Consider the following 115343-nt stretch of genomic DNA (forward strand, 5'->3'; position numbering starts at 1 on the left):
GGGAGTCGATGCTGGAATCTTCTGGAATCTGGGAGTTTTTCGATTAGTCTTTTATGACAAGGTGTAACGAAATGATAAGTAAATCAAACGAGCGATCGCCCTTCCCGAAAATGGCGGAAATTCTCCAAACTTTTAGCGGATGCGTGAACACCCTAACCCCAGTGAGTGCTAGAAGAATTCCCAAAGAGAATGGCTAGCAGCAATCGCCACTAGCCATTCTTCATCCATGCGGAACCCGGGACTTGAACCCGGAAGTCTTTGCAGACACTAGAACCTGAATCTAGCGCGTCTACCAATTCCGCCAGTTCCGCAATCAACGCATTTCAACGCTGCGACTTACCATCATGCTGCATAGATGAAACTTTCGTCAACTCCTGCCGACAATTTTTTGCTACTTTTTTGGCGGTTCTGTAGCGTTTCTGTTCGGGGGGCGATCGCCCGGCTTTGGCAAAGTAATGGTCAGAGCTATAGACACACGAAACCTTTCCGGTAAAATCAAGACCAAATTCTGCTGAGATAGATGCGAAGGCTGAGCATCTACTCAGGGAACGATAGGGCATGAGCCGGAATACAAACCTAGAAGCAGGCCCTAGAAGCAGCCCCTAGAAGCAGGCGCAGCCAAAAACAGGCATGCCAGAAATGGAACAAACAGAAGAAAAGCTTTAAGATTGACAGGCGCACTTGGAGGATAGACCCATTAACCCCTCTCTCAATTCACCCGTGACCCATTCTTCACCTGAAGATCGCAGCCCAGTCCTAGAAATCATCGGTGGACACCGCCTCAGCGGCGAGGTTCGCATCAGCGGTGCCAAAAACTCGGCGCTGGTGCTGATGGCTGGTTCGCTGCTGTGTAGCCAAGACTGCCGCATTCGCAATGTCCCCTCGCTGGCCGACGTGGCCCGCATGGGCGAGGTGCTGAGCGCCCTCGGCGTAAAAATTACCCGCAAGGATGACGCGCTAGAAATCGACGCTCGCCATCTCAGCCAGTCCAAAGCCCCCTACGAGCTGGTCAGCCAACTCCGGGCTAGCTTTTTCATCATTGGGCCCCTGCTGGCGCGGCTGGGCATTGCGCGGATTCCCCTACCCGGCGGCTGCGCGATTGGAGCGCGTCCAGTCGATTTGCATGTGCGCGGACTGCAAGCGATGGGAGCCGATGTGCAGATCGAGCATGGTACGGTTCACGCCTGCATTCCGGGGGTGAATCGACGGCTCAAAGGCGCGCGGATTTACCTCGACTATCCCAGCGTCGGCGCAACGGAAACGCTGATGATGGCAGCGACCCTGGCCGATGGCGAAACGATTCTGGAAAACGCCGCCCAGGAGCCAGAAGTGGTGGATTTGGCCAATTTCTGTCGGGCGATGGGCGCACGGATTCGCGGTGCGGGCACAAATACGATCGTGATTTCGGGCGTGCCCAGTCTGCACTCGGTTGATTACGCGGTGATTCCCGACCGGGTGGAAGTGGGCACGTTTCTGGTGGCAGGCGCGATTACCCAATCTGAACTGTCGCTGGCTCCGGTCGTGCCGGATCATTTGACAGCAGTGATTGCCAAACTGAGGGCGATCGGCTCGGAGGTGGTTCAAGAAACGCCTAGCCGTCTTCGCATTGTGCCCGGTACATCGCGGTTGGGGACGGATATTGAAACGCTGCCCTATCCTGGCTTTCCGACGGATATGCAGGCGCAGTTTATGGCGCTGCTGACCCTCAGCGAGGGCGATAGCATCATCACCGAAACCGTGTTTGAAAACCGCATGGGCCATGTGGCCGAGCTAAACCGCATGGGCGCAGATATTCGCACCAAGGGCAATCACGCTGTGATTCGCGGGGTGCCGTTCCTCACGGGTGCGCCCGTGGTGGCGACGGATCTGCGGGCATCGGCGGCGCTGGTGCTGGCGGGGCTGGCGGCACGCGGCACCACGATTATTCAAGGCTTGCACCATCTGGATCGAGGCTACGATGATCTGGAAGGTAAGCTGAAGCTGCTGGGGGCCCAGATCCGCCGGGTGAAAGGCGATGCGGGGGCCGAGTCGGTTTCATCCCTGCCCGTGATGCCGCGTAGCTAGCGACTACAGTTCCGCAAGAAGGCTAGCGCGAGGGGTTGAGGATTAGACTTGATCCTCAGCCTCTTCTTTTTACTTTCTGCGCTCTACTTGCTCAAAACGGCGACTCTGGGGAGAAATACTTCCAGAAGGGCGGGCTGGCTGACAACGAGGGTGGGGAAGGGGCGATCGCCATAGTTTTGCCCCGGCACCAGCGGAAAAATCGGCCCTGGCTCTAGGGGCTGCCACACGGCTCCAGCGGCTTGCACAATGGGCCACACGGCGGCAATGTCCCAGATTTTGGGGGTGGCTTCGACTGCGCCCAGCGTCGCTCCTGCTGCCACAGTGAGCAGGTTGTAGGTGGCAACGCCCAGCATTCGGATTTTGCAGGGGAAGGGCTGCTGCTGGAGGATGGCAATGCTGCGGGCGCACAGGTTAAAGAAGTGGTTGCCGCTAGGCGCGTCGGGGCTAGCGGCGATCGCCCGTCCATTGCAAAAGGCTCCGGTGGGCATCTCCAGTCCGCTGTCGCCGGGCCAGTAGCCATGAAACGACTGCTGAATCGGCGGCAGATGCACATAGCCGAAGACCGGCGTGCCCTGATAGAGCAGCCCCAGGGAAATGCCCCAGATGGGAATGCCCCGCGCAAAGTTGGTCGTGCCGTCGAGGGGGTCGATGATCCAGCACCAGTCCTGAGCCGGAAAAACGTGGGTCAACTCTTCGCTGAGGATGCCGTGGTCGGGAAACCGCTGGGCGATCGCCCCCCGCAGGGTTTCATCAGCCCAGCGGTCGGCCCGCGTCACCAGGCTGCCGTCGGACTTTTCATCGGCCTGCACCTGCCCAAAGTCCTGGAGCAGTTGCTGGCCAACTGAATGAGTAGCGGCTTCGGCAAAGTTGAGAATGTCGGGCCAGTGCATTCGGGGTTGGGGGGTTAGGGACGCTTGTGCTGCTGGTTGCGGACTTCGCGAGAAACATATCCATCCAGGGCGGGATCGTAGATGCCAAACAGGGAGCCGTCAGCGTTGTAGACCTCAATGGGAATTTGGGCGGTTTCGCCGACGGTGGCGATCGCCCGCAGCAGTGGATTGAAGTGGGCCATGATGGCCGAGTCCGGATCAGTCTCTTGTGTGACCTGAGTAATGGCGGCCGCCTCTTGCAGCACCCGATCATAGCTGGGCGTAATTCGCACCTGCATGACGCTGCCCCGCTGCGCGTAGGTGCAAATGCGGGGCGTACCGCTACAGTTGCGCTCCAGGTCTTGCTCGGCTGCCTGAGCGGCGATCGCCCCTTTCAGTTTTTCCTGTGCCGTCGCCAGGGATGCCCGATAGGATGACAGCAGCGGTTGCACTTGGGGATGGACGGTCGTGCCTGCGGCCACCTGCTGCGCCGCCGCCAGCGCCCCCTGCCAGTGCTGCACCGCCTGCGACCACTGCCTGCGCTGCTCCGCCTCGGCCGCCAGATCTGCCAGCCGCAGCGCCCGCTGATGGGCATCCACGGCCGTTTCTTCCTGCTGGAGACGGGCGCTGCTGTCGAGCAGGCGTGGCTGATAGAGCGCCAACAACTGCTGGGCTTCGGCGTAGGCCATCGCCGTTTCGGGAACCTGCTGCAACAGGGCGATCGCCGTTCGCCAGGTGCCGTGGGCCTCCAGCCGAGTGTCCATCGACGTGGCCGCGCCCTGTCGCGCTTCCGCCAATTCCACCGCCTGCCGCGCCCGATTCACCCAGTCCTGCGCCTTTTGCTCCAGGGTGATGCGCTGCTCAATCATGGCCAGATTTTCGGCATACTCCAGCCGTTTCTGCTGGGCCAGATCGTAGGCCGGGCTGGATTCTGACACCTGCTGCAACTGGGCGATCGCCTTTTCCCAGAGCGCCTGCGCCCGCTGCCACACCTCCAGCGGATGGGGAGGATTTTGGGCCATCTCGACGGCTTCGGTTGCGATCGCCTGGGCCGACAGCACTTGCCCCAGCGCGGCGACCGTCGATTCGGTCTGCTGCTGTACCTGGTTCGCCGCTGCGTAGTGGCGCGACCAGCGAGGAACCCGACTGAGGCGATAGCTGGCCTCCGTGAGCCGCGTGTAGGATTGGGACAGGTCTTGCAGCGTCGCGCCCTGGCTCAACTGCTGGCTCACTGCCTGATGCAGCCGCTCCACGGTTTGCAACTCGGCACAGCCGCCCATCACGCAAGGGCGAGTCAGGGCATAAAACGTGCCGCCAAAGGCCAGCGCCGCAACCCCTGCTGCCAGGGCGATCGCCATTCGAGAGAGCGAATATCCCCCAGCAACAGCCGTGTCTGGGTCTGGAGCCGGGGCTTGAGCCGGATCTGGCAGCCCGGTTTCCGCCGGGTCTGTATGATCCAAGTCTGCATGATCCAAGTCTGCATGAGCCAAGTCTGCATGATCCAGATTTGCATCATCCTGGGGGAGACGACGCAACCGCTCTGGCGCTGCGGTGGGGACGAATGCGCTGAATTCATTCTGCTCAGCCTGGGTCTGTTCTGGGGCGATCGCAGAAAGCGCTGATCCATTGATGCGAAACTGATGGATGGCGTAGGGGCGAGACTGGCCAGCCGCCCGCAGATACACCCGCACGGGCAGCGGCTGAACCTGGGCGGGAGAAAAGGGAGATTTCGCTGGGGGAATCTTGGGGGGCGATCGCCGCAGTTCATCTTCCAGACAAGCGAAAATCTCTGAAGCCTCAGAAGCCTCTAACCGACGGACGGCGGAAGCCGCTCCAGGGTCAGGTGAAACCTGCTGCACCAGCACCATCAGCACGCCTTCCCGCAGCGCACACCGCACCTGCACTGGCGGCAATCCTGGCAGCGCCGTCCGCAACAAGGTTTGCAACTGGAAGCCCAACCGATGCAATTCCGAAGGGGGGGTAGCTGTTACCATGCCGTCTATCATGCTCTAGAAGAACCGTAGATCAGCGGTCTGCCACACCGCTACGCTAGGATCGAGTCCCATGTCCCTGGATGCTCACTCAATCAATTGACCAGAGCAATTGACCAGAGAAATTAGCCAGGACTGATGCAGCGAGCGGCTTACAAACTGCTCTCATACCATCGCTCAGGTTTAATGGTAAACGCAAGCGACGAATCCTCCACAGGTCATGGATATTTTAATCGTTGAAGACGAAGCCGAAATTGCCCAACTGATCCAGCTTTATCTAGAGAAAGAAGGCTTTTCTTGTCGCGTTTGCAGTGACGGGCAGACGGCCATTCGCGTATTTCAAGAACTCCAGCCCGACTTGATTATTCTGGACTTGATGCTGCCAGAACTGGACGGGCTTGAGGTGTGTGCCCGCATTCGCCAAAAGCCCGGCCACAAAGACCCCTACATTCTAATGCTGACGGCAAAGGGCGAAGAGATGGATCGCGTAATCGGCCTGTCTACTGGAGCCGATGACTATATGGTGAAGCCGTTTAGTCCGCGAGAACTGGTGGCCCGCGTCCGGGCGCTGCTGCGGCGCACCCTGCGCCAAGGCGGACAGAGCAAGACCTACCACACGCAGCATTTTACGGTAGACGTAGACCAGCGGGCGGCCTATCGCCACGGCGACGGGCCAGGACAGAAAAGCGAACGGCTTGACCTGACTACGCTGGAATTTGACCTGTTGACTACCTTTATGAGCTATCCCGGCCGCGTGTGGAACCGGGCCCAGTTGATTGAGAAACTCTGGGGTAGCGATTTCTTTGGGGATGAGCGCGTGGTAGATACGCACATCGCCCGCTTGCGGAAAAAAATTGAGTTTGACCCAGCAACGCCGAGCTTTGTGAAAACGGTAATCGGCGTGGGCTATAAGTTTGAAGATGCACCCAGTACCTAGAAACTGCTATGAGGACTTGCTGCCAAAGACTCTTGCTATCAAGACTCTCGCTATAAGGACTCAAGATATTCCAGCAAATCCGCCATTTCCTGAGCGTTGGGCTGGAACTGGGGCATGGGGGGTGTTTTGCCGCTGATTACCTGCTCGATTAGCTTGATGCGAGACTTGCGGGCGGAAACATGATGCAGGCTGGGGCCGACTACGCCATCCCCCGTCAATCCGTGGCAGGTTGCACAGTTCATCTGGAAAATAACTTGCCCCTGGGACGGGTTGCCCTCTAGAGCCAGCACGCTCCGCACGTAGGGGTCGGGATGGCGGAGCAGCAGCAGGGCGGCGATCGCCACCAGCATTACCACCGCCGAACCCAGCAGCAACCAGAGTGCTTGCCGCGACCGATCCGGAGCATCGCTGGCTGCACTCGTCACTTGCGATTCTAGAATAGGCTCGTTCAAGAGATTCGGGGTCAAGGCGGGGTGTGAATAGCGTTTCGATTTATAACCTAGCTTAAAGTTTCTTGAGCGGAGACGGCAACTCTGCACAGATTTATTTAAGGAGTGCAAATAGCAAGGTTTTGCTGGGTCTGACGGTTGCGACCCCAAGTCCTGGCGGAGTGGATTAGATGAGAGGGCGATCGCCCTTTTCTGAGAAGGGGCGAGCGAAAACGTAAAAAACCTTAAAAGCCGTGCCAAAAAATCGCCCCAGGGCTGACTGCTCAACCATTCGTTGCTAAAATTTGACTTAACGTTAAGGAGATCGAACCGTGGTTGAACCGCTGCTTTCTGGAATTGTGTTGGGCTTGATTCCCGTGACGCTGGCTGGTCTGTTTGTCGCGGCTTATCTGCAATATCGCCGGGGCGACCAGTTGGGTCTGTAGACACCCTCTGCCCGCTCTCCGTGTTGAGTTACTGTGTACACACAAGTCTTGTATGCCTAAGCGGCGATGCTTTGATCCCCCCTAGCCCCCCTTAAACAAGGGGGGGACTGTATCCGGAGTGACCCGCAGCAGGGAGAAGTGGCTCGAAAGTCCCCCTTATCAAGGGGGATTCAGGGGGATCTTTCAGAGCTTGATATAGGCAGTCGAGATGTGTGTACGCAATAGCCAAGTGAGATCTCGCAGGGGACATTTGAGACGCACCCCAGCAACCCTTGAAAGAAACCTTGTGAACTATCTCTAGAAATTTCTGGAAAATTGTCGGAATGGAGGCCCTTTTGGGGGTCTCTTTTTATAACTTGCTCGACTCCTTCAACCCCCATTCACGCCAACCCCTCATCTTGCCACCCAAAAAACATCAGCGCCGTATTGCCATAGACCTTCTCGCGGCAGGGAACTAGGGGCGCGATGCGGGGCAGCAGGGTCGCTAGGGCCGTTTCAGAAAAGCGATCGCCCCCGTGTTCGACCGCCAGTTCGCCATCGGGGGCCAGAAGCTGATGACGGGCGATCGCCTCCAGTACGGGTTCATACAACTCACTGGCGTAGGGCGGGTCAAAGTAAATCCGGTCGAAGCGTTGCCCGCTCAGTTTTGGTAGCATTTGCCGCACATCGCCGCGCAGCAGCCGAAACTGCTGATCCGGTTTGGCGACAGTTTGCCAGTTTTCTGTGACCACGGCGGCGGCCCGCCCAGACTGCTCGATGCCCACGACCAGCACCGCGCCGCGACAGAGCGCTTCGGCCCCCATTGAGCCACTGCCGCTGCACAAATCCAGCCAGCGGCAGCCCTCGATTTCCCCTTGCCAAATATTGAACAGCGCTTGCCGTACCCGCGAGGGCGTGGGGCGGGTGTCGCCGCCAGGGAGGGTTTTAATCAGGCGGTTGCCATAGATGCGGAGAGACATGGTTAGTGGTCGGCAAAAAAATAGGGGGTCTGTTGCCCCCCGATCTCCAGTTTGGGTTCACCATAGGGCGATCGCCCCGACAGTCGGCAGCTAGCCGCGAATACCCGCAAGTTCTTTGGCCTGCACTGAGGCAACGAAGTTGGCCAGCAGCTTTAGCCCGGTGTCGGAGGATTTTTCGGGGTGGAACTGGACAGCCATCAGGTTGTCGCGGGCGATCGCTGCGGTTACGGTTTGCGACCCGTGGGTGGTCGTAGCCGCAATCACTCCTGCATCAGCAGGGTCGGCATAGAAGGAGTGGACAAAATAGACCCAGGGATCATCTGCAAGCTGGTTCCACAGGGGCAGATTGGGCTGCCGAAGCTGCAACTGGTTCCAGCCCATGTGGGGAATGGTGATGCCCGGTTCATAGCGGAAACGACGCACCCAACCAGGGACGATGCCCAGACCCGGTTCGCGTCCTTCTTCGCTGCCGTCCAGCAAGATTTGCAGCCCTAGGCAAATGCCCAGGAAGGGTTTGCCGCTGGCGATCGCATCTTTGAGGGGCGAGATCAGGTCGCGATCGCGCAAATGCTGAATTGCCGGGTCAAACGCGCCCACACCAGGCAGCACAATGGCATCTGCCCGTCCGATATCCTTGGCCGAATCGGTGACGTGGGGAGTGGCTCCAGCGTTGGCCAAGCCTTTGCAGGCCGAGTGTAGGTTGCCCATGTCATAGTCCACAACGGCGATCACGGTCATAACAGTTGCTCCTGGGTGGGTGGAGAATAATTTTCCTATTCTAAGCGCGGAGGCAAAACGAATGCCGGGTCTAAAGAGATTTGCAAGATTTGCTACATTTAATGGCTAAAACGTTGTCAAACTTGACCGAACGGGGGGAAGAGGGAAGAACGAAGAGGGAAGAGGGAAGAACGAAGAGGGAAGAGGCTGACTGCCTGACACATCTCTGGAAACCCCTGATTTCTCGTAGGGGACGCTGGCCCAAAAGCTCCTCTGACCAAGCCCTCCGGCTCCAACTCAGGAGCTATGGGCTTCGATCCCAAGACAATGAATTTTCTGGGCTTTCGGGACTTGTGTCAGGCAACCAGGGGAAGAGGGAAGAGGGAAGACCAGGTTTTCGTTTTTCGTTTTTCGTTTTTCCTTCTTTCATGTTTCCTTCTTTAGATAGATGGAGAATAGAAAAATACTGCTCCTTTTGCTCTGTGGCTCGAATTGCGCTGAACCAAATTACGCGAATCTTTAATGCAACGACGGCGATCGCCGATATTACCTTTGAAGTCCCCGATGGGCAGTTTTGGGTGATGGTGGGGCCGTCGGGCTGCGGCAAATCGACGATTTTGCGGACGATTGCGGGGCTGGAGATGGCTACGTCGGGCGATCTGTATATTGGCGATCGCCGCGTGAATGACCTGCCTGCCCGCCAGCGCGACGTGGCGATGGTGTTCCAAAACTACGCGCTGTATCCCCACATGACGGTGGCGGAGAATCTGGCCTTTGGGCTGCGGATGCGGGGAGCGGATGTCCGCACGATCCAGTCGCGCATCGAAGCGGTGGCCCAGTCGCTTGGATTGACACCCCTGCTCGATCGCAAGCCAGGTCAACTTTCCGGCGGGCAGCAGCAGCGGGTGGCGCTGGGTCGGGCGATCGCCCGCAAGCCCCAGGCGTTTTTGATGGACGAGCCGCTGAGCAACCTGGATGCCCAACTGCGCGACGACACTCGTGCTGAACTGAAGCAACTGCATCAGCAGCTTGGCATCACCACAATCTACGTCACCCACGACCAGACCGAAGCCATGACCCTGGCGGATCAGATCGTCGTGCTAAACCAGGGCCGGATTCAGCAAATCGGCCCACCCCAGGAAATCTACCAGCAGCCTGCAAATCAGATGGTGGCGACGTTTGTGGGCAATCCGCCAATGAATCTTCTAAACGCGGTCTATTTAGAGAATAGGCTGCACATCGGCGAACAAGTCCTGCCCTGTCCCGCAGAGTTGCAGTCGGTGCTGGGCGATTCCCGTAGGGAAAGTGCGCCGCACCGCTTGCGCGAACGCGTCGCGAATCGCCCTGAACGCTCCATCAACCTGGGCATCCGGCCAGAGCAGTTGCAAATTGCGCCCGATGGGATTGCGCCCGATGGGATTGCGCCTGATGGGGAAGATGGCAGACTGGTGGCACAGGTGACGCTGGTGGAGCCGCTGGGCCGCGAAACGCTGGTGCGGGCAAAGCTGCCGGGGGTGGCGCGTCCGATCAACCTGCTGGCTGCGCCGGAGCGGACGGTGCAGGTGGGCGATCGCCTCTCGCTGCGGTTCGACGAGCGGGCGCTGGTTGGGTTTGATCCAGAGACGGGCGATCGCCTCCGGTAGTCCTTCTATTCGTTTTCCCAGTTGGGAGATTGCTCCGGCGCTTTGCCGTGGCGCTCCAAAATCTTGTTGCTGCCCCGCTTGGGTTTTCCAGGCTGAATTTCCTCAAGCTGCACATTAAACTCCCAGCAGTCGCCAAAGTCGAATAGGTAAGTCATCGACATACCAGGCTGTAAAGGCAGGTCGCCAATCAGCACTTCGTTACTGGCTTTTCTGTCGCGCCAGTCGTTGTAGGGATGATGAATTTCAACCGTGCGACCCATCGCGTCTTTGAAGGAAAATAGATCGAGATGATCCGAGTCGAAATCTACCGACTCTCGAATCAAGCCACCCAATGCCTCTAGAGTAGACTCGCTCGAAATTGACAGTCGCCGCCAGATTTTTCCGAGCGAAACTTTGAAAATGTAGGTTCCAGTTTGATGCGCTAGGGGCTGGAGCGCGGGCAGGTTTTGCTGCCATTCGGGAAAATAGGGCTGAAAGTAGGGCTGAAAATCGCCCCAGGGCAGAGTGAAATCCTCTTCAGACTCCCACTGAAAGTCCTGATCGTGGTAGGCACTGAGCGCCAGAGTGGCGATCGCATCTCCAATCGGCGTAGGTTTCACCTGTTTAACGCGCCAGCCCTTGCCTGCCTCAGGGCGGGGGCAGACCAACTCCACCCAGCCAAACATTTGCATCAGCGTCAGATTGTGAAATCCAGGCCAGTAGCTCAGCCGATCTTGTTCGCTGTAGTTTCGGTAAGTTTTGGGCTGCTTCGACAACTCAGTCCAGGCTTTTAGAACTCGGCTCCCTTCATTCAGCGGATTCCGGTCTTCTCCCAGCAGTTCCAAATCACCCCGGATCAGCCAGGCCTCCAGCAGCGTGAAATATTTCTCGGTGGGGTTAAGCGTTTGCCACGCCGCGTAGAGTTCAGGATTGACCACCAGCTTGGGGGTCTTGCCTGTTTGGCGGATCTGGGTTAGCCCCGTCACCCGCAGCAGTAGATAGAGTCCGTACAGATTGGGGTAGGATTTTTGCTGCGGCCGTTTGAGGTCGATTTGAATCGGCTGGCTCAGCAAAGCGTTCAGATCTTTGAGGGTATTGAGATTAAGCTGTTGACGGGTGCTGCTAAGCGGAATGCCGTCCGCGCCGATTCTTTCCAGCAGCCGATCAAAATCTTGAACAATGGTGCCGGGTGTGGTGGGCGTGATGCGGAGGTCTTGCAGGAGGGCGATCGCCTTTGCCGATAGGGTTACGCCTTGCTCCTGAACTGCATTTTTCAGCGTTTCCTGCTGGAACTGGGTAGCAAAACTCAGCAGCGAATTCAGCGGGTCTGCGGCATCCTCAGCGCCCGCGTCGAGGCTTTCTGATTCCTCAAGAGTTACTACGCCCGTGTCTATGAGGTGTTGGGCGATCGCGCTGATTAACGCCTGCGGGTCGGTCGGCAAATGCTCTAGCCCTGGCACTGGGCCAAGCCCAAGCTGCTGGCTCACCAGCGCCACAAACTCTGGCGGCACGCCCTCTGGCACGGTCATAGGTGAGAGCGCTGCCAAGGGATTCTCGCGAATCTGCTGGTTATATTGCTCCTGATAAGCGGTTATTCCCTCTGGCGCGGTCATATCAAATCCGCTAGCCTGCCCTGACATGAAAAACGACTTGGCAATGCCAAAGTTGCGCGGGTTGTTCATGGGGCTGAGCCTTTAGATACGCCTGTCCTTCGGGAGAGTTTGCAAACGCTTTTACCAGCGCAGGCACATAGTCCGACTCCAGCACGGCGATCGCTTCGTCAAAGTCTTTAATCCGGTCGATCTGGTTAAACTGGAGAGCCATGATCTTCTCCAGGATTGCAATAGGATAGAGCAGACGAGTGGAGATCGCTGATGGAGGGAGGGGAGGGGAAGGGGCGATCGCCCCATTGCTACCGCCCCCTACAAGCGCCCTTTACAGTTGCCAAGCCTGGCTCTGAACCTAGCTCTGAGGCTGACTCTGCCGCTGACAATCCCTACGCCAGCCACTTGGCGCTCAGCACAATCGTCAGCCCAATAAACAAGACCGTCAGCGTCCAGGTAACTCGGTTCAGCGTGGTTTCTGCGCTCTTGGTGCTGGTAAACAGTTGCGCCTGTCCGCCCAGCCCGCCCAGCCCATCACCCTTGGGGCTATGCAGCAGCACCAGCACAATCAGTCCAACGGCAGAAATCGCCCAAATGATTTGAACAATAGAAACGAGGGTCATGAGGGGTTAAAGGTTAGGGATCAGAGGTCAGAGCGAAATTCCAGTCGCCAGAGTGCTGCGGAACTGGAGCTTGCCCGACTTTAAAGATTCGACCAAAAAATCGGTCAAGCTCTATTCTATCGAGAGTTTAGCGCTGTGAGAACGGCCTGCCTCTGAGTAATGCGCTAGGGGCAGGTTAATAGGGGCGATCGCCCAAGAGCCGCACCCTCTCGTCTCCACCCCTACGTCTTCTACAGGGAAACGCGCACTGGGGTTCGGTTCTGGCGCACGTCAAAGCCAGCGGGTTCAATCAGCGACTGACCCGTCATTTCCACAGGCTGGGGAATTCGCAAAATTTCCAGAATGGTCGGCGCAATGTCTGCCAGGATGCCACCGTCGCGCAGCACGACATCGGTGCCGTGACCAGGAATCTTCCGCTTTTCACCCTCGACCAAAATGAAGGGCACCGGATTGGTCGTGTGGGCCGTCCAAGGGTGTCCATCCTCGTCCAGCATGACTTCGGCGTTGCCATGATCGGCGGTGATCAGCGCAGTGCCGCCCGCTCTGCCAATGGCTTCCAGTAGCCGCCCCACGCAGCGATCGACCGTCTCGACCGCCTGAATCGCAGCTTCCATTTTGCCCGTGTGCCCCACCATATCGGGATTGGCGTAGTTAATGACGATCAGCCCATAGATGCCCTTTTCAATGGCAGCGATCGCCTCATCGGTCACGGCTTCGGCCGACATCGTAGGCGCACTGTCGTAGGTGGGCACTTGGGGGCTGGGCACCATCGCCCGGTCTTCGCCCTCAAAGGGTTCCTCAATGCCGCCGTTAAAGAAGTAGGTGACGTGGGCGTACTTCTCGGTTTCTGAGGTGCGAAACTGGCGCAACCCATTGCGAGAAATCACTTCGCCCAGAATGTTGTTGAAATCTTGCGGCAAGAAGGCGACCAGCACCGGGAAGGCGGGGTCGTATTGGGTGAAGGTGACAAACGTCACGTTGGGAATTTGCGTCCGCTCGAACCCGTTGAAGTTGGGATCAACAAAGACCTGAGTCAGTTGACGCGCCCGGTCAGGACGGAAGTTGTAGAAGATGACCCCATCGCCCTCGCTGACGGCTCCGGACGCAATCCGCGTCGGCTTAACAAACTCATCCGTCACGTTTTCGGCGTAGGAGGCTTGCAGCACTTCCAGCGCTGTACGACCATCGCCCTCGCCGTCCTGGGTCATCAGGTCATAGGCGGCCTGGGTGCGCTCCCAGCGGCGATCGCGATCCATGCTGTAGTAGCGCCCGCTGAGGGTGACGATCCGCCCTACCCCAATTTCGTCAATATAGCGCTGGATCGTTTTCAGGGCTGTGAGTCCATCCGTGGGCTTGGTGTCTCGCCCGTCGGTGATGACATGAATGCACACGTCCGAGATATTCTGCTCCTTAGCCAGTTCCAGCAGCCCCGACAGATGGCTGATGTGGGAATGCACGCCACCGTCGGAACATAGACCCACCAGATGCAGCTTGCCACCGCTCTGGCGAACGGCTTCACAGGCCTTGAGCAGGGCAGAGTTGCTGAGAATTGTGCCGTCTTCAACCGCGTCGCTGATGCGGACGAGTTCCTGGGGAACGACGCGCCCCGCGCCAATGTTTAGGTGCCCAACTTCGGAGTTGCCCATTTGCCCTTCGGGCAGCCCGACGCTCTTGCCAGAGGCTTGCAGCAGGGTATGGGGATAGGCCGCCCAGAGGCTATCCATTACGGGCGTTTGGGCAGTGGCGATCGCATTGCCGTCATCGCTGGGACGATAGCCCCACCCATCTAGAATGACCAGTACCACTGGAGAGATTGGCGCTTGTGCCATGAGAATCGCCTGAATGACAACAGATTAGGAACAGTAGATTAGGAACAGTTGGGAACAGAATTCAGCGCTTAAAACAATTGAGTATGTAAATACTTACATGAGTAATGCAAATTTTCCAGCAATAATATCACCCAATTCTTAAAAATCACCTAACTCCATCAGGAAAAAGATTTTTATGGAGCTTATGTAAGGAATTGATTAGTTTTCCTGAGTAATTTCACCCAAGCGGATTACAGATGACTCTATCCTGTCTTGCTGCCAATTAAGACGGGGTTCTCAATTCTCAGCACATCCAGAAAATACTGCAATGCTCAAGTTTTGAAAGGCTGACATGCTCTCTGTATCTAGGACATCAACCCCTAGATCGACTTAAGGACTGGTTAAGAAACCGGCTGTGAACCCTCACGCTTCTCCGCGTGTATGGGGCATTACAAAACTAGCTAAACCGATAAAGTGACACTATCGATCTCGGTTTTGTCCTGGAGATTCTCAGGATCAAGCTGACTTTGATTTTCTGCCACAAAACCGTTGAGCTTCAAGCACAAGAAACTGTTATTCAACCGATTAGCAATCATTAGCAATCATTAGCAATCATTAGCAATCACTGGCAATCAACTGTAGTAATCAACGGTCAATTCGCTACGGATTGCGATCCCCAGTTCGACCAGATTCTTGAATTGCGTCATGTTAATCTCTGATCCCTGTACTGATGCCCTCTATTTCATTTAGGCAGAACGCAACCTCACGACTCGCACCTTTACGGTGGCGATCGCCCGTCTAAGACGATTCTTTTTTGGCTTTCATTTTCTGTTTCTGCTTGTCGCGCTTGGCGGCAGCTTTGGCAGCTTTTTCGGCGGCGATCGCCTCCAACCTAGCGCGTTCTCGCTCCTCCGCGACTTTTTCAAGGTAATAGTGATAATCGCCACGATAGAGCCGCAATTCTCCGTCGCGCACCTCGACAATTTTGGTGGCCACCTGAGAAATAAAGTAGCGGTCATGGGACACCACAATTAGCGTGCCGTCGTAGTTTTGAATCGCCTCCTCCAGCATTTCCTTGGCGGGAATGTCGAGGTGGTTGGTCGGCTCGTCCAAAATCATCAAATTCACCGGGCGCAGCAGCATTTTGGCCAGGGCCAGCCGCGCCTTTTCGCCGCCGCTGAGGGCTTCTACTTTTTTGAACACCATGTCCTGGCTAAACAGAAAACGCCCTAGCAGCGTCCGCACTTCCTCGTTGCTCCAGTCAGGCACTTCGTCGTGGATCGTGTCCATCACGGTTTTGCTGAGATCCAGCGCCTCCGCCTGATTTTGCTCAAAATAGCCAGGGATCACGTTGTGGTCGCCGAGGGACACTTTGCCATCGGTGGGCTGCTCCATGCCCATGATCAGCCGCAGCAGCGTGGACTTGCCGCAGCCGTTGGGGCCGAGAAACGTGATGCGATCGCCCCGTTCGATCAGCAGGTTTGCGCCCAAAAACAGAATCTTGTCTTCGTAGGTGTGGGTCAGTTCTTGAATCATGACCACTTCGCGGCCGCTGCGGGGTGCAGGGGGGAAGCGAAACTGGAGCGTCCGCACGCTGCCCGTCGGCGCATCGATCCGCTCGATTTTTTCAAGCTGTTTTTCGCGGCTCTTGGCCTGGGTGCTGCGGGTGGCGCTGGCGCGAAACCGATCGACGAAGGCCTGCTGTTTCTCCAGTTCCTTCTGCTGCCGCTCGTAGGCAGAAAGCTGCGCCAGTTGGGCTTCTTCCTTTTGCTGGAGATAGGCGGTGTAGTTGCCCAGGTAGGTGGTGGACACGCCGCGCTCGGTTTCGACAATCTGCGTGCAAAGGCGATCGAGAAACTCCCGGTCGTGGGAGACAATTACCATCGGCGTGGTCAGCCCCTTGAGGTAGGTTTCCAGCCACTCGATGGTTTCCAGGTCGAGGTGGTTGGTCGGTTCGTCCAGCAGGAGCAAATCGGGCGATTGCAGCAAGATTTTGCCCAAGCTCATTCGCATCTGCCAGCCGCCGCTGAAGGCGCTGACGGGGCGATCGCCATCTTCGGCAGTGAACCCCATTTCCGGCAGGATTTTTTCAATCTTGGCCTCTAGCCCGTAGCCGTCCATCGCTTCAAACTTGCGCTGGAGCCGATCAAGCTGATGAATCAGGTTGTCCAGTTCCTCTGGCGAGGCGGTCTGCATCTGGTGCTGCACATCGGCCAGCCCCTCGTGAATCTGGTTCACTTCGGCAAAGGCCCGCCAAAACTCGTCGCGCACCGTGCGGCTGGGATCGACCTCAAATTCTTGCGTCAGGTAGGCTATGTGCAGACTGGCAGGGCGGATAATTTCCCCCGTCGTTGGCTCCATTTCGCCCGCGATGATCTTGAGCTGGGTCGATTTGCCCGCGCCGTTGACCCCTACCAAACCGACGCGATCGCCCGGTTTCACCTCCCAGTTGATATCCTTCAGAACTTCGCCCGTAGGATAGATTTTGCTGATGTGTTCTAAACGCAGCATGGGTGACCTTGTGATAGGAGCGCGATGAACCTGGCCAACACTCATCCGTTACAGTCGGTCATGAATTCGTGTGAAGCTCTCCATAATCTTAAGCATTTTTTAAGCATTATGGTTCGCTCTGCCTAAAAGGTTGGAGCAACGCTCAGAGAGCCGTCCTGAGAAAGATGCGAGAGAGATGCAGCCGTGGCGCTTGCCCGTCACCAAATCTTTTCGAGACGCAGCGCAAACCCCGGCAGCACAGGGTCACCCCTGAGCGTTTCTGGATTTTCCAAGACCTGTACCGGGCGATCGCGCTGATACACATACACCGTGCGGCCAGGGCGATCGATCAGCCAGCCTAGGCTTGCGCCGTTGTCGAGATACTCCTGCATCTTGTCTTGCAGCAGGTTGAGGCGATCGCTCGCAGACCGCAACTCCACCACAAAATCCGGGCAAATCGGAGCAAAGGAGGCCTGTTGTTCATCCCTCAGCGCGTTCCAGCGCTCCAGCCGAATCCACGCCGCATCGGGCGATCGAATAGCCCCATTGGGCAGCGTAAACCCCGTGCTGGAATCAAAGCCAATCCCCGTAGCATCTTCCTCTGCCCACAGGCCTAACTGCACGGTTAGGTTAAAGTTTCGGTTTCCACTATCAGAAAAGGTAGGGGGCATAATCATTACGACTCCGGTGGCGCTGCGCTCGATTCGCAAGTCGGGGTTAGCACGGCATAGCTCGTGAAACTGCTCCAGACCTAGCGACATCTGAGCAGGCAACTCCACGGTCAGCGGTGTCAGTTCAGCGTGAATGCGGAGCGTCGTCATAGGGTACTCATGGAGTGCTCATGGGGTTCGGCGGAAAGCGGACGGTTGAGGCCATTGTAGTGCGACTGTAGTGCGACCCTGACAGGGACAAAGATCTGACAGGGACAAACGCCTAGACGTGGTTTGCTTCTGAGCCAGCTTCCGCAACCAGGGTTTTCAGTTCCACCAGCAATTGCTCCTCTTCGCGGCGCAGGTCGTCCAACCGGGTGAGAATCTGGTCAAGCCGCTGGGTGGGGTTGTCTGAGTCAGTTTTGTGGGGGTGTCGGGTCGAGGATTGTGACAGGCGCTTTGCAAGCTGGAAGCCGCCGCCAAAAATGAACGCAAATAGCCATAGCGGCACCTGAAATAGCCGCAGCCAGAGGTTTTCCGTGAGCCGCCCAATTGCGCCGAAGAGACCTACCAGCAGCGCGATCGCCCCTACTATCAGCCCCAAAGCCCAGAGGGGATGCACCACTAGCCATTGCGCGATCGGGTGGGCGGCCAGCCAGGTTTGTAGCGGCGTGCTGAGGGACTCTAGGAGGCGATCGCCCAGTCCATCCAGCAGAGATTGTCCAAACGGGTTCATGAGAAATTAGGGGGAGAGATCCAGACAGCGCAGGCGGCAAACGGCATCGCAAAAGACACCTGCATAACGTGCATAATCAGAGTCTTCACGATAACCGCAAATTTCTAACCCCTGACCCCACAGCCCAAAATCCCCCAGCCTAACCCCGTCCCGGCGCAGCCAGGTTGCGGAAGCGGGTAAACTGTGGCTCAAACAGCAGCTTCACTGTGCCCACCGGGCCGTTACGATGCTTGGTGATGATAATTTCGGAAATGCCGCGATCGGGGGTGTCGGGATTATAGTATTCGTCGCGATACAGCATGATGATCAGGTCAGCATCCTGCTCAATTGCGCCAGAATTATGAGAGACCAACCCATCTGCCATCCAAGAAGCAGGGCCAGGAACGGTCAGATCGTAAACCATCTCCTCTCCATCTGGCTCAATAGACGTTATCGCATCCCAAAATAAATCGGCAGTTGCAATTTCCTTGAGCGCCGTGTTGTTCAAAATGTCGGCATAGCTTAAAACCACATCGCGAGTGGGGGAAAACTTGAAGTGCGCGGAGCCACCATAGGGTGTTCCTCTCAGGGATGCCATCTGGCGTTGAGAAATACCCTGATCTTTCATGTCTTGCTTAATCTGTTCAAAAACCTGTGCTGGCAGCGTATCTCTGTTAGGATTCGCTTTGCCTCGATGCGCCAGTTCTCGCATCACCACGGCCGCTGGTTCGACCCTAGGCCCAAACGCACCTACAGTTTCTAGAAACTTAAGTTGTTGAGTTTTACCGTAAATCTGAACGTTATAGCAGTTGGATTTTGTCCAACGGATTTGGCTAAAAATTCCTAGCCGCAGCAGGAGAGCCGCCACGTCTCGGGCCAACCCTTCGCTTACCGTTGCAAAGAAAATGGTGGCCTTGTACTTACGTCCATCAGGACTTAAAGAACTGCTGATGCAGCCATCAGTTGCCCAGAGATGGCGCAAAAACAGCGCAATTTGCTCATCAGGAAGTTGAAAAATCGCCTGAGGAATCCGCTTGCTTGCTGAGCGCTGCCCAAAAATTCCTAAGGCTTTTAGCCACTGCCCCATCCCCTCTGGATGCCAGCGATTGCCATTGCCTGAAATGACAAGCTGATGCCAATTTCCCCGCCCTGGATGGCGATTGACCTGACAGCCAAACGATTCGGCGGCAGCTTTTACAATTGCTGAGTTTTCTTCTGAGCCTGTTGTGTAGCGCAAGGGCTGATGGGAAACGTAGCTACCGTCTCCAATCAAATGGGCCAGTAAGACCACCTGGAGATCTGGCCAGGCGATCGCCGCTTGAGTCAGACGGGGCATATGGTTTGCAAGTGCGAGGCGATCGCCCACCCGCAAATCCTGAAGCTGTTGCCAGCCATCAAATGTGTAAAGCCTGTGCTTACCAGTTGCTCTAATCGTTCTACCCGTTGCAGTCGTCAGTTTGAAGACGGGCTTAACCCCAACTTCCCAGACTAAATCTGCCTTAGCAGCCACTAGGCGACCCCGGTCACCGAGACTAATCACCTTTGGGGTTTGACCGACCAACTCCCGGATCGGGATGCGGCGACCATCCGCCAGCCACACCAGCGTTTCGCCCGTTACGCATTCCCGCAAATCGCTCATCATCGGGCGCTTGTTGGTGCGCGATTCCACTCCCCGACTCAACTGCGATAGCGCGATCACGGGCACGCTCAATTCCCGCGCCAAACCCTTCAGCGCCCGCGTCACGCGAGAGAGTTCCTGCACGCGGTTTTCGCTGCCGCTGCCCTCCATCAGTTGCAGATAGTCAATCAGCACTAGCCCCAGCGCCCCGCCCTGTTCTGCCTGGAGCCGCCGCACCTTCGAGCGCATCTCGGTGACGGAAATATCGGGCGTGTCGTCGATGAAAATCGGCATCTGGGAGAGGGCACTAATCGCGTAGCCCAGTGGCTCCCATTCATCTTGGCTGACCCGCCCTGCCCGCAGCCGTCCGCTCTCGATCTGCGCTTCGCTCGATAGCAGGCGATAAACCAACTGCTCTTTCGACATTTCCAGGCTAAAAATGGCAACGGGCAGCTTGTGAAAGGCGGCAATATTGCGGGCAATGTTGAGACAAAAGCTGGTTTTGCCCATGGCCGGCCGTCCCGCAGCGATGATCAGGTCTGACCGCTGAAAGCCCTGGGTCATCGCATCCAGGTCATAGAAGCCGCAGGAAATCCCCGGCAGCACCAGCCCCAGGGAGCGACTTTCGATGTCGGAAAAGGTCGCCGTGAGGATATCGGAGGTGGCCGTGAGGCTCTGGTTGGGGCGGGATTGCGTAATGTTGAAAATCTTTTGTTCAGCCTGGTCTAGCACCTGCTCTAGGGGGGTGCTGGTTTCGTAGCCCAGATAGGCGACCTCGTTGCCGGCCTGAATCATCCGGCGGCGCAGGTATTTATCCATCACGAGGTGGGCGTATTGGTCGATGTTGACAGCGCTGACAGTGCGATCCACCAGTTGGGCAATGCGGCTCTGCCCGCCGATTTTGTCGAGCTTGTTGTGGTCGTTGAGGTAGCTAGTGACGCTCATCAGGTCGGTGGGTCGTCCTTCGCTCTGGAGCGCCAGCGCGGCGCGATAGATTTCCTGGTGGGCGGAAATGTAGAAGGCTTCGGGGCGCAGCAACTCCGCGACGCGACCCAGCGCCTCCGGGTCGAGCAAGATGCCGCCTAGAATGGCTTCCTCTGCGTCAATGTTTTGCGGGGGGAGGCGATCGCTGTAGGCTTGAAAGTTCAGTTCTTGAACCATAGGGCAGGGCAGCAGGAGCAGGGCAGCAAGCAGAGCGACGAGAACAGGGTTGCAGAAACGAGTTTGGAGTAATCCCTTGAGATCCTACCTGTAGGAGGTGGTGCAGGAGGTGATCGCTATTGTACCCCTATAGATAGAGTCGGCAAGGGGGCGATCGCCAAAAAACGGGCTAGATTTGGGGTTGGATTCGGGACCGGATCTGGGTTTGATTGGGGCGGTTTCCTGCGGCGATCTCCGCTAATCTAGCGAATGCTTCGTCGCAGCGCCCTAGGCAGAGAATTCACAGGAAACGGATCAAAAAATCAAAAAAATACTCTGCGACTATTCTCGCAGAGTACTCATGTACTGTCCGATGACTGATCCAAATCTTTACGCCTCTGCGTCCGCAGGCACCACCTCAATGTCTACCGTAGCGGTCACTTCAGGATGCAGCTTGATATCTACCTTGTAGGTGCCCAGCTTGCGGACTTCGGGCACCGTAATGCCGCGCCGATCCACTTCTTGACCGATCGCCGCTTGCAGCACCTCTGCCACTTCCCGATCCGTCACCGAGCCGAAAATTGCGTCCTTTTCTCCGACCTGCTTGGCGATCGCCAGGCCAGACAACTGCTCCAGCTTGGCTTTGATCACATCCGCCTCTTTCTTTAGCTCGATCAGGCGCTGACGCTCCAATTCGCGCCGCCGCTCCACCTGCTTCAAAATGCCAGGGGTCGTATGCACGGCCAATCCTTGCGGCAGCAGGTAATTGCGGGCGTAGCCAGGAGCCACCTCTACCAAATCGCCCGCCTTGCCCAGCTTGCTTACATCTTGATTAAGAACCAACTGAATCCGTTTCGCCATGAGCCTTCCCAAATAGTCCAGCCTGCTATTGTACCGAAATGTCGGGAGGAGTGTAAAGGAAGAAAGAAGAGAGAAAAAGGAAGAGAGAAGAATGGAGAGCGAAGAGGTTCTGTTTTCCTTTTTTCGTTCTTCCTTTTTCGTTCTTCCTTTTTCGTCCCTCCCCTTCTCTCCCTGTCCCTCCGTCCCTCCATCCACGCGCTCTCTAGGTAGTAGAATCTGAATCGACCCGTTACCCGACGCTGGACTTGTGAACTTTCAGTCTGTTATTGCCACGCTGCATCAGTTTTGGAGCGATCGCGGCTGTTTGATTGTGCAACCCTACGACACCGAAAAGGGCGCAGGCACCAAAAGCCCCCACACGTTCTTGAGGGCGATCGGGCCAGAGCCGTGGTCGGTTGCCTATGTGGAACCCTGCCGCCGGCCAGGAGACGGACGCTACGGCGAAAACCCCAACCGCGTGCAGCACTATTACCAGTATCAAGTGTTGATCAAGCCCTCGCCCAATAACATTCTGGACGTTTATCTCGAATCGCTGCGATCGCTCGGCATTCAGCCCGAAGACCACGACATCCGCTTTGTGGAAGACAACTGGGAAGATGCCGCCGTCGGCGCGTGGGGCGTGGGCTGGGAAGTGTGGCTAGACGGCATGGAAGTCACGCAGTTCACCTACTTTCAGCAGTGCGGCGGCATCGACTGCCATCCCGTGTCGGTCGAGATTACCTACGGGCTAGAGCGGTTGACCATGTACCTCCAGGGGGTCAACTCAATTTTCGATATCCGCTGGAACGACACGCTGACCTACGGCGATGTGCATCTCCAGGGCGAAATCGAAAACTCCACCTACAACTTTGAAGCGTCTAATCCCGATCTGCTGTTCAGCCTGTTTACTCAGTTTGAGCAAGAGGCCACTCGGCTGATGGAAAAGGAACTGGTGCTGCCTGCCTTTGACTATGTGCTGAAATGCTCCCACACGTTTAACCTGCTGGATGCGCGGGGCGTGATTTCTGTCACCGAACGGCAGCGATATATCCTCAAAATTCGCGGGCTGGCGCGGCAGGTCGCCCAGCTTTATCTAAAACAGCGGGAGGCACTGGGCTTTCCCCTCCTGAAGCAAGACCCCTGTCCCGTGTGATGCCCATTGCCAAAGATTCAGTTCATGATGGTGCTGATGCGCCAGCCCGACAGCGATCGCACGTTTGGCAGCGCAGCCCCTCTGCTTCCTTTGCAAAGCCAAAGCTCCGCAGCAGCCGCCGCCAGCGACACTCGCGGGTATAGAGATAGTCCTGCATTTGGCGGATGGCGGGGTCTGCCTGGAAGGGCTGCGGTGTCGCACCAGGCAAGATGCGGTAGTGAAACGGATCGTCCCAAACAAGCTGACCGTTGCGGTGGAGCAGGGCCAGGGCGATCGCCCCATCGGGAAACTGGCGGGCCACCTCGGCCACGGGCCCTGCTTTGGGCAGCTTGCGGATCAGCGATTGGGCAGTTTGGTGCTGCGATCGCGCTTTTTCGGTAAAAAACTGCTGCCGCTGGCGATCGTCTGGGTTTAGCCAACCGGGGCGATCGCTCACCAGCGTCAGCGCCTCGGCGGGTTGACCGTCGCGTCCTGCCCGCCCCACCTCCTGCACATACTCGCTCAGCAACAGGGGTGCGTGATAGTGCAGCACCCAGCGGACGTGGGGATGGTTAATGCCCATGCCGAACGCGCTTGTGCAAACCACAAACGGCATTTCTCCACCCAGCCACGCCTGCTCAATCCGTCGCCGCTGAGCCGGAGCCAGTCCCGCATGGTAGGCCGCCGTGGGAAAGCCTTCCTGGGTCAGCCAGTCCGCCAGTTCTTCGCCTTCCCGGCGCGATCGCACGTAGACCAGCCCAGCCTTGCCCCGCCGCGCCCGAATAAATCGCCAGAGCGATCGCCTGCGCCCGCGTGGACTCCACACGGTTTGCACCGACAGCGCCAGGTTTGCCCGGTAGGGATTTTGCAGAAAGACCTGCGGCTGTTGTAGCCCCAACACCTCTTGGATGGTGCGCTGGGCGGAGGGGTCGGCGGTGGCGGTAAACGCGGCGATCGCCAGGGAGGTTCCTGCGGGTTTGTGGGCCAGTAGCGCTGGACGCACCGCTCCCAGCCGCCGATAGGCCGGTCGAAACGAGTCGCCCCACTGCACCAGACAGTGCGCCTCATCCAAAATCAGCCCGCGAAGCTGCACCTGCGGCTGGCTCAGCAGCTTCCATACGGAGGCACTCAGCAGCGTCTCCGGCGACAGATACAAGAGTCGCAGCCGCCCGCGCTCCAACTGCCACAGTGTTTGCTGGCGCTGGCGGGGCGGCAGTTCGCTATGCAGCAGGGCTGCGGGCAGCCGCTTTTGGCGTAATTCCTGCACCTGGTTTTCCATCAGCGCCACCAGCGGCGACACCACCAGCGTCAACCCCGCTTGCAGCAGGGCCGGAAGCTGGAAGCAAATCGACTTGCCACCCCCCGTCGGCATCACCACCAGCGCATCCTGCCCCAACAAGAGCGATCGCACGATGTCGTCCTGCGGGGGGCGAAAGTCCTCATAGCCCCAAACTTGCTGAAACGTTGCCCGGACACGCGCCCACTCTGGCGCAGAAACAGGGTCGGTCAGATGCATCGCCAATGGGAAAGCAAAAGAACTGCCTTCAGGATTCCCAGATTGAGTCAGAATGTCGCGATGGGAGCCTCGCCTGAAGCCTCTAAGCCACATCCCCCCTGCCCCCTTGGAGAGTCAACCCATTTGCTTGCAACTGGCAGGGCGACGATAATAAGAGCGGCTCAACGGCTCACATCGACGGCTCACATCCACGACTCACATCGACGACTGACAGAAGGTTGGATACCCCAAGCCCTTTCCCAATATGCAAACAGCCCCCACCCCCACAGCCGCCCAGATTGATCAAGCCAGAGAGGCGATCGCCGCCTACGTCCGCAAAATCGAGTCCAGTCCCGATCGCCGCGAGGGAGCCTATCCCTATTGCCTGTTTCACGAGGCAGGACAACCGATTCGCGGCACGGTGATGATGTTTCATGGGTTCAGCGCCAAGCCGCACCAGATGTGGCGACTGGCAGACTACCTGTTTCGTAATGGGTTAAATGTCTACCAATGCACCCTTGCTGGCCATGCCTTCGTCAACCCCGACAAAAACTGGTGTCAGGTGGATCTCAAACCCGAAATTGCCATTCCCCTCAAAGAAAAAGTGGCTGCCGACCCCGTGCTGCAAGCATCGCTGGCCAACCTGACGAATCCCGAAGCGGCTGGCGACCTGCCCCGGCCCAGCTATTTGCAGCGGATGGCGCTGATTGCTCGATTGCTGCGGATAGAGCCGCGCCTGCTGGACATTCTAAAGGCAATCGATCGCCCGAATGATCCCGACTTTGACCGCTATTTTATCTCATCGCATCTGCACTATCTTACCGATGCCCGCGATCGCCTGCGGGAACTGGACTCTCTGCCAGGGCCCATCTTCACCGTGGGCCTGTCCGTAGGGGGCGCAGTGGCGCTGGCGCTGGCCGCCGACCAACCCGACCGAATTGCGCGAGTGGTTGCCTATGCGCCCCTGCTAGAAATCTACGGCGAAGAGCGGCGCAAGTATGTGGAACTGGCGGGTCCGCTGGATATTCGCGAACTGGGCTGGGACCCTGCGCTACGGTTTCCGGTGGGGGCGCTGACGGCAAATGCCCGCTTTGGCAAAGCCTACGTGCAGCAAAATGTTCGCAGCATTTCCCGCACGCCTGTCTTCATGGTGCTAACGGAAAACGAAGACGCAGCCGACATTGATACGAACCGCAAGTTTTATCAAAACCTGGGGGGCGATCGCCAGGGGCATCGCTTTTATCAATATCCGCAGGAAGACCTCGTGCCTCACCCCATGATAGACCCCATCGAAGTTAGCCAGGGCATGAGCAACCGCTTTTGGCAGAGCCTTTATCAAGAAACCTTCCGGTTCTTAACCACGGGCGAAATTGATCCCAGCAACCTCCGAAGCATTGATCAAGACGCTACCTTACCCGCCGTGCCCCCGGTCTAAATCGCAGCCAGGACAAGCATGGTTGGCACGCGGAATCTGCTCTGACGGTTTTGGTATAACCAGGGTATGACCGTCAACACACACCCCCTTGCGACACGGTTGCTATGAAAACTGCCATTTCGCTACCCGATTCCGTCTTTGAAAACGCAGAGAGAGTTGCTGAACAGCTAAGACTGTTTTTTGATAGGAGAGCTAGATGAAGCTAACGGTTCATTAAGGACATCAAAAAGGACATCAAAATCATTGCGAATTTGCCGCAGTTCCTCCTGTTCTCTAGGTGTAATAGGTTCCAGCACCAGAAATGGCTCGAAGGAAGGGGCATAGCCTCGCTGAAACCCAAGACGCTTGTGGACATCTGCAATGGAGAGTTGCTTGGTCTGAAAAATGGTCATGGTTTTAGAGCTAATTTGTAAAGGAGCCTGAAAGCCTTGTTAATCAAGGATTTCCGAGAAACCGCTTTTCCTGGGCAAACATGACCTCAAAGCCACACATGCCAAGAGTTTCAGGCTTCTTAAGATTTGCTTCATAAATTAGCTCTTATAGATAGATAAAAGAACTGCCGGAATATGGTGGCATATCCCGGCAATGAGGAGACTGCTACTGTTCTGCACCCTCGATCGGGGCAAAGCCTTGCCGCTGGATGTTCTCGCTGATGTGGCGTGGCTCTAGGAATTGCAGCAGGTAGTCTGGGCCGCCAGCTTTGGAGCCAACGCCAGAGAGCTTGAAGCCGCCGAAGGGCTGCCGCGCCACGATTGCCCCCGTGATGTGGCGATTGATGTACAGGTTGCCCACTTCAAACTCCGCCTTGGCGCGATCGAGGTGGGAGGGCGTGCGCGAGTAGATGCCGCCCGTCAGCGCGTAGAGCGTGCCATTGGCAATGTCCATCGCTTCATCAAACGTCGTCGCCTTGATCACCGCCAGCACCGGGCCAAAGATTTCCTCCTGGGCAATCTTGGCGTTGGGCGACACGTTGGTAAAGATCGTCGGCCCGACGAAATAGCCATTGTCGGGCGCGGGCATTTCCAGCGCCAGGGTTGCTTCTTCCTTCCCCTTTTCAATGTAGGCTTTGATGCGATTTTGGGCCTGCGCGTCGATCACGGGGCCAACCTTGGTGTCGGGTGATTCTGCGATGCCGACGTGCAATGATTTTGCTGCTTCGATGAGTCGGTTTACGAACGTGTCGTAGATGGGTTCCAGCACGATGACGCGAGAGCAGGCGGAACACTTCTGACCGCTATAGCCGAATGCAGAATAGACCACGCCCTGCACAGCCTGATCCAGGTCAGCGCTTTCGTCTACGATAATCGCATTCTTGCCGCCCATTTCGGCCACCACGCGCTTGAGATGGCGCTGGCCTGGTTTCAGGATAGCGGCTTCTGCGTAAATGCGACAGCCCACTTCTTGGGAACCCGTGAAGGTAATCATGTGAACATCGGGATGTTTGACTAAGTGTGCGCCCACGGTGGAACCTTTGCTGGGAATGTATTGGAACACGCCAGCGGGAACGCCTGCCTCAATCAAAATTTCCGCTAGCTTGGCCGCAATCACAGACGATGTTTCCGCAGGCTTGAGCAATGTGCAGTTGCCCGCGACGAGGGAGGCAACCGTCATACCCGTGGGAATGGCCAGCGGAAAGTTCCACGGCGAGATGATCAGCGAAATGCCGCGTGGCTGGTAATGGTAGCGGTTGGTTTCGCCCACCACGTCGAAGTTTACGCCTGCGTCTAGCCGCTCCATCTCGTCGGCATAGTAGCGGCAAAAGTCGATCGCCTCCGAAACTTCTGGGTCTGCCTGGCCCAGCACCTTGCCCGTTTCCAGCACCATCCAGGCGCAGAGTTCGGCGCGGCGCTGTTCCATCAGATCTGCGGCACGGCGGAGAATGGCGGCGCGTTCTGTCGCGGGCGTATTCTTCCAGGCAGGGAAGGCGGCCTTGGCTGCGGCGATCGCCCCCTCTGCCTGCTCAATGCTCAGCAGCCCTACCTTGCCCACCACTTCTGACGGATTTGACGGGTTCACCGACTCGATCACCTCCAGCGTATTCACCCGCTGCCCATTCACCAGCGGCAGATAGGTTTGCCCCAACTGCTGACGCACGGTTTGGATAGCAGCGAGAGCGCGATCGCGCTTTGCGGCAATCGAAAAGTCCGTATCTGGGGCGTTGGCGAAGGCGTGGGAGGTGGGTGGGCGGCTGGGCTGATGCGCCTCCTGTCCCCTTTGATCTCGCATTTGCGGAATGGCCAATAGCTCCTCCACCGGGCGCTCCTCCAGGTTTTGGCGCAGGAAGGAGGTGTTGGCAGTATTTTCCAGCAGGCGGCGAATCAGGTAGGCCATGCCGGGAATCAGGTCGCCGTAGGGACAATAGACCCGGACGCGATGCCCCTGGTTCACCATTGCCTTGGCCAGCTTGTCGCCCATGCCGTAAAGCACCTGAAACTCGATGCGGCGGCGGGGAATGTTGAGTTCCTGGGCGATCGCCATTGCGTGGGCCTGCGATCGCACGTTGTGGCTCCCGATGGCAGCGTAGAGGGACTCGTGATTTTCCAGCAGCAGGCGCGTCAGTTTCTCGAAGTTGGCATCGGTCGATTCCTTATGCTGAAACACGGGCACATCCCACCCATGCTGGGCGGCTTTGATAGTTTCCTGATCCCAATAGGCCCCTTTCACCAGGCGGATGGTGATTGGCGTGCCGCGTTCTTTCGCCCACTCAATCAGCCCCTTCAGGTCGGCTTCGGTGTCCTTCAGGTAGGCTTGGAGCGTCACGCCGATGTCGCTGCGGCTGCGAAACTCCTCCTCCATCAAAATTTGCTTGAGGATGGAAATCGTCAGGTCTTTGTAAGCGTATTGCTCCATGTCGAAATGGACGGCAGCACCGAGTTCCTTTGCGCGGCGCAGCAGGATACGAGCGCGATCGCTCACCTGTTCCTGGCTGCCCTTTGCGTCCAGCGGGTCAAACTGCGAATAAAACGCCGTCAGCTTTACCGACACCTGCACCTTCGGCAGGGGTTCGCCATCGGCTTCGTCGATTTGCGGAATCGTGGGCCAGGACTGGGATGCCGCCGCCAGTTCCGTCATCAGTTCCAGGTAGCGATCGAGGTATGATTGCGCTTCGACCTCCGTGATCACCGCTTCGCCCAGCAGATCTACGGTAAAGCACATTTTTTCTTTGCGAAGCTGCTCCAGGGTTTTGATCACCTGTTTAATGGTTTCGCCAGAAATGTACTTGTGGGCAAGGGTTTCAACGGCGGTGGAAACGGTCGTCGCGGCCACCTGGCCAGGCATCGAATCGGGGCTGGCAAAGTTCAGCATTCCCTTCAGCGCGGCGGGCAGTTCCACATTTTCCTTGCTGAGATATTCCTGGAGATGGCGGGCAATTTCGGGTTTGCTTTGCAGGGCGGGCAGCGCGTCGATGAAGTGAAACAACTGCACCCGCAGCCCTGGGTTGCCCATCGTCCAGCCCAGCAGTTTTTCGCTCATGTTCATCTGGTCGCGCATCTGGGCAAAAAAGGAGCGGTTTTCCCGCGTGGCGCTGAGCAGTTGGCGGGCGATCGCCTGGGTCTTGGATTCGTATTGGGTTTGGGCAATATTGCTTACCACAGGTAAACACTCCTAATAAGTTTGGTGTGAAGGCGGTGTGTCGCTCTAAGAAACCCCTCATCCCCCAGCCCCTTCTTCCAAGCGGGGAGGAGGGGAGCCGTCCGGTTCGGAAGTTCCTCTCCCGCCTTGGGAAAGGGATTTAGGGTGAGGGCAGTTAGGTAAAGCTACACATCAAGAATTTGAGGGTCAGACGGGGGCTTCGGACGTTGCTATCTTTCCATTGTCTGATCCGGGGATCAAACCGGGGGAGGGCCTTAAATTAAGGTAACGACTTTGGGGCAGGACAAACGCGAACAGAGCCAGAATGCCTGTTGATTTTGTTAGGTGATCTTCAAAAGCACTGGAAAAAACTGGGGGCGATCGCCCTTCCCTCTACCCCGCCTGCCCTTATGGTGAGACTAGGGTGCATCGTAGCCAAGCGCACAATTTTTCCTATTTGCAACCTCCTAACCTGACGATCAGCAGGTTTCTTTCAATCACAGGGTTCGGCAAACCGGAGGTACGTTTTGGAACAGCACTATCCCGTCATTGTGGTGGGGGGCGGCCAGGCTGGATTGTCCATGAGCTATTGCCTAAAGCAGCGGGGCATCGCCCATCTCGTCTTTGAAAAGCACAAAATCGGCCATTCCTGGCGGGAATATCGCTGGGATTCGTTTTGCCTGGTTACGCCCAACTGGCAGTGTCAGCTACCGGGGTTTCCCTACGCGGGCGACGACCCCAACGGCTTCATGGTCAAAGACGAGATTGTGCAATACATCGAAGCCTACGCCGCCGCGTTTGATCCGCCTGTACTGGAAGGCATCGAGGTGCGCCACCTGCGAAAAGAGGGCGATCGCTTCTCGATTAGCACCACCAGCGGCGACTACACCGCCGATCAGGTCGTCGTGGCCACGGGGGGATATCATCGGCCCAAAATTCCGGCGATCGCCCAGCAACTCCCTGCCTCGATTCAACAACTGCATTCGTCGCAATATCGCAACCCAGAACAACTGCCCAACGGCGCGGTGCTGGTGGTGGGCACGGGCCAGTCTGGCTGCCAGATTGCCGAAGACCTGCACCTAGCAGGGCGGCAGGTACACCTCTGCGTGGGCGGTGCGCCGCGATCGCCCCGTCGCTATCGCGGCAAAGATGTGGTGGAGTGGCTGCACGAAATGGGCTACTACGACCTGCCCGTCGATCAGCACCCGCAAAAAGAAGCCGTGCGCCATAAGGCAAACCACTATGTCACCGGGCGCGACGGCGGTCGTGAAATCGACCTGCGCCAGTTTGCCCTAGAAGGAATGCGGCTACACGGGCGGCTTAAGCAGGTGGGCGCTCGCGAAACGTTTCCGCAGGAAAATCGCCTGCTCTATTTCTGGGACGACCTCAAGCAAAATCTGGATTACGCCGACGAAGTTGCCGAAAGCATCAAGAAAACCATCGACGGCTACATTGAGAAAAACGGCATCGACGCTCCCGTTGATCCGCCCTTTCGCCCCGTCTGGGAACCCAGCGATGAACCGCTGACCCTCGATTTGGAAGCCGCAAACATCACGTCCGTCATCTGGTGTACGGGCTACCTCTCCGACTTTAGGTGGATCGAGATTCCCATCTTCGACGGTAAGGGCTATCCGGGGCACGAGCGGGGCATCGTCCCGGGAGCGCGGGGGCTATATTTTCTGGGGCTGCCGTGGCTCTATACCTGGGGGTCGGGGCGCTTTTCTGGCATAGCCCGCGATGCCCAATATCTGGCAGAACACATTCTCTCTCGCTACAAGATGACGCAAGCCAGTCCCCCCAGCTATATGAACGTGGCCGCCTTTGGCTCATAAGCTCCTAAATTTAGGAGCAGGGAGGAGGCTCTGCATTCCTGCTCACCTGTCTAACTCACCTATCTAAATCGATAGGTGCTGGTGAAAAAAGAAATAAAGTCTGGTAGTAAAATTTTCTGTGCTACCTGTATGGATAGTCCTGGATGCTTTGTATGAAGAGATACAAACTATCCTCGCCGAAACCTCGTAACGTTGCAAGTCAAGTGCCCGGTTGTGTTAGCAAGGCTCTGAGTCCATTGCTCAACTGTGGGGTGATCGCCATTGGGTTCCTGTGCATCCGGCGAGTATGGATTCTTCATGGTTTTTCCTGCATCGTTTTTCTGCGCTGCAACGGGTCATTCAACTGCGTCCCAGACTTTACCTGAGCGTCACCTGAGCATTCATGAGCATTTGAGGATTGTAGATTGCGTCACACCCCTCTCCCACACATCTCAAGTTGCGCCGCACACGAGCATCGTCAGTCATTGTCAAGCTTTCACCGTTAAGCTTTCACCGTTTTCAGTCTTTCACCGTTTTCTAAGGAGGAACGTATGCCCGAAGTGACAACACCTGCCCATCAGCCGGGGGACTATTTTGTTGATTTTGAGGAAAAAGTATTTCCCGATGTCAAGGCTGATCCGGGGGAGAAAGCGCTCATCACCTTCCACACGGTCGCCTTTGAAGGCTCGATTGGCTTGGTGAACCTGCTGCAAGCGCTGCGGCTATTGCGGAAAGGGTTTGAAACCTCCGTGCTGCTCTATGGGCCGGGCGTAACGCTGGGCATACAGCGCGGCTTTCCCAAGATTGGCGATGAAGCGTTTCCTGGTCATCAAAATTTCAACAACCAGCTCAGCAAGTTTATGGCCGAAGGCGGTAAAGTCTACGCCTGCCGCTTTGCCCTCCAGGCGCTCTACGGACACGGCGAGCCGTCGCTGATTCCCGGCATTCGCCCCATCAGCCCGCTCGACGTGCTGGACTTGATCTTGCTGCACCGCAAGGACGGCGCGTTTATTCTGGACACCTGGACGCTCTAGGTTTCGGGAGGATTCAGCATCAGAGGTTAAGGGGCCGGGTCGGATTGGGTAACTTAAGGTCGCCCGCTGTCTAACGCCTGACCTCTAAGCTTCCGCAGACTTCTTCAAGCTTTCTGGTTCCCTCTTCTCAAAGGGGGGCAAGCGGGAACCAGAATGGCTGCTTTGGGGCGATCGCCCTCAAGGCGGCGTTTCATCTTCCGGCAGCTTTCGGCTGTGGATGGGTGAGGGGGGCGATCGCCCGGATGCTCCTAGTTTTTTGCGGGCGATTCCTTGCCTGGAGTCCCTGCCTGGAGTTTGAGTTTGCACCCACGCCGTCCGCAGCAGGGTTTGCCGATCGGTTTCAGAAGCGGCGCAGAGCATTGCCTAGGTGCGCCGGGTTTCCATGTGGGACGTTCCGTAGCGCTGATTGAGTATTGTGCAGCGCTCCTGCCTTCTTGCAGCAATTAAACGAGGTGAACAGTGATGGAATATTCCCGCACGGTTCGAGCGGCAGCGGTTCAAATCAGTCCGGTTTTATTCAGTCGGGAAGGCACAACCGAGAAGGTGTTGCAGGCGATCGCCCAGGCCGCTCAGGCGGGGGCCCAACTGGTTGTTTTTCCTGAAACCTTCGTTCCGTATTACCCCTACTTTTCCTTTGTGCAGCCGCCCGTACTGATGGGCAAGGAACACATGCGGCTATACGAAGAGGCAGTCCTCGTGCCCGGCCCAGTCACGGATGCCGTTAGTCGGGCTGCCCGCTCCTACGGCATCGTGGTGGTGCTGGGGGTCAACGAGCGCGACGGCGGTTCGCTGTACAACACACAGTTGGTGTTTGATGCAGACGGAACCTTGCTGCTGAAGCGGCGCAAGATTACGCCGACCTATCACGAGCGGATGGTGTGGGGGCAGGGCGACGGCGCAGGGCTGACCGTGCTAGAGACGGCAGTGGGTCGCCTAGGGGCGCTGGCCTGCTGGGAGCATTACAATCCCCTGGCGCGGTATGCTCTGATGGCGCAGCACGAGCAGATCCACTGTGCCCAGTTTCCCGGCTCGATGGTGGGGCAGCTCTTTGCTGAGCAGATGGAGGTCACGATTCGCCACCATGCGCTGGAGGCGGGCTGCTTTGTGGTGAACGCAACGGGCTGGCTGTCGCCGGAGCAAATCGCCCAAATCACGCCCGACGAAAAGCTGCAAAAGGTGCTGATGGGCGGCTGCTACACGGCAATTATCAGTCCCGAAGGTGTACCGCTGTGCCCGCCAATTACCGAAGGCGAAGGAATGGCGATCGCCGATTTAGACTTCTCCCTCATCACCAAGCGCAAGCGAATGATGGACTCGGTGGGCCATTATGCTCGCCCCGACCTGTTGCGGCTCCATCTCAACGCCAGCGCCTGGTCAGTCATGCAGGATAATCACGGCGCGGCATCGGCGCTGCCCGATCTGCTGTCTGCTGAGGCTGGCTCTTTCACGACGAACCATAGGATTCATGAACAAACAGCAGTTGATTACGGCGCTTCAGTCTCAGGGTCTGAAGCTGGTTGAAGACCGCGTGGGGGCATCGGGGCGCAGGGGCGGCGCGGGCCCGTCGGATCACAAGGCGGTGACGGTGGACGGCACGACCGTAATGGTGCCTGTGTTTACGGACACGGCGGCGCGATCGCCCTTCTCTGTGTCTCTGGACGACCCCGCCGACTTGCCCCTGCTGCGCGTGGATGGCGAGGCGATCGCCCCGCTGCATTTTCCCCAACAGCCCAAGTTTTATGGGCTATCCACCGCCGACGGCATTCCCTACTGGAAAATTGCCTTGCTGCACAGTCACGACGTGTTGGCGACGACGGTGCTGCAAACCTGTCGCCGCTATCGAGACGACTCCACCGTTTGCCAGTTTTGCGCCATTGAAAAGTCGCTAGAGGCTGGCCGCACCATCGCCCGCAAAACGCCCGCCCAGCTTGCTGAAGTGGCCGAAGCGGCCGTGCAGTTGGATAGCGTAAAGCACATGGTGATGACAACGGGAACCCCCAACACGGGCGATCGCGGCGCGGCGTACCTGGCAGAGTGTGCGCGGGCGGTAAAGCAGCGGGTGGATTTGCCGATTCAAGCCCAGTGCGAACCGCCAGACGACTTTGCCTGGTTTGCCAAGCTGCACGCAGCGGGCGTAGACAGCCTGGGAATGCACCTGGAGGCGATTACGCCGGAGGTTCGCGCCCGCATTATGCCCGGAAAAGCAGACGTGCCCGTGGACTATTACTTCCGGGCGTTTGAAGCAGCGATTCAGGTGTTTGGTCGAGGGCAGGTCAGCACCTATCTGCTGGCAGGACTGGGCGACACCGTAGAAGCGTTGGTGCAGGGGTGCGATCGCCTTATTCAGCTTGGCGTATATCCGTTCGTTGTGCCGTTTGTGCCGATTACCGGAACGCCGCTGGCCCAACATCCTGCACCGAGCAGCGAATTCATGATGGCAGTCTATCAGCAGGTCGGCGCACTGCTGCGGCAAGCCGGATTGTCCTCCCGCGACATGAAGGCCGGATGTGGAAAGTGTGGCGCTTGCTCAGCACTGTCCACCTTCGAGTAACCACCTGTTCACCGTCGAGTAACCCCCTTCGAGTAAACAGCACTCACACATCAAACGACGCCCAACATCCAAAACCCAAAACCCAAAATCCAAAACCCAAAATCACATCTCCAGGAACGCAGTATGGACGGTAAGCGATATCACTTTGAACTGGCGCGATCGCCCCAGGAAGTGAACGAATATTTCAACCTGCGCCGCATGATCTTTTGCACAGAGCAGGGCTTGTTTCAAGATAGCGACGTAGATAGTATTGACAATATCGCCTATCCCATCATTGCGATTGAAAATGAAACGGATCAGGTCGTCGGCATTGTCCGCATCTACGAACCCGAACCGGGGCTGTGGTATGGCGGACGACTGGGCACACATCCCGACTATCGGCGCGGCTGGCAGATTGGCAAAGGGCTGATTTACAAAGCTGTCACCACCGCCAACACTTGGGGCTGCCAACGGTTTTTGGCGACGGTGCAACTGCAAAACGTGCGCTTCTTTCAGCGGTTGCACTGGAAAACCCTGGAGGAACTGACCCTGTGCGATCGCCCCCATCATCTCATGGAGGCTGATTTGCACCATTACCCGGCCGGAACCGAGGTGCGGCCTGCAATGCCCTACAATCTCTACAGCACGGTGCAGTACGAGCGGGCGAGCTAGGCGCGTGAGCGAGGCAGGACAGTTCCCAACAGGACAGTTTCAAACGCGAGTGAAAAAGCTGAGAGAATCCCTGGGCATTTTGCACAAGCAAGACATCCAGGCGATCGCCCATTCGTTTCGTCTGGATGCGCCCCATATTCTCCTGGGTGACGACTGCGCCGCCATTCCCGATGGCGACGGCTATCTGCTGCTCGCGGCAGAGGGCATGATGCCGTTTTTCGTGGAAAACGACCCCTGGTTTGCGGGCTGGTCTGCGGTTATGGTAAACGTCAGCGATGTGTACTCAATGGGCGGCCGCCCGATCGCCGTGGTGGACATGCTCTGGAGCCAGTCTGCCGAGCGCAGCCAGCCGCTGATCGACGGCATGAAGGCGGCCGCCGCCGCGTATCAGGTTCCCATCGTCGGCGGGCACACCAACTGCCACAGTGTTTACAACGCGCTAGGCGTGGCGATTTTGGGGCGATCGCACGCCCTGCTAACCAGCTTTTCGGCAACACCGGGCGATCGCCTCTTGATGGTCGTGGATCAGCGCGGCAAAGCCCATCCCCGCCATCCCTTCTGGAACGCCAGCACCGATGCCGACCCCGCCCGCCTCCGCGCCGATCTGGAACTGCTGCCCCAGCTTGCCGAAGCGGGCCTCTGCGACACGGCCAAAGACATCAGCAACGGCGGCGTGATCGGCACTGCGCTAATGCTGCTGGAAACCTCCGGCTGCGGCGCGGCAATCGACCTGGATGCCATTGTGCCGCCGCGTAACATTGCGCTGGACTGGTGGCTGACGTGCTTTCCTAGCTACGGATTCTTACTCAGCGTGCGGCCGGAGCAAGTCGAAACCGTGCAGCGGCAGTTTGGCGATCGCCATCTAGCGTGTCAAATCATTGGCGAAATTCAGCCCATGACGCAACTCGTTCTGCGTTCTCAGGGAGAATCCGTTACTTTCTGGGATTTTGCCCAGCAGCCCCTCACCGGATTCTCGCCTCCATGATTCACCCCGATCGCCCCCTGCGAATTGCCCTGTTCACCTATTCCACTCGCCCCAGAGGCAGCGTTATCCACACGCTGGAACTGGCAGAGGCGCTGCATCAGCAGGGGCATATCGTCTGTGTCTACGCGCTGGATAAAGAGGGTCAAGGGTTTGGTCGAGATCTATCCTGTTCATATCATCTGATTCCTGCTCTGCCTGTGCAAGGAGGCGTGGATGACTTAATTCGCCAGCGCATTCAAGAAGTTGTGATTTTTTTGGACAATGACCCTCTTCAGGATGGTTCGTATGACATCTATCACGCCCAGGACTGCATCACTGCAAATGCGCTCATTCTCCTGCGAGATCAGAGCAAGATTCCCTCCGTCGTGCGAACTGTTCACCATGTCGAGGCATACAACAGTCCATACCTGCGGGAATGTCAGGATCGCTCCATTGACCGTCCTGATCTGTGTCTCTGCGTCAGCCAGCATTGGCAGCAAGCGGTTCAGCAACAGTATCAGATCCGTCCCGATCGCGTGATCAATGGCGTGAAGGGCGATCGCTTTTCTCCCGTTTCCACGGTTCGCCAAGCTCAGATCCAGCAAACCTTTGGGCTATACGGCTCCCCCATCTACCTAACCGTCGGCGGCATCGAACCCCGCAAGAATTCTATTCTCTTACTCAAGGCCTTTGCTCAGGTTTTATCTGATCAGCCCCAAGCGCAACTCGTGATTGCGGGCGGTGCGACACTGTTTGACTATCAGTCCTATCGAGATGAGTTCTTTGCGCGGGTGCAGGCGTTGGAAATCGAAATTGGGCGATCGCTCGTCTTGCCCGGTGTGGTTTCAGATGCAGACCTACCCGCCCTCTACCGCAGCGCCAATGCGTTTGTGTTTCCTTCCACCAAAGAAGGTTGGGGTTTAGTCGTGCTGGAGGCGATCGCCGCTGGGCTGCCCGTCCTCACGGCAAACCGTCCGCCCTTTACCGAATTTCTCACCACCGGACAGGCGGTGCTGGTTGACCCAGAGGATGTGGGGGCGATCGCCCAGGGGATGCTAGAACTCAGCCAACCCGCCGTTGCTCAGCGCCTCGTCCAGGCCAGTCAGCCCATTCTCCAGCACTATACCTGGGAGCGCTCTGCTCACCTACATGTGGCGGCTTATCGCAAGCTGCTCCGGGCAAAGCCATAAGCTGGCAAAGCCATAAGCTGACAAAGCCATAAGCTGGACAAAGCCATAACCTCAGGATCGCCGTTTTCGGGAACGAGTCGTACGTTGTTTCGATTTCTTAGATTTCGGTGTCTTGGGCAAAAACGCCCGCCAGCCCTGCGTCTTGAACCGCTTGCTGCTGGACACGAAATAGTCGGCGGCGTAGTGGCTCAGCGCTCCCAACTCCAGCCCGCCGCAAAACGTCAGCCAGGCCCAGGCGTGTGTTTGGAGCGATCGCCCCATCACGCCACCAATGTCGCCCCACGTCCAGCCAAGCTGCCAGATTTGATTCAGCAGCGCTAGTCCGAAAAAGCTGGCCGCTCCTACCCATGCCAGTAGATACAGAATCCGCACTACGGTTCCAGTGATGGGCGCGTGCGAGAGGGGCGAGCGATGCTTTAGGCTGCCCCGGTAGGGAATCCAAATCCACCGAAACCAGCCCCACCGCTTGAACTGTACCGAGTGAATATCCAAATCGGGCCCAAACAGCAGCCCGCCTGCCAAAAAACCCGCACACAAAATCAGCGTCAGGCTGCTGCTGCGCGTCAGCCCCAGCGCCAGCCCGCCCACCACAGGCAGGGTCCAGAGGGTAATGCGATCGTGTGTACGGCCCGACGGCATGGCGCTTGCCAGAATTGCAGAACAGAAATACTGTTATGAATCCTAGCAGGTGTTGCGAATTCTGCTATAATCAACTCTTGGGGTCGGTGAAGCAATGCTAGGTTGCAATGCTTTCGTCGGGCGGTTAGCTCAGTTGGTAGAGCGCCTGCCTTACAAGCAGGATGTCACTGGTTCGAGTCCAGTACCGCCCATACTGGTTTTAGTGCTTGAATTGGTTTTAGTGCTTGCTGGTTTTGGTTCTTGCTATGGATTGGCTGCTGCACCTAGACCAAACACTTCATCAGCCGTCGTATAGCCGACAATAATACAGTAATCATCAGAATTGGCGCAGTTTCGCCTGCGGCCCGATAGCCCTGACAAAGCGCCAGACCGCTGATAAGAGGAAGCATCCAGTCTAAAACCAGCCTTCTCAAACACCAGCCATTGCGACGTTTCTCCACTTCTGACAGCATCCACAGCATGGCAAGACGGAGTGAAAACTAGCTTGGCTGGGGAAGGCTATTCAGATTTTGACGAAACGACAGCATCCACAGCATGGCAAGACGGAGTGAGAACCGTTTACAAGGAATTAGCTAATGACCACCTCTGTGCTGAGTCGCCCCTACAGCACCAAAGATAAGCTGCAAGCCAAAACCCTAAGTATCCAAAAAACCTTAAGTATCCAAAAAACCTAAATATCCAGGTCGGTCAGGTTGAGCTTCGGGCCGTAGGTTTCAATGAACTCGCGACGAGGGGCCACGCGATCGCCCATTAGCACGGTAAAGATGCGGTCGGCTTCGGCAGCATCTTCAATTTCTACGCGCTTGAGCGTCCGGCTGTCGGGGTTCATGGTGGTGTCCCAAAGCTGCTGCGGCATCATTTCGCCCAGACCTTTGAAGCGCTGAGTTTCCACTTTGGCGTTTTCGGGGAAGCTGGCGATGAGCTGATCCCGTTCGCGATCGCTGTAGCAGTAGTAGTGGTTGCGGCCGCGCTCGATCTTGTAGAGCGGCGGGCAGGCGATGTAGACATAGCCCTGATCCACCATCGACCGCTGATAGCGATAGAAAAACGTGAGCAGCAGGGTGCGGATGTGTGCGCCGTCCACATCTGCGTCCGTCATGATGATGATGCGGTGATAGCGCAGTTGCGATGCGTCAAACTCTTCGCCCTTGATGCCTAGACCCAGCGCCGTGATCAGCGCCTGAATCTCCGTGTTTTTGTAAATCTTGGCATCGTCTGTTTTTTCAATGTTGAGGATCTTGCCCCGCAGCGGCAGGATGGCCTGAAAGCGGCGATCGCGCCCTTGCTTGGCTGAGCCGCCCGCCGAGTCGCCTTCCACAATGAAAATTTCTGACTCGCCCGGGTCGCGAGAGCTACAGTCTGCTAACTTACCCGGCAAGGTAGAAGATTCCAGCACCGACTTGCGGCGCACTAGTTCCCGTGCCCGCCGCGCTGCCTCTGCCGCGTTGAAGGCCTGGATTGCTTTTTCGAGAATCGCGTCGGCTACGTTGGGGCGAAAGTCGAGGTATTCGCTCAGGGCCTCGCCCACCAGCGTATCCACAATGCCGCGCACTTCGGTATTGCCCAGCTTGGTTTTTGTCTGTCCTTCAAACTCAGGGTCAGGCACTTTGACGGAGATCACGGCCGTCAAGCCCTCGCGGACATTTTCACCCGCCAGATTAGAGTCGGATTCTTTCAGCTTGTTGCGCTTGCGGGCGATCGCATTCATCGTCCGTGTTAGCACTGCCTTTAGCCCCTCTAGGTGTGTCCCGCCGTCTACCGTGCGGATATTGTTAGCAAAGCCTAGCAGGTTATCGGAATACGCATCCACGCACCATTGCAGCGCCACCTCCACTTCTACGTTGTTGCGCTCACCCTGCACGTAGATAATCTCTTCGTGGAGCGGCTGCTTTTCGTGGTTCATATACTCCACGTATTCCCGAATACCGCCCGCATAGTGGTAGGTTTCGACTCGCGGCTCGTCGCTTTTCAGCAGTTCTAGGCGATTGTCGGTGAAGGTAATTTCTACGCCCGCATTCAGATACGCCAGCTCCCGCAGACGACCTGCCAGCGTGTTGTAGTCAAACTCGATGCCCGTGGTAAAGATTGCAATATCGGGCATAAAGGTGACAGACGTGCCCGTGCGGTTCTCTTTATAGGGCTGAATGTCCATCTCGCCTTTGGTGAGACCCCGCTCAAAGCGCATCTTATGCACTTTCTTGTCGCGCCAGACCGTGACCTCCACCCATTCCGACAGCGCATTGACCACCGAAATGCCCACGCCGTGCAGACCACCCGACACTTTATAGCCGCCCTGACCAAACTTGCCGCCCGCGTGCAGAATCGTCAGCACCGTCTCCAGGGCCGATTTGCCCGTGCGCGGGTGAATGCCTGTAGGAATGCCCCGACCGTCGTCAGTTACCGTGACTGATCCATCTGCGTTGAGGGTGACCTGGATATGTTTGCAATAGCCAGCTAGCGCTTCGTCTACCGAGTTGTCAACCACCTCGTAGACCAGGTGATGCAGCCCTCGCGGCCCTGTGCTGCCAATATACATCCCCGGACGCTTGCGAACGGCTTCCAAGCCCTCCAGGACTTGAATTTGTTCGGCATCGTAGTTGGTCGTCATGGATGAAGCGCTCCAAACGTTAACTTAATAGAGAAACCTAGAAAGAATTTCTAGAGAGAATTTATAGATTGAGTAGGTGCGGACTAAACCGAGCGGGCTTCCTGATGGTTTCCTGATGGCTGCCTAATGGTTTACTGATGATCTGTGGATTGGGTGGGTGTGCTGCTTTTGGTGAACGAGTCTAAGACGCGCTGGACTAAAATAGGGATTGCCTGTCTGTGGCGATCGCCCAATAAATTGACTTAAAAGCTCAACCAGATACGGAAACACCAAATCTATCCAAAATTATAGCACAAAAGGCTTAGATGCGCTTCTAGGGGCGACAGGAGCAAGATTTGACTTGGCAATCCAGATTTCCTTTTTGAGGCTTCTTCGAGGCTTCTTTGGGTGTTCTTAGTGTTGTCTGCGATTTGTCTGAATTGAACAGTGCTTCAGACCCCTGTGGCTGAGATGGCTGAGGGGCGATCGCCCTAGTCGCCATTACACCATCGAAATCACTCTCCAAATCTAGCCAGAAGGTTCACCATCATTCATTTCCAGCCTGCTGCATTGCCAACTTCCCACCTTGCATTATAATACCCCTGTACTAAACCCATCTTTCCCCATTTTAATCGTAATCTGTGGGCCCACAGCCACCGGAAAGTCGGGTCTGGCACTAAATCTAGCGCCTCGGCTCAACGGCGCGATTCTCAACGCCGACTCCCGCCAAGTGTATCGCGAATTTGATATCGGCACTGCAAAACCTTCTTCTCAAGAACAGCAGCAAGTTCCGCACTATTTATTAGATATTTGTGACCCCACGCAAACGCTCACGGTCGCCGAGTATCAGCAGCAAGCCACCGAGTTGATTGAAGCCTGCCATCGCGGGCAAGAAACCATCAGCGTGTCAGAGATTCAGAGCGCTGGAGAACCTGCCCCCACCGCCTCAACCCCCTTCCTGGTGGGCGGCACGGGCCTCTACATCCGCGCCATCACACGGGGACTCCGCATTCCCCAGGTGGCTCCCCAGCCAGATTTGCGATCGCAGTTGACCGATCTGGGGCAGCCCTTCTGCTACGACCTGCTGAAGCAGGTAGACCCAGCATCTGCCCATAAGATTCACCCCCATGATCAGGTACGGACGCTGCGATCGCTCGAAGTGTTTTATGTCACGGGTCGCCCCATGTCGGCGCAGCAGGGCGAACAGCCGCCCGCCTACCCCATTTTACAAATCGGGCTGGACTGTCTGGCTCCCGCAGCCAAGGGCGATCCCGACCCGCTGATGCAGCGCATCCAAAAACGTACCGTGCAGATGGTGAACCAGGGCTTTGTAGACGAAGTGGCGGGTCTAGTGGCGAAATACGGCGCGGAGTTGCCGCTGCTGGATACGCTGGGCTATCGGGAAATGCGGCAATATTTGGCGGGTGAGGTGTCGCTGGCGGAGGCGATCGCCCTCACCGCCCTGCACACGCGCCAGTTTGCCAAACGCCAGCGCACCTGGTTTCGCGCTGATCCGTCCATCCACTGGTTCGACACCGAAGATCCAGAACTGATCGAGCGCGTCTGGGCCCAGATTCAGCAGTTTATAGCAACGCTCCCCGCCCAAGCCTGAGATTCATGCTTCTGAGCGAAACTAGGCAACAATGTCTGGAAGCCCCGCAGACGCTAGATTCGCACCCCAAAATCGCAAATCCAAAATCTAAAATTCAAAGTCTAAAATCGACTAATCCCAACTTTCGACCTGCGCTGCAAGCTCTGTGAATCCTTTGCAATATTCAGCAACGCTGCAAAGCGGCTGTGCTAGGTTGGGAGCGTTCTTGGGCGGGAGGCTTGCCCCATGGCCACCGACTATCTGCTGTTTGTGCATGGCGTGAACGTTCGCCCCCAGCGGGCCGATGCAGACAGCGCCAACTACGCGGAACCCCTGATTCACCAGATCACCCGGCTCAACCAGGCGGCTGCCAGTCCCCTCACGCTCAAAATGCAGGAGTTGCAATGGTATAGCCTGATGAAGCAGGCGGAGGCCGAGCTAAAAGACCTGTTTGCGCGATCGCCCGACTGGTCGAAATTCTGGTTCCGAGACTTCCGCGAAACGCGGATTATTCCCTTCATGGGCGACGCGGCCCTCTACATCAGCCGCTACATCGGCTCAGAAGTGGCCAAGCTGCTGCTGGCCCAATCGCTGCAATTTCTGGCCAATCGACAGACGGGCGATCGCCTCCACCTCGTCACCCACAGTTGGGGCACGGTCATCCTGTTCGACATTCTCTTCGCCGGCCGCTGGGATGACCCCAAAATCCCTGGCTACCAAGACGTACAAACCATTCGCAGTGCGCTCTTTGGCGTAGAACCCAACCTGGCCGACGGCATTCCCATCGCCAGCATCCACACGATGGGTTCCCCCATTGCCCTGGCCAACCTGATCAACCTCAAGCGCGAGGAGATGGCCCCTGCAACGCTCACGATTCAGGAAACGCGAACCGTATTTACCCACGACATCACGCTAGGACTGGAGAAGTTTCTGGCTGCGCTCTATCAGCAGCGCCAGCGTCCCCTCCCCTGGAAAAACTACGCCCACCCTGGCGACCCGATTGCCTATCCGCTGGCTACCGTGATCCCGCAACTGCTCGCACCCCAGGGGGCAAAAGCAGACTACTTGAACATTCAAGATGTGCTAACCAGCGGCGGCGGCCCAATGGAGTGGGTCGCCAGTCCTTTCAAAAGCACCTTCCTCTCCCTGGCAAACGGCGGCAGCGCCCACGGCAGCTATTGGAACAGCAAGCAGGTCGCCCAGACGATTTTGGCAACCGTGAGAGTGGGGGGCTGATGACGTGTTGCGATGCGGGGCGGGTTGCGGTTCCTGCATGACTCTGTGACCTCACATCCCAATTCCCTGAGCCACCGTCTGCAAATTACGCAATACTGGAGAGAAATCTTAGAACACTCTAGAACAACTAGAAAAGTAGGACACGATGGAGCTGCGAGGGATTAATACGTCACTGCTGGAATGGTCAGGCGATCTGCTGGTGGTGGGTCTGTTTGAAGACGGCATAGACCTGGGCGGCGACCTGGCAGCGCTGGACGAAAAACTGGCGGGTACGCTGCAAGAACTCATTGCCGAGGTCGAGTTTAAGGGCAAGCCAGAGAGCAGCGCGGCAGCCCGCGTCGGGTCAAACAGTCCGGTGCGAAAAGTTGGCGTGGTGGGGCTGGGCAAGGCCGAGACTCTGACGCTGGACGGGCTGCGGCGGGCGGCGGCGGCGGTAGCGCGGCTAGCCAAGCGCGAAAAGGCAAAGACGCTGGGCCTGAGTCTGCCGCTGTGGAATCAGGATGCCCGCGCAACGGCACAGGCGATCGCCGAAGGAATTGAACTCACCCTGCATCAGGATAGCCGCTTCAAATCGGGCGAGGATGACAAAAAAGCGCCCCCGCTAGAGCGAGTAGACCTGCTGGGGCTAGAAGGGCAGGACGCTGCGCTGACCCGGGCCCGCCAGATTTCACTGGGCGTAATCCTGGCGCGGGAACTGGTGAGCGCTCCGGCCAATATCGTCACGCCGATTACGATGGCGGAAACGGCAGAGGCGATCGCCCGCGAATATGGGCTGGAGATCGAAATTCTGGAGCAGGCCGAATGCGAAAAACTGGGCATGGGCGCGTTTTTGGGCGTGGCCAAAGCGTCTGATCTGCCGCCCAAGTTTATCCACATGACCTACCGGCCCGCAGGCACGCCCCGCAAGAAGCTGGCCATCGTTGGCAAAGGACTCACCTTTGACAGCGGCGGGCTAAACATCAAGGGCGCAGGCAGCGGCATCGAAATGATGAAGACCGATATGGGTGGCGCGGCGGCTACCTTTGGCGCGGCCAAGGCAATCGCCCAGATTCAGCCGGATGTGGAAGTCCACTTTATCAGCGCGGTGACAGAAAACATGATCAGCGGCCACGCGATGCACCCCGGCGATATCCTCACCGCCTCCAATGGCAAGACGATTGAAATCAACAACACCGATGCCGAAGGACGGCTGACGCTGGCGGATGCGCTGGTGTTTGCCGAAAAGCTGGGCGTGGATGCGATCGTCGATCTGGCGACGCTGACAGGCGCGTGTATTGTGGCGCTGGGCGAAGACATGGCCGGCCTGTGGAGTCCTAGTGACGAACTGGCGGCATCCATCCTGGCGGCGGCAGAACCCGCAGGCGAAAAGTTCTGGCGGATGCCGCTGGAGGAAAAATACTTCGACGGCATGAAGTCGGTGGTGGCCGACATGAAAAACACGGGCCCACGCGCAGGCGGCGCGATCACGGCGGCGCTCTTCCTGAAGCAGTTTGTGAAAGATACGCCCTGGGCGCATCTGGACGTGGCCGGCCCCGTGTGGATCGACAAAGACAGTGGCTATAACAATGCGGGCGGCACAGGCTTCGCAGTGCGGACGCTGGTGAACTGGGTGCTGAGCTAAGCCACGGGAGTCCTTCTGCCCAATCGCCATGCTGGAACTGCACTGCCACACCACCTATTCCGACGGAACGCTGACCCCAGCGGAACTGGTGCAGGCAGCCGTGACAGCGGGCGTGCGGGCGCTGGCAATTACCGACCACGACACGCTGGCGGGCTGGCAGGAGGCGATCGCCGCTGCCCGCCAGTGGGCTTTAGACCATGCTTTAGACCATTCTCTCGAAATCGTCCCTGGCGTAGAACTGAGTACCGTTTGGGGCGATCGCTCTTTGCACCTGCTGGGCTTTTATCCCAACCCTGCCCAGCTTGCGCCCGTGCTGCAAGACCACATCGCCGGCCGCAAACGCCGCGCCCAGCAAATCCTCGACAAGCTAGCGGCCTTGGGCTGTTCGGTTGAAATGCCGAAGCTGGGTGTGGGCATGGCTCCCGGTCGGCCCCACATCGCCAAAGCGCTGGTGGATGCAGGCTATGTACAAACAGCACACGAAGCCTTTGAGCGGTTTCTGGGGGACGACGGCCCTGCCTATGTGCAATACGAAAAGTTTTTGGCGACGGACGGCGTGCGTCTGCTGCGCGAGTGCGGCGCAGTGCCCGTGTGGGCGCATCCTTATCTGTTTCGTGGGGGGCCGCTAGAAGAGACGCTGACGGCGCTGCTGGATGCAGGACTCATGGGTCTGGAGGTGTATCACCCGTCCCATACGCCTGGTCAAATTGAGCGACTGGCAGCCCTGTGCGATCGCCATTCGCTGCTGAAAACGGGCGGCAGCGACTATCACGGCCCCGGCGAGGCTGCCGACCAGCCCTATGCCCTCAACCGCTTCAACCTGCCGCTGTGCCTGCTGTTGCCGCTGCAACGCGCTGCCCAAGCCCTCGTTCCACAGACCTGCGAGTTTGGGGCAAGCTCCGGGTCAATAGGAAAATAGTCACGCCCAGACTGGGTTTCCGGGTCTTCCTATATCTCTAGAGGTAGATTGCCCAGGTGTGATGAGGCAGTTAATACTATGGTAAGGGCCAGGTTTACAAAGCGTAACGATTGCCGGAAGGCGATCGCCCGCACCCCATGCCCTCTTGATGCGCCGGGTTTGCACGGCTCAGGCTTTTTCTGCAAGCCGCCCGTGATTCGCCAACTTCACGCCCCATTCGCGCCCCATTCGCGCCCCGCGCTGGTCTTCCGCCAACCCTGACTCGTCGCTGACTTCCGTAGCAGTCTCCAGCCGGAATTCTGCGCCAAGGTTTCGCGCCTGGCCGCCCCTGTTTGGCAAAGCGCCTCCCTCAAGCCTTTCAAGTCTTTCAAGTCTCTAGAAGATTCAGATTCGCTGTCGGCCTCCAGCTACTTTGCCTCAAGTCCTGTCCTCAAGCTTGATTGTCCCCAAACTTGATATTTATGCTGCGCTCTCTCTCGTCTCTCTGGAATTGTCAGCCTGTGGAGGGCGGTCGTCCGCCTCGCGGTTCAAACCTTGCCCTGTTTCTCGCCTGTTCTCTGGTGGGGCTAGTGGCGATCGCCGGATGCCGCATTCCCTCGGAAACGGCGCAGGCGCAGCAGGCCCAGCCAGGGCAGGCAGGCGGCCCCGGCGGCGGGCGACCGGGCGGCGGGCCGGGTGGCCCAGGGCAAGGCGGCCCGGCTTCGGTGGAAACGGCGATCGCCCGCTCTGGGGCCTTGCAGGAAGCGCCTACCTACACCGGCACGACGCAACCCGTGCGGCAGGCATCGCTGCGATCGCAGGCAGAGGGGCGGCTCCTGGAGTTGGGCGTAGATGTGGGCGACTCGGTGCGAGAGGGCGAAGTAGTGGGACGGCTGGATAGTCGGCTGCTGTCTGCCGCCGTCAGCCAAAATCGGGCAGAACTGGCCGCCCTGGAATCGCAGGTGGCCCAGGCTCAGGCAGAAGTGAGCGATGCCCGCGCCCAGGCGGCCCAGTCCGAAGTCGAGCTTCAGCAGGCCCGGATGGACAGCGATCGCCTGCAAAAGCTCGCCGCTGAGGGAGCCGTTTCCCAGCAGCAGGCAGACCAGGCAAAAACCGCTGCTCTTTCGGCGGAACAGGTGTTTCGCTCTGCCCAAGAGCGCATCCGCACCCGCGAGCAGGCAGTCGTGGCAGCCCAGCGCCGCGTCCAGGCGCAGCAGGCCACCGTCGCCGAAACCCGCGAACGCCAGACCTTCAGCCTGCTGACCGCGCCCCTCACGGGCATTGTCTTGGAGCGGCTAACGGAGCCGGGCAACCTGGTGCAACCGGGCAACGAAGTGCTGAGGGTCGGCGACTTCAGCGCCCTAAAGGTGGCCGTGCAAGTATCGGAGCTTGACCTGGGGCAACTCCGGGTCGGCCAGGCTGTTGAAGTCCGACTGGATGCCTTTCCCGATGAACCCTTTGCAGGCCGCGTCAGCCGCATTTCTCCCGCCGCCGACCCTGCCTCTCGTCTGGTGCCCGTGGAGGTGGTGATTCCCAACTCCGGCAGCCGCCGACTGGGGAGCGGACTGCTGGCACGAGTGCAATTTCAGGCGGGGCAAGCCGGCCGCGTGGTGATTCCCGAAGAGGCGCTGGAAGCAGGCGGCGAGGGCAACGACTCGGTGCTGTTTGTGGTGGAAGGCGATGGTGCAGAAGCCAGAGCCGTCGCTCGCCCCGTGCAGGTGGGCGATCGCGCTAACGGTCGCATCGAAATCCTCTCCGGCCTCCAGCCCGGTGAATCCTTTGTCCTCCGCAGCAGCCGCCCCCTAGAAGACGGACAGCCCGTGCGGTTAAGCATCCTCTCAGAACGCTAGACGGGCCGAGGTCGCGTCAAGATAGAAGCCCCGAAGCCACTGAAAAGCCACTGAAAAGCCACCGAGAAGCCACTGAAAAGCCACTGGGAAGCTACTCAACTGGCAATCCAAAATCCAAAATCAACCAAGCCCCCCTCCCCCTGCGACCCCGTCCCTCTCTCCCCCTCCTCACCCATGACCTCCCTCAGCACCCTCTCCATCCGCCGCCACATCGGCACGCTCATGCTTACCCTGACGGCTATCGTCTTGGGAGTTTTCTTCCTGGTGCGGCTGCCGGTGGATTTGCTACCGTCGATTACCTATCCGCGCATTGGGGTGCGGGTGGATGCGCCGGGGGTTGCGCCAGAGGTGGCGGTAGACGAGATTACGCGGCCGCTGGAGCAGGCATTTTCGGCGACCGATGGTGTGCAGCAGATCTATTCTCAGACGCGGGAGGGACAGGTCAGCGTAGACCTCTACTTTCGTCCTGGGGGCAATATCGATCGCGCCTTAAACGACGCAACGGCTTCCTTCAACCGCGCCCGCAGCCGATTGCCCAACACGATTCAAGAGCCGCGAATTTTTAAGTTTGACCCGTCCCAGCTTCCGGTGTATGAGTTTGCGCTGACATCCGATTCGCTCCAGTCGGTTGATCTGCGCGTGTTTGCCGACGAAGAACTGGCGCGGGAACTGTCGGTGGTGCCGGGGGTGGCCAGTGTGGATGTGTCGGGCGGCGTGCGCGAAGAGGTGCAGGTCAATGTAGACATCAATCGTCTGCAAGCGCTAGGCGTGGGCTTGACCGATCTGCTCAACGCGCTGCGGGGGCGCAATCAGGACATATCGGGTGGCCGCTTGCGAGGCGGGGAAGCGGAAGTGCTGATCCGCACCGTCGGACGGTTCCAGTCGGCAGAGGAACTGCGGAACCTGTCGCTGCCTGTAAACGGGGTCAGCAGCGCGTCTGGCGGCGAGGCATCGACCAGCAGTTTTCCGGAAGCGCGGCGCGTCTACCTGCGAGATGTGGCGCAGGTGGTGGATGGCACTGAGGAACAGCGGATTTTTGTGACGCTGAACGGTGATCCAGCGGTCAAGGTCAGCATTCAAAAGCAGCCCGATGCCAATACGGTGTCGGTGGTAGAAGGCGTAAAGCAGCGGCTAGCAGAACTGGAGCAAGCGGGACTCTTCCCAACGGGCATGGCGGTTCGCACCACGCTGGACGAGTCGCGGTTTATTCGCAACTCGATTTCCAACGTGGCCATGTCGGGACTGATTGGGGCGCTGCTGGCGGCGATCGCCGTTCTTCTGTTTCTAGGCTCACTCCGCCAAACCCTGATCATCGTATTCGCCATTCCTCTGGCCACGCTAATTGCGATTTTGCTCATGGGCACTTTCGGGCTGACGCTAAACGTGTTTAGCCTAGGCGGTCTGGCGCTGGGCGTGGGCATTGTGGTGGACAACTCCATCGTGATGCTGGAGAGCATCGTGCAGGGCGTAGAGGCCGCCAAGCGTCGCCGCGCCGTAAACAGCATTGAGACTGCTGAATACTCCACGACCGAGGATGGGGAAATACCGGATGAATCGAACAGCGGCGGGCATGATTACGGTTACGGCAATGGACATGGCAACGGTCACGGTTCCAGCAATGGACATGGCAATGGCAACGGGAATGGAAGCGGAAATAGCGATGCCAACGGGAATGGGAATGGGAATGGGAATGGCAACGGGATTTATGACAGCCGTAGAAACGACTATGCCCCCAGCAGCGATGTTGAAAATGTGACCCGTGGACGCACAGGCAAACGGGTCAGCGCGACGGCGTTTCTCCTGCGGCAAGCGGAATTAGCCAGCCAGCAGCTAGAGTCGGCGCTGGTCGCGTCTACGACCACCAACTTAGTGTCTGTATTGCCCTTTTTGCTGATTGGCGGTTTCTTTTCGCTGCTGTTTAGCCAGTTGATTCTCACCATTAGCTTTGCGGTGGCGGCTTCGCTGATCGTGGCGCTGACGGTGGTGCCCATGCTGACCTCGCGGCTGCTGGCGGTTCGCTGGTCGAGTCGGGTGGGCGATTCGGCTCCGCTACGGGCGTTTCGAGCGCGACTGGCCGACGCGACCCATACCTATGTGCGGGGGCTATCGTGGGTGCTGCGGCATCGGCTGGTGGTGATTGGGCTGGCGATCGCCCTGTTTGGCGGCACGAGCTTCTGGATGGCGGGTCAGTTGCCACAGGAGATTCTGCCCCGCATTAACACGGGCCAGGCCCGGCTCAACGCCCAGTTTGCCCCCGGCACAACCCTGGAAGACAATCGCCGGGTGATGGCAGCAGCGGATCAAATTTTGTTGCAACAGCCCGAAGTGGAGTATCTCTTTTCCACCGCAGGCGGGTCGCTGTTTGGCACAAATACCAACGCCAATCCCCTGCGCGGCTCCAGCACCATTACCCTAAAGCCAGGAACCAATGTGGCTGAGTTTACTGAGCGGATGACCGCCGAACTGAATCGGCTGAACTTGGTGGGAACGCGCCTGCGGCTGAGTCCAGAATCGGTGCGCGGGCTGATTGTGAATAACTCGCCTGTGCGCGGGGCCGATGTGGATATCCTGCTCCAGGGGAGCGATACCCGTGCCCTACAGCAGGCGGGGCGCGAAGTGCTGGCGGCGCTCGATTCGCAGGCCAGGCAGGCCCGCTATCGCCCTGATGCGGATCAGGCGCAGCCCGAAATCCAGGTGCGCCCAGACTGGGAGCGGGCTTCGCAGTTGGGACTTTCCACCGAAGACATTGGTGACACGATTCAGACCGCCATTACCGGATCGGTTCCGACCCAACTTCAGCGGGGCGATCGCCTAGTGGATATCCGCGTGCAGCTTGCCGACAATGCCATCCAGCGCCCGACCCAGCTTGCCCAACTGCCCGTCTTTACGAGCGGTAGACAGCTTGTGCGGTTGGCCGACGTGGCACGGATCGAGGCTGGCGAAGCGCCCGGAGAAATTCAGCGCATTAACCAGCGGCAAATTGTTCAAATCGTAGGCAACCTGGTGGATGGCGCAAACCTCAGCGATGCGATCGCCGAATCGGACGCGATCTTGGCGGGATTGACGCTGCCCGAAGGCGTGAGCCGCCTGCCCAGCGCCAGTGCCCAAAGCGCCCAGGAAGTGCGTTCATCCCTGATTCTGCTGGGGGGGCTGGCTGCCTTTCTGGTGTTTGTGGTGATGGCGGTGCAATACAACTCGCTGGTCGATCCGCTGGTGATCATGCTGACAGTTCCCCTGGCGCTGGCAGGGGGCATTTTCGGCCTGTTCCTGACCCAAACGGCGATCGGCGCGACGGTGATTGTGGGCGCGGTGCTGCTGGTGGGCATTGTGGTCAACAACGCCATCATTTTGGTAGAACTGGCGAATCAAATCCGCGAAGAGCAAGGGTTGGATCACCGCAGTGCCATGCTGCAAGCCGCACCGCAGCGCCTCCAGCCCATCCTGATGACCACCATTACCACCGTGCTGGGGATGTTTCCGCTGGCGCTGGGTATTGGCGAAGGGTCAGAATTCCTGCGGCCGCTGGGCATTGTCGTGTTTTCTGGTCTGTCGCTGGCGACGCTGCTGACGCTGTTTATCATCCCTAGCTTCTACACGCTGCTGCATGAAGTGCCCTGGGCCAAAGGCGCAACGCTGGGCGCAAAGCGGCTGCGGCAACTCAGCGGATCGACTCGCAAGCAGCCGTTGACCAAGTAGGCAGGGACGCTAGCCCAGCCCCTGGTCTGCCAGGGTTGCAACGATCCGTAATTTTCCGTAATTTTCAGCTTGCGACGACCTGACCCGATCCGAGCTACAATTTCGGGACGAATTCGGGTTGTCTGGAGGATCAGTCCAGGCAGCAGATGTTTGCCATGCGAAGGGCGATCGCCCTGTAGCTTGGCCGTATCTGTGGGGAAAGTCCGGTGTAAATCCGGCGCTGTGCCGCAGCTGTGAATGAGCGGTTCGACGAGGGTCTGAGGGCCCATCACAGAACCCGCCTCAAAGTCAGAATGCCCGCCCGATGCTGCCCATTGCAATGCCCGCGATGCACGGGTCGAGGTAAAGATGCAACATTTAGAACGGCCGCAGCCTCCGAAGGCGGAGGTTCACGGGCCTGCGCTTCGTTTGGCGATCGCCCCGCCGCCGACTCCCCTTCCGGCCATGGATTGCGTCGGTACGGTGCTGTCGTCGATCGCCCTTACGCCAACGATTCAGGCCATTCGCCTCCATCTGGATCAGCCAGCCTTCCGGTTTTTGCCGGGGCAGTCGGTCTGGCCCCGATTTCAGCGAGACGGCAAGCAGTTCACCAAGATTTACTCCATCGCGTCGTCGCCCTCGCGCTGCCCAGAGGTGGAATTGTGCGTGTCGCGGGTGGGCTGGAGTTCCGCCTATTTACAAGATTTACCCATCGGTGGGGCGATCGCCCTGCGCGGCCCCTACGGCTTGATGACGCTGGCGCACCTTCCCGACCGACCGCGCCTCTACATTGCTGAAGGCTCTGGGATTGCCCCCCTAAAAAGTCAGATTGACTGGCTCTATGAGCAGGGCTTTGACCAACCTGTGTGGCTGGTGCAGGCAAATCCAGAAACGCCAGACTATTTGCCCTACCAGGCCGATTGGCGATCGCTCTCGCAGCGGTGGCCGACATTTGGCTATTTACCCACCCGTCCAGACCAGATTCGCCAAACCTTGAGCCAGATGCACCTTGACTGGCGAGGCGTGGATGTGGAAATTTGCGCGGTGGGCGATCGCCCGGCCCAGCTTCAGGACATGGCGGTGCTGCTGGGGGCTAAACTAGACCAGGTACGCTCAGAATCGTTTTACGCCTTTTAGAACGCCTTTTAACCGCCCTTCTTAGCCGCCTGCGTTTTCCCATGACGACTCCGCCCGGTGACCCCCCTGCATCAAACGCCTCGCTGCCCAACGCCATCGAACCCAGCCCAACGGTTGCATCTCCAAAGCCATCCGAAGCGCCTGCGGGCGATCGCTCAGACTTGGAAACTCAGCGCAGCGCCAGCTTTTGGAAGACCCAGCGAGAAAATGGGCTGGTTTTGGCGATCGCCCTTGCTCTGGCGCTAGTCATTCGGCTATTTGTGGCAGAACCGAGGTATATCCCGTCTGATTCGATGGTGCCGACGCTGCAAGTGGGCGATCGCCTAGTGGTCGAAAAAGTATCCTATCGGCTGCATCCTCCGGCGCAGGGCGACATCGTGGTCTTCGACCCGCCGACCCAGCTTCAGCAGTTGGGCTACACGACCGATCAGGCGTTCATCAAGCGGGTGATTGGTCAACCCGGACAAACGGTGCAGGTTCACTTGGGCAAAGTCTGGATCGACGGAAAACCCCTGACGGAACCCTATATTGCCGAACCACCAGGCTATGAAATGCGTGCCGTAACGGTGCCGCCGGGCCACGTCTTTGTCATGGGCGACAACCGCAACAACAGCAACGACTCCCACGTTTGGGGCTTTTTGCCCGTTGAAAACATCATCGGTCGAGCCATCTTTCGCTTCTATCCGATCGCTCGCTTTGGCAGGATAGAAGCGCCCGATCCCAGCGTGTCTGTCCTCCATCCAGCAGCACTCAGCAAATAGGGAAGCGCCCCGTCATAGGCAGCACTTCCCACCTTTGCTCAGCAAGCCTTTGGGCTGAATTTAGATCACGCCAACGCCCTTGCTGCGATTGTCACCATCTTCGGTTAACTTGCTGTCTTCATCGGTATCGTTGATTTCGGCGAGTTCGGCGGCGCGGGCGGCTTCCTCTGCCTCTTCCTTCGCCTTCAGGTCACCCGGCACCTCGTAATACATTTCGGGTTCAACGGCGAAATTATTCACCAGGCCCTCGTTGTCTACTGTATAGCCTGCAGCCGTGTCGATGTCGCCTTCAGCAGTCGGGGGTTGCTTGTAGTTCTCGCCTTCTCGCTCTTTGCGGGCGGCAGTTTCAGCGGGGATAATCCCGCGATCATAGGTGTCCCGTTCGACTCGTTCGTTCGTTGACATGGAATTGTCCTCCAATAGATTTGCAAGCAGTCTTGAGGGAAGGGTTTCGAGGGCGATCGCCCTATTTTCAAAACCCCAGCAAGAACCTCAAAGAAGACTCAAAGAAAACGCAAAGAAACCCAAAAACTTCAAATCAAAGCCCAGTCTTTAGCCCAGTTTTTGCTAATTGCCTCAATCAATTTCCTGAGTCCACACCTGACTTAAACGTGTGGATTCGGATCGACTTCGGGCACAATATCAGGACGTTCCTTATCTTCCCAGCCCGTCGGACGGCGAGAGTTGTACCAAGCAATCGACCCCAAACCTGCCGCAGCCAAAAAGCCAATCACAAATACCGCAGCTAGAGACGCGCCCGCACCTTCCTGGGCAGCAGAAACTGCAGGTTCCACTAAAAACAAAGCATTAAAACTCAGCACGTTTAGCACCTCAACTCAGAGATCATCAGCGCGAGATTGAGATACATTGGCGACCCAAACATTGCCCTTTTAACTATTAATTTGGGGCAGCGTGATAACCTTTAATCGCTGTTTCAATCTTGCTGTATCACAGCATAAATCGATGAGCTGTTATCGGTATCTCCCACAGGGAGTGTTGGGCGATCGCCCCTAGTGATAGGTTTGAGACGGGCTTTTCTATCTACAGGAATATAAAGCCCCCATTTCTGAGGGTGGGTGTATAGCCTCCCGTGCGATCGCCATAGGTAGCGACATCCAGGCATCTTGACTGCGGCAATTCCCAAGCTTCTCGCGCTATTCTGGCCTCATCTCGATTTAAGAGAAAACGGATGCAGTTGAAGAGTTTTTGGCGGGCTGCGTCTGCAAAGCGCGATTCAACCCCATTCTCATTGCAGGCGGGTAAGCTCCGTTGGAGATGGATAAGACACTAAGGTAAGTTATAGAGATAGGCTATAGAAATATGGATAAGATTCGGCGGGTGCTGCTGGTCGGCGGCACACATGGCAACGAGTTGACGGGAATTTACCTGATCCGGAGATTTCAACACGCTCCCCAACTGATCTCGCGCCCCAGTTTTGAGACGATTACGCTGCTGAGCAATCTGGAGGCGATCGCCGCTGGAGTGCGCTATGTCGATCAGGATATGAACCGATGCTGCGATCGCGCCCATCTGGAACTACCAGAACCCGTCGATTATGAAGTCCGTCGGGCGCAGGAGATCAACCGTCGCTTTGGGCCCTCCGGCTCCACACCCGCCGATGTCATTCTCGATATCCACAGCACCACGTCGAACATGGGGATGACACTGATCCTGGATGATCATCACCCGTTCAAGCTGCGACTGGCAGCAGCCCTCAGCGCCCAACAGCCCGACCTGCGGATTTACAGTTCGGTCAACTCAGGACGACAGCAAGACGCGCTGCGATCGCTCGGTCGGTTTGGTATTTGCCTGGAGGTTGGCCCGGTAGCTCAGGGCGTGCTACAGGCAGACCTGTTTCAGCGCACCGAGGCGCTGGTTCAACAAATCCTGGATGTGCTAAACCAACAAAATCGAGACGAGCCACTGCCCAAGGTGCAGCCCGTGACCACCCAACCCGTGACCACCCAACCCGTCACCACCCAACCCGTCACCACCCAACCCGTCACCATGCAGCCGCTAACGGTTTATCAATATTTGGGCACGATGCCCTATCCCAGAGATACCGAAGGACAGATCACTGCGATGATTCATCCCCACCTCCAAGGGCGGGATTATGAAAGCCTGAACCCAGGGGACCCCATATTTCTCTCACTAACTGGAGAAACGCTGCTCTACACGGGCGAAACGGTCGTATTTCCCGTGTTCATCAATGAGGCCGCCTACTATGAAAAAGACATTGCGATGGTGCTGACGCAGCGGCACGATCTTCAGGTGGATTTTGCAGAAACCCTGTAGATAGACCCTGTAGATAGAACCAAATAAACCCTGTAGATAGAACCGCTACGAGCAGAACCGCCTGGGCAGAACGCAATCAGCCAACGCTATTGCACCCGAATGCGCGACAGAATCGCCCCGCGATAGTAATGCGTCACGATGTCTCGATAGCTGGAGCCTTGGGAGGCCATGCCAAACGCACCATACTGGCTCATGCCAATGCCATGCCCAAAGCCCCGCCCCGTCACCTGGAAGCTAAGGGGAGCCGCTGCGCCCTGAGCGCTGGCCACCTGACCTGCTTGGGGTTGAATTGTAAACAGGGTGCTGCGGAGATTCAGCGCCTGTCGCATCTGATCGCCCGTTAGCTCTCTGCTGCCTGAGTCCCCCACCACGCGCACCCGCCGCAACCGCTGATTGGGCGAAGCCTGAACCAGTTCAAACCGGAGGATATTGCCCACGCCCGTAATGCGCTGCCGCATCTGCTCAGCCGTAAAGGTTTCCGTCCACTGGAACACGGGAGCCGCTTGGTCATAGTCGGGCACGCCGCGTAGGTAGGGCAGCGGACTGACCCACACGTCCTCGGAGTTTTCCGTATGGCCGCCAGAGGAGGAGTGATAAACCGCGTTTATAAGTTGTCCGTTATAGGTTAGCACTTGCCCACGGGTTGCCCGCACAGCAGCGATTGTGCTGCTGGCTTCTTTTTCTGCGCCGCCATAGGCCTGCCAGCGTGTGGTGTTGCCTAGGTCGAAGACGGTGTTGCCACTAGTCTGCCGCTGATAGAGGGCATAGGTGCGGGCAGCAACGGCCTGGGCCTTCAGGGCTTCTAGATGCCAGCTTGCGGGCATTTCGCTGCCTACCACACTGTAGAGGTATTCCTCCAGGTCAACATAATTTACAGCGGTTAGCCCAGAGGAGGTAGGCACTACCAGCACTCGCCCGCGATAGTAGCGACCGCGCGTGTTGTCGTTGGGGTTGTCAACATAGACAAATCCGCCGTTTTGCGGCTCTAGCCAGACGGCGCTGAGTTGCCAGTCGTTGATTTTTAGTCCTGCGGTGTCGGGCGTGGCAATAAGCGACGTTCCCTGGGGGAGTTGCCCCAGCACCCGCCCGGAGCCATCTTTGAGAACAGAGGCGGTGTTGCTGCCAATTTGCACGGCGGGCACGTCGCGCTCGATCGACACGCGCAGGTCAAGCTCGGCGCGTGCAGGGGCGATCGCCACTAGCCACAGCACTGCCGTCAGCCACCAGGAGCGTTTGCCCAGTTTGAAACCCAGCTTGACGAGGGCTTGCAAAAAGCCTGTGTATTTCAGCGTTTGAATCACAACAACCTCACACCGACAGAGACAGATTGTTCAGGACCAAGAACAAAATTGAAGACAGATGGGACTGGTTTTTCGGGGATTACAGGCGAAACAATCGAAAAATTCGCAGCAAAACCGTCGCTACGATTCTTTACAGAAGGGTATCACGGAATGTTGGGTTGAATGCAGGGTGAGGGCGATCGCCCCCGTTCTCTGTAATCACCCCCAGTTACATAGCTTTGCTCAGAGACCTGCAATCCCTGGAAATCAACGCTTTGCAGGGCAAGGCACACGTAAACCCCACTTTGTAAAGTTTCGATGAATCTCCCAAAATGTAGTCTTCCTTCTTTAGACCGCGTAATCTGCCTAATTAGTTCCAGCCAGAAAACCGCAGCTAGAGCGTTTATGATGCTTGGGTGCTGTTTTTGCAGATTTGCTGTTTAGAAAGGATTTTGAGGCATCTTTATGAACGCTAAATCTAGTCACACCTCTACTAACAAACCGGCGTTGACATCCAAATTGGCGTGCGGGTTAGCGGCCTTGGCGATGGGGCTGACGAGTGTGGGCATCGCGCATCCTGCTCTGGCGCAGGTCAGCGTGGCCCGCCCGCAGGTGGCGCAGGCACCCCCCCTCAGTGGGAGCTGGCGGCTCGTGTCGATGGCTGGGATTGAGCCGGGAGTGCCGTCGCAAGATGTGCGGCTGACGGCGGAGTTTGTGGGCGATCGCCTGTCTGGGTTTGGCGGCTGCAATCAGTTCACCGGCCGCTATCAAACTATAGGGAGCCAATTGAGCATTAGTCCTCTAGCCTCAACCCAACGCGCCTGCGAGAGCTTTTTGATGGATCAAGAGTTTCGCTATCTGACGGCGTTGCAGGGCGCTCAGCGCTATGAAATTGATCCCCAGGGAATCTTGATCGTTTCATATCAAAACGAGCGTGAATCGGGAGAATTGCGCTTTGCGCCGATCGCCGTTCGGGGTCTGTGGTAGAACCAGTTCGCGTGATGAAGGATTGGGGCTTGAGGGCTTTGACGCTCCATCACGCGGTTTTTTGACAAATGACTCCACTTCCTCCAACCCCACGATTTTGAAGCTATGGTTTTTCGCTGGGATGGGTCAGATTGACTGAGGATGGGCGCTTTGTGGGGGCATTGGACGGCGCGGCTGGTGGCGGCGCGGTCGGGGGGGTGGATGCGGTGGGCGGTTGGGCGATCGCCCCGTACATAAACAGTTCCACCAGTGCTTCAATAAAACTCTCTCGACTCGGCCATAAATTATTAAATTCACTGGTAAATTCTAGGACTGCGTAGCCCAGTAGCATACTGTTAAGAAGACTAGCCAATTTTTCAGTTGGCAGACAGGTTTGTAGCTGCTCATGCTCCATGATTGTTGCGAGGTATTGTGCCGTGTAGCGATTGGCCTGGAGCAACCCCCGTCCCAGCGCGCGTCGGTTTTCATCAGGATAGTGCCCTGCTTCACCAATGAGCGATCGCACAAATTCCTGAATTTGTTCTAGCGCCTGTAGGTGAACATTGGCATAATCTTTGATGGCTTGCGAAGCGCTGCCCATTTGGGTCGATTGTTGGCCTAAGGCCATGCCCAAACGGCTCAGGGCCTCTTTGTCTTGCATCACCGCCAGCAGCAGTCCATGTTTATTGCCAAAGTGACGAAACAGCGTCACTTCATTGACACCAGCCTGCTCAGCAATTTGCCGCGTCGTGGTTTCTGCTACGCCTTGCGTCATGAATAAATCCACAGCAACCTGAATCAGGCGTTGGCGGTTGGAGGTGCGTCGATCCGACATAGACAAATGCAAGTGAAACTTGCACAGAAAGGTTGACTACTGCTAAGCTCAGGATGTAAGTAGCACTTGCATTACCCCTACTGTAGCGACAACTTTACCAAAAAGGCAGGATGCACCCCAGCGAGCTAGTTAAAAAGCCATCGGTACTTTTTGTTCAGGACATCTTTTAACCTCCTGCTTGACCGACTTTTTTCTTCTGGAACCTGTTTATTAGCTAAATATTGCGATCGCCCAGTAGGCCTGCAAGCCTCATCACTAAGGATGATCTATGTCATTGATTTCATTTAGCCCCACGCTCAAGGGTATCAAACTACCCCCGTTGAGTTGGGGACACGTCTTTTTCTTTGGGGTGTACCACATTCTTGCGCTCACTGCCCCATTCCACTTCTCCTGGGCAGCCCTGGGGGTCATGCTGTTTTTGCACTGGCTCACCGCCAGCATTGGCATCTGTTTGGGCTATCATCGCCTGCTGACGCACCGCAGCTTTCAGGTTCCCAAATGGCTGGAATACATCCTGGGCACCATCGGTGCTCTCGCTGTAGAAGGCGGCCCTATCTTCTGGGTTGCGAGCCACCGCCTGCACCATGCCCACACCGAAGAGGAAGAAAAAGACCCCTACGCCGCCAGCCTGGGCTTTTGGTGGAGCCACCTGCTGTGGATGATCTTCCCCCGCGAAGAATTCTTTAACAAAGAAGCCTATCGCCGCTTTGCCCCAGACATGGCGCGTGATCCCTATTACCAGTTCCTCGATCGCTACTTCCTGTTCTTGCAAATCCCTCTGGCAGCCGTGCTGTATGCCCTCGGCGGCTGGCAGTTTGTGCTGTACGGCATCTTTGTCAGGACGGTTTTGGTGTGGCACAGCACTTGGTTCATCAACTCTGCCACCCATATGTTCGGCTATCGCAACTTTGACTCCGACGACAACTCTCGTAATCTCTGGTGGGCTGCCCTTTTTGCCTATGGCGAAGGCTGGCACAATAACCACCACACTTACCCCAACATGGCCAAGGCAGGTCTGCGCTGGTGGGAAATCGACATGACTTGGTGGGCAATCCAGGTGCTTCGCGCGACAGGACTGGCCAAGAAGGTGGTGATGCCGCCTTCCCAGGCGATCGCCAAGATCAGCCCTTCTACTTGAGCCACCTTTGGGCTCCGCAGCGCTCTCTAGCAATGCAAGGAGTCCCCTTAAGAGGACTTTAAATGCATAAGCCGCTGTCAGAGTTTTCCCCTCGGCGGCGGCTTACGCAATAAAAGGCAGCATCCTCAGCGCAAGAATAGATTTGTGCTAATACTTACAATTGATTGTCTTTAAGGTTAAATACTTCGTCATTTTTGCGTGAAGTTCAAATTAAGTCCGTTCCGCTTTTTGTAAAGCAAGTGATGGAGGAAGCTCCAAGTCATTCTCTACTAAAATGACCGTAAAATGCCCGCTGGAATGTTTAGCTCCCTGCAAGCAAATCGCAGCGATATGCAGCCAGACGATAGGTTCAGAAAGCTGGCATTTTGCCGCCATGATTGAAAGGCTGAGGGTGCCAGATCCTCTTCAGCCAGCACTTGCAGACCGCGAATATGTCAGGACTTACGCACTTGCGATAAGCTCTTTGGGTTTTGGACAATTTCTCGCGGGCGCAGCCCGCGAGAAATTGTCCAACTGCGTAAGTCCTATATGTATTCTTTGAAACGAAAATTGAAGGATTTTCGCCAAATTGGCACTACAAACTTAAGAACATCTTAAAAGGCAGCGCAATTTGGAAATCTGCGAGTAATCTTATGGACAAGATACCTCCTAACTGCGTCTCCAGCCTCGCCCGCCTCCCTCTAGGCATTGATGGGTGAGGCTGATCTTTTTGGAAACCTAACGATATTTTTTGTTTTGTTGACGATTCCTGACAATCATTGTTAGGGTATGTTTGAACAGCTCTAGATGCATCAGCCTAATTCGAGGTCTGACAATTGCGGTGGTTTGCTAAGCTAGCCCCTTGAGATCCTTGTCTCGAGCAGGGGCTGCCTTTGGGGACGTTACTCTGTCCCGGCAGCGTTCATGTTTAGCAGTGCGCGATGTGCGCGATCGCCCCTTTGTGCAGCACACCAGAAGCGGAGGAACCATCCTTTGGGGCGTATCTTTCGTGCGGTAGAAGGCAGCTTTTCGATCTGCCGCGTATAGTGAAACTGGTTCTGTCTAGGTTTCATGACATTGCTCTACCGTACTCAACGAGGGGCACCTCTCAGCCCTAGCCCGTCAGCTAACTCCGTCGGCTTTGGGAGGAGACTGAAGCAAAGTTATTCAGTGTCCTCAGAACTGATAGAGCCTCCAGCTTGCACACTCTGCCTGCTGGATCGTTGCATGTGGCGTTTTTCTGAGGAGGCTACAAGTGGTTATAGGCGGATATAGAAGTTGGTAATTGGCAACGTCTCTCCTGGAGATTTTCTTCTCAGGATTCTCTGGTTGAGATGGAGTCCTTTGAGTGATTTCAAACAAGTTGGCTGGGGCAAGTCGCTTCATAGAAATGGGGCGGGTTCGCGCTGAACCTTTTGCGAGTTCTGAGCAGAACCTATGTTTCTAGGCCACTTGGCCGAGAAGGCTGCCGCCTGTGCGGAGGGTTCACCTCTGGTCTGGTGATAGCGATTGATGCTCCGATGGGCGATCGCCACGAGGGTCAGCAGTCTTGTTCTGACAGATTTAGGGAGTTGTATCTTCAAAATTCTGTCTTGTAAGTCTGGACAATGAAGCCAGAGTGCCGCTTGTAGGAGGGTTGTCTCCAAAGGGGCGCTGTATCAAGAGCGCTGGTTAAGCAGAAGCCGACTGCATTTCCTGCGCTGGCTTCTTTAGCAATTGAGTTGCTCGATCTCTGCCGCGTTCCCAGTTTTAGCGGGTTTGGCTTTTTTAGCTTTGTTTTGAAGTTCTGTCGGTCTATTGTTTTCTGACGAGGTGAGTATTGTGAAGATTAAGTCGATGCTGATGCGTCTGCAAAATGCCCTGGGGCAGCCTGAGTTGGTGGAGCAAATGCTGCTGGCATCTGGCAAGACGACGCTGGATACCGCAGAAACCCAGTCAGATGAGACGGTGAATCTGGTCATTGGCTACAACGGATCGCCCAATAGCCAGGTGGCACTGGATTTAACGCTGTGGATTGCTCACCAAACCCGGTTGGCAACGCAGAAGCAGGTCATGGTGCATGTGGTGTACGTGGTCGATCGGCTGCTTAATGGGCAATCGCCCCAACCTTCTCAGAAATCGCAAAGAGCGCGATCGCGCCAAACAGCAACGCTAGAACGACAGACCGAGCGCGTGGGCAACACCCTGACCTTGCCTCGACTGACTCCGGCAGAATCGTTCGTCCCGCTCAGTACGCATATCCACTACCACGCCAACCCAGCTTGCTTGACCGATTGCTACATCAACCCTGCCGAACCACCAGCGCAAAATCTGCTGGAACAGGCGGACTGTATCCTCTGGCAGGCTCGCTGTCTGGCCGAAGAGTGGCGCGGCTCTCTGGAAGCACACCTCCGGTTTGGCGCAACGGATGCCGAACTCCATCAAGTTGCCCAAGAAGTGGGCGCGGACCTGATGGTGCTGGGCTGTAGCACCAAAGCTCATCCACTGGTCAACAAGCTCAGAGCCAACACACACTGCCCAATTTTAGGTATCCCAGAGCAGTTGGCGGGGGTTCGTCCGGTGGAGCGCGGATAGGCCAGGTGAATTGGGCTAGATCAGGCTGAACAGGGTGCAGTTGGGAAAGGCTTATTTGTCCCGTCTGTGCCCATTGCTTTATGTCCGCTTCTGTACAAACGGCTTTTGCTATGGGGACAACCTAGGGCTCTTGCGCCTGCGATCGCAGCACATTCCCCACACCCAACCGTCCTGGGGGCTTGATATAGTGAAGAGCGAGTGAGCCAAGTTGCAAAGGGCAGAGTGCAGGGCAAGCAAAATGTCCGGTGCCACCTAAAAACCTGCCACCTAAAAACCTGCCACCTAAAAGTTGAGGCTGATTTCGCGCTGCCCTGACCGAGCGAAATCAAAATCCAGTGAACACAGATCCAGTGAACGCAGATCCAGTAAATCCAGTAAATACAGATCCAGTAAATACAGATCCAGTAAATACAGATCCAGCGAACACCTGATAAAGCGAGCGCAATAGACGTTTTGGTTATGCATCCCCCTGTTGACCCCGTTATTTTTGAATTTGGCCCGTTTGCGCTGCGCTGGTATGGGCTACTGATGGCGATCGCTGTGATTGTGGGGGCAACCGTCGCCAGTCGCGAAATAGAGCGGCGGGGGCGTTCCTCTGACGACTTCTGGGACATGCTGATTTGGGTGCTGGTGCCAGGGTTTCTGGGGGCGAGGCTCTACTACGTCTTTATCCAGTCGCCGCGCGATCGACTAGGAGACTACCTTTCAGACCCGCTTTCCATCTTTCGCGTATGGGAAGGCGGCATCCATATTTTTGGCGGGTTTATCTTTGGGGCGATCGCCCTCTGGCTCTATACCCGCGTCCGCAAACTTCCTACACTGGTTTTCCTAGATGCGATCGCGCTGGGGTTGCCACTGGCCCAGGCGATCGGTCGCTGGGGCAATTTCATTAACCAGGAGCTATACGGGCCGCCCACCAATCTGCCGTGGGGCCTCGCTATTGACTACAGCACCGATCCCGCGAAAAACCGCCGCATCCCCCCGTATGACAATATAATCCTGTATCCTGAAAGCACACGATTTCACCCACTCTTTCTCTACGAGTCGCTGTGGAACCTGGCCGGCTTTGTCCTGTTGCTATGGATTTCCCGTCGGTTTGCACGCCAGCTTCGTCCAGGCGATTTGCTGTTGATCTATCTCATTTGGTATCCATTAGGGCGCTTTTTCATCGAGTTCTTGCGAACCGACTCATGGTTCTTTCCAGGCACACCCTTCAACACGGTACATTTGCTGAGTGCCGTTGCTTTGATTATCGCCAGCATTTTGCTCTATCGGCGACATCAATCAGCCCCCTCCCAGTCTTAAACTTTTGAGATTGACTTGATACTGACTATCGACACTGCTGGTTTATCAGTCTCCAGAGCAAATTCATGCGGTTCAAGATTGCTAACCAGTGCATAAATTCACCCGATCAGGTTCAGTCAAAATAAGGAGGTCAGATTCTGTGGACAAGGGTACGCTGACATATAGATAAGAGAGAACGCTCATGGACTCCTACTTGGATTTACTGGTTCAGGAGATTGTTCAGGCAGCACAGCCCGAAGAAACGCCTGCAAAACCGAAAAAGCAGCCGAATCCACCCACAGATGAGCTTCCTGCCGAGTCTCACCTCGACCTGTTGCTACAAGATATTCGCAACATTGCAGATTCTTCATCTGACCCATAGCTCTTGACCCATAGCTTTGGCACAGGGGGCAGAGACTGGGATTTGTCGTGCGTCTGTTGTATTGAGGCGATGTATTCAGGCTAGGTGACGCAACTTCTGCTGCTAGTTGGAGCGCTGTTTGGGTCAGGAATGATTTGGGCTGAAAATCGTTTGAACGGCACGAAACTTAAGCAGAGTTCTCGCTTGCTTTGCAAAAGTTGTCCAGTTTTTTGACTCTCAGGACTCACGTAATGGGTGGGTTCTCGCGAGTTGCGCCTCAACAAGGTTTCTGGAATGCAGGCATTCTTCGCCAGCGCGTCAGTCCTAACGTGATGCTAGTTCCTTCAGCAGTCGATCAGCAGTCAGTCCCCTCCAAAAAGAAATCCCCCAAAACTCAATCGCGTGAGCCTGGGGGAATGTTGAATCAGGGTGCATCTACCACTCCATTGTTCTTAGGCTGGGGGGGAGTATCCGGAGGGTTTTGCAAAATTCGGAAATTTTTTTGCTGATCATGCTTCAGAATTCTGCACCCCTGACCTAGCAAGGACTTCAGGCATGGCTCCAAGCGACGTAGGGCAGCTTTGCTGCTGTGGCTTTAATCTGCTCTGTCTGTGCCACCAGTTGTCCCGTTGCGTCCCAACTGCCAGAGAGAAACATCTGACGCGGCCCCTCACCCATCTGCACCGGAATTGATACGTCGCCGCAGGTCGCAGTCATGCTGTCCAGGTTGACCGTCACGGTCGCCTGGGGATGGGCGGCGATCGCCCCTTGCAGGGCCTTCACGTCGTCGCCAGTCGCCGTGACGCAGGGAATCCCCATTGCTACGCAGTTGCCAAAAAAGATTTCCGCAAAGCTCTCGCCCACCAGCGCCTTGATGCCCCACTTGGCGATCGCCTGGGGTGCGTGTTCTCTCGAAGAGCCGCAGCCAAAGTTGCGATTCACCACCAGCACCTCTGCGCCCTGATATTGTGGCTGGTCAAACGGATGCTGTCCCTGCAACTGAGCGCGATCATCCTCGAAGGCATGGGCCCCCAGCCCGTCGAACGTAACGCACTTGAGAAACCGCGCTGGAATGATGCGATCGGTGTCGATGTCGTCGCCGACCAGAGGAATGCCGCGACCCGAAACTGCTTGAACTTGACTCATGGTGTTCACCTCAACTAAAAACAACAAAACTCAAAAACCGACTCGCCTATGATGGATGTACTGATGAATGTCTAATGAATGTCCCGATAAATTGCCCCTTTCACCCGCGAGTTTAGCCCGCGAAGGCTCATGGTTCTGAATGCGCCGCGCCCGACCCAATCGCTCAAGGTCACCTGGGAAGCGCTCCCCGATGACTATCGCCTGCCCGATGATCCTGTGGAAAATATTCAACAACCGCTGCTGGCCGCTGCCCTCACCGATGCTCTGGGCGAGGCGGGACTGATTCAGCCGGAAATGCTGATTGCCTCGAACTTTGGGCTAGTGGCGACTGTGAACCAAAAGGTCGTGGTGAAAGCTCCCGACTGGCTATACGTGCCCCGTGTGTTGCCCTGGACGGGTGAAGGCGTGCGCCGCAGCTATACTCCCATCCTCCAGGGCGATCCGGTGGCGATCGTGATGGAGTTTTTGTCGGATGAGGAACTGGGCGAGTATTCCATTCGCCCCACATTTCCCTACGGCAAACTGTTCTTCTATGAGCAAATCCTCCAGGTTCCCACCTACGCTACGTTTGATCCCTATAGCCAAATGCTAGAGGTACGGCAACTCAGAGACGGAGCATACCAACTTCAGGAGCCAAGTGCCGAGGGGCGCTTCTGGATTCCTGAGCTATCACTGTTTTTGGGCGTTTGGTATGTCCCCCGGCTGGGTTCTACGATCCACTGGCTGCGCTGGTGGGATTCGGACGGCAATCTGTTGCTGTGGAGCTTTGAGAAAGCCGAGCTAGAACGCCAGCGGGCAGAGCAAGAAGCTCAACGGGCTGAGGCAGAAAAACAGCGAGCTGAGGCAGAAAAACAGCGGGCCGATGCAGCCGAGGCAGAACTAGCCAGACTGCGATCGCGCCTCAACCCACCCCACCCCTAACGCCCAATCCCTACTTCACCTCCTTGATCATGCCGGCTTTGATAAACCAAGTGAATAGCCCATCGGGAAGCAGCTTTCGCAGCGTTAGCAGGAAGGACGCATTGCCCCCCGCCGGGTAGCGCAGGCGAGAACTGCCATCGGTGGCGGCGGTGTAAATCACCTGGGCGGTGACTTCGGGCGGAGAGGCCGTATCGCCCACGTTTTCGAGCTGGGGCAGGACGCTGGCGACGAAGGGATCGTAAGCCGTTAGCCCTTCCTGCTTTGCCACAACGAGCGATCGCGAGAAAAAGTCCGTCTTGATTGGCCCCGGCTCGATGATTTTGACCCGGATATTGAACGGCTCTAGCTCATAGCGCAGCGAATCCGAAAACCCTTCCACCGCCCACTTGCTGGCGTGATAGAGGCTGTAGATAGGCAGCGCCATTTGCCCTGCAATCGAGGCGACGTTGACAATTACACCGGATCGCCGCTCCCGAAAATGTGGCAGCACGGCGCGAGTCATGTCCATTAGCCCAAACACATTCACCGCGAACTGTTGCTGGATTTGCTCTGGGGTGCAGGCTTCAAAGGGGCCAATTAGCCCGTAGCCTGCGTTGTTCACCAGCACGTCGATCTGCCCAAAGTGGGACAGCGTGGTGGCGATCGCCCCCGCAATCGATGCCTGACTCGTCACATCCAGCGGCGGACAAATCACGCGATCCAGCGCCGCCAGGTCAGAGCCAGCGGGCGATCGCATTGTAGCCGCCACATTCCAGCCCTGCCGCTGAAACAACTTCGCCGTTGCGTAGCCGATGCCCGTCGAGGCACCCGTGATCAACACCGTCTTTGGCACGTTTGTTACTCCTGTAGGGCTGCTTGCAGCATATCTGCTAACTCGTCTTTATTCAGCGCTCCTTGCGCCACGCGAATCACGAGGTGGTACGCCTCATCGTCGGTGAAGCCAAGCAGAACTCCATTCAGCCGCAAAAACGCATCCATCGCCGCGAAGGCAGTGCGCTTGTTGCCGTCGATGAACGGGTGATTCATTGCCAGATGATACAGGTAGGCAGCGGCTTGTTGGGCGATCGTGGCGTGCAAAAACTCGCCGCCGAAGGTCGCCTGGGGCTGTGCCAGAGCCGATTCCAGCAATCCCTGATCGCGCACGCCAGGGCTGCCACCAAAGCTATCGATCTGGTCAGCATGAATGACCAGCACGTCGGCAATTGAGAGAAATTCAGGAGTTTGCAAGGCGGCGATAAACCTCCTCCCGCTCTCGCTTGGACGCGAGATAGGCTTCCCAAACTTTGGGATTGACCCCTTCCGGTAGTTCGTTTTGCTTGAGCGATCGCACGAACTCAAGCACCGTTTCCACCATTGAGTCAGGCAGCGTCTCGACCTCTTGCACCAGCTTTTCGCGATTGGTCATCTCAGACTCCTACAGTTCAGACTCCTACAAGAGCGTGCGAACGTCTGTTACGTGACCCGTCACCGCCGCCGCCGCCACCATCGCCGGACTCATCAGCAGCGTCCGTCCAGAGGAAGATCCCTGCCGACCCTTGAAGTTACGGTTCGAGGAGGAAGCGCTGATTTGCCGGCCTACTAGCTTGTCGGGGTTCATGGCCAGGCACATCGAGCAGCCCGCATTGCGCCATTCAAAGCCCGCCGCTTCAAAGATTTTGTCCAGCCCTTCGGCTTCAGCTTCTTGTTTCACCCGTTCGGAACCGGGCACCACAAAGGCTTTGATGCCCTCCGCTACATGGCGACCCTTGGCGACTTTCGCCGCTTCCCGCAGGTCGCTGATGCGGCCGTTGGTGCAACTGCCGATGAAACACACGTCTACCTTAGTGCCCGCAATCGGTGTGCCAGGAGCCAGATCCATGTAGGTGTAGGCTTCCTGGGCGATCGCCCGGTCTTCTTCCGGCAGCGAATCAGCCGTGGGCACGACCTCACTCACGCCAATGCCCTGACCCGGCGTGATGCCCCAGGTAATCGTCGGCTCAATCTCTGCCGCATCGAACACCACCACATCGTCGTATTCTGCATCGGCATCGCTGCGGAGGCTCGTCCACCAGGCCACGGCCTTCTCCCACTCGTCGCCTTTGGGCGAAAAGTCGCGCCCCTTTAGATACTCAAACGTCGTTGCGTCGGGGTTCACATAGCCGCAGCGCGCGCCGCCCTCGATGGACATATTGCAGACGGTCATGCGCTCTTCCATGCTCATCTGCTCGAAGGTGGTGCCTGCAAACTCGTAGGCATAGCCCACGCCACCCTTCACACCCAGCTTGCAAATAATGTGCAGAATCACATCTTTCGCATAGACCCCTGGTTTTAGCGTGCCGTTCACCTCGACTTTGCGGACTTTTAGCTTTGCCAGCGCCAGGGTTTGCGAGGCCAGCACGTCGCGAACTTGGCTCGTGCCAATGCCAAAGGCGATCGCCCCAAACGCGCCATGCGTCGAGGTGTGGCTGTCTCCACAGGCGATCGTCATCCCCGGCTGGGTCAGGCCCTGCTCCGGCGCAATCACATGCACAATGCCCTGGCCGCCAGAGCCGATGTTGTAGAAGCGGATGCCGTTGTCTTTGGCGTTGCGCTCTAGCTCCAGCATCATTTCTTCTGCCAGGGGATCGACAAAAGGACGCGTCTGGTTTTCTGTCGGCACGATGTGATCCACCGTCGCCACTGTGCGCTCAGGAAACAGCACCTTTAGCCCCCGCTCTCGCAGCATGGCAAACGCTTGCGGGCTAGTCACTTCGTGGATCAGATGCAGCCCGATAAAGAGCTGCGTCTGTCCTGAGGGCAGCGTCCCCACCGTATGCAAGTCCCAAACTTTGTCGAATAACGTTCCTCGGCTCATGGCTGTGTTTTCTGTGGTTAATGTTCTCCCTGATTACACAATAGACAAGTCAAATACTCTCGTCCAATATATTTTTCTATACATATCGAGATCTAAAAAGTATCAGAGATTGATCTTAGGACTTACGCACCTGACTGCCTGACACATCTTTTTATGCGGACTGCCCGGGTGTCGGCTGGCAGCACAAGGATTGAATTCTAGAAAACCAAATGCGGTCATAATAGTGGGCTTCAGCTTTTTTAGAGGCAAAACAGGGTTCAGGGTCAACGGTAAATAGGGCAATCAGCTGAAGCAGTGTTCGCCCTTTATTGACGGCACCCTTGAGCCAGCGCAAACCTATGTTGAGATAGCTAATCCCTCGCCTCCAGTGCGGGTCAACCTGGCAGCGTAGCCCATCGAGTTGCACCGCCATGCCCTGGGTCGTGCCATCAAGGATAGCGATCGCCGCGACCAGATAGAGGCGTTCGAGAGCCGGAGCGGAGCGGATGCCGGAAGCTTCTAACTCAAAGACACCAGATTTAGAATCGAGGAAAAGCTCCTCGACTCGAAAGCGGAGAGCATATTGCCACAGGGTATTGAGGGAGGGAGACTCATCAGTGATGACCGCCCAGGGTTCCTCGACGCCTTTGACATGAGCCAGCACCAAATTGCAGCGCCAGCGCCCCTCGCTCCAGATTCCCACCCCTTCATAGAGTCGAGCTTCACCTTTGGGAGGCCACAGATAGCCTACCTTAACAGGATGACGGCGCGGACCCTGCACCACTACGTCACTGGGCAAGCGTAAACAATAGTGCCAGCGACTTTGGCTTAGCCACTCCAGCAGGTCATGGTTAGCAAACCCGCGGTCGGCTAACATAGGCCCTGAGGGAGACGGAGTCAACAGTCAACCGTGAAAAGGTACTGAGTAAATTGATGCACAGACTCTAAACGCAGCAAACCATAAGCCAGCCCGAGGTTGGCTACATTGCATTAAATGTTTCATTCCTAAATACGTTCCATTTGTTGAACTGTCATGTGTCTTTTAGCGTAACTTGAACCCTAGAATTACTGCACTCACCTCCTGCACTCGTCGTCACTTCAGCAGCGCTTTGAACTAGCATTACCGCCAGTGGTGACCTCTTGCGCTGGAGCGCCGCCAGATAGCGGTCTTCGTCATAGGGCACTCGGTCTTGCCAGCAGCGCCAGAGAATCCGTCCCCACTTATACGCCAGAGCGCGAATCGCTTTGGGATGACTTTTGCCCGATCGCCGCTGCTGCTGATAGAACGCATTGGCCCACGATGAGTGCCGCCGCGACTGGTCAGCCCACTCTACAAAGGACTGCCGCAAGAACTTTGGACAACTCCAGCGCCAATGCGTCCAGCGTTTCTTGCCACTCTCCTCTTTGACCGGTGCAATGCCGATATAGCTCATAAACGCCTGGGCGCTGCCGAAGCGACTGCGGTCATCGCCAAACGCAATCAGTAGCCGGGGCGCAAGATGGGGTCCTGCTCCGGGTAAAGCATCGAAAAACGCCGCATCTGGCAAAGACTGAAACAATTGCTCAATCGTTTGATTTAACTCATCGAGTCGATGCAACAGCGCCTTGAGCTGAATCACCAGCGTTTGCACCAGCCATTGCATCGGTTCAACAATCCCTGGGTCTTCTGTCAGGGGGATGCCAGCGGTTTGGATTTGGTGAATGCGCCGCTCAATGGCGCTCCGGCGGATGACTCGATGAGACTGGAAGAACAGAGTCAATTCCTCAGCCGAAACCGCTTGGGCAGAGTGGAGGTCAGGGTATTGAGTGATAAAGTCACAAAACTTTAGTTTGGACTAACTGGCATCACAATAATGCTCAACAGGATGCCATAAAGAATCTGCTCAACCGTTCATAACAGTTGAACTTAAGGAATTGGATACAATCCTGCTCGCAGTTAAGCTGCTGTTGCAACCGGACTGTTCAGGGATTGTTCGGATGTCTTGCGTTTCGAGGCTCGTTTTTTGACCATCGGATAGCAGGGACGAGGAGTTGGCTTGTGCCCCTTGCCTCGTCCTGGCGATTTACCACGAGGTTTAGGCGCAGGAGCAGGGGTGCCAATCGCTGCCAAAATGCCTGCAAACGCTTGTGCGACCCGACCCGGAGTCAACGTTTCTTGCGGTGCCTGCCAGGGCAAGGGGTGGTCAGTACAGTCCTTTCGCGCTAACCACAACTGCCAACTGAGCAACGGCATCAGGCTGCTCCACTGTTCGGTTGCCGATACAGAACTGAACTGGGGATGTGTCCAATATAGCCTCTGCTTGGCAAAGCGATACCAGTGTTCAATGGCAAAGCGACGGAGGTAGTGCAACCACAGGGTTTCTAACGGAGGCATCTGCTCACCCAGCCAAACTAACCACAAAGGAGCCAAGCGTCGCGTGCTGCTCTGTGTCTCCAGCACCTCCACGCGCAACACTTCCATTGCCCGTTTGGGGATTTGCGGAAATGGTATGCACTCCAACGACTGACCCGCACTCGTCCCCAGTTGGGATCATCGACTTCAACGGTTTCGACCGGGACACTCCAAGTGTCAGGGTCATTGAGTTTCATCTTATGTCCATGCTTGGCAGGTGCGCCTCGCCCTCGATACGCTGGGGGCGCGCCATAGACACATCGATTGGATGTAACCCGCAGCAGCAAGTCTGCCTCAATCCCTGCCGTTTGGTTGACAAAACTGGCATTGCCGTACCCTCGGTCGTAGATCGCCAACGGACGCACCGCTAACTGCCGAGTCACTTGTTTGAGTTGGAATGCCGCTTTACTGGCGGGTGTTTCAAAGCTGGTGATGCGCTCATGCCGCAATGGTAATGCCCAACTGCCCCTGTCTTCAGCAATCCAGGCTAAGGTACTGTAGTTTTGTCCGGCTATCGGGGCATGTCCTGTTCTGCCTGATAAGGTGCGGTCTTTCAAACGCCTGGCAGCAGGACGGTTCCACCGACTCGCATCACCTGCCAACAACGGTTGCTGCTGAGTCGGTATCTGCTGCACCAACAGCTTCAGCACCTTTGATCGGGGTAGGCGGCTATCGCGCAACGCTTCATAGGGGCTCGACCACTGGCGACGAAAGACAGGACTCTGCGATAGCCTCACAAACGACACGATGCACGCACTCACTAACACGGCATCCATCAGATCAAACAGGGCATCTCTGGCGTTTCCCAAGCTGGCATACAACGTTTGGCGAAATTGCTGAAGTTCGTTGAAAATCATGGGGTCAATGTTGGTTGTACTTCATTGACCTTACGGCAGTCGGTGCTTCTCATTGACTGCCTTCCTCTTCACCATTAGTCCAAACTAAAGCACAAAACACTTGGGTGTCTTTATCCTCAAACCACTCCAGCACTTGAGGATAAAAGTTCTTCAAAGCAGCGGTGATGCGATTGGTCAGTCGTACCTTCTCTCCCACCAGCATGCGGCGGGATTCACTCCACTGCCGCAACGCTCGCAGTTCACAAGATGCGGCTTGCCACGGGGGGATCTTGTCTGGGTGCTTGAGCAGCAGCTCAATCAAAATCTGGGCATCTACGGGGTCTGATTTTGCTCGTGAGGGCTGAAAGGCTCGTCGATAGTTAGAAACCGTGCGCGGATTGATGGGAAACAGCACTAGGTTGTCGTACTGGCACAGCGCGTAAATCAGGGGTCCTCGCTTTTGCTCCAGGCAGATGGCAATTGGGCTGTTGCCGTATCGCTGTTGCAAGGTCGCAACCCAGTTGGCAATCTCTTGCGGTTGAGCGCCAATCACGCTGTATTCTCGCTGTGCGCTCTCGGGGTCGTACAGACAGATGTCGTGTTTGCGATCTGACCAGTCAATGCCGATGTAGGCGACAAAGGTTCTTTCCATCAGCTAAGTTGGGGATAGTTTGTTGTCTGGAACTGGGCTGCCTGCTTCTGAGCGAAGAGATTATGGAAGGTGTCTGTCACCACTCCCTGAGAATTCGTTGAAGGAAGCTGGTCAAGGTTGAGGCGATGCAATATGTTAGTAGACATCGAGATGTCTGACGTTGGATGGTCGTCCTCAATCCCTAGCCCAGTTCCTTTTCCTATTACCATTTCTTTGGCTCTTAGTGAGCTGTATGAGAGGAGCGAAGCGATATGTTAGTAGACATCTGACTGTCGCTCACTGCATGGTCGTCTCCTCTCTGTTGCGGTTCTGTCTCCCCATAACCATCACATCGGGGTACGACTGCAACAGCCGATGGGCTAACCGCAGCATGGGGAGGTATCGCTTCGTGCTGACGGTGGCACTGGGATGCTCCAAAACCCGCCACAGCAGCGGCACCGCTCGTCCGCAACAGGTAACCGTCAGGTGAATCCTGCAGTAGCGATTCCACAACACCGTCGTATCGAGCGCCAGGTAAAGCCGCCGACCTTGCCAGCGATGGATGGCAGCTAGCACCAGCGGCACGTACAGACTTTTGACCCGCACCCGGCGATTGCCTAGGAAGCGCTGCCACCGGCGTTCGGTGCTTTGCGCCTGACGGGCCCGACTGGGCACATAGGCTTCCCACTGCGGCAGGCTCAACCGACCGCTGCACACCAGGGCCGTCACCATCCACGCCAGCGCTTTGAGGTGGCGCAGGTCGCGGGCATTACTGGATTGACGCAATAACGACAGCACTTGATCATAGAGGCAGGTGGTGGCTGGCATGATACAGACCCTGAGATGACGCAAATTTCAGCGTCTCATGTCAGCTCACCTTTTCCCTCTGTTGACGAGGTCTCAACTCTTTCAACCACTTGTGTCAGGCAGTCAGGTCCATAGCTCCTGAGTTGGAGCCGGAGGGCTTGGTCAGAGGAGCTTTTGGGCCAGCGTCCCCTACGAGAAATCAGGGGTTTCCAGAGATGTGTCAGGCAGTCAGGACCAGAAGACATGAGCTTTTGATGCAATCGACCCAGTTTCAGCTTCAGAACTTCGATTTTTTGCTCCCATTCTTGCGGCAAGAGTTGTTCACCCTCCGGTGTAAGATCGGGGTCTTTTAGCCACGCTTGATACAGCGCTCGAATCAGTCCAATCGTGGTATTTGCAAGCAGCGTTTCGGGTTCTTCCTGGAGGTGCGATCGCCCTTTTTTCTCAGGACGATTTCTCTCAGGGCGATCGCCCACCAGCCGCAGCCCAAACAGGCTTAAAATCATCTGAAAATCGCCTGAAAATCGCCTGCCAAATTTCTCAACTCGTCTTTCCGGAGTCCACCTTTTTCTAAGAGTCGGATATTGGCAATCAGCGCTTCTAGCTTCGATTCCACAAGCTGAAGCTGATCATTCAGCGTCTTATAGACCAGAAGACGCAGCGGGAGCATCCCACTTTCGCGAAAACAGTGCGAAGGGTGAGAATGGGAGGGTAGCCCCAGGGATGACTCACCATGACACCTGAAGACCAAAAGCGATTGGAAGCTTGTACAGCAGAGATCGCCGAGATTTTGTATCGCAATAGCAACCGAGAGGGGCTCGATAGTCTAGAAGGCATCGAGCAGACTGTACGACGGCAAATGCTAGAGGAGGTGAGCCCTCGAGTTGCCCTTTTTTTGTCAACCAGAAAGCCTACCCCGCCCGAGGCCGGGTTCGCCGATTGAAGAGTTTGGTAGGGGTCCTTGAGATTCGTCAAAGTCAGGCAGAACGGTTAGGCGTAAAGGCTTACAGCCGTCTCAGTGGTGGCCTAGAGAAAGCCAACCTACGCTTAAGTGCCAACGAATCGTTTCAAGATGCAGAGGATGACATCGTAGCCCTGACCGGGATGCGGGTCGGGCACTCGACCCAACAACGTCTGGTGGGGCGTCAGTCGTTCGAGTCTGCCGAGGCTAAACAAGGCGTCAGTGAGGTCAGCATTGATGGCGGCAAAGTCCGTCTGCGTGACCTGCTAGAGTCCGATAGCCCGTGGCGAGACTACAAAGCGGTGCGGGTGGAGGGGATTTATTACAACGCCTTCTTCCAAGACAATGACAGCTTGATTGATTATCTCAGCGCTCAACGCTTGCTCTCCCCACTGGTCTGTCTGGGCGATGGTCACGCTGGGGTGTGGAATCTGTTTGCTCAACTCACTACCGTTGAGACCCGTTGGGAAATCCTCGATTGGTACCATCTCAAAGAAAACCTCTACAAAGTCGGTGGGTCGCTCAAGCGCTTAGCAGCGGCGGAAATGCTGTTATGGCAAGGTCAAGTGGAAGCCGCCAGGGCCCTCTTTGCCGACTGTCGGCGCGAGCAAGCCCGCAATTTTGAAGCCTATCTGAGCACCCATCGCTCTCGCATCGTGAATTATGGGTTCTACCAGGCTGAGCAACTCTGTTCTATTGGATCAGGAGCCGTAGAATCGGCTGTCAAACAGATTGGGCGACGCCTCCAAATTTCGGGTGCTCGCTGGAATACGGCCTCCGTTAATGCCATGTTGAGTCTGCGCTGTGCCTACCTCAATGGACAGCTCGCCAGTTGACTGTTTCATCGAAAGTGGGATGCTCCTGACGCAGCCGACCTGCCTCTACCTTAGAAATCTCGCCATTTTCCGCCTGCTTCAGCCCCAAAAAGGAGTCCAGACACCGCAGTTTCTCATCTAAATCTCCTAGAATATCGGGATGCCCATTCACAATTTCCGACAGAATGTTGGTTGTCGCTACGGGGTCAGCATCGACCCGCACAGACACGTTCAGCGAGTAGGCATAGTGCGGCGTGGGGCGGCTCAAGTTAACAATATCTCGCTTTTCTAGCTCAGCATTAGGAATATACACTTCGCAGTAATTATCAATCACATAGAGATGCGTCACGCGCAGCCCTACTTTCTTGATCACAGCCGTGGGACCATCCGGCAAGCGCACCATGTCGCCAAACTGAAACGGCGTATCGATGAGCAGCACCAGTCCGCTAAAAAAGTTTGCCAAAATGTCTTTGAGCGCAAAGCCCAGGACAAATGTAATACCGCCAAAGGCAACCCAAAGCCCCGTTAAATCAATTCCCAAACTTTGCAGGAAAAAGAACGCCCCAAACACATAAATTAAGGGCGGAATGATGGTTTCTAAAATTGGAATGAGGACATCATCCCAGGCGGCTTCGGTTTTTTCGGCAAAGCCTTTCAGGTAGTAGACTGCTGCCTGAGTGAACAACTGCCCCACCAAAAAGGTGAAGGCGGCGACCAGCAGGGCCGCGCAGAATCTCCCCAGCCACAGCAGCGCCGTGCTGGGTGCCAAAAAATTCAGCGCCAGCCGCAGACTCCCAAAAATTAGAATGACTAGGGCCGGAATTCGTGCCAGGTTGAGAATGGCAATGCCCAGTTCAAAGTCGAGGCGGCGAAAAACCGACCGCAGCACGACAAACAACAGCCCGTAAAAAGCCGCAGCCAAGCCCGCCAGCAGGGCCAGCGTACCCAGGAAGGCGATCGCCTGTTCGGGCGTGGGCGGCACAAACGGTGGCAGGACTGGCGTAAGGCTGGGGACGGATAGCGCAGGCGCTTGGGCAAAAAGTGGGGCAGATAGCCAGGGCACGGCGCAAAACACAGGGGGCGATCGCAATAGAGTCTCTCAGACGGCTCGAAGGATTATTCCCCAGGGTACAGCGTTTTTGAAGCGCGTGAGCGATGCGGTTAGTCAAGAAACCCTGGTCGCTTCGGGGCAGCGCACCCCACCCCGCACACTCAGGTACCACCGTCGCAACTCAGGAGCGCACGAGTTTCCCCCTTGCCAGACCATCACGCAGCCGTCAGCATAGACTGCGACAAAATCGTTTGATAGAAACCCTGCAACTGTCGCGTTGCTGCGGCCCAGCCCCAGCGCTCGGCCTCCTGGCGGGCGTTTTGACGAAGCTGATCCCGCTCGGCGGCGTTGCTCAAGAGGCGCTGCGTGGCGGCGATCGCCCCCCGGTCATCCGCCGGATCAAACAGGTAGCCATTCACGCCATCGGTCACAATGTCGGGAATGCCGCCCGCATTCGCCGCAATCACCGGGCAGCCCGCCGCCATCGCCTCCAGCAGCACCAACCCCAGCGTCTCCGTCCGCGACGGGAAAATAAACGCATCCGCCGAAGCAAACGCCGATCCCAAGGTCTTGCCCGTCATGTAGCCCGCAAAAAACGTCGGCGTGCCTTCAAAGATTTTCTCCAGATCGGCGCGATAGGGCCCGTCGCCCACCAGCGCCAGCCGCGCATTGGGAATCGCCTCCAGCACAGGCTTAATGCGATCAATTTCCTTCTCTGCCGAGAGGCGACCCACGTAGAGCAGCAGCGGCGCGTCGGGATGTCCCTGAGTCAAGTGCGATCGCATGTCTGCACTGGCCAGCGACGGGTCAAATAGCTCCACATCCACGCCCTTCTGCCAGACATGAACCCGCTCCACGCCGTGGCTCTCCAGCGCCTCCTGCATTGCCGTCGAAGTCACCAGGTTAATCACCGCCTGATTGTGCATCAGCTTCAGGATTTCCCACAGCACCCCCTCCAGCATCCCCAGCCCATAATGCTCCAGATACTTTGGCAGGTGCGTATGATAGGAAGCCACCAGCGGAATCCCCAGCGACTTGGCATAATACAGCCCGCCCACGCCCAGCACCGCCGGATTCACAATATGGATCAGATCCGGCTTGAATAGCTCCAGTTCCCGCCGAATCGACGGGCGAGGCAGCGCCAGCTTTAGCTCCGGATACAGCGGCAGCGGAAACCCCGGAATCCCGTTGATCCGCGCCCCCTTATACTCCCTCAGCCCGCCCTCCGGCGAAAACACCAGCACCTGATCGCCCATCCGCTGGAGATGGTCCACTGTGTGGCTTAGGCGCGTCACAATGCCATCGACTTTGGGCAAAAACGTTTCGGTAAAGAGGGCAATACGCATAGGAAAGGGGATTAGGAAGGGGGATGTAGAGAGCAATAAAAAGTGCTGACTTGGAGAGGGTTCAGAAGCCAGAAACTAGGATTTACTGGGTTTACTGAGGATCTGACTCCTGACTCCTGACTCCTGATCCGGAAACCTACCCTTTCCACTTCACCTTCGGCAAAATCTCCTTCTCGTCAACACGGTGCTTATACTTCATGGCAAAGTTCAGCAACGAGTCGAGCAGCGAGTCAGACAGGTAGTGGGGCTGCAATCCCAAATCCAGCAGCTTGGTGTTCTTGGCGTTGAAGTAGTGTTCTTCCTTTTCAACGCGAGGATTTTCCAGGTGATCCACCTGCACCTTCAGCCCTAGCGCTTCGCCCGCCTTTTGCACCATGTTGGCTAAGTCGCCAACGCTAAATAGCTCGGTGAACTGGTTGAACACGCGGAACTCGCCGGGTTCTGCCGGGTTGTTGCAGGCGATCTCGATACAGCGCACAGTATCGCGAATGTCGAGCAGTCCGCGAGTTTGCCCGCCTTTGCCGTAGACCGTCAGCGGATGCCCAATGGCCGCCTGGATGCAGAAGCGGTTAAGCGCCGTGCCAAATACGCCGTCATAGTCGAGGCGGTTGATCAGCAGTTCGTCCATACCCGTTTCTTCGGTCAGCACGCCGTAGACGATGCCCTGGTTCAGGTCGGTGGCGCGTAGTCCCCAGATCTTGCAGGCAAAGTGGATGTTGTGCGAGTCATGCACTTTGCTGAGGTGATAGAAGGAACCGGGCTGCTTGGGATAGGGCAGCGTGTCTTTGCGGCCGTTGTGTTCGATAGTGATGTAGCCCTCTTCGATGTCGATATTGGGCGTGCCGTATTCGCCCATCGTGCCCAGCTTGACGAGGTGGGCATCGGGAAAATGCTCGCGCATCACGTAGAGCAGATTGAGCGTGCCCACGACGTTGTTCACCTGGGTCAACACGGCGTGTTCTCGGTCAATCATCGAAAAGGGAGCAGACCGCTGTTCGCCAAAGTGAACAATCGAGTCAGGCTGGAACTGGAGCATCGAATTTTTCAGAAATTCGTAATTGCACAGGTCGCCCACAAACAGGTCGATTGCTTTGCCTGTCAGGTCTTTCCAGCGCTTCAGCCGGGTTTGGATGGGCGCGATCGGGGTGAGGGTGTCGATGCAAAGCTCGTTGTCCCAATGCCGCCGAACGAGGCTGTCCAGAATAGCCACCTCATGTCCCCGATTCGAGAGGTGGAGCGCTGTTGCCCACCCACAATATCCATCGCCACCAATGACTAAAACTCTCATTGCTCAAATTCCGCTTGCCGATACTCCGGTAATTTACCAGTTTTGGGGGCACACTAAAACATTTAGCCGCATTTCAGTTTTCAGAAGCCGCTGTTTACATTCAATCTACTCATGGTTGAGATGAGCCTCCTTTTTTGTATCTCTCAATACCATTCATTACACTGGATCTATAGACCAGTGAATCGAGTGAATCACTCAGGAGGACTGAGGCGATGAGAAAGCTAAACGGCTCGTCTTGGACAACCCAGCGGTTTTTGCAGTTGAGTCAAGACCTTGGCCATGCCTTTGGGCCGGGTCTGGACTCCGCCACCCTGAATCGCCACAGCGATGCATGGACCCCAGAGAAACTGACTTACCTGAGCAAAAGCTTGTCTCGCGCTTTCTTGCTTTAGCAGCCTGTGAAAAAGCGCTGCTAGAGAAGCGATGGCGGGCTTTGTAAGAGCGAAAGCTGGTTGTCGGGCGGCGTGTAGCCCAGGTGTCGCCAGGCAGCGGGAGTAGCGACGCGGCCGCGGGGGGTGCGGTTGAGGTAGCCGATCTGCATCAGGTAGGGTTCGTAAACTTCTTCGATCGTCTGGGCATCTTCGCCTGTGGCAGCGGCCAGCGTTTCGAGTCCGACGGGGCCGCCGCCATAGTTTTCGATGATCACCGTCAGCATCCGGCGATCGGTCCAGTCCAGTCCGCAGGGGTCTACGTTGAAGAGTTCCAGCGCTTCGGCGGCGATCGCCCCATTCACGTCCGCGCCCCTGGCCTTCACCTCGACATAATCGCGCACCCGACGCAGCAGGCGATTGGCAATGCGGGGCGTGCCGCGCGATCGCCGAGCAATCTCCGCTGCGCCATCGGGCGTAATCGGCGTGTTGAGAATCTCCGCTGCCCGCAGAACGATTTGCTGAAGCTCATCTACTTCGTAAAATCGCAGCCGTTGCACCAGCCCAAAGCGATCGCGCAGCGGTGAGGTCAGCGCCCCCACTCGCGTCGTCGCGCCGACCAGCGTAAATTTTTGCAACGGCAGGCTGCGGGTGCGGGCGCTCTGTCCCTTGCCGATGGTGATGTCGATCCGGGCATCTTCCATCGCCGGATAGAGGATTTCTTCGGTGACGCGGGGCAGGCGGTGAATTTCGTCGATAAACAGAATGTCCCCCGGCTTCAGATTGACCAATAGCCCCACGATGTCTCGCGGCCGCTCTAGCGCGGGAGCAGTGGTAATTTTGCAGTCTACGCCCATTTCTGCCGCCAAAATCAGCGACATCGTGGTTTTGCCCAGCCCCGGCGGCCCGTAGAGCAGCAGGTGATCCAGCGACTCGTTTCGCGCCTTGGCGGCCTGGATGGCGATCGCCAGCACCTCTTTCAGATCCTTTTGCCCAATGTATTCTGCCAGTCGCTGGGGGCGAATCCGCTCCTCCGGCTTGCCTGTGTCTTCTGGCTGGCGATCGGGCGTGAGCAGCTTTTCGTCCGCAGCAGGTGATTTAGGCGATCGCCCTACCAAAGGCAGCCCATCCCGACCCGATTCAGAATCCTCAGGCTCCAGAGGGGGCTGTTTTGAGGAAATAATCGCCATTGCCCAACCTGCTCCTAACCTGTTTACAGCGGCTACAATCGTTTGATCCGATGCTTCTGCACTAGATACCTATGTACTAGATGCTTCTGTACTATGGTTAAACTTTAGTTGAACCTTGCGCGAGTCGTGCAAATTTTGCAAACCCTCAAGATTATCTCCGGCGGGCAGACAGGGGTCGATCGGGCGGCCTTGGATGGGGCGATCGCCCACGGGCTAGCCTACGGCGGCTGGTGTCCCCAGAGCGGCTGGGCAGAAGATTTTCCCACACCACCGGGACTGCGGGCCCACTACCCCCACCTGCAAGAAACCCCCAGCCCAGACCCCGCCCAGCGCACCGAATGGAACGTGCGAGACAGCACAGCAACGCTGATTTTGGTACGCAGCGAAGACTGGCAGCACTCCGCCGGAACCCAACTAACGCAGGCGATCGCCACCCACCTGAAAAAGCCCCTGCAAATCATCCAGTTAAACGAAGCGATCGCCCTCGCCGCACTCCGCGCATGGCTGCAAACCCTGCCCCAAAACGCCATCCTAAACATCGCCGGCCCTAGAGAAAGCGAATCCCCCGGCATCTACGCGATCGCCCACAAAGCCCTACTCCATACCTGGCGCACAAACCCAACAGAATAAAAAGCCCCCTTCCCCCTTCCCTCTTCCCTCTTCCTTTTCGTTTTTCGTTTTTCGTTTTTCGTTCTTCGTTCTTCGTTCTTCCCCCCTCACTCCTCCACCCGATACCCCAACTCCGACAACCGACTGCGTGACTGTCGCCACTTGGGCTGCACTTTCACAAAAAGCTCCTTCGTTTTTCGTTTTTCGTTCTTCGTTCTTCGTTCTTCCCCCCTCACTCCTCCACCCGATACCCCAACTCCGACAACCGACTGCGTGACTGTCGCCACTTGGGCTGCACTTTCACAAAAAGCTCCAGATACACCTTGCCCAGGATCAGCTTTTGGATTTGTTCGCGGGCCGCAGTGCCGATCGCCCGAATCATGCTGCCGTCCTTGCCAATCAGAATGCCTTTTTGCGAGTTGCGCTCGACGTGAATCGTGGCAAGAATGCGGGTGATGTCGGGGTCTTCGTCTACGCGGTCAATGGCGATCGCCACCGAATGGGGCACTTCATCGCGGGTCAGCGCCAGAACCTGCTCACGAATTAGCTCACCCATGATGAAGCGTTCGGGCTGATCGGTCACTAAATCCGGCGGATAGTAGTAGGGGCCGGGGTCGAGCCGCTGGATTAGCTGGGCTTGTAGCGCCTCCAATCCCTCGCCTGTCAGGGCGGAAAACTTGGCCAGTTCCCAGTTCTGAGATTCGGCGAGGGCGCGATAGCTGTCGTCAATGTCGGGGCGATCGCTCGGCTGTCGGTCTGCCTTGTTGATGCCCAGCAGCACGGGCGTTTCGGCGCGTTCCAGCAGCTCAGCAATAAAGCGATCGCCCCCGCCCAGTTCCGCCGAGGCATCCACCACAAACAGCACCAGATCGACCGAGCTAATGGCCATCCGCGCATTCTGCACCAGTACACGCCCTAGCTCATGATGCGGCTTGTGGATGCCGGGCGTGTCTACAAAAATGATTTGCGCGTCGGGCGTGGTGAGGATACCCCGCAGCCGATTGCGCGTGGTCTGGGCGACAGGCGAAGTAATGGCGATTTTCTGCCCCACCAACTGATTCATTAGGGTCGATTTGCCCACGTTGGGGCGGCCCACAATGCCCACAAAACCGGACCGGAAGCCGTCGGGCGCAGCCGGAATCAAGAACTCGATGCGACTATCGGGTAAGAAATCGTCGGATGAGGAGTCGTCAGACCGGTCGGACATTTCTCTCTCTGGGTGCAGTAAACAGGTTGCTCGTGGTCACCCCTGCATTATCTTGCACGATGGCGATCAAATCACTGCCCAGAAAAATAGCCGTATCTCGATTAGAGCCGCCGATCAGGTTGCGGCTATTGTCCAAACGGTAGCTGGCGGGGTTGCCCCGCACCTGGATTTTGTCGCCCTGCGCCTGCGAAAAATCGCCAATAATCGCGTAACCAGAACCCAGGTAAAACACCCCGTCTCGGCGCGTACCCAGCACGAAGGTATCGGCTCCTGCCCCGCCAAACAGGCGATCGCGCTCGGTACTCACGCCGCCATAGCCGATCAGCACGTCGTTGCCGTCTTCGCCAGAGAGCAAGTCATTGCCGCGATCGCCCCACAGCCGATCGTTGCCCTGCTGCCCGTATAGCTCGTCGTCGCCGTCGCCGCCCGATAGTTGGTCGTTGCCCGTGGCTCCAAACAGGCGATCGTTGCCGCCTCTGCCCAGCAGCGTATCATTGCCCGCCAGCCCCGACAGCACGTTGCCGCGCCCGTTGCCCTCGATCCGGTTATTCAGCCGATTGCCCGTGCCGAACTGGGCGCTGCCGTACAGCGTCAGGTTTTCAAACAGCAGCGACTTTAGCTCGTAATCGAGCGGAATAATGATGGTGTCGATGCCACCGCCTCTGGGCGGCTCGATAATTTTGAAACGGTAGCTGGTAACGAGGTAAGTATCATTGCCCCGCCCGCCATAAAGCTGGTCAAAGCCTGGCCCGGCCACCAGCAGGTCATTGCCATCACCCCCAAAGAGGCGGTCGTTGCCGCTGCCACCATACAGCTTATCGTCGCCTCCAAACCCTTCTAAAACGTCATTTCCTTCGTATCCAAAGAGTTCATTATCTTCTGCATTTCCCTGGATTAGATTGTTCTCGCTGTTGCCCTCACCGCGTCGGCCCGCAATCAGTTGCAGGTTCTCAACGTAATCCGTCAGGCGGTAATCCACATATGCAAAAACAATATCTGTGCCTTCGTTTGGCAGTTCAAAAATAATGTCACCATCGCGGATGATGTAGGTGTCGTTCCCCAATCCTCCAACGAGGGTGTCAAAGCCCGCGCCCCCGTCTATCAAGTCGTTTCCAGGTGTTCCGATGAGCAGGTCATCATCATCAGTGCCAAGGATAGGGATGATCATTTACGGGGTTCCAATAGCAATCTTCCCAAATCTATCAACCAAGTTTGGGCAAATGTGTTAGGAAACCGTAAATTCTCGGAGGATTCGTGTTTGTTTTGTCCTAATTTTTCCTTTTTCAATCGGGATGAAACTTTCAATCGGGATGAAACAGAGTGGAGCCGTCTTGCATTGCCCTCAGGATTACCCTCAGTATGGCCCTCAGCGCCTTGCTAAAAACCAAGCCTCCGTGGTGAAATTAAGCCTCCGTGGTGGTCTGCGCCCGCTGTTGCCCGTGCAGATGAGCTTCCAGGTTGCCGCCTGCCAGATAGATGGCGCGGATGTCTTCTGGTAGCGCAGTTTCCAGGCGTTCATACCCGGCTTGCAGTTGCGCCTTTACGCCCGCAGCAGTGATGTGTTCGCCTTCTGCCTGGAGGTAGGCGGCGATGCGCGGTTCGCTCCAGCGAAAGGTCTGCGCCATCACGATCATCAGCCGTTGGGACGGGGAAACCTGATCGAGCGATCGCTCGACATAGCATTGCAGCGGCGGCGGCGATGCCTCTAGAGAATAGTGAATGTCTTCGGCAGGGGGCAGTTCTGCCTGATTAATGCATAGAGCTGTGACGTTGATAATCCAGGATTGCAGTGTGATACCGGGGGTGCTGAGATCCAGCCCCAGCAGTTCGTGGAACAGGTGCCGCCAGGTGATGGAGAAGAGATAGTCGGCCTGCATGGGCGATCGCGCGGAGTGGCGAATCAGCGTATACACCAGCGGGCTATAGCGACAGTAAAGCGCAGTAAAGTATTGCCCAGCATCGGGATGCCGCTGGAGCAGCGTCAGCAACTCCTGATCGCTGTAGTGCGACAGAGACTTAATTAAAGGATGATTGGATTCCGGCAGAGAAGGCGTTTGCATAGGCGTTTCTTTTCGGCTTTCTGGAGGTTGTCTTTCAGGGCTTATTTAGTAGCTCCCAATCATAACCACTGCACCCCAGGATGGAAGCCCCTGACAACAAAAATCTAAGAAAAAACTTCAAAAATCTGGCGCAGTAATTTGGCTTCCCTATCACCACACCAGAAATTTGTCATAGCTTGTCATGGGCTACAGGGGACTTTGGCATGAACCTGTACCGTATACTAAACGCAGGTGTTAAGGATCATTACCTGAGCGCCGCCGATTTAATGACCAATCGCCCTTTAGTTGAGTCGCAGGATGTATGAGTTCGGGAATTGACCTGCAAGGCAGCTTTATTCAAGCGTTGATGGATTTGGGCTTGTCGCCCGGTGTCGCCAAGACCATCTGGATTCCCTTGCCAATGGTGCTGATTGTCGGCGCAGTGACGGTGCTGGCGCTCGTGGCTACTTGGCTAGAGCGGAAGGTGTCGGCGGCGGCCCAGCAGCGGATTGGCCCGGAATACGCCGGCCCGTTGGGGATGCTGATTCCAGCGGCAGACGTGGTAAAGCTGCTGTTCAAAGAAGACATTCTGCCCGCCAAAACTGACCCCTGGCTTTTTGCGATCGCCCCTCTGTTGGTCTTTATCCCGGTGTTCCTGTCCTATCTGATCGTGCCCTTCGGTCAAAACCTGCTGATCAGTGACTTGGGCATTGGTATTTTTCTGTGGATTGCGCTGTCGAGCATTGCCCCTATCGGGCTGCTGATGGCAGGCTATGCGTCCAACAACAAGTATTCGCTGATCGGCGGGCTGCGGGCTGCGGCGCAGTCAATCAGCTATGAGCTACCTCTGGCGCTGTCCGTGTTGGCGATCGCCATGATGTCCAACTCCCTTAGCACGGTAGATATCGTGCAGGGACAGTCCGATTACGGCATTCTCGGTTGGAACCTGTGGCGGCAGCCCGTGGGCTTCGTCATCTTCTGGATCGCGGCGCTGGCCGAGTGCGAACGGATGCCCTTCGACCTGCCAGAGGCCGAAGAAGAAATCGTCGCAGGCTATCAGACTGAATACAGCGCCGTAAAGTTCATGCTGTTCTACGCGGGATCCTACGCCAACCTGGTGCTGTCGGCGCTGCTGGCTTCGGTGCTGTATCTAGGCGGCTGGGAGTCTCCTGTATCGGTGAGTTGGTTGGCCAGTCTGATCGGGGTTAGCGAGTCTACGCCCTGGCTCCAAGTCATCACCGCCAGTCTCGGCATCGTCATGACGCTGTTCAAGGCCTACCTGTTTATCTTCCTGGCAATCCTTTTGCGCTGGACGGTGCCCCGCGTCCGCATCGACCAACTGCTTGACCTGGGCTGGAAGTTTCTGCTGCCCGTGTCCCTGGTTAACCTGCTGCTAACGGCCGGGCTAAAGCTGGTGTTTCCAGTGGCCTTCGGTGGCTAAGGTTCAACTCCAAAGACCATTCGTTCTTCAACCTCCCTCCCCCTCCTTCCTATGCTGAAATTTCTCAAGCAAGTCTCTGACTATACCAAGGAAGCAGTTCAAGCAGCCAAATACATCGGTCAGGGCTTGTCGGTCACCTTTGACCACATGCACCGTCGCCCGATTACGGTGCAGTATCCCTACGAGAAACTGATTCCTTCGGAGCGCTTCCGCGGTCGCATCCACTTCGAGTTTGACAAGTGCATCGCCTGCGAAGTCTGCGTTCGGGTGTGCCCCATCAACCTGCCCGTGGTGGACTGGGAATTTAACAAGGAAACCAAGAAGAAGAAGCTGAATCACTATAGCATCGACTTCGGCGTGTGCATCTTCTGCGGCAACTGCGTGGAATATTGCCCCACCAACTGCCTGTCGATGACCGAAGAATACGAGCTTGCGACCTATGATCGCCACGAGTTGAACTACGACAACGTAGCCCTGGGTCGCCTGCCCTACAAGGTGACGCAAGACCCAATGGTGACCCCGCTGCGGGAGTTGGGCTACCTGCCCAAGGGCGTGATGGAACCACACGACCTGCCTGCCGGGTCGCGCCGTGCTGGCAAGCTGCCCGAAGAAATTCTCGACGAGGCCCAGCCTGCGGAAGCTGCACCCGAAGCCTAACGGACAGGTTTATGGGCGCTTTCATTAGCGCTTCCGGGCAACCCACAGGCAACTCGCTCGATCCGTACTCTCGACCTTTCCTCTTCTCGTTCAGGAGACCGACTGTGAATCTGGCAGATGGCGTTCAACTGGTTTCTTTGATTGTGCTGGCGGCAATGATGCTGGCGGCGGCGCTGGGTGTGGTGCTGCTGGACAACATTGTGTACTCAGCCTTTTTGCTGGGTCTGGTGTTTATCAGCATTTCCGGGCTATACATTCTGCTGAATGCCGGGTTCGTGGCGGCGGCACAAATCTTGATTTACGTCGGTGCGGTGAACGTGCTGATCCTGTTTGGCATCATGCTCGTGAACAAGCGCCAGGATTTTGCCCCCGTGCAGAAGGCGTGGCTGGGGAAAGCGGCGACGGGTTCAGTGTGCGCCGGACTATTTGGGCTGCTGGCAACGATGATTGTGGCAACTCCCTGGGGGCTTTCGGACGCGCCGATTGCTGGAGATGAGGCGTTGGTGACCATCGGGCTGCATTTCTTCAGCGATTTCCTGCTGCCGTTTGAGCTAGCATCGGTGCTACTGCTGATGGCGCTGATCGGGGCGATCGTGATTGCCCGTCGCGAGTTCCTGCCCGAAGAGGCGACAACCGAAGACGGCCCCCGAACCTCGCTGACCCTCCCCGAACGCCCCCGTGAACTCACTGGAACCAGTTCTAGAGATTAGGTTCACCCCGTTTCCACTGGACATCCCGACTCTTGACCTCTGACCCCTGATCTCCGACCTATGCAGCTTCAGTATTTCCTCCTACTCGCCGCCGCTCTGTTTTGCATTGGCATCTATGGCCTGGTCACTAGCCGCAACGCCATCCGTGTGCTGATGTCGATTGAACTGCTGCTCAACTCCGTCAACCTCAACCTGATGGCGTTTTCCAACTCTCTTGATCCCAGCGCGGTCAAGGGGCAAGTGTTTACAGTATTTGTGATTGCGATCGCCGCTGCGGAGGCGGCTGTGGGTCTTGCCATCGTGCTGTCCATTTACCGAAATCGCGATACGGTGGATATGGAGCAATTTAATCTGCTGAAGTGGTAGCAGATTGAGACGGCGAGCGGGTGGAGCTAAAGCAAGTCATCATCATTCACAAGTCGGGAAATGCCCTTAGCCAAAAGTGGGCCGAGCGCTGTGCAAAGGAACTGGAGGCACGGGGCTGTCGCGTGTTGATGGGGCCGAGCGGCCCAAGGGACAATCCATATCCAGTATTTTTGGCTTCTGTTTCCCAGCCGATTGATCTGGCGCTGGTGCTGGGAGGCGACGGCACGGCTCTGGGTGCAGCACGGCATCTAGCAGACGAAGGCATTCCTATCCTGGCGGTGAACGTGGGGGGGCACCTGGGCTTTTTGACCGAGCCGCTGGATTTTTTGAGTGAAGATTCGCAGCAGGTGTGGGAGCGGCTGACGAGCGATCGCTTTGCGGTGCAGCGGCGGATGATGCTGCAAGCGACGACCTACGAAGGCAACCGCACCAACCTGGAGCCAATGAGCGATTGCTTCTTTGCGCTCAATGAAATGTGCGTCAAGCCTGCCTCGGCCGACCGCATGGTCACTTCCATTTTGGAAATGGAAATTGATGGGGAAGTAGTGGATCAGTACCAGGGCGACGGGCTGATCGTCGCTACGCCGACGGGTTCCACCTGTTACACGCTGGCGGCCAACGGCCCGATTATTCATCCCGGCATGGATGCGATCGCCATCACGCCAATTTGCCCGCTCAGCTTGTCCAGCCGCTCGATTGTGCTGCCTGCGGGTTCTGTGGTCAGCATTTGGCCGCTGTCTGATCCTGACATGACAACCAAACTCTGGATGGACGGCGTGCTAGCCACCTCCATTTGGCCGGGGCAGCGGGTGGATATTCGCATGGCAGAACGTCCCGCCCAATTTATTATCCTGCAAGAAAATTATTCCTACTACCAGACGCTCCGCGAAAAGCTCCAGTGGGCAGGGACGCTGGTGCGCTACAGTAATAACCACCGAAATTAGAGGTTCTGCTGGGTCGAGTACCCGACTATTACAGGTTCAGGCTTAGTCCGATTGGGGAACGCTCTTTAAAGTCCACCCAAAAAGTATACCCAATCGCGCTCGAACGGGCTAAAGAGGAACCTATGAACCCTAAATCTATTGCGCTCAGCCTTGTGCTGGGGCTATCTACGCCACTGCTGGCAGCAGACTTGTTGACTCCCCAAGCAGCGATCGCCCAAACATTCCCCACTGGAGACTATGCCAGCGACCGATGGTTTATCAGCATTTGGTTTGAGGGCGGCAGCCTGCAATACCAGGGAATCGATCGCAGCAACCAGGCAACGCTAAGACTGGCGGGCGCTGCGGTGTCTGGAGATAGCAGCCGTCGGGTTTACACCTGGCGCAATGGGGACTATCGCTATCAGGTGAGTTGGCGACCCAGCGATCCCGGCTTTATCCGGCTTCAGGTATTTCACCCCAACGGACGGGAACTGGTCAACAGCCTGCTGCAAGAAATCCCGCAATCTCCTTAGCGTCTGTCGGATTCCGAGAAAAAGTGCTGCCGTAGCCACAGATCTGGCTTAACCCAACGCTCGATAGAACTTACACAGTAGGACGATTTCTCGCGCTGGCAGCCCGCGAGAAATCGTCCAAAATTCAGAAAACCCATCGCAAGTGCGTAGATCCTGGCCTTTAGTTTGGACTAACTGGCATCACAATAATGCTCAACAGGATGCCATAAAGAATCTGCTCAACCGTTCATAACAGTTGAACTTAAGGAATTGGATACAATCCTGCTCGCAGTTAAGCTGCTGTTGCAACCGGACTGTTCAGGGATTGTTCGGATGTCTTGCGTTTCGAGGCTCGTTTTTTGACCATCGGATAGCAGGGACGAGGAGTTGGCTTGTGCCCCTTGCCTCGTCCTGGCGATTTACCACGAGGTTTAGGCGCAGGAGCAGGGGTGCCAATCGCTGCCAAAATGCCTGCAAACGCTTGTGCGACCCGACCCGGAGTCAACGTTTCTTGCGGTGCCTGCCAGGGCAAGGGGTGGTCAGTACAGTCCTTTCGCGCTAACCACAACTGCCAACTGAGCAACGGCATCAGGCTGCTCCACTGTTCGGTTGCCGATACAGAACTGAACTGGGGATGTGTCCAATATAGCCTCTGCTTGGCAAAGCGATACCAGTGTTCAATGGCAAAGCGACGGAGGTAGTGCAACCACAGGGTTTCTAACGGAGGCATCTGCTCACCCAGCCAAACTAACCACAAAGGAGCCAAGCGTCGCGTGCTGCTCTGTGTCTCCAGCACCTCCACGCGCAACACTTCCATTGCCCGTTTGGGGATTTGCGGAAATGGTATGCACTCCAACGACTGACCCGCACTCGTCCCCAGTTGGGATCATCGACTTCAACGGTTTCGACCGGGACACTCCAAGTGTCAGGGTCATTGAGTTTCATCTTATGTCCATGCTTGGCAGGTGCGCCTCGCCCTCGATACGCTGGGGGCGCGCCATAGACACATCGATTGGATGTAACCCGCAGCAGCAAGTCTGCCTCAATCCCTGCCGTTTGGTTGACAAAACTGGCATTGCCGTACCCTCGGTCGTAGATCGCCAACGGACGCACCGCTAACTGCCGAGTCACTTGTTTGAGTTGGAATGCCGCTTTACTGGCGGGTGTTTCAAAGCTGGTGATGCGCTCATGCCGCAATGGTAATGCCCAACTGCCCCTGTCTTCAGCAATCCAGGCTAAGGTACTGTAGTTTTGTCCGGCTATCGGGGCATGTCCTGTTCTGCCTGATAAGGTGCGGTCTTTCAAACGCCTGGCAGCAGGACGGTTCCACCGACTCGCATCACCTGCCAACAACGGTTGCTGCTGAGTCGGTATCTGCTGCACCAACAGCTTCAGCACCTTTGATCGGGGTAGGCGGCTATCGCGCAACGCTTCATAGGGGCTCGACCACTGGCGACGAAAGACAGGACTCTGCGATAGCCTCACAAACGACACGATGCACGCACTCACTAACACGGCATCCATCAGATCAAACAGGGCATCTCTGGCGTTTCCCAAGCTGGCATACAACGTTTGGCGAAATTGCTGAAGTTCGTTGAAAATCATGGGGTCAATGTTGGTTGTACTTCATTGACCTTACGGCAGTCGGTGCTTCTCATTGACTGCCTTCCTCTTCACCATTAGTCCAAACTAAAGTCCTGGCCCAATGACCTGTAAAAGACTTGAGGGAACCCACAAGCCTTCTCAAGTCTTGTGGCATTTATGGGTCTTCGATACATCTTCAATACGGGGTTATGCAGGGTCAGGTGACCCGCTCTTGGCAATCCAAAATCGCCAATCCAAAATCCAAAACCAAATTGCCGCTACGCAATCAGGGCTTCTAGAAGGCTCGTGCCGACGTAGATATAAAAGCCAACAAGCACGGCCGCAGCAGGAACCAGCGCCAGGAAAAAGTGGAAGTAGTCGATCTTGGTGAGGCCAATGGCGTAGCTCACGACATCCTGACCCAGCAGCATAATCAGTGCCATATAAAGGACGCTGTGATGCCCCTTTAGGCGAGCCACAAACGCATCCAGTTCCTCAATCTCATCTTTGCCCACCAGTCGCACTGCAACCCGGCGACCGTAGCGACGGGAAATCCAATAATTTATGCTGCACCCGATCAGCGACGCGATGAAGCTCAGCACAAAGGCAGTTTCTTTGCCAAACAGCGCCCCACCCGCAATAAAGATGGAACTGCCGCTAAGCGGGGCAGCAATCAAGCTCGCCGCACAGACAACCGTGAACAGGAGTGGGGCCCAAGGGCCGGCGCGTTCAACCCAGAGGTGGGCATTCTCTAGCCCGATGAGCTTGAAGGCAAACGCCATGACGGCATAGGCGATCGCCAGCGAAAGCAGAGCCACCAGCAGCTTTTTCAGCCTGGGCGAAAGTTTCATGGATCGAACGGCTCCAGAGGCTTAGCATCTTGAACCTCTTCACCGTACTTAACAATTCCCGCCAGCGTCAACAGGCTTGAAGGAGAACCAGCACAGCAATAGCGCTGAGACCGCCCCACTAATCCCTAGCTCCTTCCAGGCGCGATCGCCGATGCGCTGCAATTTTTTCATTCACCGCTTCGATTTCGGCTTCAATCTCGGCCTCCAGTTCCGCCGCCAGCGAGGTCGCAGCCTTTTCCACTGCCGCAGGCTGAAACTTCGCTGCCAGCACCTCACGCTGGTTGATCAGGTAAATACTCACCAGCGTCAGCCCTACCCCGACCCACTGTACCGGATTCAGCACTTCAGACAGGAACAGGTTGCCAAATAGCAGCGCAAAAACAGGCGTGAGGAACGTCAGGGAACTGAGGCTAGTCAGGTTGCCGCTGGCTGCGAAATAGAAGAACAGTCCATAGGCGATCGCACTGCCAAAAATCGTGGAATAGCTCATCGCCATCCAGTCTGTCCAGCCAAGCTGCTGCCACTGATTCGTTTCCCCCAGCGCCGACAGCACAAACAGCGGAATGCCACCCAGCACCATATGCCAGCCCGTCGCCGCCACCGGGTCGGCATGGCGCGACACATAGCCCATCATCACCGTGCCTACCGCCATCGACAGCGCCGCCATCAGCATCAGCCATTGCCCGTTTTGAAACAGGTCGTGCAGCAGGCTTGCGCCCAGAGCTGGGGAAAAACTGCCGTGCAGCGCCGCCTGGATTACGCCCTCTGGCAACCCTAGCAGGCTAATCCCCACCACGCCAAACAGCAGCCCCAGCCAGCCAAAGCCCCCCACTCGCTCGCCAAAAAGGAACCGCGCCATCAGCGCCACCGCCAAGGGCTGCGAGTCGATCATCACCGACCCCAGACCCGCGCCCGTCCGCACCAGTCCCTCAGCCAAAAAACCCTGAAACAGCGCCGCATCCACCAGACCAAACAGCGCAATCCAGCCCCAGGCCTTCCACCCCTTCGGCTGCGATCGCCCCATTACTGCCGCCGCCAGCAAAATCAGCAGCCCCGCCGGTAGCACCCGAACCCCCGCCATGAATAGCGGCGTGGTTTGCGGAATCACGCCCTTCATCGCCACCATCGCCGTTCCCCACAGGAAAAACGGCGCAATCAGCAGCAGCGGCGACACAGACGCTCTCGACGGAGTAGAAGCTTGAGTCATGGGGGGCGATTTGCAGGGAGTGCGTTCAGTGGTTACATCAATTGAACCAATTGTAACTATTATGTACTTCTGTAACAAAACTGAACTGTATCGCGAGAGGCGGTTTTCAGGGGAACATTTCCTCACGCCATCCACCTCTTCACTCTCTTATTCTCAAGACTTACGCACTTGCGATAAGCTCTTTGGGTTTTGGACAATTTCTCGCGGGCTGTGCCCGCGAGAAATTGTCCAACTGCATAAGTCCTAATTCCTTCAGCCCTTTAACCTGCCTTCTCCCTACCGGACTAGAGCGCTGGGCAGATCCCTACGCCTCAAGACTCCCGCCCTGTGAGGGATGGAAGCTTTGGGAGAAGCGCCTATTGTGAAAGTGTTCGATTGATTCATGCACTGATTCGCCCGATGAATTGCCTGCTAAGCAGCACCGTGATTCGCGGTCAGATGCAGAGTCAAGACGTTAAACCGCACAACGAGGTACGAAAACTATGAGTATCGAAGATCGCGTGAAGGCAACTGCGAAAAACATCGAGGGTAAAGTGCAAGAAGCCGTCGGTGAAGTGACGGGCGATCCCAAGGACAAGGTGGAAGGTCACGCCAAGCAGGCCGAAGCCAAGGCTCGCCACACCACCGAAGACATCAAGGACGAAGTGAAGAAGGCGATTGACTAGTAGCGTCCTGCTCAGTGCCCTCTGAAAATACCCGGATGCCCAGTCCTTTTAGTGAGGGCTGGGCCTGGTTGACTGACAAAAGTTACCTGAAATCTGCTGAACAGCTTGTGGCGCGGTAGTTTCAGGGATTGGAGGAAGAAGTGGGGAGCCAGCGTTCTAAGCTTAGATACCACTCAAAAGCGTAGATGCTGTGAAAAAAACTCCCCCCTCTACAATGCCTTGAACGCTTGGCTGGGTCAATCGGTGCCCTGGGCTCATCGTAGCCATCTGACGACCTGCCTGTGGATGGTGGTGGCTTTGCTCCAGCGCGGAGAAATCAACCTGACTCGCTGGCTGCCCTATGTGCCGTGTCGAGGGGTGCAGGCACAAAGCAAACAACGACGGCTAAGCCGCTGGCTGCACAACAGTCGCCTGAACGTCCATCGCCTGTACAAGCCCCTGATTCAAGCGGCATTAGCCCATTGGGATGAGGATTGTTTGTACCTGAGCTTGGACACCTCGCTGTTTTGGGATGAGTATTGCTTGATTCGCCTAGCGGTGGTGCATCGAGGCCGGGCGTTGCCTGTGGTCTGGCGGGTGCTCCAGCACCGCAGTGCGTCCGTCGCCTTCAGTGACTACCGGGAGATGCTCCACCAAGCCGCCCATCGCTTGCCGGCGGGGGTAAAAGTGGTCGTCTTAGCCGACCGGGGCTTCATTCACACCGAGGCCATGAGCGCCATAACCGCTGAACTCGGGTGGCACTACCGCATCCGCATCAAGCGGAATACTTGGATTTGGCGGGCGGGCCATGGATGGTGTCAATTGAAGGACATTCACCTTCAGCGCGGGGAGGCTCTCTGTTGGCACACCGTGAAGCTCCACAAAGGCGAGTGGTACGGGCCGGTGCATATCGCCTTTGGTCATAACAGCCTCAACGGCGAGTTTTGGACCATCGTCAGCGATGAACCCACCCACCTGCGCACCTTCGAGGAATACGGCTTGCGCTTCGACATTGAGGAGGCGTTTCTCGATGACCAATCCAACGGCTGGAATCTCCAGAAATCTGAAATTCGCTCCCTCTGCGCCCTATCCCGGCTTTGGTTCCTTTTGGCCGTCGCGACGCTCTACGTCACCGCTCAAGGTCTCGAGGTCGTCGCAACAGGCAAACGGCGATGGGTTGACCCCCATTGGTTTCGTGGCAATAGCTACTTCCGCATTGGATGGGATTGGCTGAAAGCCGCCCTAGAGAACGGGTGGCCACTCATCCGTCATGTCTGTTTCACTCATAACCGCGATCCTGAACCCGCGATGGCATCTCGCAAACAGCATGAGCAACGCACCTATCGAATCGAATTCAAAGTACACACGTACTGCTGTGTCGCCGATTAGTTTTGTCAGTCAACCAGGTTTTTAACTTCTTTGCTCTGAAATAAGTAAGTAGATAGACCACATTTAGAGCTAATTTATGAAGCAAATCTTAAGAAGCCTGAAACTCTTGGCATGTGTGGCTTTGAGGTCATGTTTGCCCAGGAAAAGCGGTTTCTCGGAAATCCTTGATTAACAAGGCTTTCAGGCTCCTTTACAAATTAGCTCTTACAGGATTAACGATTGAATTCTGCCAAGCTGCTAAGAGGGTGTTTGAAAAGGTATCGCCTGTAATGTTAAGCACTCAGAGATCCCCCCTAGCCCCCCTTAACAAGGGGGGAAACCGCCTTAAAGTCCCCCTTTTTAAGGGGGATTTAGGGGGATCTTGCACGCTTTGCTACAAATAGTTGGACTTTTCAAACATCCTCTAATATCAAATCTCCAAAGATCTGCTACATGTAAGAAGACGTTAGAGCGAGCCGCCATGAGTGGAGTCCTCAAAATCGATATCGCTGAAACAGCAGAAGAACTAAAAGCCGTCTTGGAACAACAGCAACGGTCATCACAGCGCCGTAAAGTACAGGTGTTGTGGTGGTTAAAAACCGGACAAGCGAAGAGCGTTGAGCAGTTAGCCCAACTGAGCGGTTGCCATCGCACGACCGTGTCTCGTTGGCTGAGCCAGTATCGACAGAGTGGACTCGAAGCGTTGGTGAAGGTGGCATCTCGCAGTGGACGACCGCGAGCGATTAGCGGTGAAGTCCTGGCATCTTTGGAGCGGGAACTGCAAGATCCAGAAGGCTTTAGCAGTTATGGAGCAGTGCAGCAGTGGCTCGCAGCGGTGCATGGTCAACCCGTCCCCCTGACTGCCTGACACATCTCTGGAAACCCCTGATTTCTCGTAGGGGACGCTGGCCCAAAAGCTCCTCTGACCAAGCCCTCCGGCTGCAACTCAGGAGCTATGGGCTTCGATCCCAAGACAACGAATTTTCTGGGCTTTCGGGACTTGTGTCAGGCAACCAGCCCGTCCCCTACAAGACGGTGCATAAGACGGTGCGCTATCGGCTCAAAGCGAAGCTCAAAGTGCCCCGTCCGGTGTCAAAGAAGCAGACTCCTGGGGCGTGCGAGTCCGTTCAGCAAACCTTGCAGCCCAGATAAGCCAGTCGATTCCGCCAGCCTTGAGACAACGCTACGGGGGGCGAATCCGCTATTGGTGCAGCGATGAGAGCCGCGTCGGACTGCTGACGGTTCAACATCGCAAGTTGACGGGCTTTGGGGTGCAGCCGATTGGTTCAGTTCAATGGGACTTTGTGTATCGGTGGCTGTACGGTCTAGTGGAACCGCTGAGCGGTGCATCGTGGATAGTCGAGTTTTCTCATCTCGACAGTTCCTGTTTTGAGGCGTTTTTGCACAGCTTTGCGGCTCAGTTCCCCGATGATTTACATCTGATTCAGGTGGATAATGCCGCAGCCCATACGGCTCAGACCCTGACGATACCGGACAATGTCATCTTGGTGTTTCAGCCGCCTTATTGCCCTCTTTAGTTTGGACTAATGGTGAAGAGGAAGGCAGTCAATGAGAAGCACCGACTGCCGTAAGGTCAATGAAGTACAACCAACATTGACCCCATGATTTTCAACGAACTTCAGCAATTTCGCCAAACGTTGTATGCCAGCTTGGGAAACGCCAGAGATGCCCTGTTTGATCTGATGGATGCCGTGTTAGTGAGTGCGTGCATCGTGTCGTTTGTGAGGCTATCGCAGAGTCCTGTCTTTCGTCGCCAGTGGTCGAGCACCTATGAAGCGTTGCGCGATAGCCGCCTACCCCGCTCAAAGGTGCTGAAGCTGTTGGTGCAGCAGATACCGACTCAGCAGCAACCGTTGTTGGCAGGTGATGCGAGTCGGTGGAACCGTCCTGCTGCCAGGCGTTTGAAAGACCGCACCTTATCAGGCAGAACAGGACATGCCCCGATAGCCGGACAAAACTACAGTACCTTAGCCTGGATTGCTGAAGACAGGGGCAGTTGGGCATTACCATTGCGGCATGAGCGCATCACCAGCTTTGAAACACCCGCCAGTAAAGCGGCATTCCAACTCAAACAAGTGACTCGGCAGTTAGCGGTGCGTCCGTTGGCGATCTACGACCGAGGGTACGGCAATGCCAGTTTTGTCAACCAAACGGCAGGGATTGAGGCAGACTTGCTGCTGCGGGTTACATCCAATCGATGTGTCTATGGCGCGCCCCCAGCGTATCGAGGGCGAGGCGCACCTGCCAAGCATGGACATAAGATGAAACTCAATGACCCTGACACTTGGAGTGTCCCGGTCGAAACCGTTGAAGTCGATGATCCCAACTGGGGACGAGTGCGGGTCAGTCGTTGGAGTGCATACCATTTCCGCAAATCCCCCAAACGGGCAATGGAAGTGTTGCGCGTGGAGGTGCTGGAGACACAGAGCAGCACGCGACGCTTGGCTCCTTTGTGGTTAGTTTGGCTGGGTGAGCAGATGCCTCCGTTAGAAACCCTGTGGTTGCACTACCTCCGTCGCTTTGCCATTGAACACTGGTATCGCTTTGCCAAGCAGAGGCTATATTGGACACATCCCCAGTTCAGTTCTGTATCGGCAACCGAACAGTGGAGCAGCCTGATGCCGTTGCTCAGTTGGCAGTTGTGGTTAGCGCGAAAGGACTGTACTGACCACCCCTTGCCCTGGCAGGCACCGCAAGAAACGTTGACTCCGGGTCGGGTCGCACAAGCGTTTGCAGGCATTTTGGCAGCGATTGGCACCCCTGCTCCTGCGCCTAAACCTCGTGGTAAATCGCCAGGACGAGGCAAGGGGCACAAGCCAACTCCTCGTCCCTGCTATCCGATGGTCAAAAAACGAGCCTCGAAACGCAAGACATCCGAACAATCCCTGAACAGTCCGGTTGCAACAGCAGCTTAACTGCGAGCAGGATTGTATCCAATTCCTTAAGTTCAACTGTTATGAACGGTTGAGCAGATTCTTTATGGCATCCTGTTGAGCATTATTGTGATGCCAGTTAGTCCAAACTAAAGCAGATGCTTGCACCAGCCTCTATCGTCGTAGGGGCAGGTGCAAGTCCCTTCGGGAATGCCATGAGTGCCAAAGGTGATCCGCACAGTGTAAGAGCTAATTTATGAAGCAAATCTTAAGAAGCCTGAAACTCTGGGCATGTGTGGCTTTGAGGTCATGTTTGCCCAGGAAAAGCGGTTTCTCGGAAATCCTTGATTAACAAAGCTTTCAGGCTCCTTTACAAATTAGCTCTAAGGATCAGCCTCGCTTTCCTCCAACGCTGCATAAACGGTTCGCCCACGCCGAACGATCTCTAGAACTGCACCTTGGTCGTAATAGTCCTCACCCCGCTCAAAGGATTTTTCAGTGGCGGCTTGGCGAATCTCGTCTTCCGAAAGCGATAGCTGCGTCATGGAATTTCCCTGCGTCAAGCGTCGGCGCACATTTCGAGGCGCTGAATCTCAAGGTGCTGAATCAGGTTGCTGAAAAATCTGCTGAAAAATCTGCTGAAAAAGTCGGGCGGACAACTTCTGAGCAGCCTCAGCCGATGGGTATTCTTGCTCCACAGTACGGCAAACGAGCAACAAATTCACCTCAGCTTCAGTCAACTCTCAGAGAGCTTCTCAATTCCTTCATTGATCCCCAAGTTGCGCTTCCTAAGCTTGAGATGAGGGCAATTCCAACAGCAGAACTGCTCTCTCAGAGCCGCTTTCGGCAATCGGATCAAGATTTCTCAGAAAAGTTCATCATTTCTTACCGAATGCTGCGTGAAATTGGCGGATGGAACTGAGTAGTAATCAGTAGAGAACTGCATCGAACCTGTGAGTCCTATGAACGCCACATCCTCTCTTCATCAAGGTAGTCATCAAGGTAGCGATCGCCCCTCGTGGCTCCAGCCCCTCCGCAACTGGCTGGATAACCTGCAAATCCGCGATCGCCAAACTGCCCACTTCATTTCTCGGCTCATTCCCGCCCAGTGCCCCTTCGAGCGCGACATCATCGTGCTAGGTCGCAAAGTCGGGCACATTCCGCCCCTGTGCAAGCTAAACCCGCTATACGAACAGTTTGTCGGGCTGCGATTCCGCTCACTGTGCTATTTGGCCGATCAATGCGGCGAAGACATCAGCGCCTACTGCTAGGTCGAACAGCGTCTAGACGTTAACCCCCCCCCAATCTCCCAACACTTCACCCCGGAGTTTCACTATGCAACCCACCACCCACCAAACCAAAGCCGAATTTCCCTTTTTCCTGGAATCTAGCCTGGGCATTCTGGGCTTCCTGCTGCTGATTTGCCTGATCTAATTCGGTTTTGGTTTCTTAATTCGGTTTCTTATACGAGGCCAGAAGTGTTGAATCTTGATGGTAAAACTTTACAAAAAGCACTCTCAAGAGGCGGATTATTGAGAATGGAAGCAATAAGTAGGTCATTACAGGCAGAATTATAGATCTTTTGTACTGGATTCAGCTATGAACTTGCCCTGCTAACATTGCGTTCAACACTTCTGATACGAGGCGATTCAAGCAATCCGAACAGCGATTTAAATCAACAACCTGGATAAACCTTGGTTGAGCAATTGGTTGAGCAATTGGCTAAGCCACTGGCTGAGCCACTAGAGGAGCAACTGGCTCTGCTAATCTCTTACCTCTGCGCTCCGCTGCATTTCTTCCCGCATTTCCTCGAAGTGTAGCTGTCGCCGCTGCTCATATTGCTCCATCGCTTCGCCCACGGTGACGTTGATCTCGTCCCCCAGCAGCATGACCAGCGATGTGAGATATAGCCACAGCAGCAGAATAATCACCGCACCCACTGCTCCATAGACGCGGTTATAGTCGGCAAAATTTGCAACGTATAGCCGAAATAGATTGGACAACACAGCCCAGAAAATTGCCGCCAGCAGCGCCCCCGGCAGAATGGGCCGCCGCTTGTCCCAACGGCTGGGGCCAAAGCGATAGACCGCTGCAAATGTCAGGGAAATCAGCAGGAGGGCCACTGGCAGCGGCAGCAGTTGCCATAGCGTCAGCAGCCAGGGTCGCAGCGTAGGAGCCTGAATCGACACCTGGCGCACCAGCAGATCCCCGATAAACACAATCGCCAGCGCCAGCATCAGCAGCACCAATCCGCTAACGGTCAGCCCCAGAGAAACAAGCTTGGCTTTCCAAAAGGGACGGAGGCGATCGCGCGGAATTTGATGAATCTGATCCAGGGCGGTCATAGCCGCACTCGCCGCCCCCGATGCCGCCCAAATCGCCACCAAAAAGCTGAGAGAGAATAGAGTGCGATCGCGGGAGGTACTCAGTTCCTCAGTAAAAGACTGGATAATCCGCCACGCCTCCACAGGCACCACTTCGCTGACCTGCTCCATCAGGCGCAGAAAGGTCGTGTTTAGCGGCTGAAACAAGCCAATCGCCGTTAAAATTGCCAAAATCGCTGGGAACAAAGCCAGCATGGCGTTGTAGGCCATCTCTGCGGATAAACCCGGCAGGCGATGAGCCGCGGCCCGCTGGGCGACTCGGCGCACCACAGCCGGACGCAGGTGAGTGAAAAACTGGAAAAATCGGGGGGGGATGGGCATGAAGTTTGTAATGACAGGCGCAATAGCAGGCGCAATAACAGGCACAGAAATTCCGTAAACGCTACGGCTCAAATCATAGCGAGTCTGCGCTTCACAGCCTCACATTTTGCAGCCTATCCTAGCAGACGGCTTTATGGCGACGCTCCGAGGACAGAAAAACGGACCTCCACAAGCTTCCACTTCAGGAAGCTCGGAAAGACCCGATTCGTAGAACTGTCCTGCCACAGCGCTCTAATAGCGAACTAATAGCGAAGCGGTCAGTCCATCAGTGCATGAAAAAACTCACGGAAGAAATTAGAAAACCGCTAGAACGAGAACTGGAATCGCAGGTTGCCGACATACACAGTCGGGTTGCTGTCGAAGTTATTGGCGTTCCAGATGGCATAAAAGGCCGGAACCAGAGAGATGTTGTCGCTCACAGGATAGCGATAAGACACCTCAAGCTCTGCCTGGGTGCCCCCATCGCCGCCGCCCGACAGCAAAAACTGCTCACCCGCCAAATAGTCATGGGGAATCAGGAACGAAATCACGCCCAGCGCACCCCGCTTGAACAAATCAGGGAAGCCCAGACCGACCTGGAAGGACTGTACCCGCACCTGTCGGCCTTCCTCGCGGGCGACCGGGTTCACATCCACCCGTCCCCAAGAGTAGCGGGCAAACAAGCCAATCCAGTCGGCAATCTGCCAGTCAAAATTGGCCATCAGCGTGTCTGCGCCAGAATCATTCAAAAATCCACCAAAGCCATCGTCGATATAGCCGTAGGGCACTGGCTCACCCACGGCCCCGCCAATAAAGCCGTTATAAGGCTTCAGGCTAGAGCGGGCATAGAGCAAACGCAGGTTGAAGTTTCGGGATGGGGAGAAAGCAAGCTGAGCCGTGATAATGTTGCTGCTGTTGAACAGGCCATCACCAGGATTACTGGACGTATTGAACCCAAGGGCAGGGTTCAAGAACTCAGCGTTTTCGGCCAGATAGCCCACAGTGAGTTGCAGTGGGTCAATAATTTTCCACCGAATGACAATGCCGCTGCCCCGGTCGATGGCGCTCAGCAGGGTGCTGCCCGAAGAGTTGAAACTAGAAGCACCTGTCTGGAAGAAGGTAAAGCGGTTGCCATCAAAATAGCGATAGTAGTTGAGGCGGGGGCCGATATCCACCTGTACTGCGTCGCCAATGGGGAATGAGTAGAACAGTTCCCGCACGACGACGTTGTTGGGTGTACCAGCGCCTTGGTCGGTAAAAGGAACCCCCCAGCTATTGAAAAAGCCAGACGACACCAGCTCATTGGCAGGCGAGTTGCCGTTTCCAACCGCAAGCTGCGTGACGAGTGAATCGCGTCCTGTGAAGGAAGTATTCAGGTTCAGGTTGACGTAGTAGCTGAAGGTGAGTTGGGGCTGGTCGCGGAAAACGCGGCTGGGGCGACCGTTGGCATCTCGAATGGGCGGCGCAAAGGCGTTGGGCGCGAAGGGGTTGCGCTCTGTCAAAATGCGGCCATCGGGGAATGCCTGGGTCAGGTTCATCCAGGCATTGCCGCGCAGAACGGTGGTGGTTGAAAACTGGTTGGCTTCGAGTGCGGCAACGGCTTCCTCCAGCGCGTCTACCCGACCCCGCAGCACAGCCAATTCTGCGGCAAACTCTCGCTGGAGGGCTTCGATTCGTGCCAGGGCTTCTGGGTCGAGGGAGTCGAGCCGGCCCACGACCGCATCCAGGCAAGAGGCCAGACCCGCAGCAAATTCATAACGAGTCATGGCGCGGCCGCCTCGAAACGTGCCGTCAGGGTAGCCTTCCAAGCAATCTAGTCCACCTTCTGCCTCAGAGTTTGCCAAGTAGGCCAGGGCTTCGTAGGCCCAGTCGCTCGGCTGTACATCGGAAAACTGCTGAACTGAGGTGACCTGCGCCATCGCAGGGCTGACATCCACTGGCAGTGTACCGCTCAGTAGCATGTCTACTGGGATGGCGATCGCCTCGCTGGTGATCTCTGAGGCCGACAGGTCTGCGGCACTGGATGCGCCGTCCATTTCGGGGGGCAGCGTCGAAGGAGCCTCCAGCGGCTCTACCTCTGGAGATAGCTCTGGTGAAACTTCGAGTAGGTCAGTCGTTGCAGGGGCGGACTCCAGATCGGCGACTGGAGACGGCTCAGACAAAGCTGTGTCCAAACTTGCATCCAAAGTTGCGTCCAAATTTGCGTCGGCCAACCTTACCCTTCCCAGGTCTGGCATAGGCAGGCTGGAATCGACGGCTGCACCGGCAACTGGGGTATCCAGAGCGGGCTGCGTCTCAGCTTCGGAGGGTGCAACTGGGCTGGCGATCGCCCGGTGATCCATTCCAAATGCCCCCGCCACGACCAACGCCGCTAGCAGAGGTCTAAACACCTCAAATCTCATTTCAAAAGCTCCTCAAGCACCACGATGAACGGTCGAGAACGGTCTGATAGCTTGCTAGAAATTAAGTACGTCTTAATGCATTTCTGTTGGACTTAAAGCATTTCATGTATCCTTGCAATGCATTTTTTCTAAATATCCACACCCAATAGAAATCGAGACATGAAGACTTAGAGATATAACTTTCAAGCAAGCCAGAAACATTTCATATAGGCTAATCTCAGCCGAATCTCGAATTTGTATTCCGAGTCACATTTGCAAAAGAATATTCCGGTTTACTAATCCAAATCCGAAACGTTAAATTGCGTCGTGATTTCAGATCAAGGCATCGACAAAAGTAATTGACGAAAAGCCCAATCCCAATGTTGTTCAAGACACTTGCTGAAAGAACCTTTCAGAGTCAGGGATGGATTTAAGAGGATGTTTGAAAACAGAAGTGTTGAACGCAATGTTAGCAGGGCAAGTTCATAGCTGAATCCAGTACAAAAGATCTATAATTCTGCCTGTAATGACCTACTTATTGCTTCCATTCTCAATAATCCGCCTCTTGAGAGTGCTTTTTGTAAAGTTTTACCATCAAGATTCAACACTTCTGGTTTGAAAAGTCTTACTGTTTGTAGCAAAGCGTGCAAGATCCCCCTAAATTCTCCTTTAAAAAGGGAGACTTTAAGGCAGTTTCCCCCCTTGTTAAGTGGGGCTAGGGGGAATCTCTGAGTGCTTAATATTACAGGCAGTACCTCCTCAAACACCCTCTAAGAATCCTTAGAAAAGACCTCTTTCGAGGCTTTTCAATCAATTCGCAATCTGCTTGAAAAAGAAGGCATGGCGCGCGCTTACTTCACGACAACCATGCCTTCTCTAGAAACACTTTTGCGAGGGCTAAACTGCTTCGCCTACTCAAATCAAACTCGAATCAAAATAGAGCATCAAGCCTATGATTCTTCAACGAAGCCCTGCGAAATTTCCTCTGCATCATCCTTGCGAGGCAGCAACCAGCTTAGCAGGATTGCCGTCAAGCCGCCTGTGGAAATGCTGGAACCAAAGAGATTTCTGAAAAGAGGCGGCTTGCCATCAAAAATCTCTGGGGCATACAGCACACCCAAGCCCAGCGCCAGAGAAACGGCAACAATGATCATCGACCGACGATCCAGATTTGCAGAAGATACGATGTTCAAGCCTGCAACGGCGATTGAGCCAAACATAATCAGCGTTGCACCGCCCAGCACAGGCTGAGGAATGGCCTGGAACACGCCCCCTACGATGGGCAGCAGACCCAGGATAGCGAAGATACCAGCGACAAAGAAGCCCACATAGCGGCTGCCCACACCTGTCATCTGAATCACGCCGTTGTTTTGGCTGAAGGTGGTGTTGGGGAAGGTGTTTAGCAAAGCGGCGATCGCCGAGTTGACCCCATCTCCCAAAACGCCGCCCTTGATCCGGCGAACATAGAGCGGCCCCTTCACGGGTTCGCCAGATACGGCCGAAGTCGCAGTCAAGTCGCCCACGGTTTCAATTGCCGTCAAAACGTACAGCAAAATAAAGGGCAGGAACGTCCCCAGGTCAAAGCGCATCCCATAGCGGAACGGAATGGGCAGGCTGAAGAATGACAGATTGCTCAGGGCGCTGAAATTGACCAGACCCATGAAAGCAGCGATGATGTAGCCCACCAGCAAACCAATGGCGATCGCCCCCATTCTCAGGAACCGATTCCTAGAGACGGTGAGAATAACCACGATCGCCATCACCAGTCCACCGAGCGCTAGATTTTGCCAGCTTCCAAAACTGCCGTCCGCTGCTCTCTGGGCCGCAGCACCACCCGCCAAGCTCACAATCCCAGTTCGGATCAGCCCTAGACCAATAATCATCACTACTGTGCCCGAAACCACCGGGGTAATGATCTTGCTGAGCAAGTGCAGAAAACGGCTCAGGATAATTTCCACCGCAGAGCCAAAAAAGCACACGCCAAAAACAAGCGCCAGCGCTTGCTCTGGGGTGCTTCCGCCCTGAATTGCGCCTGTGCCCGCGCCGATGATGGGGCCCAAGAAGGCAAAACTCGTTCCCTGCAAGCTGAGCAGTCCAGAGCCGACGGGGCCGATTCTGCGGCACTGAATAAAGGTGCAAAGACCGGACGCAAAGAGCGACATGCTCACGAGGTAGCTTGTATTGACGGGATCTAACCCCAAAGCGCCTGCAATAATCAGCGGTGGCGTAATGATTCCGACGAATGATGCCAGCACATGCTGAAGTGCCACAAATAGGGACTCCCCAACCGGAGGCTTGTCGTTTAGTCCATAGAGCAATTCCGATTTGATAATTGGCTCGCCCGATGCGGAGGCTTCCTCCAGCGTTAAATCATGATCTGCTTGTGTCATTCCCCTTCCACATCTCCTGAAATAAAAGCTAGAACAGAAATTTATAAAACAAGGGTTTGCATCAAAGATTCGCAATCAATCAGAATTTTATTTGTCTCAAAAGATACGAAATTCATCTGTAAATCACCTGAGATAGGTGTAGACAGATGGAGTCGAAAACGGAGTCGAAAACCGGCTTTTGACAGGGCAGCATAGAACCTTAAAAAAATTGGGGCAATCAGACCTTTGTCCAACAAAAACTGCTGTCAGGACTGTTCCCCAAGACCTGTACACAGAAGCTTGCACGACGTATCCCGCTACCTCTTGAAGAAAGCGCCATGCAGGCAAAGGCTTACCGATGATACTTGTCATCAAGGCGCGAGAGAATTGCATACAAAATACTGTATACAGCCCACGGCTATAACTGTAATCGAGCGATCGCCTAGACGCTGTAGCTTCAGATACGAAAGCTTGCCTCCTTCCTACAAAGCCACGGTTGGACGCTCATCGGATGCGGTTGGGAGATAGAACCCTGCCTACAGCCGGGTATCTCGCAATACAAAAGATCGCCAAAACCTGCGGCTACGATACTGAGCTTGATGGCGCAAGCGAATAGATGTTTTGGGAGGCGTGATGCATAGCGTCGTAATGCAAGGTGTTTTGTTCGATCTAATCCGTCGATTGTGGGGAGGGGGTTGGGTTCGGGGTGTATTGGCGATAGGGCTGGTGCTGTGGTTCGGGTTTGGTGGGGCGATCGCCGCCTATGCCGACAAAGCGCCCCAGGTGCTTCTGTTTGACACAGAGCCAGAGGCGGTTAGCGTCCTGTCGGTTTACGAAACCACACCTGACACCCAGATCAACGCCGTTTCTACCGTACTCAAGTCCAGCAAGGCGTTCTTCAAGGGTGCAGAAGGTTTTAAGGGGCTATCGGTGTTGCAGAGCGAGGACGGTTCTCGCGTGGTTGCCCTGACTCAGTGGACGGATGCCGCTAGCTATGAAGCGTTTATGTCCCAGCCCGTAGAAGACTATACCAAGTACCAGAAGGAGTATCAGAAAGAGTCTTCCAAAGGCGGTCAACCTCCTATTGCGGTAACGCCTGCCAAGACAGAAGTGTTTGAACTCGCGGATATGCAGATTCCCAGCGGCATGGTGCCTGTGATTCGCGGGCAGGGGGCGCTGGTGCAACTGGGCGAGGTCTCCGTAGCAGACACAGAGGATTTGCCAGAGGTGCTGTCTGAGGTAGAGCAAGCGCTGCCAGCCGTCACCAAAATGTATCCTGCCCCGCGATCAGTCATGCTGCTGAAGTCTGTTGATAATTCGGAAGCCTTGCTGATGGCCTATTGGGGCTATGCAGAGGAATTTCAAGACCTGACCCAGGTTCCAGCGGTGGATGCGCTGTCTGGATTAGGAACTGTGGAGGCTGAGGATGGTGAGGCAGGGGCGATCGCCCTTCACGCCCCTCCCACAGTCGATCAACACCTCTATAAAGTCGTGAACGTAATCGCGCCCAAGCCGCCCAAGCAGTACAGCAAGAAGTCCTACTAGGGTTGAACCCGTTCTGCAACCAATTCTGAAAAATTCTGTGATTAGGATTCGGGCTTGGACGAGAGCGCTGAGGGGGTGACTGTGGAATGGGCGATCGCCGGATTCATTGCCTCAAAAACCCACAAAATTCCCACACACAGCAGCGAACTCGCCCCCACAACGAGCCAAAACACATGAGCCACCGATGCTGATTGATCCATTGCCCAGCCGCCCAGCACCGGCCCAATAAAATACCCAATCGTCCAGCACTGAGAGCTAACGGCCATATACGCCCCTCGTAGCGTATCGGGAGCCAGATCAGACACAATCGCTGAAAAGAACGGCTTGTAAGCCACTGAGCCAATCGACAATAGACACAGCGCCACCACTCCCCAGATAAACTGACCCTCCACAAAGGAACCCGTCGCCCACAGCAGCGAAAACCCCGCCCCCCACAGCAGCATCGCCGCCATCAGCACCCGCACCCTGGGATAGGGCGTGAGCAGTTGCGCCAGCGGCAGTTGCAACACCGCCCCCACGCCGATATAGCACCAGGTAAATAGATTGGCCGTACTCGACACCGACACCCCTGGTGTAGGGTCAGCCCCTGCCACAAAATTCGTGAAGTAGAGCGGAATAGTGCTGGTAACCAGCGCCACATAGGTTGTAAAAAACACATTCGCCGCCATAAACACCAGCAGCAGCTTATCTTTTAACGCAACCAGAATGCCCTGTTCTGCCGCGCCCGGTTTTGCCTGGGGCTGTTGTCCTGGCTGCATGGTGAACTGCATTAGCAGCAGATAAGCTAGGAAAATCGCCGCGCAGCCTAGAAAAATGGTCTGCGGCATGTCCTGAATCACGCCCAGCAGAAGGCTGCCGCCAAACACCCCAGCCCCCACGCCGACATATTCCGAAACGCCCATCAGCGCAAAGGCGTGATGACGCTCTTCTGGCGGCGCAGCATCCATAACCGCTGCATTAGAAGCCGTCCAATAAAACCCCAAACTAATGCCCAGCACCAAGCTCGCCACAATCAGCAGCGGCAAGGTCGTGGCCACGCTCAGCATCAGCGATACCCCAATCCCCAGGGCCGCCGCCAAAACCAGCACCCGCTTGCGTCCCCAGCCAGACAAATCTGCCAGCGTGCCGCCGATGAAGTGACCGCTGACCTCGCTGACGGCACTCAGTCCCACTGCAAAACCCACAGAAGCCGCCGACAGGCTAATGTGATTCACAAACAGGATTGGGATATAAAAGCTGATCAGTCCGTAGGCAATCTGGCAGAGCAGCCGACCAATTGCCTGAATCCAGACAAATTGGTTGGCTGATTGGACAGAGGCAAACAGAAGGTTCATGGGCAGTTTCTGGGGTTACGAGGTTTCTTCGCAAGATTTCTTTAAGAGTAAAGGACTGGCGGATACGTGGCTACTCCTCTGGTTCGAGCTGTCAAAACCCGCTGACACAGCCTGTGGACAAACACCACGGTCTGTAATATCAATTCTTCTAATCTTCTAACTTCTAAGTAGTGCGACACCTGAAATCGCTGGAAGCTCTGCAGACGCTCGACTATCCAAAATCGCAAATCCAAAATCGCAAATCCAAATAGGACTTACGCAGTTGGGCGATTTCTCGTGGGCGCAGCCCGCGAGAAATCGTCCAAAACCCAGAAAACCTATCGCAAATGCGTAAGTCTGACCAAAATTGAGAATCAATGTGAGCCAAGACGTGAGCCAAGACTTTCAAACGTAAAATGCCCGGAGCCAGGCCCCAGGCATTTGTCTTGAAGGTGTTTAAGAGTCGTCAGCAGGGGTTAGCCTGCTTCAGCAGTTCCCATTTCCTACACGACTTCCCGCTCGCGCGCGTACTCTTCCGTTGTGACAGAAGGCTCAAACACGCTGTAGTAGAGCCATCCAGCCAGAACAGCACCACCGATGGGAGCCAGCCAGAAAAGCCACAGTTGGGAAACGTGAGATAGACCCGCAAACAGGGCAACACCCGTGCTTCGAGCAGGGTTGACCGAGGTATTCGTGACGGGGATGCTGATCAGGTGAATCAGCGTTAGCGCCAGACCGATGGCAGCGGGGGCAAAGCCTTTGGGGGCGCGGCGATCGGTGGAACCCAGGATGACCAGCAGGAACACAAAGGTCAGCACAACTTCGATTAATAGAGCCGACCAGAAGCCATAGCCACCGGGGGAATGCACACCCCAGCCATTCGTTGCGAGCGGGTTGGAACCGGAGAGCCCAAAGCCGGGACGGTCTTGGGCGATTAGGTAAATCACGCCGCCAGCTAGAATTGCACCCAGCACTTGAGAAATGATGTAGGGCAGCAGGTCTGCACCAGAGAAGCGCTTGCCCGCCCACAGACCAAAGGACACGGCGGGGTTGAAGTGTGCGCCAGAAATGTGGCCGAAGCCATAGGCCAGGGTGAACACCGTTAGACCGAAGGCCAGGGAAACACCCAGAAAGCCCAAGCCGAGGGCGTTGCCGCCGTCACCATAGGGAAAGTTTGCTGCCAGCACGGCGCTGCCGCAACCGCCCAGCACCAGCCAGAAAGTGCCGATAAATTCGGCGATTAGCCGCTTTGTAAGGGGAACAGGAAGGGACATATTTACACAAGCTCCTCAAAAGAATGTGGCTAGAGATCTAGACACTTAATCTGTGAATTTAAACGGAATCGCGCAAAGTCAAGATTGCGCTTAGTGTCAACCCCGATAAGGCGGAAAACAGATTGCTTTAGAGCAACAACATTCCATTTGGTAGCAGGATATACGTAACCGCATGGAAAGACAAGTTGTTGTGCGACACAAACGTCGCAATTTCGTCAGGAAATATTGATAGCTTAAGGAACTCATTGGAAAGCTTAATCCTGGCTGGCGACGTGGATTGGAAGCCAAACCAAAAAGGCAGTGCCGGGTGAAGTGCTGGGTTCGATTAATCCACTCTCGTCGGCTGGGCTAAAGACCTGGATTTCGCCCTGCATTTGAGACATGAGATCGCGGGCGATCGCCAATCCTAGCCCCGTTCCAGGAATCTCGCCCTGGGACTGCACGCCGCGAAAGTGTCGTTCAAACAGATGCTCAAAGTCGGCTTTGGGAATGCCGGGGCCGGTGTCGAGAATGGCGATCGCCTGCTGTCTGTTCCCCCTCTCCGACTGGCGCTCGATGCCGCCAACCAATCGCACCGTGCCGCCCGATGGCGTGTATTTCAGCGCATTGTCTAGCAGGTTATTCAGAACTTCTTGCAGGGCGCGGCGATCGCCCCACACGGGCGGCAAGTCGGGCGGCAAGTCAGTGTGCAGCGTCAGACCCCGCTCCTGGGCGATCACCTTAGCAGAATTGACCAGCGGCGCGACCACTGCCGCCAAATTCAGCGCTTCGAGCTGCACTTGCCCGGTCACGGAGCGGGGTTCTGACGGAGTGGGGGCTGCCTGGGATGGCAACGCTAGGGGCGCTCTGCCAGAATGAACCTCTGCATCACGGGATGGCGATACGGGACTGGCTTCGGGCAGAGAAGCAGGGTCGAGATCGATGACAGTATCAAACTGGCGCAGCAGATCTTGCAGGCGATCGCTCTCACGCACGATGCCCTCTGCCACGGTGCGGTTTTCGTCTTCCGGCTGGACGCGACGCAGCAGCAGTTTGCCAAAGGTGCGAACTGCCGTCAGCGGATTGCGAAACTGGTGCAGCAGGTCATCCATCTGGTCGCGCTGCTGGCTTTGCAACACCTGGCGCTGGTGTAGCTCAAACTCAGCCCACTGCGATCGCTGATCGAGCAAGCGGGCGATCGCCAGCGTTTGGGCAATATGCTCGACCTGGCTCTGCTCCTGTTCTCCCCAGAGGCAATCCGAACACGCCGTCACCAACAGTCCCATCATCATGCCTTCATAGACGAGCGGCAGGACAATTTTCTGGGAGTATAGCCCTGGTTCGGCAGCAGGGCCGGCAGCACGCTGAAAGGCAGGGTTTGGTGTTCCTGACGGGCGCTCCGATTGCTGCGGCGTTGAGGCAGAGTTAGGAGGGGAGGCGGGCGATCGCTCTGCATCCGCCAACAGCCGTTGGGGGGGTAAGGGGGTGCTAGACGGCCCGCCCGATAACAGCCGCAGAATCTGTTCCTGGCTCCAATCCACGGCTTCTTCGGGATAGGCAGCGACGGGCGTTAGATCAGCGTCGCCGCCCGCTGCCGGGTCATCTGTTAAATACACCACGCTCAAAGCAGCCCCAAGCCCCTGAGTCAGGGCCGCAATCTGCGACTGACAAAGCAAAACAAACTCAGGGCTGGCTGGCATCAACATGTTGCAAGCTATTACAGCATTTCTGAAGCTGAGAGGATGTTTGAAAAGTCCTACTGTTTGTAGCAAAGCGTGCAAGATCCGCCTAAATCTCCTTAAAAAGGGGGACTTTAAGGCGGTTTCCCCCCTTAACAAGGGGGGCTAGGGGGGATCTCTGAGTGCTTAACATTACAGGCGATACCTTTTCAAACACCCTCTGAGAGGGGCACATAACTCTAACTTTTCTAGGGTGGTGTGTACCTTACCCCTCAAGGAAATGCGATATGCAGTTTCAAAAGGGATTGCAGATGCTCGATCCCCATTAGCCACTCATTATAGAAGCGATATGAGCGTCAGACGGATTAAAAACGGGGTAGAGCAGGCTCTAGGAGTGCCTTGCCAATTGACTTACATGCAAGCACACGATCAACAAATTGGCTCGGTGATCCCACTGTTATAACCCTCACCCCAAATCCCTGTCACGGAATTTTGTCAAGGGTAGTCATACAACTCCAGAGAGGGACTTCCAATCCGGCTTTCCTTCTCCCTTGTTGGAAGAAGGGGTTGGGGGATGAGGGCAAACTTGCAGAACTGGGATGCGCTCAAGTGGCTTTGCTGACACGTTGGATCAAGAAGGCTGGATCTGGCTGGATCTTCTAGATGGATCTTAAGGAGGCATCTGCTCAGGGACTGTGCCAAGCACCTGTACCATCAGACAGATGACAAACAGCCAGGCCTGAGCAGGGCTTCGGCAAGTTTATAGTGCCTTGGACGGGTGGCAGAGTATAACGAAATATTAAGCCTCGCCGCAGATAAATTAAGCAATCCTGCGAAATATCGAGGCTTCTAAGCCGACATCCCTAAGATTTTATGTCGGTAGGTTAAAAGAAGTTGAAATTTTGAGACCAGGACACTATACTGGCGACGGTTTAGTTTTTTGTAACTACAGTTACATCTATTCCTAGAGAGAGAGGAGGTCAGGAGGTTGGCAAGGAGACGTAAGCGTAAGAGTCGTCGCCGCCTAGAGGGGCGTAGAATCCTGGAGTTGGTGCCTCAGTACAGTATTGAAAGTGGCGAAGATAAACCCGTCACGGCTGCTAGAAAGTTCATTCAGGCTGAGGGCATTGCGCCACCGGCCTTACTGCTCGTTAAGCGAAACGAACATACTACCGATCGCTATTTCTGGGCAGAAAAGGGGCTTTTTGGGGCACAGTATGTTGAGGAAAACCATTTCCTGTTCCCCAGTTTGCGGCTGTCGGAAGATGAGTCCGATGAGCTTTCACTCGCTTCAAGTCGGTAGTCTCGCTTCGGTTCTCAGCTAGCGCAAGTGGTTTGAATCGTTCATCCGCATCTCTAAAGCTCCTGTAACGTTCAGGTGTCGGGCGCTGTTCAATCAACGTAAGCGGCGAATAGCTAGATCAGCGAATAGCTAGATCAGTAGCTAAAGCCTGCTAGCCCGATCGCAAGGATGCTCAGGGCAGTTTGAATCAGAACCTGTAAAGCTGCAAGCGCATGAATTGAGACAGCTTAGAGAAAATCAAAGCAAGCGGTTTTCAAATTTCATCAGAAATTGCTGGCTTTTTCAACTAGTGGGACGCGGGGCTATGCATGTAGCTCCGCTTTTTTTTGGAGCTTTGGGTTGGGGTTGGAGAGGTGGATTGTGGGCGATCGCCCAGGCGTTGAACCAGGCGTTTACTACGTTTGCGTTTTAAGTTGAATATTAGATTGGGGACTAGTTGGGTATTAGTTGGGTATTAAGTTGACACTAGGAATAACACCGTTACCAGACAGTCGGTGTATTTTATGTAACCAACAGGCATTTTTGCCCGAATGCGACGAAAACCGTTGCAAAGCTTTACGGTTTTGCATCTCGCTCGTAGGCAAGCTGTCCGGCAATATAGGTCGCGGCGATCGCCCGCTCGTCTGCCAGGATCATTGTGGCAAAGACTGAATCCGCCATCTCCTGAAAATCAGCGGGCACGGCGACGGGGTTTCGCTTCGCCAGGAGCGGTGTGGATTGCAGATCTAGCGCCACCAAATCAGCTTCTTTGCCCACCTGGAAGTTGCCGATTTTGTCGTCTAGCAACAGCGATCGCGCTCCCCCCAGCGTCATCATGTAAAACGTCTGGAACGCAGACAGGCGATCGCCCCGCAGTTGGGTCACTTTATAGGCTTCGCTGGCCGTCCGCAGCATCGAGAGGCTCGTACCGCCGCCCACATCGGTCGCCAGCCCCACCTGCACAGGCGCTTCGGGCGATTTGGCCTTTTTCAAGTTGAAGAGTCCGCTGCCCAGAAACAGGTTCGACGTGGGGCAAAAGGCGATCGTTGCGCCCGACCGCGACAGCCGCTCAAATTCGGAATCGCTGAGCTGGATGCCGTGGGCGAAAATCGAGCGATCGCGCACTAGCCCAAAGGATTCATACACATTCAGGTAATCGGTACACTCTGGAAATAGCTCTAGAGTAAACGCTACTTCTTTAAGATTTTCTGACAGGTGCGTGTGTAGGTAGACATCAGGAAACTCCTCCAGCAGCTTGCCCGCCGCCCGCAGTTGCTCTGGCGTAGAGGTGATGGCGAAGCGCGGCGTAATAGCATAGAGGAGGCGATCGCACTTGTGCCAGCGCTCAATCAGGGCCCGACTGTCTGTATATGCGCTCTCGGCTGTATCCGTCAGATACTCCGGCGCATGGCGATCCATCATCACCTTGCCCGCTACCATCCGCAGGTTGCGCTGCTGCGCCTCTTCAAAAAAGGCATCCACGGACTCTGGAAACACCGCTGCCAGCACCACAGCCGTCGTCGTGCCGTTTTTTACCAGTTCCTCTAAGAAAAAGGCCGCCATCTGACGGGCATAATTCTTGTCTTTGAACTTTGCCTCCGTTGGAAACGTGTATTTGTTCAGCCACTCCAGCAGTTGCTCGCCGTAGGCCCCGATCATCTCCGTCTGGGGGTAATGCACATGGGTATCGATGAATCCTGGAACCAAGAGGCGATCGCGCTGATGGGTCACGGGCACATGGGGATACTCCGCCCGCACCGTGGCATAGTCGCCCAGCGCCTTGATGCAGCCGTTCTCCAAGACCATCAGCCCATCGTGGATGTAGCGGACGCTTTCTGGCTCCGGCACGTAATATGGATCATCCAGAAAATCCAGAAACGCGCCCCGAATGGCATGAAGCGTCGCATCGCTAGAAGGCGTGGCGTAGGCAGTGGTCATAGGATAGAAAGGTCGGGAATCGAAGGGCAAGGGGCAGGAGGGGGTAGGTTTCTAGGTTCAGAAACTGCGAGGAACGCAGCCCAGAATTTGCCCCCCGCAGCAAACGCCTATGCCCAGATTAAGACGTTTTGCACAGGCTGCTGTAGCGCTGCTATCAGTCGGGCGCTGAAAAACCTCGCCCCTCAGAAACCGGGCAGCGAGACCGATCGCGCCTGCAAAAAGGCGCGTAACTCTTCGCGGGTGGGCAGGGAGGGCTGTGCGCCGGGTCGCGTCACCGAGATCGCCGCCGCCGCCGCCGCCTGAGTCGTCGCCTGTCGGAGCGTTAGGCCAGCCGCCAGCCCGGCCGCCAGCCCGCCGTTAAAGCAGTCGCCTGCGGCCACCGTATCCACAGCCTGCACCGGAAAGCTGGGAATTTCAAAGGTTTCGTCCGCCGCCATGCAGACTGCTCCGGCTTTGCCCAGCTTGCTAATAACCGTGCCCACCCCCCGCTCGTGCAGCACGGCCGCCGCTTTTTGAGCCGACTCTAGGTCGGTCACCGGGAACCCCACAAGCTGGCCCGTTTCCACCTGGTTGGGCGTAATCAGGTCGATCAGCGGAAATAGCTCGTCAGGCAGATCCGTGCGGGCGGGGGCGGGGTCGAATAGCACCGTCACCCCAGCAGATTTAGCGGCCCTGGCTGCGGCAACCACCATCGGCAGGGGAATTTCCAGTTGCAGCAGCAGCACCTTCGCCTGGGGCAAAATCTCCGTCAGCCGCGCCACGTCCGTTTCATCGACGCGACCATTTGCGCCAGGAATCAGAATGATGGTGTTCTCGCTAGCATCATCAACAGCGATCATGGCGATGCCAGAGTGAGTGCTGGAGTCAATCAAGATGCGATCGCACGTCACGCCGCTCTCTTGCAACCCCCGCAGCAAGTCCTGTCCAAAACCGTCGCCGCCCACGCGCCCCACCATCGCCGTTGGCACACCCAGCCGCGCCACCGCCACCGCCTGATTTGCGCCCTTGCCCCCCGGCACGGTTTCAAACCTATGCCCCGTCAGCGTTTCACCCGGTTTGGGCAGACGCGGCGTGCGGGCGACGAGATCCATATTGAGGCTGCCAAAGACGATAACAGACATGAGGAGGGGAAAGACGGAAGAACGAAGAGGGAAGAGGGAAGAACGAAGAGGGAAGGGGTTGCGTTTTTGGATTGTCCCTTGCTGTGTTGAGCAACTTATCATCCTGACCCTTGATCACAGACTCGCCAGTCGCATCAG

At 56.3% G+C, this 115343-nt stretch carries 103 protein-coding genes, 2 tRNA genes, 2 pseudogenes and 2 riboswitches (1 of these 109 running past the window's edge); of the genes and pseudogenes, 48 read left to right on the forward strand and 59 right to left on the reverse strand.

Annotated features, from left to right (window positions below; translation table 11 throughout):
• Positions 1–227 precede the first annotated feature (227 nt).
• A tRNA-Leu gene (locus JTM80_RS15385) sits at positions 228–311 on the reverse strand.
• A gap of 409 nt (positions 312–720) precedes the next feature.
• Between JTM80_RS15385 and murA the strand changes: the two genes are divergently transcribed.
• On the forward strand, positions 721–2064 hold the full coding sequence (murA, locus tag JTM80_RS15390) for a UDP-N-acetylglucosamine 1-carboxyvinyltransferase (protein ID WP_225906648.1): 1344 nt from the start codon (positions 721–723) through the stop codon (positions 2062–2064).
• An 83-nt stretch (positions 2065–2147) separates the two neighbouring features.
• Here the strand turns inward: murA and JTM80_RS15395 are convergent, their stop codons facing one another.
• The gene (locus JTM80_RS15395) at positions 2148–2954 is read right to left on the reverse strand and encodes an inositol monophosphatase family protein (RefSeq protein WP_205369748.1); all 807 of its coding nucleotides are present in this window, start codon (positions 2952–2954) and stop codon (positions 2148–2150) included.
• A 14-nt stretch (positions 2955–2968) separates the two neighbouring features.
• Positions 2969–4927 (reverse strand): hypothetical protein, encoded by a 1959-nt coding sequence (locus JTM80_RS15400; RefSeq protein WP_205369749.1) that lies wholly within the window; start codon positions 4925–4927, stop codon positions 2969–2971.
• 217 nt (positions 4928–5144) lie between these two features.
• Here JTM80_RS15400 and JTM80_RS15405 point away from each other — a divergent pair, with 217 nt between their 5' ends.
• Positions 5145–5861, forward strand: a complete 717-nt coding sequence (locus JTM80_RS15405; protein WP_172354536.1) for a response regulator transcription factor — start codon at positions 5145–5147, stop codon at positions 5859–5861.
• Positions 5862–5911: 50 nt separating this feature from the next.
• Here JTM80_RS15405 and JTM80_RS15410 read toward each other — a convergent pair whose 3' ends face one another.
• A complete protein-coding gene (locus JTM80_RS15410) occupies positions 5912–6232 on the reverse strand; it encodes a c-type cytochrome (RefSeq protein WP_371321972.1) in 321 nt (106 codons plus the stop codon).
• Positions 6233–6621: 389 nt separating this feature from the next.
• Between JTM80_RS15410 and petG the strand changes: the two genes are divergently transcribed.
• Positions 6622–6735 carry a cytochrome b6-f complex subunit V gene (petG, locus tag JTM80_RS15415; protein WP_068512313.1) on the forward strand — a complete coding sequence of 38 codons (114 nt, stop codon included), beginning with the start codon at positions 6622–6624 and terminating at the stop codon, positions 6733–6735.
• Between the two features lie 380 nt (positions 6736–7115).
• Here petG and rsmD read toward each other — a convergent pair whose 3' ends face one another.
• Together rsmD and hisH are read right to left on the reverse strand one after the other, a co-directional pair.
• A complete protein-coding gene (gene rsmD, locus JTM80_RS15420; protein WP_172354534.1) occupies positions 7116–7694 on the reverse strand; it encodes a 16S rRNA (guanine(966)-N(2))-methyltransferase RsmD in 579 nt (192 codons plus the stop codon).
• 90 nt (positions 7695–7784) lie between these two features.
• Positions 7785–8432 carry an imidazole glycerol phosphate synthase subunit HisH gene (hisH, locus tag JTM80_RS15425; RefSeq protein WP_172354532.1) on the reverse strand — a complete coding sequence of 216 codons (648 nt, stop codon included), beginning with the start codon at positions 8430–8432 and terminating at the stop codon, positions 7785–7787.
• A gap of 461 nt (positions 8433–8893) precedes the next feature.
• Here hisH and JTM80_RS23350 point away from each other — a divergent pair, with 461 nt between their 5' ends.
• Positions 8894–10054 (forward strand): ABC transporter ATP-binding protein, encoded by a 1161-nt coding sequence (locus tag JTM80_RS23350; protein ID WP_304941108.1) that lies wholly within the window; start codon positions 8894–8896, stop codon positions 10052–10054.
• A 5-nt stretch (positions 10055–10059) separates the two neighbouring features.
• Here JTM80_RS23350 and JTM80_RS15435 read toward each other — a convergent pair whose 3' ends face one another.
• From JTM80_RS15435 to rplI, 9 genes are all read right to left on the reverse strand, one after another.
• The gene (locus JTM80_RS15435; RefSeq protein WP_172354528.1) at positions 10060–11715 is read right to left on the reverse strand and encodes an IS1096 element passenger TnpR family protein; all 1656 of its coding nucleotides are present in this window, start codon (positions 11713–11715) and stop codon (positions 10060–10062) included.
• Positions 11657–11857, reverse strand: a complete 201-nt coding sequence (locus JTM80_RS15440; protein WP_172354526.1) for a hypothetical protein — start codon at positions 11855–11857, stop codon at positions 11657–11659. The genes JTM80_RS15435 and JTM80_RS15440 overlap by 59 nt, the downstream gene beginning before the upstream one ends.
• A gap of 172 nt (positions 11858–12029) precedes the next feature.
• Positions 12030–12260, reverse strand: coding sequence for a preprotein translocase subunit SecG (gene secG / locus JTM80_RS15445; RefSeq protein ID WP_172354524.1), 231 nt, complete (start codon positions 12258–12260; stop codon positions 12030–12032).
• A 230-nt stretch (positions 12261–12490) separates the two neighbouring features.
• Positions 12491–14089: a 2,3-bisphosphoglycerate-independent phosphoglycerate mutase gene (gene gpmI, locus JTM80_RS15450; RefSeq protein ID WP_172354522.1), complete on the reverse strand. Its 1599-nt coding sequence runs from the start codon at positions 14087–14089 to the stop codon at positions 12491–12493.
• Between the two features lie 777 nt (positions 14090–14866).
• The gene (locus JTM80_RS15455) at positions 14867–16579 is read right to left on the reverse strand and encodes an ABC-F family ATP-binding cassette domain-containing protein (protein WP_205369751.1); all 1713 of its coding nucleotides are present in this window, start codon (positions 16577–16579) and stop codon (positions 14867–14869) included.
• Between the two features lie 197 nt (positions 16580–16776).
• Positions 16777–17379: a Uma2 family endonuclease gene (locus JTM80_RS15460; protein WP_172354518.1), complete on the reverse strand. Its 603-nt coding sequence runs from the start codon at positions 17377–17379 to the stop codon at positions 16777–16779.
• A gap of 112 nt (positions 17380–17491) precedes the next feature.
• Positions 17492–17944 carry a hypothetical protein gene (locus tag JTM80_RS15465; RefSeq protein ID WP_172354516.1) on the reverse strand — a complete coding sequence of 151 codons (453 nt, stop codon included), beginning with the start codon at positions 17942–17944 and terminating at the stop codon, positions 17492–17494.
• A 139-nt stretch (positions 17945–18083) separates the two neighbouring features.
• On the reverse strand, positions 18084–20702 hold the full coding sequence (locus JTM80_RS15470) for a replicative DNA helicase (RefSeq protein ID WP_205369752.1): 2619 nt from the start codon (positions 20700–20702) through the stop codon (positions 18084–18086).
• 369 nt (positions 20703–21071) lie between these two features.
• Complete coding sequence (gene rplI / locus JTM80_RS15475; protein WP_172354508.1) at positions 21072–21542, reverse strand: 50S ribosomal protein L9; 471 nt, start codon at positions 21540–21542, stop codon at positions 21072–21074.
• 247 nt (positions 21543–21789) lie between these two features.
• Here rplI and glyQ point away from each other — a divergent pair, with 247 nt between their 5' ends.
• Positions 21790–22674: a glycine--tRNA ligase subunit alpha gene (glyQ, locus tag JTM80_RS15480; protein ID WP_205369753.1), complete on the forward strand. Its 885-nt coding sequence runs from the start codon at positions 21790–21792 to the stop codon at positions 22672–22674.
• 22 nt (positions 22675–22696) lie between these two features.
• Here glyQ and JTM80_RS15485 read toward each other — a convergent pair whose 3' ends face one another.
• Positions 22697–24169 carry an ATP-dependent DNA helicase RecQ gene (locus JTM80_RS15485; RefSeq protein ID WP_172354504.1) on the reverse strand — a complete coding sequence of 491 codons (1473 nt, stop codon included), beginning with the start codon at positions 24167–24169 and terminating at the stop codon, positions 22697–22699.
• A 244-nt stretch (positions 24170–24413) separates the two neighbouring features.
• Between JTM80_RS15485 and JTM80_RS15490 the strand changes: the two genes are divergently transcribed.
• Positions 24414–25583, forward strand: a complete 1170-nt coding sequence (locus tag JTM80_RS15490; RefSeq protein ID WP_205369754.1) for an alpha/beta hydrolase — start codon at positions 24414–24416, stop codon at positions 25581–25583.
• A 167-nt stretch (positions 25584–25750) separates the two neighbouring features.
• Here JTM80_RS15490 and JTM80_RS15495 read toward each other — a convergent pair whose 3' ends face one another.
• Both JTM80_RS15495 and pruA read right to left on the reverse strand, forming a co-directional pair.
• Positions 25751–25975: a hypothetical protein gene (locus JTM80_RS15495; RefSeq protein ID WP_172354500.1), complete on the reverse strand. Its 225-nt coding sequence runs from the start codon at positions 25973–25975 to the stop codon at positions 25751–25753.
• A 205-nt stretch (positions 25976–26180) separates the two neighbouring features.
• The gene (pruA, locus tag JTM80_RS15500; RefSeq protein ID WP_172354498.1) at positions 26181–29177 is read right to left on the reverse strand and encodes an L-glutamate gamma-semialdehyde dehydrogenase; all 2997 of its coding nucleotides are present in this window, start codon (positions 29175–29177) and stop codon (positions 26181–26183) included.
• A 506-nt stretch (positions 29178–29683) separates the two neighbouring features.
• On the opposite strand from pruA, the gene JTM80_RS15505 reads away from it, so the two are divergent.
• Both JTM80_RS15505 and JTM80_RS15510 read left to right on the forward strand, forming a co-directional pair.
• Entirely contained in the window at positions 29684–30988 is a 1305-nt protein-coding gene (locus JTM80_RS15505; protein WP_172354496.1) for an MSMEG_0569 family flavin-dependent oxidoreductase, read from the forward strand.
• A gap of 530 nt (positions 30989–31518) precedes the next feature.
• Positions 31519–32001 carry an MSMEG_0572/Sll0783 family nitrogen starvation response protein gene (locus JTM80_RS15510; RefSeq protein WP_172354494.1) on the forward strand — a complete coding sequence of 161 codons (483 nt, stop codon included), beginning with the start codon at positions 31519–31521 and terminating at the stop codon, positions 31999–32001.
• Between the two features lie 177 nt (positions 32002–32178).
• Here JTM80_RS15510 and JTM80_RS15515 read toward each other — a convergent pair whose 3' ends face one another.
• Positions 32179–32361, reverse strand: a complete 183-nt coding sequence (locus tag JTM80_RS15515) for a hypothetical protein (RefSeq protein ID WP_172354492.1) — start codon at positions 32359–32361, stop codon at positions 32179–32181.
• A gap of 102 nt (positions 32362–32463) precedes the next feature.
• On the opposite strand from JTM80_RS15515, the gene JTM80_RS15520 reads away from it, so the two are divergent.
• The 5 genes from JTM80_RS15520 (at position 32464) to JTM80_RS15540 (ending at position 37357) form a co-directional block, all read left to right on the forward strand.
• A complete protein-coding gene (locus JTM80_RS15520; RefSeq protein WP_172354490.1) occupies positions 32464–33522 on the forward strand; it encodes a Nit6803 family nitrilase in 1059 nt (352 codons plus the stop codon).
• Entirely contained in the window at positions 33467–34552 is a 1086-nt protein-coding gene (locus JTM80_RS15525) for an MSMEG_0568 family radical SAM protein (RefSeq protein WP_172354488.1), read from the forward strand. Before JTM80_RS15520 ends, JTM80_RS15525 begins: the two co-directional genes overlap by 56 nt.
• 123 nt (positions 34553–34675) lie before the next feature.
• Complete coding sequence (locus tag JTM80_RS15530; RefSeq protein ID WP_172354486.1) at positions 34676–35203, forward strand: MSMEG_0567/Sll0786 family nitrogen starvation N-acetyltransferase; 528 nt, start codon at positions 34676–34678, stop codon at positions 35201–35203.
• Positions 35204–35207: 4 nt separating this feature from the next.
• On the forward strand, positions 35208–36188 hold the full coding sequence (locus tag JTM80_RS15535; protein WP_225906649.1) for a sll0787 family AIR synthase-like protein: 981 nt from the start codon (positions 35208–35210) through the stop codon (positions 36186–36188).
• A complete protein-coding gene (locus tag JTM80_RS15540) occupies positions 36185–37357 on the forward strand; it encodes an MSMEG_0565 family glycosyltransferase (RefSeq protein ID WP_205369756.1) in 1173 nt (390 codons plus the stop codon). The genes JTM80_RS15535 and JTM80_RS15540 overlap by 4 nt, the downstream gene beginning before the upstream one ends.
• Positions 37358–37408: 51 nt before the next feature.
• Here JTM80_RS15540 and JTM80_RS15545 read toward each other — a convergent pair whose 3' ends face one another.
• Positions 37409–37996: a metal-binding protein gene (locus tag JTM80_RS15545; protein WP_172354482.1), complete on the reverse strand. Its 588-nt coding sequence runs from the start codon at positions 37994–37996 to the stop codon at positions 37409–37411.
• Positions 37997–38114: 118 nt separating this feature from the next.
• On the opposite strand from JTM80_RS15545, the gene JTM80_RS15550 reads away from it, so the two are divergent.
• A tRNA-Val gene (locus tag JTM80_RS15550) sits at positions 38115–38187 on the forward strand.
• Between the two features lie 479 nt (positions 38188–38666).
• On the opposite strand, the gene gyrB is transcribed toward JTM80_RS15550, so the two are convergent.
• Positions 38667–40604, reverse strand: coding sequence for a DNA topoisomerase (ATP-hydrolyzing) subunit B (gene gyrB, locus JTM80_RS15555; RefSeq protein ID WP_172354480.1), 1938 nt, complete (start codon positions 40602–40604; stop codon positions 38667–38669).
• A gap of 565 nt (positions 40605–41169) precedes the next feature.
• Here gyrB and miaA point away from each other — a divergent pair.
• From miaA to JTM80_RS15575, 4 genes are all read left to right on the forward strand, one after another.
• On the forward strand, positions 41170–42195 hold the full coding sequence (gene miaA / locus JTM80_RS15560) for a tRNA (adenosine(37)-N6)-dimethylallyltransferase MiaA (RefSeq protein ID WP_172354479.1): 1026 nt from the start codon (positions 41170–41172) through the stop codon (positions 42193–42195).
• 225 nt (positions 42196–42420) lie between these two features.
• Positions 42421–43410 (forward strand): hypothetical protein, encoded by a 990-nt coding sequence (locus tag JTM80_RS15565; protein WP_172354478.1) that lies wholly within the window; start codon positions 42421–42423, stop codon positions 43408–43410.
• A gap of 145 nt (positions 43411–43555) precedes the next feature.
• Positions 43556–45031: a leucyl aminopeptidase gene (locus tag JTM80_RS15570; protein WP_172354477.1), complete on the forward strand. Its 1476-nt coding sequence runs from the start codon at positions 43556–43558 to the stop codon at positions 45029–45031.
• Positions 45032–45059: 28 nt separating this feature from the next.
• Entirely contained in the window at positions 45060–45950 is an 891-nt protein-coding gene (locus JTM80_RS15575; RefSeq protein WP_172354476.1) for a PHP domain-containing protein, read from the forward strand.
• Positions 45951–46118: 168 nt separating this feature from the next.
• Here JTM80_RS15575 and JTM80_RS15580 read toward each other — a convergent pair whose 3' ends face one another.
• Positions 46119–46289 (reverse strand): hypothetical protein, encoded by a 171-nt coding sequence (locus JTM80_RS15580; protein ID WP_172354475.1) that lies wholly within the window; start codon positions 46287–46289, stop codon positions 46119–46121.
• 122 nt (positions 46290–46411) lie between these two features.
• Between JTM80_RS15580 and JTM80_RS15585 the strand changes: the two genes are divergently transcribed.
• From JTM80_RS15585 to lepB, 4 genes are all read left to right on the forward strand, one after another.
• Positions 46412–47779 (forward strand): efflux RND transporter periplasmic adaptor subunit, encoded by a 1368-nt coding sequence (locus JTM80_RS15585; protein ID WP_172354474.1) that lies wholly within the window; start codon positions 46412–46414, stop codon positions 47777–47779.
• Positions 47780–47953: 174 nt separating this feature from the next.
• A complete protein-coding gene (locus JTM80_RS15590; protein WP_205369757.1) occupies positions 47954–51475 on the forward strand; it encodes an efflux RND transporter permease subunit in 3522 nt (1173 codons plus the stop codon).
• Between the two features lie 145 nt (positions 51476–51620).
• Positions 51621–51795: riboswitch (cobalamin riboswitch) on the forward strand.
• A 28-nt stretch (positions 51796–51823) separates the two neighbouring features.
• Positions 51824–52591, forward strand: coding sequence for an FAD-binding oxidoreductase (locus tag JTM80_RS15595; RefSeq protein WP_172354472.1), 768 nt, complete (start codon positions 51824–51826; stop codon positions 52589–52591).
• Between the two features lie 41 nt (positions 52592–52632).
• On the forward strand, positions 52633–53352 hold the full coding sequence (gene lepB / locus JTM80_RS15600; RefSeq protein ID WP_172354470.1) for a signal peptidase I: 720 nt from the start codon (positions 52633–52635) through the stop codon (positions 53350–53352).
• 60 nt (positions 53353–53412) lie between these two features.
• Here lepB and JTM80_RS15605 read toward each other — a convergent pair whose 3' ends face one another.
• On the reverse strand, positions 53413–53757 hold the full coding sequence (locus JTM80_RS15605) for a hypothetical protein (protein ID WP_172354468.1): 345 nt from the start codon (positions 53755–53757) through the stop codon (positions 53413–53415).
• A 200-nt stretch (positions 53758–53957) separates the two neighbouring features.
• Positions 53958–54146, reverse strand: a complete 189-nt coding sequence (psb35, locus tag JTM80_RS15610) for a photosystem II assembly protein Psb35 (protein ID WP_172354466.1) — start codon at positions 54144–54146, stop codon at positions 53958–53960.
• A 526-nt stretch (positions 54147–54672) separates the two neighbouring features.
• Between psb35 and JTM80_RS15615 the strand changes: the two genes are divergently transcribed.
• Positions 54673–55647 carry an aspartoacylase gene (locus tag JTM80_RS15615; protein ID WP_205369759.1) on the forward strand — a complete coding sequence of 325 codons (975 nt, stop codon included), beginning with the start codon at positions 54673–54675 and terminating at the stop codon, positions 55645–55647.
• An 86-nt stretch (positions 55648–55733) separates the two neighbouring features.
• On the opposite strand, the gene JTM80_RS15620 is transcribed toward JTM80_RS15615, so the two are convergent.
• On the reverse strand, positions 55734–56948 hold the full coding sequence (locus JTM80_RS15620) for a SpoIID/LytB domain-containing protein (RefSeq protein ID WP_225906650.1): 1215 nt from the start codon (positions 56946–56948) through the stop codon (positions 55734–55736).
• Between the two features lie 486 nt (positions 56949–57434).
• On the opposite strand from JTM80_RS15620, the gene JTM80_RS15625 reads away from it, so the two are divergent.
• On the forward strand, positions 57435–57914 hold the full coding sequence (locus JTM80_RS15625) for an META domain-containing protein (RefSeq protein ID WP_172354462.1): 480 nt from the start codon (positions 57435–57437) through the stop codon (positions 57912–57914).
• Between the two features lie 103 nt (positions 57915–58017).
• Here JTM80_RS15625 and JTM80_RS15630 read toward each other — a convergent pair whose 3' ends face one another.
• On the reverse strand, positions 58018–58728 hold the full coding sequence (locus JTM80_RS15630; RefSeq protein WP_172354460.1) for a TetR/AcrR family transcriptional regulator: 711 nt from the start codon (positions 58726–58728) through the stop codon (positions 58018–58020).
• 268 nt (positions 58729–58996) lie between these two features.
• Here JTM80_RS15630 and JTM80_RS15635 point away from each other — a divergent pair, with 268 nt between their 5' ends.
• The 4 genes from JTM80_RS15635 to JTM80_RS15650 all read left to right on the forward strand — a co-directional run bounded on the left by JTM80_RS15635 (position 58997) and on the right by JTM80_RS15650 (position 64085).
• Positions 58997–59866 (forward strand): fatty acid desaturase, encoded by an 870-nt coding sequence (locus tag JTM80_RS15635; protein ID WP_172354458.1) that lies wholly within the window; start codon positions 58997–58999, stop codon positions 59864–59866.
• 921 nt (positions 59867–60787) lie between these two features.
• A riboswitch (cyclic di-AMP (ydaO/yuaA leader) is annotated at positions 60788–61001 on the forward strand.
• Positions 61002–61666: 665 nt separating this feature from the next.
• On the forward strand, positions 61667–62419 hold the full coding sequence (locus JTM80_RS15640) for a universal stress protein (protein WP_225906651.1): 753 nt from the start codon (positions 61667–61669) through the stop codon (positions 62417–62419).
• A gap of 459 nt (positions 62420–62878) precedes the next feature.
• Entirely contained in the window at positions 62879–63724 is an 846-nt protein-coding gene (gene lgt, locus JTM80_RS15645; RefSeq protein ID WP_172354456.1) for a prolipoprotein diacylglyceryl transferase, read from the forward strand.
• A 181-nt stretch (positions 63725–63905) separates the two neighbouring features.
• Positions 63906–64085, forward strand: a complete 180-nt coding sequence (locus JTM80_RS15650; RefSeq protein ID WP_172354454.1) for a hypothetical protein — start codon at positions 63906–63908, stop codon at positions 64083–64085.
• A 528-nt stretch (positions 64086–64613) separates the two neighbouring features.
• Here the strand turns inward: JTM80_RS15650 and leuD are convergent.
• The gene (gene leuD, locus JTM80_RS15655; protein WP_172354452.1) at positions 64614–65210 is read right to left on the reverse strand and encodes a 3-isopropylmalate dehydratase small subunit; all 597 of its coding nucleotides are present in this window, start codon (positions 65208–65210) and stop codon (positions 64614–64616) included.
• Positions 65211–65339: 129 nt separating this feature from the next.
• On the opposite strand from leuD, the gene JTM80_RS15660 reads away from it, so the two are divergent.
• On the forward strand, positions 65340–66131 hold the full coding sequence (locus JTM80_RS15660; RefSeq protein WP_172354450.1) for a Uma2 family endonuclease: 792 nt from the start codon (positions 65340–65342) through the stop codon (positions 66129–66131).
• 10 nt (positions 66132–66141) lie between these two features.
• Here the strand turns inward: JTM80_RS15660 and JTM80_RS15665 are convergent, their stop codons facing one another.
• From JTM80_RS15665 to JTM80_RS15715, 11 genes and pseudogenes are all read right to left on the reverse strand, one after another.
• The gene (locus JTM80_RS15665; protein WP_172354448.1) at positions 66142–66963 is read right to left on the reverse strand and encodes an SDR family oxidoreductase; all 822 of its coding nucleotides are present in this window, start codon (positions 66961–66963) and stop codon (positions 66142–66144) included.
• Between the two features lie 5 nt (positions 66964–66968).
• Positions 66969–67358: a type II toxin-antitoxin system death-on-curing family toxin gene (locus tag JTM80_RS15670; RefSeq protein WP_172354446.1), complete on the reverse strand. Its 390-nt coding sequence runs from the start codon at positions 67356–67358 to the stop codon at positions 66969–66971.
• Positions 67345–67536, reverse strand: coding sequence for a DUF2281 domain-containing protein (locus tag JTM80_RS15675; protein ID WP_172354444.1), 192 nt, complete (start codon positions 67534–67536; stop codon positions 67345–67347). Before JTM80_RS15675 ends, JTM80_RS15670 begins: the two co-directional genes overlap by 14 nt.
• A 24-nt stretch (positions 67537–67560) precedes the next feature.
• Positions 67561–68964, reverse strand: a complete 1404-nt coding sequence (leuC, locus tag JTM80_RS15680) for a 3-isopropylmalate dehydratase large subunit (protein ID WP_172354442.1) — start codon at positions 68962–68964, stop codon at positions 67561–67563.
• Between the two features lie 151 nt (positions 68965–69115).
• The gene (locus JTM80_RS15685) at positions 69116–69820 is read right to left on the reverse strand and encodes a transposase (RefSeq protein ID WP_225906652.1); all 705 of its coding nucleotides are present in this window, start codon (positions 69818–69820) and stop codon (positions 69116–69118) included.
• Positions 69821–69974: 154 nt separating this feature from the next.
• Positions 69975–70703, reverse strand: coding sequence for a transposase (locus JTM80_RS15690; protein ID WP_205369760.1), 729 nt, complete (start codon positions 70701–70703; stop codon positions 69975–69977).
• Between the two features lie 176 nt (positions 70704–70879).
• Positions 70880–72192, reverse strand: a pseudogene (locus JTM80_RS15695) (NF041680 family putative transposase).
• 49 nt (positions 72193–72241) lie between these two features.
• Positions 72242–72823, reverse strand: coding sequence for a transposase (locus JTM80_RS15700; RefSeq protein WP_205369761.1), 582 nt, complete (start codon positions 72821–72823; stop codon positions 72242–72244).
• 276 nt (positions 72824–73099) lie between these two features.
• The gene (locus tag JTM80_RS15705) at positions 73100–73630 is read right to left on the reverse strand and encodes a hypothetical protein (RefSeq protein ID WP_205369762.1); all 531 of its coding nucleotides are present in this window, start codon (positions 73628–73630) and stop codon (positions 73100–73102) included.
• 35 nt (positions 73631–73665) lie between these two features.
• Positions 73666–74115 (reverse strand): hypothetical protein, encoded by a 450-nt coding sequence (locus tag JTM80_RS15710; RefSeq protein WP_172354440.1) that lies wholly within the window; start codon positions 74113–74115, stop codon positions 73666–73668.
• The gene (locus JTM80_RS15715; RefSeq protein ID WP_172354438.1) at positions 74112–74279 is read right to left on the reverse strand and encodes a hypothetical protein; all 168 of its coding nucleotides are present in this window, start codon (positions 74277–74279) and stop codon (positions 74112–74114) included. The genes JTM80_RS15710 and JTM80_RS15715 overlap by 4 nt, the downstream gene beginning before the upstream one ends.
• 63 nt (positions 74280–74342) lie before the next feature.
• On the opposite strand from JTM80_RS15715, the gene JTM80_RS15720 reads away from it, so the two are divergent.
• Positions 74343–75406 (forward strand): ISKra4 family transposase gene (locus JTM80_RS15720; RefSeq protein ID WP_205369763.1). Its coding sequence is split into 2 segments (ribosomal slippage): positions 74343–74499 and positions 74499–75406, totalling 1065 coding nucleotides; the frame shifts between segments, so codons are not numbered across the junction.
• Here JTM80_RS15720 and JTM80_RS15725 read toward each other — a convergent pair.
• From JTM80_RS15725 to JTM80_RS15735, 3 genes are all read right to left on the reverse strand, one after another.
• Positions 75384–76475, reverse strand: a complete 1092-nt coding sequence (locus JTM80_RS15725) for a mechanosensitive ion channel family protein (protein ID WP_205369764.1) — start codon at positions 76473–76475, stop codon at positions 75384–75386. The genes JTM80_RS15720 and JTM80_RS15725 overlap by 23 nt on opposite strands.
• A gap of 176 nt (positions 76476–76651) precedes the next feature.
• Positions 76652–77782: a glycosyltransferase family 1 protein gene (locus JTM80_RS15730; protein WP_172354432.1), complete on the reverse strand. Its 1131-nt coding sequence runs from the start codon at positions 77780–77782 to the stop codon at positions 76652–76654.
• A 136-nt stretch (positions 77783–77918) separates the two neighbouring features.
• Complete coding sequence (locus JTM80_RS15735; protein WP_172354430.1) at positions 77919–79070, reverse strand: NAD-dependent epimerase/dehydratase family protein; 1152 nt, start codon at positions 79068–79070, stop codon at positions 77919–77921.
• 212 nt (positions 79071–79282) lie between these two features.
• On the opposite strand from JTM80_RS15735, the gene JTM80_RS15740 reads away from it, so the two are divergent.
• Positions 79283–79462 (forward strand): hypothetical protein, encoded by a 180-nt coding sequence (locus tag JTM80_RS15740; RefSeq protein ID WP_172354428.1) that lies wholly within the window; start codon positions 79283–79285, stop codon positions 79460–79462.
• A gap of 20 nt (positions 79463–79482) precedes the next feature.
• Here the strand turns inward: JTM80_RS15740 and ruvB are convergent, their stop codons facing one another.
• Positions 79483–80628, reverse strand: a complete 1146-nt coding sequence (gene ruvB / locus JTM80_RS15745) for a Holliday junction branch migration DNA helicase RuvB (protein ID WP_172354426.1) — start codon at positions 80626–80628, stop codon at positions 79483–79485.
• A gap of 108 nt (positions 80629–80736) precedes the next feature.
• Here ruvB and JTM80_RS15750 point away from each other — a divergent pair, with 108 nt between their 5' ends.
• Complete coding sequence (locus JTM80_RS15750) at positions 80737–81258, forward strand: putative molybdenum carrier protein (RefSeq protein ID WP_225906653.1); 522 nt, start codon at positions 80737–80739, stop codon at positions 81256–81258.
• A gap of 211 nt (positions 81259–81469) precedes the next feature.
• On the opposite strand, the gene era is transcribed toward JTM80_RS15750, so the two are convergent.
• From era to JTM80_RS15765, 3 genes are all read right to left on the reverse strand, one after another.
• Positions 81470–82444 carry a GTPase Era gene (era, locus tag JTM80_RS15755; RefSeq protein ID WP_205369765.1) on the reverse strand — a complete coding sequence of 325 codons (975 nt, stop codon included), beginning with the start codon at positions 82442–82444 and terminating at the stop codon, positions 81470–81472.
• Entirely contained in the window at positions 82428–83612 is a 1185-nt protein-coding gene (locus tag JTM80_RS15760; RefSeq protein ID WP_205369767.1) for a calcium-binding protein, read from the reverse strand. The genes era and JTM80_RS15760 overlap by 17 nt, the downstream gene beginning before the upstream one ends.
• A gap of 235 nt (positions 83613–83847) precedes the next feature.
• A complete protein-coding gene (locus JTM80_RS15765) occupies positions 83848–84504 on the reverse strand; it encodes an RNA polymerase sigma factor (RefSeq protein WP_172354420.1) in 657 nt (218 codons plus the stop codon).
• 301 nt (positions 84505–84805) lie between these two features.
• On the opposite strand from JTM80_RS15765, the gene nuoH reads away from it, so the two are divergent.
• The 6 genes from nuoH to JTM80_RS15795 all read left to right on the forward strand — a co-directional run bounded on the left by nuoH (position 84806) and on the right by JTM80_RS15795 (position 89113).
• Positions 84806–85924, forward strand: a complete 1119-nt coding sequence (gene nuoH / locus JTM80_RS15770) for an NADH-quinone oxidoreductase subunit NuoH (RefSeq protein WP_172354418.1) — start codon at positions 84806–84808, stop codon at positions 85922–85924.
• 51 nt (positions 85925–85975) lie between these two features.
• Positions 85976–86581, forward strand: coding sequence for an NAD(P)H-quinone oxidoreductase subunit I (ndhI, locus tag JTM80_RS15775; protein WP_172354416.1), 606 nt, complete (start codon positions 85976–85978; stop codon positions 86579–86581).
• Between the two features lie 104 nt (positions 86582–86685).
• Complete coding sequence (locus tag JTM80_RS15780) at positions 86686–87291, forward strand: NADH-quinone oxidoreductase subunit J (protein WP_225906654.1); 606 nt, start codon at positions 86686–86688, stop codon at positions 87289–87291.
• 60 nt (positions 87292–87351) lie between these two features.
• A complete protein-coding gene (nuoK, locus tag JTM80_RS15785; RefSeq protein ID WP_068513455.1) occupies positions 87352–87657 on the forward strand; it encodes an NADH-quinone oxidoreductase subunit NuoK in 306 nt (101 codons plus the stop codon).
• Between the two features lie 20 nt (positions 87658–87677).
• Positions 87678–88601: an NAD(+) kinase gene (locus JTM80_RS15790; RefSeq protein ID WP_205369769.1), complete on the forward strand. Its 924-nt coding sequence runs from the start codon at positions 87678–87680 to the stop codon at positions 88599–88601.
• A 122-nt stretch (positions 88602–88723) separates the two neighbouring features.
• On the forward strand, positions 88724–89113 hold the full coding sequence (locus tag JTM80_RS15795) for a hypothetical protein (RefSeq protein WP_205369771.1): 390 nt from the start codon (positions 88724–88726) through the stop codon (positions 89111–89113).
• A gap of 271 nt (positions 89114–89384) precedes the next feature.
• Here the strand turns inward: JTM80_RS15795 and JTM80_RS15800 are convergent.
• The 3 genes and pseudogenes from JTM80_RS15800 to JTM80_RS15810 all read right to left on the reverse strand — a co-directional run bounded on the left by JTM80_RS15800 (position 89385) and on the right by JTM80_RS15810 (position 92734).
• A pseudogene (locus tag JTM80_RS15800) lies at positions 89385–90697 on the reverse strand (NF041680 family putative transposase).
• A 257-nt stretch (positions 90698–90954) separates the two neighbouring features.
• Positions 90955–91527, reverse strand: coding sequence for a TVP38/TMEM64 family protein (locus JTM80_RS15805; protein WP_172354374.1), 573 nt, complete (start codon positions 91525–91527; stop codon positions 90955–90957).
• Between the two features lie 118 nt (positions 91528–91645).
• Positions 91646–92734: a DMT family transporter gene (locus tag JTM80_RS15810; RefSeq protein ID WP_172354375.1), complete on the reverse strand. Its 1089-nt coding sequence runs from the start codon at positions 92732–92734 to the stop codon at positions 91646–91648.
• A 482-nt stretch (positions 92735–93216) separates the two neighbouring features.
• On the opposite strand from JTM80_RS15810, the gene JTM80_RS15815 reads away from it, so the two are divergent.
• From JTM80_RS15815 to JTM80_RS15840, 6 genes are all read left to right on the forward strand, one after another.
• Positions 93217–93399: a CsbD family protein gene (locus tag JTM80_RS15815; protein ID WP_172354376.1), complete on the forward strand. Its 183-nt coding sequence runs from the start codon at positions 93217–93219 to the stop codon at positions 93397–93399.
• 243 nt (positions 93400–93642) lie between these two features.
• Positions 93643–94767 carry a transposase gene (locus JTM80_RS15820; protein WP_225906655.1) on the forward strand — a complete coding sequence of 375 codons (1125 nt, stop codon included), beginning with the start codon at positions 93643–93645 and terminating at the stop codon, positions 94765–94767.
• Between the two features lie 460 nt (positions 94768–95227).
• Entirely contained in the window at positions 95228–95614 is a 387-nt protein-coding gene (locus JTM80_RS15825; RefSeq protein WP_205369774.1) for a helix-turn-helix domain-containing protein, read from the forward strand.
• Between the two features lie 134 nt (positions 95615–95748).
• Positions 95749–95898 carry a hypothetical protein gene (locus tag JTM80_RS15830; protein ID WP_205369776.1) on the forward strand — a complete coding sequence of 50 codons (150 nt, stop codon included), beginning with the start codon at positions 95749–95751 and terminating at the stop codon, positions 95896–95898.
• A gap of 20 nt (positions 95899–95918) precedes the next feature.
• Positions 95919–96284, forward strand: coding sequence for a hypothetical protein (locus tag JTM80_RS15835; RefSeq protein WP_172354377.1), 366 nt, complete (start codon positions 95919–95921; stop codon positions 96282–96284).
• Between the two features lie 84 nt (positions 96285–96368).
• A complete protein-coding gene (locus JTM80_RS15840; RefSeq protein ID WP_172353244.1) occupies positions 96369–97682 on the forward strand; it encodes an NF041680 family putative transposase in 1314 nt (437 codons plus the stop codon).
• Between the two features lie 107 nt (positions 97683–97789).
• Here the strand turns inward: JTM80_RS15840 and JTM80_RS23605 are convergent, their stop codons facing one another.
• The gene (locus tag JTM80_RS23605) at positions 97790–97879 is read right to left on the reverse strand and encodes an SWIM zinc finger family protein (protein WP_205369778.1); all 90 of its coding nucleotides are present in this window, start codon (positions 97877–97879) and stop codon (positions 97790–97792) included.
• Positions 97880–98023: 144 nt separating this feature from the next.
• Positions 98024–98185 (reverse strand): hypothetical protein, encoded by a 162-nt coding sequence (locus tag JTM80_RS15850; RefSeq protein WP_172354349.1) that lies wholly within the window; start codon positions 98183–98185, stop codon positions 98024–98026.
• Positions 98186–98238: 53 nt separating this feature from the next.
• On the opposite strand from JTM80_RS15850, the gene JTM80_RS15855 reads away from it, so the two are divergent.
• Positions 98239–98562: a hypothetical protein gene (locus JTM80_RS15855; protein WP_172354348.1), complete on the forward strand. Its 324-nt coding sequence runs from the start codon at positions 98239–98241 to the stop codon at positions 98560–98562.
• Positions 98563–98602: 40 nt separating this feature from the next.
• Positions 98603–98911 carry a Mo-dependent nitrogenase C-terminal domain-containing protein gene (locus JTM80_RS15860; RefSeq protein ID WP_172354347.1) on the forward strand — a complete coding sequence of 103 codons (309 nt, stop codon included), beginning with the start codon at positions 98603–98605 and terminating at the stop codon, positions 98909–98911.
• A 492-nt stretch (positions 98912–99403) separates the two neighbouring features.
• Here the strand turns inward: JTM80_RS15860 and JTM80_RS15865 are convergent, their stop codons facing one another.
• The 3 genes from JTM80_RS15865 to JTM80_RS15875 all read right to left on the reverse strand — a co-directional run bounded on the left by JTM80_RS15865 (position 99404) and on the right by JTM80_RS15875 (position 105095).
• Positions 99404–100345 (reverse strand): YihY/virulence factor BrkB family protein, encoded by a 942-nt coding sequence (locus JTM80_RS15865; RefSeq protein WP_172358815.1) that lies wholly within the window; start codon positions 100343–100345, stop codon positions 99404–99406.
• 305 nt (positions 100346–100650) lie between these two features.
• The gene (locus JTM80_RS15870; RefSeq protein ID WP_225906656.1) at positions 100651–102714 is read right to left on the reverse strand and encodes an iron uptake porin; all 2064 of its coding nucleotides are present in this window, start codon (positions 102712–102714) and stop codon (positions 100651–100653) included.
• Between the two features lie 941 nt (positions 102715–103655).
• A complete protein-coding gene (locus tag JTM80_RS15875) occupies positions 103656–105095 on the reverse strand; it encodes a uracil-xanthine permease family protein (protein WP_205369780.1) in 1440 nt (479 codons plus the stop codon).
• A 627-nt stretch (positions 105096–105722) separates the two neighbouring features.
• On the opposite strand from JTM80_RS15875, the gene JTM80_RS15880 reads away from it, so the two are divergent.
• The gene (locus JTM80_RS15880) at positions 105723–106619 is read left to right on the forward strand and encodes an antibiotic biosynthesis monooxygenase (protein ID WP_172354342.1); all 897 of its coding nucleotides are present in this window, start codon (positions 105723–105725) and stop codon (positions 106617–106619) included.
• A 41-nt stretch (positions 106620–106660) separates the two neighbouring features.
• On the opposite strand, the gene JTM80_RS15885 is transcribed toward JTM80_RS15880, so the two are convergent.
• The 3 genes from JTM80_RS15885 to JTM80_RS15895 form a co-directional block, all read right to left on the reverse strand.
• Positions 106661–107953, reverse strand: a complete 1293-nt coding sequence (locus JTM80_RS15885) for an MFS transporter (protein ID WP_205369782.1) — start codon at positions 107951–107953, stop codon at positions 106661–106663.
• Positions 107954–108435: 482 nt separating this feature from the next.
• Entirely contained in the window at positions 108436–109206 is a 771-nt protein-coding gene (gene aqpZ / locus JTM80_RS15890) for an aquaporin Z (RefSeq protein WP_172354340.1), read from the reverse strand.
• Between the two features lie 254 nt (positions 109207–109460).
• Positions 109461–110885, reverse strand: a complete 1425-nt coding sequence (locus JTM80_RS15895) for a sensor histidine kinase KdpD (protein WP_205369784.1) — start codon at positions 110883–110885, stop codon at positions 109461–109463.
• Between the two features lie 967 nt (positions 110886–111852).
• Between JTM80_RS15895 and JTM80_RS15900 the strand changes: the two genes are divergently transcribed.
• The gene (locus JTM80_RS15900; protein ID WP_068512609.1) at positions 111853–112167 is read left to right on the forward strand and encodes a DUF3155 domain-containing protein; all 315 of its coding nucleotides are present in this window, start codon (positions 111853–111855) and stop codon (positions 112165–112167) included.
• 555 nt (positions 112168–112722) lie between these two features.
• Here the strand turns inward: JTM80_RS15900 and guaD are convergent.
• From guaD to JTM80_RS15915, 3 genes are all read right to left on the reverse strand, one after another.
• Entirely contained in the window at positions 112723–114084 is a 1362-nt protein-coding gene (gene guaD / locus JTM80_RS15905; protein ID WP_205369785.1) for a guanine deaminase, read from the reverse strand.
• Between the two features lie 182 nt (positions 114085–114266).
• On the reverse strand, positions 114267–115205 hold the full coding sequence (gene rbsK / locus JTM80_RS15910; RefSeq protein ID WP_172354337.1) for a ribokinase: 939 nt from the start codon (positions 115203–115205) through the stop codon (positions 114267–114269).
• Between the two features lie 114 nt (positions 115206–115319).
• Positions 115320–115343: the 3' end of a thioesterase family protein gene (locus JTM80_RS15915; protein ID WP_172354336.1), read on the reverse strand. It continues 438 nt past the right edge of the window; 24 of the gene's 462 nt are visible here — the last part of the coding sequence; its start codon lies off the right edge, out of view — the gene reads right to left on this strand; its stop codon occupies positions 115320–115322.

The sequence above is a fragment of the Thermoleptolyngbya sp. PKUAC-SCTB121 genome (assembly GCF_016919485.1).
GTDB lineage: Bacteria > Cyanobacteriota > Cyanobacteriia > Elainellales > Elainellaceae > Thermoleptolyngbya > Thermoleptolyngbya sichuanensis.

Excerpts from the sequence above, each read along its gene's own strand:
- JTM80_RS15485 (WP_172354504.1), bottom strand. The coding sequence starts at position 24,169 with ATGCATCTGACCGACCCTGTTTCTGCGCCAGAGTGGGCGCGTGTCCGG.
- JTM80_RS15805 (WP_172354374.1), bottom strand. The coding sequence starts at position 91,527 with ATGAAACTTTCGCCCAGGCTGAAAAAGCTGCTGGTGGCTCTGCTTTCG.
- JTM80_RS15520 (WP_172354490.1), top strand. The coding sequence starts at position 32,464 with ATGGAATATTCCCGCACGGTTCGAGCGGCAGCGGTTCAAATCAGTCCG.
- JTM80_RS15635 (WP_172354458.1), top strand. The coding sequence starts at position 58,997 with ATGTCATTGATTTCATTTAGCCCCACGCTCAAGGGTATCAAACTACCC.
- JTM80_RS15650 (WP_172354454.1), top strand. The coding sequence starts at position 63,906 with ATGGACTCCTACTTGGATTTACTGGTTCAGGAGATTGTTCAGGCAGCA.
- JTM80_RS15880 (WP_172354342.1), top strand. The coding sequence starts at position 105,723 with ATGCAAGGTGTTTTGTTCGATCTAATCCGTCGATTGTGGGGAGGGGGT.
- ruvB (WP_172354426.1), bottom strand. The coding sequence starts at position 80,628 with ATGGCGATTATTTCCTCAAAACAGCCCCCTCTGGAGCCTGAGGATTCT.
- JTM80_RS15400 (WP_205369749.1), bottom strand. The coding sequence starts at position 4,927 with ATGGTAACAGCTACCCCCCCTTCGGAATTGCATCGGTTGGGCTTCCAG.
- JTM80_RS15710 (WP_172354440.1), bottom strand. The coding sequence starts at position 74,115 with ATGATTTTAAGCCTGTTTGGGCTGCGGCTGGTGGGCGATCGCCCTGAG.
- JTM80_RS15455 (WP_205369751.1), bottom strand. The coding sequence starts at position 16,579 with ATGCTGCGTTTAGAACACATCAGCAAAATCTATCCTACGGGCGAAGTT.
- JTM80_RS15490 (WP_205369754.1), top strand. The coding sequence starts at position 24,414 with ATGCAAACAGCCCCCACCCCCACAGCCGCCCAGATTGATCAAGCCAGA.
- JTM80_RS15630 (WP_172354460.1), bottom strand. The coding sequence starts at position 58,728 with ATGTCGGATCGACGCACCTCCAACCGCCAACGCCTGATTCAGGTTGCT.
- JTM80_RS15575 (WP_172354476.1), top strand. The coding sequence starts at position 45,060 with ATGCTGGAACTGCACTGCCACACCACCTATTCCGACGGAACGCTGACC.
- JTM80_RS15760 (WP_205369767.1), bottom strand. The coding sequence starts at position 83,612 with ATGATCATCCCTATCCTTGGCACTGATGATGATGACCTGCTCATCGGA.
- lgt (WP_172354456.1), top strand. The coding sequence starts at position 62,879 with ATGCATCCCCCTGTTGACCCCGTTATTTTTGAATTTGGCCCGTTTGCG.
- JTM80_RS15810 (WP_172354375.1), bottom strand. The coding sequence starts at position 92,734 with ATGACTCAAGCTTCTACTCCGTCGAGAGCGTCTGTGTCGCCGCTGCTG.
- JTM80_RS15885 (WP_205369782.1), bottom strand. The coding sequence starts at position 107,953 with ATGAACCTTCTGTTTGCCTCTGTCCAATCAGCCAACCAATTTGTCTGG.
- JTM80_RS15495 (WP_172354500.1), bottom strand. The coding sequence starts at position 25,975 with ATGACCATTTTTCAGACCAAGCAACTCTCCATTGCAGATGTCCACAAG.
- JTM80_RS15765 (WP_172354420.1), bottom strand. The coding sequence starts at position 84,504 with ATGCAAACGCCTTCTCTGCCGGAATCCAATCATCCTTTAATTAAGTCT.
- JTM80_RS15730 (WP_172354432.1), bottom strand. The coding sequence starts at position 77,782 with ATGCGTATTGCCCTCTTTACCGAAACGTTTTTGCCCAAAGTCGATGGC.
- JTM80_RS15595 (WP_172354472.1), top strand. The coding sequence starts at position 51,824 with ATGCAACATTTAGAACGGCCGCAGCCTCCGAAGGCGGAGGTTCACGGG.
- JTM80_RS15840 (WP_172353244.1), top strand. The coding sequence starts at position 96,369 with ATGATTTTCAACGAACTTCAGCAATTTCGCCAAACGTTGTATGCCAGC.
- leuC (WP_172354442.1), bottom strand. The coding sequence starts at position 68,964 with ATGAGCCGAGGAACGTTATTCGACAAAGTTTGGGACTTGCATACGGTG.
- secG (WP_172354524.1), bottom strand. The coding sequence starts at position 12,260 with ATGACCCTCGTTTCTATTGTTCAAATCATTTGGGCGATTTCTGCCGTT.
- JTM80_RS15605 (WP_172354468.1), bottom strand. The coding sequence starts at position 53,757 with ATGTCAACGAACGAACGAGTCGAACGGGACACCTATGATCGCGGGATT.
- gyrB (WP_172354480.1), bottom strand. The coding sequence starts at position 40,604 with ATGACGACCAACTACGATGCCGAACAAATTCAAGTCCTGGAGGGCTTG.
- JTM80_RS15795 (WP_205369771.1), top strand. The coding sequence starts at position 88,724 with ATGAACCCTAAATCTATTGCGCTCAGCCTTGTGCTGGGGCTATCTACG.
- JTM80_RS15895 (WP_205369784.1), bottom strand. The coding sequence starts at position 110,885 with ATGCCAGCCAGCCCTGAGTTTGTTTTGCTTTGTCAGTCGCAGATTGCG.
- ndhI (WP_172354416.1), top strand. The coding sequence starts at position 85,976 with ATGCTGAAATTTCTCAAGCAAGTCTCTGACTATACCAAGGAAGCAGTT.
- JTM80_RS15740 (WP_172354428.1), top strand. The coding sequence starts at position 79,283 with ATGAGAAAGCTAAACGGCTCGTCTTGGACAACCCAGCGGTTTTTGCAG.
- JTM80_RS15705 (WP_205369762.1), bottom strand. The coding sequence starts at position 73,630 with ATGCCAGCCACCACCTGCCTCTATGATCAAGTGCTGTCGTTATTGCGT.
- JTM80_RS15465 (WP_172354516.1), bottom strand. The coding sequence starts at position 17,944 with ATGAACCCGTTTGGACAATCTCTGCTGGATGGACTGGGCGATCGCCTC.
- JTM80_RS15700 (WP_205369761.1), bottom strand. The coding sequence starts at position 72,823 with ATGGAAAGAACCTTTGTCGCCTACATCGGCATTGACTGGTCAGATCGC.
- JTM80_RS15515 (WP_172354492.1), bottom strand. The coding sequence starts at position 32,361 with ATGCTCTGCGCCGCTTCTGAAACCGATCGGCAAACCCTGCTGCGGACG.
- JTM80_RS15540 (WP_205369756.1), top strand. The coding sequence starts at position 36,185 with ATGATTCACCCCGATCGCCCCCTGCGAATTGCCCTGTTCACCTATTCC.
- JTM80_RS15585 (WP_172354474.1), top strand. The coding sequence starts at position 46,412 with ATGCTGCGCTCTCTCTCGTCTCTCTGGAATTGTCAGCCTGTGGAGGGC.
- JTM80_RS15860 (WP_172354347.1), top strand. The coding sequence starts at position 98,603 with ATGAACGCCACATCCTCTCTTCATCAAGGTAGTCATCAAGGTAGCGAT.
- JTM80_RS15685 (WP_225906652.1), bottom strand. The coding sequence starts at position 69,820 with ATGTTAGCCGACCGCGGGTTTGCTAACCATGACCTGCTGGAGTGGCTA.
- hisH (WP_172354532.1), bottom strand. The coding sequence starts at position 8,432 with ATGACCGTGATCGCCGTTGTGGACTATGACATGGGCAACCTACACTCG.
- rsmD (WP_172354534.1), bottom strand. The coding sequence starts at position 7,694 with ATGTCTCTCCGCATCTATGGCAACCGCCTGATTAAAACCCTCCCTGGC.
- JTM80_RS15815 (WP_172354376.1), top strand. The coding sequence starts at position 93,217 with ATGAGTATCGAAGATCGCGTGAAGGCAACTGCGAAAAACATCGAGGGT.
- nuoH (WP_172354418.1), top strand. The coding sequence starts at position 84,806 with ATGAGTTCGGGAATTGACCTGCAAGGCAGCTTTATTCAAGCGTTGATG.
- JTM80_RS15405 (WP_172354536.1), top strand. The coding sequence starts at position 5,145 with ATGGATATTTTAATCGTTGAAGACGAAGCCGAAATTGCCCAACTGATC.
- JTM80_RS15675 (WP_172354444.1), bottom strand. The coding sequence starts at position 67,536 with ATGACCAATCGCGAAAAGCTGGTGCAAGAGGTCGAGACGCTGCCTGAC.
- JTM80_RS15615 (WP_205369759.1), top strand. The coding sequence starts at position 54,673 with ATGGATAAGATTCGGCGGGTGCTGCTGGTCGGCGGCACACATGGCAAC.
- JTM80_RS15825 (WP_205369774.1), top strand. The coding sequence starts at position 95,228 with ATGAGTGGAGTCCTCAAAATCGATATCGCTGAAACAGCAGAAGAACTA.
- JTM80_RS15850 (WP_172354349.1), bottom strand. The coding sequence starts at position 98,185 with ATGACGCAGCTATCGCTTTCGGAAGACGAGATTCGCCAAGCCGCCACT.
- gpmI (WP_172354522.1), bottom strand. The coding sequence starts at position 14,089 with ATGGCACAAGCGCCAATCTCTCCAGTGGTACTGGTCATTCTAGATGGG.
- JTM80_RS15715 (WP_172354438.1), bottom strand. The coding sequence starts at position 74,279 with ATGCTCCCGCTGCGTCTTCTGGTCTATAAGACGCTGAATGATCAGCTT.
- leuD (WP_172354452.1), bottom strand. The coding sequence starts at position 65,210 with ATGAGTCAAGTTCAAGCAGTTTCGGGTCGCGGCATTCCTCTGGTCGGC.
- JTM80_RS15530 (WP_172354486.1), top strand. The coding sequence starts at position 34,676 with ATGGACGGTAAGCGATATCACTTTGAACTGGCGCGATCGCCCCAGGAA.
- JTM80_RS15545 (WP_172354482.1), bottom strand. The coding sequence starts at position 37,996 with ATGCCGTCGGGCCGTACACACGATCGCATTACCCTCTGGACCCTGCCT.
- JTM80_RS15875 (WP_205369780.1), bottom strand. The coding sequence starts at position 105,095 with ATGACACAAGCAGATCATGATTTAACGCTGGAGGAAGCCTCCGCATCG.
- JTM80_RS15460 (WP_172354518.1), bottom strand. The coding sequence starts at position 17,379 with ATGACGACGCTCCGCATTCACGCTGAACTGACACCGCTGACCGTGGAG.
- era (WP_205369765.1), bottom strand. The coding sequence starts at position 82,444 with ATGTCCGACCGGTCTGACGACTCCTCATCCGACGATTTCTTACCCGAT.
- JTM80_RS15440 (WP_172354526.1), bottom strand. The coding sequence starts at position 11,857 with ATGGCTCTCCAGTTTAACCAGATCGACCGGATTAAAGACTTTGACGAA.
- JTM80_RS15660 (WP_172354450.1), top strand. The coding sequence starts at position 65,340 with ATGGTTCTGAATGCGCCGCGCCCGACCCAATCGCTCAAGGTCACCTGG.
- aqpZ (WP_172354340.1), bottom strand. The coding sequence starts at position 109,206 with ATGTCCCTTCCTGTTCCCCTTACAAAGCGGCTAATCGCCGAATTTATC.
- JTM80_RS15510 (WP_172354494.1), top strand. The coding sequence starts at position 31,519 with ATGCCCGAAGTGACAACACCTGCCCATCAGCCGGGGGACTATTTTGTT.
- JTM80_RS15590 (WP_205369757.1), top strand. The coding sequence starts at position 47,954 with ATGACCTCCCTCAGCACCCTCTCCATCCGCCGCCACATCGGCACGCTC.
- nuoK (WP_068513455.1), top strand. The coding sequence starts at position 87,352 with ATGCAGCTTCAGTATTTCCTCCTACTCGCCGCCGCTCTGTTTTGCATT.
- JTM80_RS15865 (WP_172358815.1), bottom strand. The coding sequence starts at position 100,345 with ATGCCCATCCCCCCCCGATTTTTCCAGTTTTTCACTCACCTGCGTCCG.
- lepB (WP_172354470.1), top strand. The coding sequence starts at position 52,633 with ATGACGACTCCGCCCGGTGACCCCCCTGCATCAAACGCCTCGCTGCCC.
- JTM80_RS15470 (WP_205369752.1), bottom strand. The coding sequence starts at position 20,702 with ATGGTTCAAGAACTGAACTTTCAAGCCTACAGCGATCGCCTCCCCCCG.
- rbsK (WP_172354337.1), bottom strand. The coding sequence starts at position 115,205 with ATGTCTGTTATCGTCTTTGGCAGCCTCAATATGGATCTCGTCGCCCGC.
- JTM80_RS15525 (WP_172354488.1), top strand. The coding sequence starts at position 33,467 with ATGAACAAACAGCAGTTGATTACGGCGCTTCAGTCTCAGGGTCTGAAG.
- JTM80_RS15565 (WP_172354478.1), top strand. The coding sequence starts at position 42,421 with ATGGCCACCGACTATCTGCTGTTTGTGCATGGCGTGAACGTTCGCCCC.
- JTM80_RS15570 (WP_172354477.1), top strand. The coding sequence starts at position 43,556 with ATGGAGCTGCGAGGGATTAATACGTCACTGCTGGAATGGTCAGGCGAT.
- rplI (WP_172354508.1), bottom strand. The coding sequence starts at position 21,542 with ATGGCGAAACGGATTCAGTTGGTTCTTAATCAAGATGTAAGCAAGCTG.
- JTM80_RS15435 (WP_172354528.1), bottom strand. The coding sequence starts at position 11,715 with ATGAACAACCCGCGCAACTTTGGCATTGCCAAGTCGTTTTTCATGTCA.
- JTM80_RS15735 (WP_172354430.1), bottom strand. The coding sequence starts at position 79,070 with ATGAGAGTTTTAGTCATTGGTGGCGATGGATATTGTGGGTGGGCAACA.
- guaD (WP_205369785.1), bottom strand. The coding sequence starts at position 114,084 with ATGACCACTGCCTACGCCACGCCTTCTAGCGATGCGACGCTTCATGCC.
- JTM80_RS15395 (WP_205369748.1), bottom strand. The coding sequence starts at position 2,954 with ATGCACTGGCCCGACATTCTCAACTTTGCCGAAGCCGCTACTCATTCA.